This is a genomic window from Bradyrhizobium sp. KZN70725 (genome assembly GCF_055264925.1).
In genome coordinates, this window is record NZ_JBUYWT010000005.1 from 113,218 (window position 1) to 227,230 (window position 114,013).

The window sequence follows — 114,013 nt, forward strand, 5'->3', positions numbered from 1 at the left end:
CATCCGGACGGCACTCGGCGGGCTCGGTATTGCCGCCTTGATCGCGGCGACGGTGGTGCCCGCGATCGCGCGCCCGCATGCGGGCATCGTGGTCGGCGCCAAGACTTTTACCGAGCAATATGTGCTGTCGGCGTTGATCGCGCAGCGGCTACAGGCGGCGGGCCTTCCGGCCACGACCCGCGCCGGCCTCGGCTCCAACGTGATCTTCGACGCGCTCGCGGCCGGCGATATCGATGTCTATGTCGACTATTCCGGAACGCTGTGGGCCAACCAGTTCCACCACACCGACATCAAGCCCCGCGCCGAGCTGTTGGGCGAATTGCAGACAACGCTGGCGAAGCAAGACATCACGCTGTTCGGCGAGCTCGGCTTCGAGAATGCCTATACGCTGGTGATGCCGAGGAAGCGCGCCGAAGAGCTCGGCATCCATTCGATCGCCGACCTCGCGTCACGCGCGGCGACGATGTCGATCGCCGGAGACTATGAATTCTTCTCGCGGCCGGAATGGACCGGCATCCAGAAGGCTTATGGGCTGACGTTCCGCGCCCAGCGTCAGATGCAGCCGGATTTCATGTATGCGGCTGTTGCCTCCGGCGAGGTCGACGTGATCGCGGGCTACACCAGCGACGGATTGATCGCGAAATACGATCTTGTCACGCTCGAGGACAACAGGCACGCCATCCCGCCCTATGACGCCATCGTCCTGCTGTCGCCAAAGCGGCGCGACGACGAGGCGCTCAAGGCGGCGCTGCGGCCGCTGCTCGGCAAGATCGATATCGCCGGGATGCGCGAGGCGAATTTGCGCGCGTCGGGCAACGACGCATCATCGTCGCCCGACGCCGTGGCGCGCTGGCTGTGGGGGAAGGTCGGCGGAAAATAGCCTCTCGCCTTCATTGCGAGCGAAGCGCAGCAATCCACCTCTCCGCATGCGAGGAAAGATTGATTGCTTCGTCGCTCCGCTCCTCGCAATGACGACGTCTCACAATCCCTTGATGATCCCCGCGTCGATCAACAGGCGATTGAAGCGGCGTGCTTCTGCGCCGTCCTTGCAGGAATAGAATGCGCCGTTGCAGCGAAGCATGATCGCCTTCTGCTCCTCGAACGACGGGTCGAGCGGAATGCCCGCGGCTTCCTGAATCACCAGCGGCAGATAGGCGGCGTCGATCGTGTCCATCACCGCCGGGCTCTTCACGGGTTCGAAGTTGACGGCGTCGATCGCATAGTAGGTCGCGTAATAGCGCGGATCGTAATCCATCAGCTTCTTGCCGATGCCGGCCTCGTCGAGATCGGGATCGAGCAGCTGCGGCGAGAATTCCGGCTGATGATCGCCGTAACGCACGATCAGGAAAGGCTGCGCCGGAAACTTCTTCTTCAGCGCCGCGACGAAGCCGGCATAGTCGCCAGCGCTCATCGCCTGCCGGCGCAGATATTCGTCGACCGCGGGCGTATTGCCCGGCCGCTTCCACGACGGCAGCAACTCGGGACGGAATTTGGTTTCCCAGGGGAAATGATTGGCGGCGAGATAGACGAAGGCGAACAGCGGCGTGCCTGACGTCTTCTGCTCGGCCATCAGCTTCAGCGCCTTGTCGTAGAAGAAGCTGTCGGGCTCGACATCCTTCGCATGCAGGTCATGCGCGTCGTAGAAGCGCTGGATGCCGGTCGTGGTCTGGAAGTTGCGCGCGCTCATGAAGGCGCCGAATGCGGGATAGAGCGAGAGCGTGTCGTAGCCGCAGCGGCGCAGCGCCAACGGCAGGCCGCGCTCCACGCGCCCCGATGCGATGCGGGTGACGAAATAGGAGAACCGGCCGAACGAGCGCGAGGATAATCCCGCAAGCACGTTGTACTCGGTGAACCAGCTCGGCCCGCCATTGCTCTCGGCAAGGAATTTGCGCGCGACGCCGTCGTAGGACTTGAACTGGCTGCCGTAGCCCGGCGGCACCTTGACGCCGGAGGCGGCGCGGATGTCGAAACTCGATTCATCATGGATCATGATGATGTTCGGCCGCCGCCCGGCGGGATGACAGGCATCGACCAGGGGCATCTTGAGCTGATCGCTCGCGGTCGGATCCGACTCCATAAAGCCGTAGGCGACGAAATCGGACACGGCCGTGACGCCGGAGCGCGCGAACTTCGAGAGGTAGCCGTCGTCGTAATAGCCGCGCCAGGCTTCATCCGGCCAGGCGAAGGCATAACCCGAGAGCGCCGCGGTGCAGGCGAGGCAGGCCGCCGCAGCCGGCAGCCGGCGAATGCGGAACGGATCGAGCCACCACAGCGCGTACATCAGGGGCAGCGTGACGAGGCCGGCGCCGATGATCGACCAGCGCAGGCTCGGGAAGATCGTCAGCAGGAACGCCGCGGTGTCGCGGTCGATCACCATCAGGTCGACGAAGTTCGCGGTCATCTGCACCACGTCGTGCTTGAAGCGCGACAGCAGCACCAAGACCACGACCAGTGTCAGCGACAGCGCGCCCGACAGCGCCGGCCGGCGCAGCAGCGCGATGAACAGGAAGTTCAGGATTCCCCAGGTGAGCAGGAAGCAAAGCCGCGAGCCGAAATCGGTCTCGGTGCGCAGCATCAGAATCAGCGCGCCGAAATGCGGTGCCGCGACCGCCATCAACCGCCAGATGCCAAGCGCGGCAAGACCGCCGGCCAGTGCGGCAACGGAGGAGTTCTGCTGAGGCGCGGGCGCCATGGGCGGGACGCAATACAACCCGGCGCAATGCCACCGCCTTGACTGGCAACGGCCAGGAGGCATGCGGCACAGCCGGTGTCTGGGCCGCGTCACAAAACCGTAATTGAATCGTCATGAACGCGCAATGAATTTGCCTGCCCAAGCCTAGCCGCGGCAGGCAGTGCGCGTGCCTTAAACTTTGGCGGCCGGCGCGGCGTGGCTCGCGATACCCGCGATGAAGAGATCGACGATGTCGGCAGCCATCTGCTCGACCTCTGCATCGCCGACACCCCAGCGCGGCAAATGACCGTCGATGTGCATCCGCACGAAGCCATAGACCAGCGCGCGGCCGGCGATCTGGACCTGCCTGAGGTCGCGCGTCCCGAGTTGGCCAGCTGAAAATGCCTCCGCCAGCGTGCGCTCGGTCATGCCGATCAACTCGGCATTGTCGCCGGAGACGGCGGCCGAGCGGTCGTGGTCGAAGAAGCGGCGGCTGGAGATGATCTCGAAATGGGTCGGGTTCTTCATCGCCCAGCGCAGATAGGCGATCCCGAGATGGCGGAAGCGGCCGAGCGGATCGCCTGGCGGCGCCTCGGCCAACGCCGCCTCGATCTCGGCGCGAAAGCGGCGTTGCGCCTCCTCCGCCACCGCATTCATCAGCGCGTCCCGGCTCGGGAAATGCCGGAACGGCGCGCCCGGCGAGACCCCGGCGCGGCGCGCGGCCTCGCGGACGCTGACCGCCTCCGGCCCGCCCTCGCCGACCAGTTGCATGGCGGCATCGATCAGGACCCGGCGGAGATCGCCGTGGTGATACGGCCTGGCCGCCTGCGCCCGCGTCGCGACCGGACGCGGCTTGGCGGGCCGGCGGCCGGTGGGCGGGCTTTTGGCGGGGCGGCGCATGGCGATCCTCTAGCATCACCCGCTTGTGAATGTAAGCGATGATTACACGGATTGACCGCGCGCGGGCACGAAATGTAACTGGTGATTACATAAACGGGAGGCGGGATATGGCGACGCATCGCAACTGGTTCGAGGGCTGGGGGCTGTTTGGCCTGCTCACGCTCACCCTGATCGGGCTTTCGATCTGGATCGCCGCCATGCGGCAGTTCGAGGTCGAGGGCGTGCGGATGATGATCCGCTTCACGGCGCGGACCTCGCTCTTGTTCTTCTGCCTCGCCTTCTCGGCGGCGGCGCTGGCGCGGCTGTGGCCGAACGCCTGGACGCACTGGCAGCGCCGCAACCGCCGTTATTTGGGCTTCACCTTCGCGGCCTCGCACGCCATCCATGCGGTCGCGATCGCCGCCTTCGCGATGCTCGATCCGCCCGGCTTTGCGGCCGCGACCTCGATCGTCTCCTACGTCTTCGGCGGTATCAGCTATCTCGCCATCATCGCGCTGACCGCGACTTCGTTCGATCGCACGGCTGCACTGCTCGGCCCGCGCGCCTGGCGCAGGCTGCATCTGATCGGCGGCTATTATCTGCTGCTGCAGTTCATGGTCTCGTTCGGCAAGCGGATTCCCGAGATGCCGCTCTACGCGCTATTCCTCGTGCCGCTCGCTGCGGTGTTCGCGCTCAGGATGATCAGCATGGCCGGCCGGCCCGCGCCACGTCAGGCGCAGGCGAGCTAAGATCGGGCCACCTTACACCAGGTGAAACTTGCGGCCGAGCTGGCGATGAACCGATAGCACCGCGCGGTCGACGTCGCTGATCAGGCTGTCGCCGAGCACGACGTTCGGAATCTCCCAGTTGCGTCCGATCTGCGCATCGGGCAGCCCGGCGATCGCCGGCACGCGCGCGGTCTCACAGCCGGGCTGGGCGCGCAACGCCTCATCCGCAAGCCGGGTCAATTCGTCCTGGCTCTTTCCATCAGTCATGACCTCGGTCCTGACTCCGGAAGATGGCTCACTGATGGCCAAGATTCTCCAGTTCCTTAGCGCGGGCTTCGGTCATGCTGCGCATGCATTCACTGGCATCGAGCCGGGCGATAGTGCCCTCGCCGAGGTCGTAATACAGGCAGTTGGCGTCACGATACTGGATCCATAGCCGCTGCGCGGTGCGCAGCTGTTCGCGCTGCTTGTCGTCGGCGGCATCCTTCAACGCCTTCTGGTAGGCGACGTTCATCCGCTTGTCCCACTGCGCGGTCTTGGCCTTGAGGCATTCGACCATCTGGTAGGTGCCGCCGTCGCAGGATGGCTCGCCAACGCTCTGATCGCCGGCGCGGGCAATCGGCGGGGTGAAGGCGATGAAGACGGCCGTCAGAACGGCCATGAGCCTGCACGCGTCTGTGGTGACAGCCGATGTCATGCCACTTTCCCTGTTCGATCGATCCTGTCGTCGCAGCATACATGAGTGCCGCCGCGATGCATCCCGTCCACCGCCGGTCGCGCCGCAGCTGGCCTTCCCGGTCCGCGCAGGATATTTCATATGCATGGAGGGACCATGCGGCGCGCCGTGACGCCTGTGATCGTCTTGGCGGTGTTCGGCCTGCTCGTCGGTGGGCTGTTTCGCTATGCGTTCGATGAGTCCGACGAGGCCTCCGTCTCGAATTATGTGCGCAGCGCCCTCGACGGCGCAGCCCTCACGGTGATCGTCTGGGCGACGCATCTCTATCTGGCCGCACGTGGTGGCTGGCTGCGACGGCAATCACTCATCGTCGAGCTGATCGGCCGCTCTGTGATCCTCGCCGTCACCGTTGCGGCCGCCGCGATCGTGCTGGAAATCGTGCTTTACGGGCATGGGCTCGAAGCCAAGTGGATGCGCGAAACCTTCCTGAAGATCATTGGCGTCGGCCTGCTGCTGTCGATCCCGATCACGACGATCTACGAGCTGGTCCGGATGATCGGCGGGCACACGCTGCTCAGCATCGTGCTCGGACGCTATCGGCAGCCGGTGCGCGAGGAGCGCGTGCTGCTGTTCCTCGACCTGGTCGGCTCGACGACGCTAGCGGAATCGATGGGCGAGCTGCGCGTGCAGGAATTGCTGACGCGCTTCTTCTTCGACATCGACGAGCCGATCGTGTCGCACGGCGGCGAAGTCCACGCCTATGTCGGCGACGAAGTGATCGTGACCTGGCCGGCCAATGCCGACGGGCGATCGCGGCGGTATCTCGATTGCATGTTCGCGATCGAGGATCGCCTCGCCAAGCGGGCCGATCAATATCACAAGGAGTTCGGCGTGGTGCCCGCGTTTCGAGCCGGGATGCATGCCGGTCCGGTCGTCATCGCGGAATGCGGGGACTCGCGGCGACAGATCGCCTATTTCGGCGACACCGTGAACGTCACGGCGCGGCTGCAGGCGCATTGCAAGGAGGCCGGCCGTCCGCTGCTGGTATCGGGCGACTTGCTGCGCCTGCTGCCGCCGGACCGGGATTTGGTCGTCGAGCCCCTCGGCTCGACGCAATTGCGCGGACGTGCCGCCTCGATCGACATCTTTTCCGTCGCGCGGCGCGTATCGTCCTAAACGATCTCTTAAAATGCACCGGCATCAGCTTCCGCCGAGCCGAAAGCGCGCATTGAATCGAGTCCGGTCGCAGCCTGTTAAGGATGCGACGCACACCGTATTTGCACCGGGTTCCACCTTAACGCAGGTGTAAGACCGCGCCCCGCATGGTGTGCAGACAGGTGTCATTCAACAAAAACAAGGTTGCCCATCGATGGCGCAACAGGCGTCACAATCGATTATTGCCGAACTCGAGGATGCGGTCCGGGACGGGACATCGGCCAAGCGTGTGCAGACGCTGCGGCAGGTCACCGATCTGTTCCTGAACGACGGCGACCGCCTCAACGATGAACAGGTCAAGGTGTTCGACGACGTGCTCTGCCTCTTGGTCGCGCGCGTCGAGACCCGTGCGCGGGCCGAGCTCAGCAAGCGGCTCGCCCCGCTCGACTATGCGCCGTTCGAGGTGATTCAGCACCTCGCCTGGGACGACGACATCAGCGTCGCCGGCGACGTGCTGACCCACTCCAGCCGCCTTTCGAACGACGCCCTGCGCGAGATCGCGAGCAGCAAGGGCCAGGACCACCTGTTCGCGATCTCCGCGCGGGAAAACCTGCCGCCTTCCGTCACCGACGTGATCATCGACCGCGGCGAGGACAAGGTGATCCGGCGTCTCGCCAAGAACGCCGGCGCGCAGTTCTCCGACAACGGCTATTCCAGCATCGTCGCCCGCGCCGAAGGCGACGACGAGCTGGTCGAGATCCTCGGGCTGCGCATCGACATTCCGGCCAAGCTGCTGCGCGACCTGCTGCAGCGCGCCAAGGATACGGTGCGCGCCCGCCTGCTCTCGATCGCCTCGCCCCGGGCGCGCGAGGAGATCAGCCAGGTGCTGAACGACATCGCCCAGGAAGAGGCCGCGGCGCCGCGCCGCAACTACGGCATCGCCGAAGAGCTGGTCAAGCTGATGAAGCAGCTGAACGAGCTCGACGATGCGGCCGTCTACAAATTCGCCGAAGGGGGCAAGCTCGACGAGGTCACGGTCGCGCTTGCCGTGCTCAACGACATGCCGATCGCGATGATCGAACGCCTGATGCTCGGCCTCCGCTCCGACCTGATCCTGATCCCGTGCCGCTCGGCGCGGCTCAACTGGCCGACGGTCGAAAGCATCCTGCGCAAGCGGCCGCTGCCGCTGCCGCTCGACAATGCGACGCTCGAGATCGCGCAGCGCGATTACCGCCGGCTCTCGCTGGAAACCGCGCAGCGGACGGTGCGGTTCTGGCAGCTGCACAACAGGATCGAGAAGCAGCCGATGGCGGCCGGCTAGGCCTCCGCGCCTCTGCGACAAAGACAAAGGGTGGGCAACGCGCCCACCCTTTTTCATCACAGCGTCATTCCGGGGCGCCTCGAAGAGGCGGACCCGGAATCTCGAGATTCCGGGCTCGGTCCTGCGGACCGCCCCGGAATGACAGGCCTCGCCTGTCAGTTCTTGCTCTTGTCGACGAGCGCGCTCTTCTTGATCCAGGGCATCATGTCGCGCAGCTTGGCACCGACTTCCTCGATCGGATGCGCGGCGAGCTTGGCGCGGGTGGCCTTGAACGAGGTCTGGTTGACCTTGTTCTCCAGCATCCAGTCGCGGGCGAACTTGCCGCCCTGGATGTCGGCCAGCACGCGCTTCATCTCCGCCTTGGTCTCGGCCGTGACGATGCGCGGACCGGTGACGTACTCGCCGTATTCGGCGGTGTTGGAGATCGAGTAGTTCATGTTGGCGATGCCGCCTTCATAGATCAGGTCGACGATCAGCTTCACTTCATGCAGGCACTCGAAATAGGCCATCTCGGGCGCGTAGCCGGCCTCGACCAGGGTTTCGTAGCCGCCCTTGATCAACTCGACCAGGCCGCCGCAGAGCACCACCTGCTCGCCGAACAGGTCGGTCTCGCACTCTTCCTTGAAGGTGGTCTCGATGATGCCGGCGCGGCCGCCGCCGATCGCCGAGGCATAGCTGAGCCCGAGGTCATGGGCGTTGCCCGACGAATCCTTGGCGATCGCGATCAGGCAGGGCACGCCGCCGCCACGCTGGTATTCCGAGCGCACGGTGTGGCCGGGGCCCTTCGGCGCGATCATCAGCACGTCGAGGTCGGCGCGCGGATCGAGCAGGTTGAAGTGCACGTTGAGGCCGTGGGCGAACACGAGCGCCGCGCCCTTCTTCATGTTGTCGTGCAGGTGCTCGCGATAGATGTCGCCCTGCAGCTCGTCCGGGGTCAGCATCATGACGAGGTCGGCCCACTTGGCGGCTTCGGCGACTTCCATCACCTTGAAGCCGGCGTTCTCGGCCTTCTTGGCCGAGGCCGAACCCTTGCGCAGCGCAATCGCCACTTCCTTGACGCCTGAATCCTTCAGGTTCAGCGCGTGGGCGTGGCCCTGGCTGCCGTAGCCGACGATGGCGACCTTCTTGCCCTTAATCAGGTTCAGGTCGGCATCGCGATCGTAGTAAACTCGCATCGTGGTTTCCTCGTTTGAAGGGGGCCAAAATCGGCCGATGAATCAGGCTTTCGGAAGGTCAGAACCGCCGGGCGCCCGCGAATTTCCGGCGTTGTCTAGAGCATTTTCCCCCTCAGGGGAAACCCTCATCTCGCATGGCGCGGTGCGGCATCATGCGTCCATGAAGACCGGGTAGAGCGAGGCCAGCAGCAGGATGGCCATCACCACATTGAAGGCGCGGATCGCCCGGGTTGAGGTCAGGATCGGCCGCAGGGCGGTCCCGAACAGCGCCCAGACGACGCAGGACACCGTGCCCATGATCAGGCTCAGGCCAACCTGGATCGCGATGTTCCAGGGAAAGGCGGCAATTGCCGCATAGGCCGTGATGGTGCCGATCACCATCACCCAGCCCTTGGCATTGATCCACTGGAACATGGCGGCGCCCCAGAACGTCATCGGGCCGCGGCCGCCCCTGTCGTCCTTGTCCGCCGAGGGCGGCTCGGCCATGGCGATGACGGCGGCGAGATAGATCAGGTAGGCGACGCCGCCATATTTCAGGATCGTCTGCAGCACCGGATAGGCGATGAAGACGGTCCCCAGCCCGACGCCGACCGCGCCGACCATGAAGGCGAAGCCGACCGTGATGCCGGCGATGTGGGGCACTGTACGGCGGAAGCCGTAGGTCAGCCCCGACGACAGCAGCATGATGTTGTTGGGGCCCGGCGTGAAGAACATCACGACAGCGAACACGACAAAGGCGAACAGCAGCGAATTCGACATGGTGCCCTCACGCGACTTTCGGCTGAGCTTTTGGCCGCTTCGACAGCAGCATCACGGCGATGCCGGCGATCACGGTGACCATGCCGGCCAGCCGCAGCGGCCCGAATGTCTCGCCGAACACGATGCTCGACGCGGCGGAGCCGACGAACGGCACCAGCAGCGCGAACGGCACCACCTGCGCCGCCGGATAATCCCGCAGCAGCCGGCCCCACAGCCAGTAGGCGATGCTGGTCGAGATGCCGCCGAGGCAGAGCATGCAGACGAGCCCGGTCAGCGACATGTGGGTCAGCGCATGCCAGGTCGGCTGCGGGCCGTTCGTGATCAAGGTCAGCACCGCGAGCGGCACCGCGGCTGACAGGCACAGCCAGGCGAACAGATCGAACATCGGCGCGCCGTTCGCCTGCCGCAAGAGAAGATTGCCGATCGCGAAGCTGATCGGGCAGATCATGATGATCGCAAACGCGGCGACGCTGAAGTCGTAGCCGACCGTCCCGCAGATCATCAGCAGGCCGAGCGCGGCGATCGCGATGCCGATTGCCTGGCTCCGTGTCGGGATTTCCCCGAAGGCCAGGGCGGCGAAGGCGATGGTGAAAAGCGCCTGGCTCTGCACGATCACGCTGGAAAGCCCGACGGGAACGCCATGCGCGATCGCAAAGGCCTGTGCGAGGAACTGGCCGAGGAACAGCGTTGAGCTGATCGCGATCAGAAGCGGCCAGGAAACGCCGGGCTTGCGCAGGAACAGGCACGGCAGCGCGGCGATGGCGAAGCGCAGCGTCGTCATCAGCTCCGGCGAGAACTCATCGAGCGCGATCCGGCTTGCGACGAACGCAAGCCCCCAGATCACCGCGACCATGACGGCGATGCCAACATCGGCCGGCTTCATTGTTGTTCTTCTTGTGCTTCCGTTTCGGTCGGGATCTAGATCTGTTCGTCGGGCTTCGGTTTACGCAGCAGATAGGTGCCGTGCAGCGGCGCGTGGTAATCAACGGAGACCAGCGTGAAACCGGTCTCGGTCAGCATGCGCTCCATCACCCAGCCGAAGGTCGAGTATTCGTCGCGCATATGGGTGATCACGCTTTCGCGCTCGAAGCCGTGATTCTTGATCGAGAAGTCGGCCCATCCTTCGACATCGCGATCGACACCGTCGGGCATGCCGACGAACACCATGTCGCGCAGGTAGAAGTTCGCGCCGGGCTTCAACGCGTTGAAGATTCGCGACAGCGCCACCGCCTTCCAGAAGTCCGGCAGATGGTGCAACGTGAACTCGCTGACGATGAGGTCGTAGGAATTCGGTTGGTAGGCGAACGACAGCAGGCCGGCCGGTTGGGTCCGGATCTTCGCCTTGCGGTCGCGCGCATAGATTTCGGCGAGCCCGATCATCGCCGGCGAGATGTCGATGGCGTCGACCTCGGCGCCCATCAACGCCGCCTCGGTGGCCAGCACGCCGTTGCCGCAGCCGATATCGGCGATCCGCCAGCCCGGCTTGACGCCGAGCATGGTCAGCGCCTGGCGGGCACGGACATCGCTGTCCTCGCTGACGTCATAGATCGAGGCCACCGCGGTATCGAGACCGACCTGCCGCCGTTGCGTATAGTACCAGTCGCGCGCCAACATGACTCACATCCCTTCCGGCCCACGCGTGATCGCGGCCACCCCGGTTCGTGACACTTCGACCAGGCCCAGCGGACGCATCAGGTCGATGAACTGACTGATCTTGGACGAATTGCCCGTGATCTCGAACACGAAGCTCTCGGTCGTGGCGTCGATCACCCGGGCGCGGAACGCGTCCGCCAGCCGCAGCGCCTCGACGCGGTGATCGCCACCGCCCCGCACCTTGACCATCGCAAGCTCGCGCTCGATCGAGCTGCCGGTCAGCGTCATGTCGACGACGCGGTAGACCGGGATCATGCGGTCGAGCTGATGCTTGATCTGCTGGATCACCATCGGCGTGCCGGTGGTGACGATCGTGATCCGCGAGAGATGTTTCTGGCTCTCCGTCTCCGAGACGGTGAGACTCTCGATGTTGTAGCCGCGGCCGGAGAACAGGCCGATCACGCGCGCGAGCACGCCGGGCTCGTTCTGCACGAGCACGGACAAAGTATGCGTCTCGTTGGGATCGTGACGCTCTTCGAGGAAATAGGCGGATGCGGGCTGGTTCATGGTCGTCCCCTTACATTCTGTTCACGCCACCGCCCGCTCGGCGGCCGGCGCAGCATCCGTTCCGATCCAGGTCCGGAACAGATCGAAATCGATATTGCCGCCGCTCAGGATCAGGCCGACCCGCTTGCCGGCGAGCCTGCTCTTTTCCTGCAGCGCGGCCGCGAGCGCCGCAGCGCCCGCGCCCTCGGCGAGATTGTGGGTGTCGGTCCAGTAGGCGCGGATCGCCTGCCCGACCTCGTCGTCGCTGACCTGCACGATGCGGGAGGCACCCTTGCGGATCAGCGCGAACGCATCCGCGTCCGGAATCCGCGTCGCCATGCCGTCGGCAAGGGTGTTGCTGGACTCGGTGGTGACGATCTTTCCGGCCGCAAACGACAGCGCATAGGACGGCGCCTCGGTCGACTGCACGCCGACGATCTCGGTCTTCAGCCCAAGCAGGTCGCGCGCCATGATGCAGCCGCAGATGCCGGAGCCCTGCCCGATCGGCACATAGAGAATGTCGAGATCGGGCGCGGTACGGAACAGTTCGAGCGCGTAGGTCGCGACACCCAGCACGAGGTCCGGGTGGAACGACGGCACCATGTGCAGGCCGGCGAATTGGGCGCGGCGCTCGGCCTCTTCCCGCGCGGCCTGGAAGTCGTCGCCGTGCTCGACAAGCTCGGCCCCGAACGCGTGCATGGCGCGGTTCTTCTCGACCGAGTTGCCGCGCGGCACGTAGATCGTCGCCGACACGCCCTGACGTCCTGCCGCGAACGCCAGGCTCTGGCCGTGATTGCCGCGCGTCGCCGAGATGATGCCGGGAACGTCGGGCCGCTCGCGCTTCAGCCGTTCGAGATAGACCAGGCCGCCGCGCACCTTGAAGGCGCCGGTCGGCGTGTGGTTCTCATGCTTGACCACGACCTCGGTGCCGAGCCGCTCCGCCAGCAGCGGCCAGGCGTGCGCCGGCGTCGCCGGCACCGCGGTGCCGACGATCCGGTGCGCGCGCTCGAGCTCGTTGAGGTCAAACATGGGAGCCGCCCTCCATCCGAGCGCGCGATAAGTTCCGTCTGCCCGCTCTTTGCGGGGTGAGGAGCTGCTTCCAGAGCAATGGTGAGAAACGGACTCGCGGAGACTCCCCCTCACCCGGATTGCGCTTGCGCGCAATCCGACCTCTCCCCGCAAGCGGGGCGAGGTGAAAAGAGAGTGCTCCGCGTCGATCCATCATCACACCAGCGCCTTGCCACCGGAGAAGGCCTTCGCGGTGGCCTCATCGGTCGCCTCTTCCGGCAGCAGCATCTCGTTATGCGCCTTGCCGGACGGGATCATCGGGAAGCAATTCTCCAGCGCGGCGACGCGGCAATCGAACAGCACCGGGCGCTTGATCGAGATCATCTCCTTGATCGCGCCGTCGAGATCGGACGGCTTGGTCGCCTGCAGCCCGACGCAGCCATAGGCGTCGGCGAGCTTGACGAAGTCCGGCAGCGCCTCGGAGTAGGAATGCGACAGGCGGTTGCCGTGCAGCAGCTGCTGCCATTGCCGCACCATGCCCATGTACTGGTTGTTCAGGATGAATATCTTGATCGGCAGCTCGAACTGGACCGCCGTCGACATCTCCTGGATCGTCATCTGCACCGAGGCGTCGCCGGCGATGTCGATCACCAGGCTGTCCGGATGCGCCACCTGCACGCCGACCGCGGCCGGCAGGCCGTAGCCCATGGTGCCGAGACCGCCCGAGGTCATCCAGCGGTGCGGCTCCTCGAAGCCGAAGAACTGCGCGGCCCACATCTGGTGCTGACCGACCTCGGTCGTGATGTAGGTGTCCTTGCCGCGGGTCAGCTCGAACAGGCGCTGGATCGCGTATTGCGGCAGGATGATATCGTTGTTCTTGCGGTAGGACAGCGAGTTGCGCGCGCGCCATTGCGCGATCTGCTGCCACCACGACTTGATGTCCGGCTTCTTGGCTTCTGCCTTGAACACCTGCAGCAAATCGCCGAGCACGTTGCCGGCGTCGCCGATGATCGGCACGTCGACGCGGATGTTCTTGTTGATCGAGGACGGGTCGATGTCGATGTGGATCTTCTTCGAGCCCGGCGAGAAGGCGTCGGTACGGCCGGTGATGCGGTCGTCGAAGCGCGCGCCGACGCACAGCATGACGTCGCAATCATGCATCGTCATGTTGGCTTCGTAGGTGCCGTGCATGCCCAGCATGCCGAGCCAGTTCGGGCCCGAAGCGGGATAGGCGCCCAGCCCCATCAGGGTCGAGGTGATTGGGAAGCCAGTCGCCTCCACCAACTGGCGCAGCAGTTTCGAGGCCTCAGGACCCGAATTGATCACGCCGCCGCCGGAATAGATCACGGGACGTTTGGCATTGGCGAGCATCGCCACCGCCTTGCGGATCTGGGTCGCGTCGCCCTTGACGCGCGGCGTGTAGGAGATGTGCACGTCCGACTTGCGCGGCGGATGATAGGTGCCGGTCGCGAACTGCACGTCCTTCGGCACGTCGACCACGACCGGGCCGGGCCGGCCGGTGGTGGCGACATAGAAGGCCTCGTGCAGCACCCTGGCGAGGTCGTTGACGTCGCGGACCAGCCAATTGTGCTTGGTGGCGGGCCGCGTGATGCCGACCGTGTCGCACTCCTGGAAGGCGTCGTTGCCGATCAGGTGGGTCGGCACCTGGCCGGTGATGCAGACCAGCGGGATCGAATCCATCAGCGCGTCGGTCAGCGGAGTCACCATGTTGGTGGCGCCGGGGCCCGACGTCACCAGCACCACGCCGGGCTTGCCGGTCGAGCGGGCATAGCCTTCGGCGGCATGGCCGGCGCCCTGCTCGTGACGGACCAGGATGTGCTCGACCTCGCTCTGCTGGAAGATCTCGTCGTAGATCGGAAGCACCGCACCGCCGGGATAGCCGAAGACATGCTGCACGCCGTGATCGATGAGCGCGCGCACGATCATCGCGGCGCCGGTCATCTGATTGGGATCGTGGCTCTTGTCGGTCATGGTTCGCTCCGGATGCGCTTGTTTTTGCGCGGCTTTTGTCAGTTCTCGTCAGTTCGGCTTCGGGCAATAAAAAGGGGCCCCAGAGGCCCCATGCACACCGCCCGAATTTGGATGGCCGCTAGCCATCCCCGGCGGTGTGCCTGGGTACGACGGCGATAAGCAGTTTGGTAATAATGTTGCGCACGAGACGACCCAGTCTTCCCAAAGGTTGCGCGAACATAGCGGCCAAAGCCTGAATGTCAAGGCAAGGCAAGCACTTTCGCGATTTGCGTACTCTACCGGGGTTCCGCTCGTTCGGCGAGTGTTTTTGCGCAGGCGAACGCGCATGGCTGACGGGCGTGCGGGCCCCCCGGCCCGGGCTACGGGACCCGACTCTCCAGCCATTCCCCGCCAGCTTCCGGCACCACCCATTCGAATTCCGGGAGCTGATGGCGAAACCAGGTGAACTGGCGCTTCGCATAATGGCGGGTGTCGGCCCGGCCGATCTCGGCGGCCTCCTCGCGGCTGATCTCTCCCCTCAGGTGCCGGATCAGCGCCGGCACCCCATGGGCCTTCATCGCCGGCAGCAACGGATCGAGCCCACGCGCCGCCAGCGCCGCGACCTCGTCGAGCGCGCCGGCATCGAGCATGACACCGAAGCGGGCGTCGATCCGTGCATAGAGCCTCTCGCGCTCCGGCGCGAGAAACAGCGCATGAAAATCGCCCGGCGGCAGCAGTGGCGGCAGGCCCTCGCGATGCCAGTCCGGCAGCGGGCGGCCGGTGGCCTCGACCACCTCGAGCGCGCGCGCGATGCGGGTGCGGTCGCGCGGCTTCAGCCGCTCGGCCGACACCGGATCGCGCGCTGCAAGCTCGGCATGCAGCGCCTCGACGCCGTGCTGCTCGAGCCGTGCGCGCACGCCGTCGCGCACATCAGCCGGGATCGGCGGCACCGCCGACAAGCCGCGCGTCAGCGCCTTGAAATAGAGGCCCGAGCCGCCGATGAAGATCGGCAGCCGTCCCTGCTCACGCGCCTCGCCGAGCACCTTCGCCGCATCGGCCACCCAGGCGCCAGCGGAGAAATTCACGCCGGCGTCGACATGGCCATAGAGCCGGTGCGGAACCAGCGCCTCTTCGCCTGCAGTCGGCCGCGCGGTGATGATCCGGAGGTCACGATAGACCTGCATGGAGTCGGTGTTGATCACGACCCCGCCGGTCCGCTGCGCGAGTTCGAGCGCCAGCGCCGACTTGCCGCTGGCGGTCGGCCCTGCGATAAGCACTGCCTTGTTCAACAATCCCGAATGCGCCTGCATGTCCCTCGTTGCCACGCTGATCTGCAATCCTGCAACCCCCGCGCTCGACTCCACCATCGTCGACGGTGCGCGGGCCGTGCTGCCCTCACCCGGCCCGGCGCAGTGGCTGTTCAACGAAGTCGCCGCCGACATTCCGTTCGAAAGCGAGGACAGCAGCAGGGACGGTATCAAGACAATCGAGGAACGCCTTCGCCAGGCCCGCGGCGACCTGCCGATCGACATCGTCGTGCAGCCTCGGATCGCCCGGCGCAAGAAGCTTTTTCTGGCCGACATGGATTCCACCATGATCGGCCAGGAGTGCATCGACGAGCTCGCCGACTTCGCCGGGCTCAAGGCCCATGTCGCTGCGATCACCGAGCGTGCCATGCGCGGCGAGATCGAGTTCGAGTCCGCGCTGCGCGAGCGGGTGGTGCTGCTCAAGGGACTGCCGGTCAGCGTGGTCGACGAGGTGCTCGACAAGCGCATCACGCTGACGCCGGGCGGCCGCGAACTGGTCATGACCATGCGCGCGCACGGCGCCTATACCTGCCTGATCTCGGGCGGCTTCACCTTGTTCACCAAGGTGGTCGCGGCGAAGGTCGGCTTTCAGGAAAACCGCGCCAACCAGTTGCAGGTCGTGGACGGCAAGCTGACCGGTGAGGTGGTCGAGCCGATCCTCGGCCGCGCCACCAAGCTCGCCACCTTGATCGAGCTCACCGTGTCCTTCGATCTCGACGAGATCGACACCCTTGTGGTGGGCGACGGCGCCAACGATCTCGGCATGATCCAGGCTGCGGGCCTCGGCGTAGCCTATCACGCCAAGCCGGCGGTCGCGGCCGCGGCCGCGGTCCGGATCGACCACGGCGATCTCACCGCGCTGCTGTACGCGCAGGGCTACCGGCGGGATGAGTTCGTGGCGGGGTAGCAAACCGTCATTCCGGGGCGATGCGAAGCATCGAACCCGGAATCTCGAGATTCCGGGTTCGGTCCTGCGGACCGCCCCGGAATGACGTATGTGAATGTTACTGCACGCCGAGCGCGACGAAGCGCAGTTCGCCGTCGCCGTTCGAGACCAGCAACAGCACCGACTTCTTGCCGTCCTTCTTGAGTTGATCGACGCGCTTCTTGATGTCAGCGGCGCTCGACACCGCCTCCTGCGCCACCTCGACGATGACATCGCCCGCCGACAGCCGCTTCTCGGCGGCATCGGAATTGCCGTCGACGCCGGTGACGACGACGCCCTTCACGCTGTCCTTGATCTTGTACTTGGTGCGCAGGTCCTTGCTCAGCGCGGCGAGGTCGAGACCGAGCGCCTTCTGGGTCACCGGCTTCTCGGCGGTGTCGTCCTTCGACTTGGCGTTGACCTGCTGAACCTTCTCATTGTCCTCGAGCCGGCCGAGCGTGACCTTGCGGGTCTCCTCATTGCCCTTGCGGATGACGACGACGTCGACTTCCTTGCCGACCGCCGTATCGGCAACGATGCGCGACAGATCCTTGGGGTCCTTGACGTCCTTGCCGTCGAACTTGACGACGACGTCACCGGGCTCGATGCCGGCCGGCTTGGCCGGCCCCTTGTCGTCGACGCCGGCAACCAGCGCGCCGCGCGCCGGCTTGATGTTGAGGCTGTCTGCGATCTCGTCGGTGACCTGCTGGATGCGCACGCCGAGCCAGCCGCGGCGCAGCTCGCCGAATTTCTGCAGCTGGTCGACCACGCCGGCCACGGTCTTCGACGGCACGGCGAAGCCGAGGCCGATCGAACCGCCGGTCGGCGAGATGATCAGCGTGTTGACGCCGATCACCTCACCATCGAGGTTGAACAGCGGACCGCCGGAATTGCCGCGGTTGATGGCGGCGTCGGTCTGGATGTAGCTGTCATACGGGCCCTGGCTGATGTCACGGTTCTTGGCCGAGACGATGCCCGCGGTCACCGTGCCGCCGAGGCTGAACGGGTTGCCGATCGCGACCACCCAGTCGCCGAGCCGGATCTTGTCGCTGTCGCCGAACTTGACCGCGGTGAGCGGCTTCGGCGGCTTGAATTTCAGGACCGCGAGGTCGGTCTTCTTGTCGACGCCGACCAGCTCGGCCTTGATCTTGGTGCCGTCGTTGAGGATGACGTTGATCTCGTCGGCGTCGGCGATGACGTGGTTGTTGGTGACGACGATGCCCGCAGTGTCGACGATGAAGCCTGAGCCGAGCGAGTTGGTCTTGCGCGGCTGGAACTCACCGCTCTTGTCGCCGCCCTTGCCGGGCGGTCCGCGGCGGTTCTTGAAGAAGTCGTCGAAGAATTCCTCGAACGGCGAGCCCGGCGGCAGCTGCGGCATCGTCCGGTCCTTGGCCTCGACGGTCTGCGACGTCGAGATGTTGACGACGGCGTCGATCACCTTCTCGGCGATGTCGGCGATGCCTTCAGGACCGCGTGCGAACGCCGGCACGGAGCTCAGCATGCTCGCAGCACCGATCGAGATCGCGGCTCCCATCATGCGGAAGCGGCGGGTCAGGGCTGGTCTGGCAGCGGTCATGTCGGAGTTTCTCCAGGCAAACGGGTTCAAATGAGCTAGTTACAGAGTGCGCCCGAACAGGCATACGGCGCAAGCATCTCACCCGGGCATTTCGGCGAAATACCGGCGGCGAGAGGCTCACGATATGTTCAGTCTTGCCTGTCATTCCGGGGCAGCCCGACAAGGCTGAACCCCGGGGACGCAATTGCGCACCTTGGGGAATCTCGAGGTTCCCCGATGCGCAATCGCGCATTGGCGGTCATGCTTCGCATGCTCCGGAGCGGCGACTATCTTCGCACCACCCAGATCAGGACAAGCCCGGCGACCGCCGAGCCGATACCGACGATGCGCAGGATGTTGTCGGGTGTCGCCAGCGCGCTCTTCATCGCCCGGCGCATCCAGGCGGGGCTTGCCGCGAACAGAATGCCTTCGAGCACGAACAGGATTCCCAACCCGATGAGGAAGTCGCCGAACGCTATGGACTTCATCGGATGGCAGCCTCCCGCTCGATGCTTGTTGTTTTTGGTCGGCGGCGAAGCGTCATCCGCATCGCCGCCAAGTCCTGAAGTTCAAGTCGTGACGTTACTGTTTCGGCGCGGCGGCCGCCTCAGGCAACTTGCCGCTTGCACCGCCGAAGTATCTGAAGAATTCCGAGTCCGGCCGCAACAGGAAACGCGTGTCGCTGGAACGCAGGCCGTTCTCATAGGCCGTCATCGAGCGATAGAACGCGAAGAAGTCCTTGTCCTTGCCATAGGCTTCGGCGAACAGGCGGTTGCGCTCGGCGTCACCCGCACCGCGAGTCTGATCCGCGGCCGAGTTCGCCTCGGCGACGATCACGGTCGCTTCGCGGTCGGCCTTCGAGCGGATTTCCTGCGCCTTCTGGTCGCCCTGGGCACGGAACTCGGCCGCCTCGCGCTCACGTTCGGTCTTCATGCGGTTGTAGACGGCCTGGCTGTTCTGCTCCGGCAGGTCGGCACGGCGGATGCGGACGTCGACAACCTCGATGCCGTATCCGTCCGCTTCCCTATCGAGCTGCTCGCGGATCCGCTGCATCAGCTTCTCGCGATCGTCACGCACCACGGTGATGAAGTTGACCTCGCCGAGCACGCGGCGCAGCGCTGCGTTCAGCAGCGTGGTCAGCTGCAGATTGGCGGCCTGGATCGAGCCGACGCTGGTGTAGTAGCGCAATGCATTCTTGATGCGATAGCGCGCGAAGGCGTCCACCACGAGCCGCTTCTGGTCGGAGGCGATCACCTCCTGCGACGGGTTTTCCAGATCGAGGATGCGCTTGTCGACGTTGATCACCGAATTCCACGGCGCCTTGAAGTGCAGGCCGGGCTCGGTGACGATGTCGACCGGCTCGCCGAACCGCAGGACGATGGTCTGCTCGGTCTGCTGCACGGCGAACACCGAGCTGTAGCCGACGGCGAGCACAATGAAGAGGATGATCAGGGACACAATGCCGGTGACGGGAGACCTCATCGGGTGGCTCCCTGCTGCTGGCCGGTCGTGGCCGGTGCCGCCGGACGCCGCGGCGTCAGTTCGCCGAGCGGAAGGTAGGGCACGATGTTCTGGCCCGGGCCGCCGTCGTAAACCAGCTTCTCGGAGCCGCCGAGCACTTTTTCCATGGTCTCCAGATAGATGCGCTCGCGCGTCACGTCGGGTGCCTTCTTGTACTCTTCATAGACTTTCAGGAAGCGTGCGCTCTGGCCCTTGGCGTCGGCGACCGCCTGCTCCTTGTAGCCTTCGGCGGCTTGGAGGATCTGCGCGGAACGACCGCGCGCTTCCGGTACGATCCGGTTGGCGTAGGTCTGTGCCTCGTTCTGCTTGCGCTCGAGGTCGGCGCGCGCCGCCTGCACGTCGCGGAATGCGTCGATCACCTGCGCCGGCGGATCGACCTTCTGCATCTGCACCTGCGTGATCTGGATGCCCGCGTTGTAGGTATCGAGCGTCCTCTGCATCAGCTCCTGGACGCTCTGCTCGGTGACGTTGCGCGCCCCGGTCAGGATCGGCTGGATCTGCGAGCGGCCGATCACCTCACGCATCGCGCTTTCGGCAACCGCCTTCACGGTGCCTTCGGGATTCTGGATGTTGAACAGATAGGCGCCGGCTCCACCCGGCTTGATGCGCCACAGCACCGTGAAGTCGACGTCGACGATGTTCTCGTCGCCGGTCAGCATCAGGCTCTCTTCCGGCACGTCGCGCATGGTGCGGCCGCGGCGAGCGGGATCGTCGATCAGCGTCATGCCGATCGAGATCGTGTTGACGCGCAGCGCTTTCGGCAGCAGCACTGTCTCAATCGGATATGGCAGGTGGTAGCGCAGGCCCGGCTGCGCATCGCGGACATACTTGCCGAAGCGCAGCACGACGCCGAGCTCTTCGGACTGCACGCGGAAGATGCCGGTCGCGAACCAGATCGCCAGCGCGGCGACCAGCACCAGCGCGACGCCCATGCCGCTGAAATGTCCGCCGGGCAGCCACTGCTGCAGGCGGTCCTGGCCGCGCCGCAGCAGATCCTCAAGATCCGGCGGCCTTGGCCCGGCTGACTGCGGACCGGTGCCCCATGGCCCTTTCGGACCCGAGCCCCAGGGCCCCCCGCCTTGATTTTTCCACGGCATCAAACATCTCCTCAGCAAGTCCGGACGGGACGCCCGGCCTCGAATGTCCGGCCCGGTTATAGGGGACCGCTAGGGCCCTTACAACGCAAGCTTCCTGGCCGGACGAGCTATGCGCCGGGGCATAATTGTCAATGCAAACATTGGTTAACCCGGGCCGCGTCGACGATATGTCACATAGGAGAAGTCGGCACTGTCGTCCGGGCCTGCCGGATTTCGCACGCGCGCCACCTCGTCCCACAGCTGCGCATCGATTTTGTCGAACCGCGTGTCGCCGTCCGGCCGGGCATGGACCTCGGTGATCTCAAGGCGATCGGCGGTGCCCATCCATTGCGCGTAGATTTCCGCGCCACCGATGATTGCAATCTCAGTGGCGAAACGCCGCAGCGCGTCGCCAAGCGCAATGGCGCGGGCGTTGTCAAACGACGTCGTGACGATGGCGCCGCGCGCGCGGTAGTTGGGATCGCGCGTCACCACGATGTTGGTGCGGCCCGGCAGCGGCCTGCGCAGGGACTCGAAGGTCTTGCGCCCCATCACGACGGGCTTGTTCAACGTAATCGCCTTGAAACGCTGCTGGTCGGATTTCAGCCGCCACGGAATGGCGTTGTCGCTCCCGATCACGCCGTTCTCGGCGACCGCTACGACGAGCACGATCTCCATCAGAGCGTCCCTTCCGCGAGCGTCGACAGCGCCTCGCCGGAGACGCGGCAAATCGTCCATTCGTCCATCATCTCGGCGCCGAGTGACTTGTAGAATGCAATCGACGGCGCGTTCCAGTCGAGCACCGCCCATTGCAGGCGCGACCAGCCATTGGCGAGGCATTGCTTCGCCAGATGCACGAGCAGCGCCTTGCCGATGCCCTTGCCGCGCAGCGCCGGACGCACGAAGAGGTCTTCGAGATAGATGCCGTGACGGCCGGCGAAGGTCGAGAAGTTGACGAACCAGACCGCGAAGCCGGCAGGCTCGCCGTTCCATTCCGCGATGTCGCAATAGAGCCGTGGGTTGGCGCCGAACAGCGCCTCGGCGATATCGGCCTCGCTGGCGTGAACCTCATGCAGAAGCTTTTCGTATTCGGCGAGTTCGCGGACCAGCGAGAACACCAGTCCGGCCTCATCGGGCCGCGCGCGGCGGATCGTCAGCGACATTCAATCCCTCGGACCGCAACTCATACCGCCACCTCGGCCTTGATGTGCGGATGCGGGTCGTAACCTTCGAGTTTGAAGTCCTCGTAGCGGAACGCGAAGATATCCTTCACGTCCGGATTGATCGCCATCGTCGGCAACGGCCGCGTCGGCCGCGTCAACTGCAGGCGCGCCTGCTCGAGATGGTTGGAGTAGAGGTGCGCGTCGCCGAGCGAGTGCACGAAATCGCCGGGCTTCAGCCCGGTCACCTGCGCGACCATCATGGTGAGCAGCGCATAGGAGGCGATATTGAAGGGTACGCCGAGGAAGACGTCGCCCGAGCGCTGATAGAGCTGACAGGACAATTTGCCGTTCGCGACATAGAACTGGAACAGGCAATGGCACGGCGGCAGCGCCATCTTGTCGACCTCGGCCGGATTCCAGGCGCTGACGATCAGCCGTCGCGAATCCGGATTGCGCTTGATCATCTCGACCACGCCAGCGATCTGGTCGATGCTACGGCCATCCGGCGCGGGCCACGACCGCCATTGCGAGCCGTACACCGGACCGAGGTCGCCGTTGGCGTCGGCCCATTCGTCCCAGATCGTGACGCCGTTGTCGTTGAGATATTTGATGTTGGTGTCGCCGGCGAGGAACCAGAGCAGCTCGTGCACGATCGCCTTCAGCGGCAGCCGCTTGGTGGTCAGCATCGGGAAGCCGGCCGCGAGGTTGAAACGCATCTGATGACCGAAGATCGACAGCGTCCCGGTGCCGGTGCGGTCGTGCTTCTCGGCACCGTCGGCGAGGATGCGTTCGAGCAAGTCGTGATACTGGTTCATGGCGTCTGTTTCGGGCTTTCGAGAGAACGACCAATGTAGCGGCCAAGGCCGCCGGTCGGCACGCTGATTCGGCTGAACGTACCGATTATACCCTGAAAAGTGAGCACTCCGCGCCAAACGACAAGGGGCGGAACTCGCGTCCCGCCCCTGCCCTATCTGCCTGATTGTACTGGATTAAGTTGCCGGCTTGAGCACCGGCGTCCACTTCGCGATCTCGTTCTTGACGAGCGTCGCAAGCGCCTCCGGCGTACGGTTGGCGGGCGCCGGGATCACGCTGCCGAGGTCGAGCAGGCGCTTGCGGACGTTCTCATCGTCAAGCGCCTTGATGGCCGCGGCATTCAACGTGGCGATGATGGCGGGCGAAGTTCCCTTCGGCGCGAAAATCGCATTCCAGGCCTGGGCCTGGAATGCCGGCAAGCCGGCTTCCGTCGTGGTCGGCACATTGGGCAGCGACGGGTTGCGCTCGGGGGTGGCGACCGCATAGGCCTTGATGGTGCCGGCGTTGATCTGCGGCACCGCGTTGACGATCTGGTCGCACATGTAGTCGACCTGGCCGGCGACCAGCGCATTCATGGCCGGGCCGGTGCCGTTGAAGGGCACTCCGACCGGCTTGACGCCGAGGATCGAGTTCAGGAGCTCGCAGGAGGCGTGCGAGACCGAGCCGATGCCGGCATGCGCGGCGTTGACCTTCTCGGCATTGGCCTTCACGTAGGCGACGAATTCCTTGAGGTCCTTCGGCGGAAAGTCCTTGCGGGCAAGGATCAGGATCGGCGTGCCGGCGAGCAGCGCGACGGGCTCGAAATCCTTTTCCGGGTGGTAGGCAAGCTTCGGATAGAGCGGCACGGAGGCGGCGTGTGTGCCCATATGCCCTGTGATCAACGTATAGCCGTCATTGGCGGCGCGTGCGGCGCGCGTCGTCGCGGTGGTGCCGCCGGCGCCGACCACGTTCTCGATCACGATGCTCTGTCCCAGCGTCTGCGCCATGTGCGCGGTCACGATGCGCGAGATGACATCGGTCGGGCCGCCGGCTGCGAACGGCACGATCATGGTGATGGTGCGAGTCGGATAGTTTTGCGCGGACGCCGGCACGGCGAAAGCGCCGAGCGCTACAAATGCCGAAAGGCATGCGCCCGCAAGCGAGCGAATGGACATCATCTCAATTCCTCCCGGAACGTTTGACCAATAAAAATGCCGGCCAAATCGGCCGGCATTTTCATTTCACGGGACGACATCGAGTGTCGATTCGACTTCCGCCTGCGGCGCGCCGACGCAGGGCCGGCGGCTCGCTCAGCCCTCGGACTCCACGAACACTTCGTCGCGCTTGGCACGCAAGGTCGGCAGCACGGCAAGCACCAGGAGACCGGCCGCGATCGCCAGCAGCACCGCCGACAGCGGCCGCGAGACGAACACGCTCCAGTCGCCGCGCGAGATCAACAGCGCGCGACGCAGGTTCTCCTCCATCAGCGGGCCCAGCACCATGCCGAGCAGCAGCGGTGCCGGCTCGAAATCGTGCTTGATCAGCCAATAGCCGACCAGGCCGAACACGCCGGCGAGCACGACGTCGACCGGCGCGTTGTTCACCGAGTAGATGCCGATCGCGCAGAACACCACGATCGAGGGGAACATCAGCCGGTACGGCACGCGCAGCAGACGGACCCAGATGCCCACCAACGGCAGGTTGATGATGATCAGCATCAGATTGCCGATCCACATCGAGGCGATCATGCCCCAGACCAGATCGGGCTGCTTCTGCATCACCTGCGGGCCCGGCACGATGCCGTGAATGGTCATCGCACCGACCATCAGCGCCATCACCGCGTTCGGCGGGATGCCGAGCGTGAGCAGCGGGATGAACGAGGTCTGCGCCGCGGCGTTGTTGGCGCTTTCCGGCGCCGCCACGCCCTCGATCGCGCCGCGGCCGAACCGCTTCGGATCCTTCGCCAGCTTCTTCTCCAGCGTATAGGCCGCGAACGAGGCGATCACGGCGCCGCCGCCCGGCAGGATGCCGAGGATCGAGCCAAGCACGGTGCCGCGCAGGATCGCCGGCGTTGAATCCGCGATGTCCTTCCTGGTCGGCATCAGGCCGGTGATCTTCTGCTGCACCAGGTTGCGGTTCATCTCGGCGCCGTGGTCGAGGTTGCGGATGATCTCCGCGAAGCCGAACACACCCATCGCCACGGTGGCAAAGCCGAGACCGTCGGCGAGTTCGGGGATGTTGAAGGCCATGCGCGAGGCGCCGGTCTCGATGTCGGAGCCGACCATCGACAGCAACAGGCCGAACACGATCATCGCGATCGCCTTCAGCACCGAGCCCTTGGCGAGCACGACCGCGAAGATCAGGCCGAGCACCATCAGCGAGAAATATTCAGCCGGACCGAACGCCAGCGCGAGCTTGGTCAGCGGCGCGCCGAGCACGGCGATCAGCACGGTCGCGACGCAGCCAGCGAAGAACGAGCCGATCGCGGCGATCGCCAGAGCCGGACCGGCGCGGCCCTGCTTGGCCATCTGGTGGCCGTCGAGCGCGGTGACGACGGAGGTCGCCTCGCCCGGAATATTGACCAGGATCGAGGTGGTCGAGCCGCCATATTGCGCGCCGTAATAGATGCCGGCGAGCATGATCAGCGCACCGACCGGCGGCAGGCCGAAGGTGATCGGCAGCAGCATGGCGACGGTGGCGATGGTGCCGATGCCCGGCAGCACGCCGACCAGCGTGCCGACCAGTGCGCCGATCAGGCACATCAGAAGGTTGATCGGCGAGAATGCGACCGCGAAACCGTGGGCGAGATTGGCAAACAGTTCCATCAGGCCCTCACTGGATCAGGAAACGCGGGAACATCGGCATCGGAAGTCCCAGCACATAGGGGAAAAGCAGCGCGCAGCCGAGGGTCAGACAGGCGCCGACAATGATGGCCTCGACCAATTTCGTCTCCTGCGAGCCCATCGCCGCGATCATGAAGGCGGCAAAGGCGGAGACCACAAGCCCGAGTGGCCGGATCGCCAATGCGAAGAACACGATTGCGGCGGATACGAACAACGGGCCGCGCCAGGAATAGGCCGCGATATGCGGGCCATTCTGCAGAACTCCCATCAGCGCGACACCACCGCCGAGCAACAGCAGCAGCACTGCGAACATGCGCGGCGCGGTTCCGGCGCCGAACGAAAATCCGTGCATGCCCTGCAAATCGCTCGAGGCCCACAAGGCAAACAGCGCAACCGCCATCATGGCGAGCCCGCCGACAAAATCCTGCGGACCGCGCACCCATTTCGGCAAGATCGATTTGACCGGCGCCTCGCTCGGCGTATCGCTCATGACTTCGCTTCCCCCGTCAGGGCTGTCCCGCCCGTTTTGATTGAATGGCTTGGTTTGTGGTGCGTTGACCGAGAGCCTTGCTAGCGATTTTCGTCAGATAACGCCAGCGAAACCCAAGAGGCCTCCGGCCAGCAACATCCACAAAGGGTTGATCCGCGTCGCAAAAGCAAGCGCGGCCGCGACAATGGTGATCAGGACCGCGATCCAACTTTGGTCTGAGGTCTGCGCCACGATCAGGCCGGAGGCCGCCATCAGACCGATCGACAGCGGAACCAGTGCCGCCTGGATCATCGCCGGCCAGCGCGCCTCGCGCGAGCGATCGAGGAAACGGCTCACACAATAGGCAAGCAGCGCGGTCGGTCCGCACATCGCCACCGTCGCGGCCAACGCCCCGGCGACGCCTGCGACAGAATAGCCTATCAAGGTCACGATCAGCACGTTCGGCCCCGGCGAGAGCTGCGAGATCGCGAATACGTCGGCGAACTGCTTGTCGGTCAGCCAGTGATGCACGTCGACGGCGGCACGGTGCATTTCGGGAATCGCCGAATTGGCGCCGCCGACCGCAAACAGCGACATCAGGCCGAAGGTCCAGACCAGCGCCGCGATCGGGTTGGACTCCGAGCTCATGCCCGCACCATGCGGCGCGCCAGGACCGTCGTCGCAATGCTGAGCGGGATCGCCACCAGCAGCACGATCTGGAGCGGCCAGCGGATCAGTCCGATCGCGACGAAAACAGCAGCCAGAATGACGAGGCCCGTGACATCGCGCCGCTTCAGGAGCGGCATCATCATCTTGAAGACGACGGCGAACAGCAGCCCGACCGCGGCGCAGGCGACGCCGGCGAGCGTCCGGCGCAGCACGTCGATGTCGCCGTAGCGGGCATAGAGCGCGGCAAGGATGGTCGCGATCACCATCGGCGGCCCGACCAGCCCGGCGAAGGCCGCGAGCCCGCCGGCTATGCCGCGAAAGCGCGAGCCGAATACGACCGACAGGTTGACGATGTTCGGACCTGGCAGGAAATGGCACAGCGCGAAGGTCTCGTTGAACTCCTCCGCGGTCATCCAGCGGTGCTGCTCGACGATCGCGCGCCGGGCCCAGACCAGAACCCCGCCAAAGCCGGCCAGCGACATCTTGGCAAAGGCCAGGAACAGCTCGAGCAGGCCGGGCTGGTGGGGCGGCGATGGTGCGGAGGCATCCGGTGCCGGGGCGGCAACCGGCGGAGAATCCGGGGGCATGGACGAAACCTAGAACGGCGCCGGGACAGCGCCAAGACCCTGGCCAACCCCAAATCGGCGGGTTTTTACAGCCGAAAGGGCCTGAATCGGCTCTGTTTTTCTAAGACTTTGCCGCTATATTGGGGGTGCCGGTTCGCCGGCTATGGAAATAAATGACCGTCGCAATAAACCATTCGGACCCGGGGGCGGTACCCGGCGCCTCCACCAAAATCCATCCGTCGCGGTGGCTTTCGGCGGGGGCGAAATAGGATCGACGAGGGCGTAAAGGGCGTGTTTTTTCTCGGTATGGTTCCGCCGACATCGGGCCAATGCAATAGTTGCCAACGACAACTTTGCTCCGGTTGCTCAGGCTGCGTAACGCAGTTTGAAAGACCATCTTAAAGTCCTAGCGGGTTAAGCTCCGCTAGGCGGGGTTCGGAGGCACCTGGCAACAGAAGCCTCCACTTTATCCCTTGTTTCCCAATCGGGCGTCCGCGCGCATTTCAGCGGCCAGCCCTGCTGATTTCCGGCTCCCGGCGGGGTAGCATGGCAAAGGGCGAGTCGGCCGGTCCGGCGCCGCCCCGGCGGGCATTTTCGAAGCGACAGGATCACCATGGCGACCGATCACATCCGATATGACGTGCTGGCGCGCGATGCGCTGCGCGGGGTGCTGCGCCGGGTGTTGTCCGACGCCGCCGAACATGGCCTGCCAGGTGAGCACCATTTCTACATCACCTTCCTGTCGCACGGCGACGGCGTGAAGCTGTCGCCCCGGCTGCTCGCGCAGTATCCGGAGGAGATGACCATCATCCTGCAGCACCAGTTCTGGGATCTGGTGGTGACCGAGGATCGCTTCGAGGTCGGCCTGTCGTTCGGCGGGATTCCCGAGCGGCTGACCGTGCCGTTCGCCGCGGTGACGCGCTTCCTCGATCCGTCCGCGCCGTTCGATTTGCGCTTCGATGTCTCGGACGCACTGTCCGAAGAAGCCCCTCCCGCCACCGCACCGGCCTCTCCCCTGCCCGCCCCTGCGGCCCACGCAGCGGCCGAGACCGAGAGCGCCGAGACCGAGCAGGAGCCCGCGAAGCCCAGCGAAGGCGCCGAGGTCGTGCGGCTGGACCGCTTCCGCAAGAAATAATCTAAGCGCAGATCACGCCTCGACCTTGTAGGATGCTTGCCGGGATCGGGATGACAAATCGTCATCGCGGCCTACCTTCTGCATGAACGTGCCCTTCACGCGGACGCTGTCGCGTTGCCGCGCCGGGCCACGTTTTGATGACGCAACGGCAAGCATCCACGGAAAGCATGATGGCTCGATCGACGATCCCCTCCAAGGCAAAGACCCGCAGCGAGACCGACAGCTTCGGTCCGATCGACGTTCCCGCCGACCGCTATTGGGGCGCGCAGACCGAACGCTCGCGGCAGAATTTCAAGATCGGCCACGACCGCATGCCGATCGCGATCGTCCATGCACTCGGCATCGTGAAGCTTGCGGCCGCGGAGACCAATCGCGAGCTCGGCCAGCTCGATGCGCGCCGCGCCGGCGCCATCATCCGCGCAGCCAAGGAAGTAATTGAAGGCAAGCTCGACGACAATTTCCCGCTGGTGGTCTGGCAGACCGGTTCGGGCACGCAGAGCAACATGAACGTGAACGAGGTGATCGCCAACCGCGCCAACCAGATGCTCGGCGGCGAGCTTGGCGCCAAGAAGCCGATCCATCCGAACGATCACGTCAACATGAGTCAGTCATCGAACGACTCGTTTCCGACCGCGATGCATATCGCCGCAGCGAGCCGCATCGTCGCCGATCTGATTCCGGCACTCACCGAACTGCATCGCGCGTTGCGCAAGAAGGAGAAGACGTTTGCCAGGATCGTCAAGATCGGGCGCACCCATACCCAGGATGCGACGCCGCTGACGCTCGGCCAGGAATTCTCCGGCTACGCCGCGCAGGTCGAGAGCGGCATCGCGCGGCTGCGCGTCGCGGTGAAGGATCTGTTTCCGCTGGCGCAGGGCGGCACCGCCGTCGGCACCGGCCTCAACTCGAAGCCGCGATTTGCAAAAACCTTCGCGCGCCACGTCGCCAAGATCACCAAGCTGCCCTTCACCAGCGCGGCCAACAAGTTCGAGGCGCTGGCTTCCAACGACGCCTATGTGCTGGTACACGGCGCGATCAACTCGGTGGCGACCGGCCTGTTCAAGATCGCCAACGATATCCGCTTGCTCGGCTCGGGCCCGCGCTCGGGCCTCGGCGAGTTGATTCTGCCCGAGAACGAGCCGGGCTCGTCGATCATGCCGGGCAAGGTCAATCCGACCCAGTGCGAAGCCATGACCATGGTCTGCTGCCAAGTGTTCGGCAATCAGACCACGATCACCGTCGCCGGCAGCCAGGGCCATTTCGAGTTGAACGTGTACAAGCCTGTGTTGGCATACTGTATGATAAATTCCATTCAATTGCTGTCTGACGTTGTCCGCTCATTTACCGAGCATTGCGTTGTCGGAATACGCGCCGACGAAAAGCGCATCAACGAACTGATGCAGCGCTCGCTGATGCTGGTCACCGCACTCGCGCCGAAGATCGGTTACGACAACGCAGCCAAGGTCGCCAAGTCGGCGCATGCGCGCGGAACGACGCTGAAGGAAGAGGCTTTGCGGCTCGGATTTGTTTCCGCGGATGAATTTGATCGCCTCGTGCAGCCGGACAAAATGACACACCCGGGCTAAAGCGAAGCTCGCATTGTCCGGATAATTACGGTCAGCGCGCGTGATATAATTATGGATCATAACGCCTAAAGACTAAGGCGCGTTACCTATGAGCTCTGCGCTGGCGCATGGTACAGACGTCTAGTTTTCGCAGAGCGAAACGGATTCTTTGATGCTATCAGAGCATCAAACGGGGATTCGGGATGGATATCGAGCCGGGCGCGTAGCGCAGTTGCTCTTGCTTTCGTCACGATGCATCACCAATTCCGCTCTGGGGACGATGAGGACGACGAGCATGGGCGACGTGGTCAACTTGAAACGATTCAAGAAGCGCGGTGAGCGCGAACAAGCAGCGAAGCAGGCCGAAGCCAATCGTGCGCTATTCGGTCGCACCAAATCCGAACGAGCGCGTGACGAATTCCTCGGCGAGCGCAACGCGCGTGTGCTCGATCAGCACCGCATCGAAAATGGAGACGCATCATGAAGTCTCCCGTCGTCAAGCGCTCGATCGTCGTCGCCGGACACAAGACCAGCGTCAGCCTCGAAGAAGCCTTCTGGAATGGCATGAAGGAGATTTCCGGTCTGCGGAACATGACGCTGTCGGAGTTGGTCGGCGAGATCGACAACAACCGTCAGCAGGGCAATTTGTCCTCCGCGATCCGGCTGTTCGTGCTCGACTACTTCCGCTCGCGCGCCACGCCGGCGGTGCCCACGGATGTCAGGCCGCAACAGGTTGACACGCGTCAGCAGGCCTGACGGCCCTCTCCGACCGTCGCCACCAGTAGACGGTCGTTCCGCTGCGCGGGCTCAGCATGAAGATCAATCGGATCGTCGCGAACGTTGCCGCACCGGACACAGCGGCAGCGAAGTCGTTTTATCGCGACGTGCTTGGCCTCGAGCCACTGATGGATTTCGGTTGGGTTGCGACTTATGGCTCATCCGAAACAATGCAGGCTCAAATCAGCTTCGCTTCCGAAGGTGGCTGCGGCACGCCGGTGCCTGATCTCTCCATTGAGGTTGACGATCTCGACGAGGCCCTGCGCCGAATGAAGGCAGCCTGCATCGCGATCGAATACGGACCGGCGGACGAGCCGTGGGGCGTGCGGCGCTTCTTCGTCCGCGATCCCTTCGGCAAGCTGATCAATATTCTCCAGCACCGATCATGAGCCAGCGCTTCGTTTGACGCGAACCGGTGCCCACTTCGCTTGAAAGCGCGTTTAGTTCTGCATCGCCGGCCGCTGCGGTGGATTGGCGACCTGCGGCGTCAGCGACAGCGGGGGCCGCAGCGGCTTTGGCCTGGCCGCGCCGGGCGCCGGCTTGACCTCGATCGGCGGCGGCAGCGGCGCCAGCTGCGGCTGGCTCGCAAGCGATGCGGGCGGCGCAATGGCGGGCGCGGTGGCGGCCGGCGGGACAGTCGGCGGCCGCGGCGGAACGATCTTCGGCTTCGCCGGCACGCGGCGCGGATCAGGACCAGGCCCCGGCAAGTTGGCGGAAGGCATGCCTGCCGAATTCGGGTTGGATGCATCCGGCGCCGGCTCGGCCGGATGCGGAAGCGCCGTTTGGGTCGGCGGCGGCGCCGGTTCGCCGCGCTCGATGGCGTCGAGCCGCTTGGTCTCCCGGTCGATCGCGCGCACCGCAAGCCACGACGACAGCGCCGCAATGTCGATGCTACGCGACAATCCGTCGGGCGTGCCCACGGCGAGCAGCTGGATTTCCGGTCGGCTGTTGGCCGTGCCGACCTGCGTCGATGCCAGGGCGGCGCGGATGTCGGCCTGGTCGGCCGGAATGTCGTAGCCGCCGGATACGGTCGCATTGGCACCGTTCGCCGCGAGCGTGGTGGCGCCGACCCGGAGGCGGCCGTCGCGGATGTTGAAGGGGATTTGCGCCGAAGCAATCGACAGCGCGCCGCTCGCGAGCACCGGTTCGACGATCTGCCGCAGCCGCGTGTCGTCGGTCGCCTGCCCGGAATCGCTGGCGCGGATCGCAACCTCGAAGGCGCGCGGATCGAGGCCCGGAAGGCTCAGCCCCTCCAGCGTCACGGTGCCACTGCCGGATAGCGCGCCGGTCAACGCCGAGGCACTGCGGCCCTGCGTCAACAGCGTCATCTGCATCGAGGCGCGTCCCTTGGGCATCGCGAGACTGCGGTAGTGCAAGGCTGAACTGTCGATGCCGGACAGCTGCACATTGGCGCTGAGCGCAAGTCCGTTGGCGGCCTGTCGCGCATCGATGGTGGCGGTCGCCTCGCCACCGCCGAGCTTGCCCTTGATGCCGTCGAAGGTCAGCGATTGCCCGTCCGACCTGATGGTGCCGCTGACCGGCTGCAGTTCGGCGCCACCCGGCAGCAGGCCATGCAGCGCTTCGAACGTGACCTTGCCGCGCCAGGCGCTTGTGAGGCCCTGGCCGAGCGGCTCCGTCGCATCGTGACCGGCCGCGCCGATCGCGGCCGCGAAAATCGGCGCCAGCGTGATCTGATCGAGACCGACTTCGCCGTCGAGGCTTTTCTGATCGGCGAGCGTCAGCGCCAGATGACCGCGCAGCCGTGAACCGGCGATGATGCTGTCGAGATCGTCGAAGGTCAGCCTGTCGCCCGCGAGCGTCAGCTTCGACGACAGGCGGATGTTTGCGACCGGATCGGCTGGCTTCAGATTGAGCAGCGGACTGATGTCGGCGCTGCGGACGCGGAGGCTGATGCTCGATTTGCCCGCGTTGGCCCCGTCCTTGGTCCAAGGCTCCGCGGTCCCTTCGGCATCCGCATCGAGCCCTGCGCCCCAGAGCCTTGCCTTCAGCCGCAACGGCGTGCCCCACGCGCCGATCGCCGTGCCCTCGAATTGCGTCGAACCGGCACCGGCTGCGACCGCATGGTCAAGCCCAAGCAGCGCCAGCAAAGCGTTGCCATCGCCTGCCGAGAATTTCGTCTCCGCTGCAACCTCGTTGCGGCGAAGTGCATCGAAATCCAGCGCACGGATCGCGGCCACCTGTGGCGTCACCGAAATCACCGTATTGCCCTTGAGCTGCGGCGTGTCGAGATCGAGCGTCGCGCGCGCGCTGACGCGGTCGGCAGCCTTGCCCTTGCCGAGGTCGAGCGCGAGCCTGGCGCGAACCGGGCCGGCATCCGCGCGGAGCACGCCAAGCCGCGCGGCCAGCGCCGGCGCGAACGGCTCAACCACAGCGGTCAGCCGGCCAAGCGACGCGGCGGTCGCGTCGACCGCGAGCTTGCCGGTCGAATTGGCGCGGTCGAAATTGCCGCTGCCGTCGAGCGTGACGTTGTCGGGCTGGCCGATCTTGACGCGCTCGAGCACGACATTCTTCGGGCTATAGGCGATTTTCGCCAGCAGCGGCCGCAATTCCTGCCCGGAAGAGACCGCGCGCCCGACGTCGAGCGACAGCTGCGCCTCGTCGGGCCATTCGCCTTGCGGACCGGCCAGCGAGCGGATCAATGCCGCGGTCGCGTCGAGATCGAGCCGATCCGCCTTCAACTGCGCCTCGACCTTCGAGCCGCTGGTTGCCTCGCGGTACGTAACCGCGACGCGGCCCTCGAGCGTGCCGCTTTCGATCTCCGCCTTCATCGCATCGATCGAAAAGCCCGATGGTGACACCATGACGTCGCCGCGCAAACGCAGCGGCCTCTGGCTGCGATAGGTGGCGTCGCCGCGCCCCTGCAGCCAGGTCATCAGCGCGTCGGGATCGGACGATTCGATGTTGAGCGCGGTCTTGAAGCTGTTCGCCGCTCCAGCTTGCGCGCTGGCACCGCTCATCGAGACCCGCGTGGATCCCGGCGCGCGAAATTCCAGCCGGCGCACCGTCCATGATTTCGCATCCGATCGCAGCTCCGCCGAGATGTCCTGCAATGGACGGCCGCCGAGCATGATCTGCTCGGATGCCAGCTCCACCTGCGCCGGTATCGGGCTTTGCGGAAGACCCGACAACACCGCGCGCATCGCCGGCAGCACGCGGACCGGCTCGACATTGCCATTGCTGCTATCCTTGGCGGCGAACTTGTCGCCGTCGAGCTGCCGCGCCGTAAGCGAGGCGCGCAGCAGCGGCGACGCACCGAAACGCAGATCGCCATTGCCGGCGAGCTTCAGCGCACGATCCTCGGCGCCATAGCTCACGTCGATCTGGTCGAGCCGCGCCGCCGAATAATCCGATTTCACCTTGGCCGCGATCCGCCATGGCGGCGCATCGCCGCCGCGCTGACCGGGCGCACCCGCCAGCGTCAGCGTGCCCTCGAACCGCGGCGCGCGGGCCTCGAATGTCAGGATGCCGTCGAGATCGGCCGACACCGGCCGCTGCCCGGGATCGATGCTGAAGTGCAGGCGAGTGCCGCTGCCATCGGCGCTCTGCCCCGAGGAGACCCGAAACGGGTAGCGGTTGCCGTCGAACATGAAATTGCCGTCACCCCGGATCGCGCCGGCAAGCGAGCGGACGTCGCCACTGAAGGCAATGTCGTTGAGCTCGAGCGTGCTGCGGCTCGCTGCATCATGCAGCGCGATGCTGCCGGTCAGGTTGAGCCGGTCGATCGCCAGCGAAGCGAGGTTGAAGCTCCCGCTCGACGGCGACCAGTCGATCCGCCCTTTCGGGTCCAGCCCGAGATCGAGCGACACGCCGTTGATGGTGAGCTCGTTCGCGCGCCACTCGCCGCGCATCAGCGAGCTCAGGCTGAGTTCGACGTCGAGATTGGCAGCCCGAATCTTGCCGAGGTCGTTGGCGCCGCCGACGGTGACCGTCTTCAACCGCAGCGAGGGTGCCGGCAGCAGACGCGCGTCGAGATTGCCGGCGACGCGAATCGGCACGCCGATGATCTTGGACGCCTCCGCCTCGAACTGCGGCCGGAACTGGTTCCAGTCAACGAAATATGGACCGACCAGCGCCGCGACCAGTGCAAGAATGAAGGCAATTGCCAGGCCGAGCAGCGTCGTCTGCACGGTGTCTCCCTTTGAGCCAGCTCCGGGGCAGCCTCCTCATGCTGAACCCTTTGCCAACCTCTGGCCGGAGCAACCCAAATATAGAGACAAGTACGGCGAAGTCACAGCCGGTTTACTGCTGGGACTTTGGACAGATGGTTGATTTCCCGTTCAAGCGTGCGTGTGCCGGCCCCGCCGCGGATCGCTGCCCCGCGGGAACGTCACCAGCTCGCCGGCAGCCGCTTCAGCCCGCGCAGCACGAAGGTTGGCCGCCACTCCGGATTTTCCGCGTCATCGAGCCGCAGGTCGGGAATCCGGCGCAGCAGTGTCGAGATCGCGATCTCGGCCTCGATCCGCGCCAGCTGGGCGCCGAGGCAGAAGTGGATGCCGCCGCCGAACGACAGCGGCTTGACGTTCGGCCGCCGGATGTCGAGCCTTTCGGGGTGGTCGGGGTAGATAGCCTCGTCGTGATTGGCCGAGCCCAGGAGGCACAGCACGCTCTCGCCCTTCGGGATGCGCTTGCCACCGAGGTCGTCGATGTCTTCCAGCGCGACACGGCCGGTCAGCTGCACCGAGGAATCGTAACGCAGAAACTCCTCGATCGCGTTGGTGATCAGGCCGGGATTGGCCTTCAGCAGCGCGAGTTGGTCCGGGTTGCGGAACAGCGCCAGCAGGCCGTTGCCGATCAGGTTCACGGTCGTCTCGTGGCCGGCGCCGAACAGCAGGATGATGTTGCCGGTCAGTTCCTCGTTGGTGAGCTTCTGGCCGTCCTCTTCGGCCTGCACCAGCTGGGTGGTGAGGTCGTCGCCGGGTTGCTTGCGGCGCAGCTCGAACAGCTGATGGAAATACATCGCCGCCATCGCATTGGCGGCGTTGCCCTGCTTGATTTCCTCAGGCGTCAGCGGCACCGGCTCGAGGATGCGGCCGCCATCGCGCGAACCGTTGTAGAAGGCCTCGCGGTGTTCCTCGGGGATGCCGAGCATGTCGCAGATGATGGTGACCGGCAGGCGGAACGCGAAATCCTCGATCAGGTCCATCTTGCCTTGCGGAATGATGCGGTCGAGCGTCTCGTCGACGACGTGCTGGATGCGCGGCCGCATGTCCTCGACTCGCCGCGCGGTGAAGGCCTTGACGACAAGGCCGCGCAGGCGGGTGTGGTCGGGCGGATCTTGCTGCAGCATCCAGTGGCTCATGCTGCGGAAGACCGGCTCCTCCATGATCTTCGGACCGTAGCGGCGGATTGAGCGCTCGGCAAAATCCTTGCCGAACCGCTTGTCGCGCAGCACGAGGCTCGCCTCGGCGTGCCGGCTGGCGACGAAAGCGCCGTGCACATTGACATGCATCGGATCGAGGCGGCGCAACCGCTCGTAATACGGATAGGGATTGCGAATGAATTCAGGCGCCAGTGGATTGAAAAGCGGCTCGCCGCTCGCCGGCTGAACTTGCTCGTTCATGGTGACCTCGTTCGCACGCTACGCCTGGGCCTTAAAGCCTGGCGTGCCCTGGTGTCATCCTCAAGACCGCATCATCACGGATGCGGCTGTTCTGGTTCTGTCGAATGCAACTCGATACACTCTTGTATCGAGTTGCATTCTGCCCTAAAATGCGCCGATGTCAAGGGTTCGAACCAGACCGACACGGGACGACACCTGCGAGAAGCTGTTCGAGGCGGCGGCGCGGGTGTTCGAGGAACAGGGCATCGGCGGCGCCAGCATCGAGGCGATCGCGGCCGCGGCGGGCTTCTCCCGCGGCGCCTTCTATTCGAACTTCAAGAGCAAGGACGAGCTGATCTTCGCGATGCTCGAGGATCACGTCGAGCAATCGATCCGGCGCAATCTCGACTTGCTCGCCCGGCACAGCAACCTGGCCGACTTCCTCGAGGCGCTGCGCACCATGGATCGCAGCCGGCAGGATCCGCTCGGCCGCTCCCCTCTCCTGCACATGGAGATGATCCTGTTCGTGGCGCGCGCCGAGAAGCGCCGGCCCGAGCTCGCCAAACGTCTGCGCGCGCGGCGCAAGCTGATCGCCGACATTGTCACGACTGCGCAGAAGAACAGCGGCCGGAACGGCAGACTCGATCCGGATTGGACCGGAGCGATCGTGCTGGCGCTGGAAGATGGTTTCCGCCTGCACCGCCTGATCGATCCGGAAACCACCCCCGCCGACAGCTGCCTGCGCGCGATCACCGACCTGCAGCGCGCCATCGGCGTTTCGTCGGCCTGACGCGTCAGGACGCGCTTGCGACCTTGTGCACCTGTCCGGCGACGGCGCGGACCTTGCGGGGCGAGGCCTGCCAGATCGCAAACGCCGACAGCAGGCTGAAGGCGATCCCAAGCAGGAAGGCGCTGGTATAGCTGCCTGAGAGATCATAGAGCTGGCCGGTGATCCAGGGGCCCGCAGCACCGCCGGCGAGCGCAGCCAGCATCACGGTGCCGAAGATGCTGCCGTAATGCTTGCCCTGGAAGATCTCCAGCACGACCGGGCCCATCACGGATGTCAGGCCATAACCGAGCGCGCCCTGGGTGAAGACCATGAGATAGATCAGCGCCATGTTGGGCCAGTATTTCAAGGCGGCGAGCGCGGCGAAGCAGATCACGAAGCCGAAGCAGGAGATCGCCCACACCCATTCGCGGCCGATCCGATCGGAGAGATGCCCGAGCCAGATCTGGCCGGGAATGCCGAGCAGGCTGACGACGCCAAGCGCCCAGACGCTGACGCTGGAGCTGAAGCCGATGTCGAGCAGGAATTTGGTCTGATGCACCTGCACCGCGTACCAGATGTACAGGCCGCAGAAATAACCGATCGCGATCCACCAGAACCGCGCGGTGCGCAGCGCACGCGACAGCGTCCAGTCGGTGCCGGCCCACACGGGGTCGACGATATTCGATGCCGGCCTGGCTGACGTCGCCGTCGGCGCAGCATCGCCGTCGGGCTGCAGGCCGATGTCCTCCGGCCGCTTGTGCAGCAAGAGATTGATCGGCGCCAGCACGACCAGCACCACGATCCCCATTGCGGTGCAGGCGGTGCGCCAGCCGGTGTGCTCGATCATGTGCTGCACCCACGGCAGCAGCGTCACCGAGCCGATGCCGACGCCGGCGAAGGCGAGCCCGATCGCAAGTCCGCGGCGGCGGAGGAACCAGTTCGGCACGAACAACGATTGTCCGGAATAGCCGAGGCAGACGCTGCCAGCGCCGACCAGCACGCCGATCGTGAGATAGAGGTGCCAGGGCTGCGTGGTCAGCGGCGCCAGCAGCAGACCCGAACCCATCAAGAGCACGCCAAGCTCCATCACCGCGCGCGGACCGCCGCGGTCCATCAACCGGCCGATCAGCGGACTTGCGATCGCCGAGGCGACAAAGCCGAACGAGAAGGCGCCCGCCGTGATGCCGCGCTCCCAGCCGAATTCCGAGATGATCGGCGGATAGAACAGCGAGAACGCCGTACGCGCGTTGACGCCGATCGCCATGGTGACGAAGGTCACCGCGACGATGATCCAGCCGTAGAAAAAGGGAAGTCGCATCGGACGCAGCATTCCATCCGCAACGGAACAGGCTGGACCGGCGCCGTAGCGGACTTTGGGCAGCCGGCAGCAGGCGCTGCCACCAGCCAGATTTCAGGACGACCTGGAGACAGAAGGGCCGACGCATCCGTCGACCCTTGCCGCCACAATCAACCGCTATGATCGCGTCGTCAACGCTTGCGCGGACGCTTGGCCGCCTTTTTGGCTGCCTTCTTCTTGCTGACGGCTTTCTCCTTGCCGGCGCCCTTCCCGCCGCCTGATTTGGCGCGCCTGAACGTTGGCCTGCGGAGCGAAAGCTCGGGCCAGGCGATCGGCTGTTCACCGCTGTCCGGGTCGTTGTCGCCTGGCGGATCTTCGGCGCTGTCATCCATCGGCCCTTGCACGACCAGATGGACAAGATAGGCGGTGCCGGCCCCATTCAGGTAGTTCGCGAGTGGCTCGTTGTTGCTCGGAAACAGATGCGGATGAGTCACCACGCTGTTTTCCTCGACCGAGAACTTCACCGCCTTGATCGCGGTTCGGGTCATCGCGTCGCCCAGGATCTTCTTGATCGCCTCTTGCGTCTCCTGAGGCAGCACATGGTGGAGAAAGAAGAACCATTTCCGCTTGGCATCATCCTTCCCGTAATCCTTGCTCGGATAGGCACCGATGCGGAACGCCACGCGCCGTAACCTGTGGCTCGGATCAAACAGCTTTTCCTTCTTGTTGTGCTTGCGAAGAGTAGCCAGATCCTTGCCGCTGAAGAGCTCATTCAGCCTATCCACGATTTCAGCGTCGGGACCGCTGCCGACGGGAAGTAGCGCACCCATTTGTCGTCTCCCTTTGTGCAATTTGATTCAGTCGTAAAAAACTGGACAGATAGCACCGCGGAATTGCCGGCGCGGCTTCCGGTCGAACCAGTACATGTTTGCGCCTCGGCCAATGATCGGCCCAGCACACGCTTGGACCGCGCTTGCGAGCTCCCAGGCCGCAGGCGGCAAGCGCAGTCAATTGCTCGATGCTCGATACCGCGCGCTGAATCGACAGCGTGCGCCCGGTCTGCTTGCGTAGCCGGGCTGCGCCGTTAGCGAGAATCCAGCGGTCCGCCGCGCACTCGCAACCGAGCTCGGAGTTGGCGGCGAGGCGGCCGCCTTTCGATAGATGGTGTCCGACCTCGTGAAGCAGAGCGAAAACCAGGCCATCCGCGTTCATCGCCGCGTGGTAAGCCAGTCCGCCATAGATCCGCACGACGCGGTCGTTGCCACGAATGAAGGCCTGAGCATTGACGGTTGCGCTTCCTTCGTCGAGCTCGAAAAGCAGATCGGGAAACGCACGCCTGAAATCGGCCAGGATGTCGCAAAGGAGCGCGTCCCTGCGCGTGCGGGCGCTTTCTTTGCCGACCGGTTCGCCCGTCATATTCGCGAACAACATGAGATCATCCGAATGGAATCAGAACAATTTTCGCTCGCAACTCAAATATTATTGGCTTCGTTCGAACTTCGACTAGCTTTGACCGTCTTTCCCGCGCCACCGACAAAGGGCGCGAAGATCATCGCGCCGGTCTCGTGAAGCAGCGCAGTCGCGCGGTCCAGCTCCTTCGTGCCCTCCTCGGCCTCATCGCTCCGCCCGGAGCGCAACAGCAGATCGGCGCGAACCGATCGGGCAAGACATTCCGGAATGCGCGCGTGCCGCTTGACCGCAACCGCAATCGCCTCGTCGACGGCGGACAACGCTGCCGCCGCATCTCCTTTCTGCCGATACGCGTTCGCCAGATCGGCGAGAATCCGTGCTTCGTTTTCAAGGCCGGCCTTGCGGGTTCGCGCGAAGTCGAGCGCGGCCGTCAGGTCCTCGATCGATGATGTGATCCGACCTGCCACCATATGGGACAGGCCGCGGCTGGCCTGGGCGTAGACGCGCAAATACGGATTGCCGCTCTTGACCGCGAGCGAGAAGGCGCGATCGGCGTGGTGCTGGGCCAGTCCGACGTCGCCTTCGGACCAGGCGAGGTCGATATAGGCGAGGCTCGGAATGACATAGTGAATGGCATCGACCTGGCTGCCATCCAGTTGCAGCACGCGATCGAGCAGCGGCCGGGCCTCGGACCCGCGCCCCAGCATCACGAGCGTCTGCCCGCGCATGGCGGTCAACCAGACCTCGACGTCGAATCCAAGCGTCTCCCGGTCCGACTTCACGATCTCCGAGGCGCGCGCGGCCGCCTCCATGTTCATCTGCAGCGCCTCCGACATCCGCCCCGAGAGCCGGAGCGCGTGGCAGAGAATGGCCTTCAGCGTGACCTGGACACTGGTGTCGGTGCCGGTGTCGGCAAGCGCCTTGGCTTCCAGCACCCGCTCGACATATTCGTCGGCCGAGCCGCCATTCGCCAAAATCCGGCCGTAGGCAGCGTGAATCAGCGTGTTGGCGCGCAGGTCCCCCATCGCGAGCGCGAGGCCGCGGGCTTCCTCGAAATAGACCTGCGCATCGGCGGCGGAAATTCCTTCGCGCCAGCCGAAATTCACGATCTGGCCACAGGCCATCATCTTCAGATAGTCGGTCATTTGCGACGGGGGCTGGTGCGTCAGCAGTTCACGCACCTTCTTCCAGCTTCGCAAGGCTTGACTGGGATCGTTCGCACCGACCCAGACCGCCGCACGCATGTGCTGCTGCGCCGCCTTCAAATGTTCGCCGGCATGCTCCCAGTGGTAGGCGAGAAGCGATGCCCGTTCCTCGGCGCGATCCTTGAACAGCTTCTCGATCGCCTGCGCGACGGCCGCGTGAAGCTCGCGGCGCCGTTCGTGCAACAGCGACAGATAGGCGACTTCCTGGATCAGCGGATGACGAAACGCGATCAGCCGCTGCTCAAAGGGGGGCACGTCGTAGAGCAATTCGGCGCGTCGCAAATGTCCCACGGCTTCCAGCAGCTCGGCCTTCGCCAGTCCGGCAACGGCATCGAGAACCGACAACGAAATCTCGCGCCCGGCAACCGAGGCGACCTCGAGGGCCCTTTTTGCGTGTTCGTCGAGGCGATCGATGCGCGCCGCGACCACGGCCTGCACGGTCGTCGGAAGCGGGATTGTGTCGATGCCGCCCTTCAGCCGGTACGCGCCCTTCTCGCCCTCGAAGTCGCCGCGCTCGACGAGGGCGCTCATGAGCTCTTCCAGGAAGAACGGATTGCCGTGCGCGCGCTCGACGATGTTCCGGCTCAACAGCGCCAGCGACGGGTCGGTACCAAAATGATCGCGCAAGATCGATTGCGCCTCCGCGGGCCCAAGCGGAGCCATGTTGATCTGCCGGTAATGCGACCGCTGCATCAGCGGCGCGCTCAATCCGGCCCTGAAATTGACCAGCAGCATCGTCGTGGTTCCGACCACGGCGTCGGCAAGGGCCTCGACGAACTCCTCGCTCGCCGGATCGATCCAGTGCAGATCGTCGATCAGGACGACCGTCACATTGTCACGAGGTGCGGCGCGTACCAGTTCGCCGACGAAATCGAGCAATTGGGCCTTGCGGGCCTTGGGATCCAGTTTCGGCGCGGGCTGGTGCGGGTCCGCCAGACCGAGGAATTCCAGCAGCACGGGTGCCAGATGATCGGAGACCGGCATTGCCGCCAGCCGGTCGAAGATACGGCGGCGCGAAACGTCCGGCGCTTCCTCCTTGATGCGAAGCCCGAAAATATCCCGAAGCAGCGCCAGCACCGGCTGAAACGGCGTTGCGCGGCCGTGCGCGAGCACACGCGCCTCGAAGACGCGGATGCCCTTGCTGCGACAACTCTCGGCAAATTCGAAGCAAAGGCGACTCTTTCCAATGCCGGCTTCGCCAACGACACCGATCACCCGGCCATCTCCCTTGCGGGTGTTCTCGAGTTCAGCTGTCAGCGCCGCAAACTCGTCGGCGCGGCCGGTCAAGGGACTCAACCGTCGTCCGGTCCGGAACACACCGCTCGACGGCGCATGCTGAAGGCCCCTCAGCCTGAGCACCTCGACGGGAGCCGCGAGCCCCCGAATGGCCTGCTCTCCAAGCGACTCCACCTCCACGAACTGCTTCGCGACAGCGTAGGTTTCCCTCGAGACCAGAATGGTGCCGGGCTCGGCAAGGTGCTCCAGTCGACTGGCGAGGTGCACGTTCGCGCCCGCGGCATCATAGGTTTGATAGATGCCGTGCTCGATGGCCTGGAAGACGACCTCACCGGTATGGACGCCGACGCGGATTTGCATATCGACGTCATGCAGGCGCTTGACGTCATCCTGCATCGCCAACGCCGCGAGACAGCCCCGAACGGCGTGATCCTCATGAGGCTGCGGGGCGCCGAACATCGCCATGACGCCGTCGCCCTGGGCCTTGTTGACGACGCCGCCGTAGCGGTGAACGGCTTCGTTCATCAGGTCGAGCACCGGCTGCAAGCGCCGCATGCCCAGTTCGGGATCTCCGAGGCTATCGATGATGCCCGTCGAGTTGCTGATATCAGCGAAAAGGATCGTGAGGCGCTTCCGCTCCCCACCCTTGGCATGCAGGCTCCTCAGCGCATGCTCGTGCGACGGCTGAACCCGGGTCGCGTCAATCGCCGTCGCCAACGCAGCGCCGCACTTTCCGCAAAAGCGGCTGCTTGATCCGTTCAGGTGGCCGCAAGCTTCACACGTAATTCCGAGAGAGGCCCCGCACCCTTCGCAATACTCATTGGTCGCCCTGTTCTGACAACCGCAACGCAAACATTGCATCGTAGGCCTCTTGAAGAGAGCTGCAGACGCAGGCAACCGCAACAAGTCTTAAAAACAACGCGACAAATATCCACAATCGGGCATCGCTGTGAAGCTTAGCAAAGCTGCCTGCACCTGTCGTGCCATTTTATGACGCACGTGCAGATTGCGCCACAACGGCAGTCGACGCCGCATCCGATCACAAGTTGCGTGGCCGTTGGCGTCGAGCACACAGGTTGCATTGGCTAGGTCTGCAACGCGTGGCTCTCATGGCCGAAATAGGCGCGCTCGAGCCGATGCGCGAGGTCGCTCTCTCCGGTCGGCGCCTCCAGCGCGATCGCACCCTGCACCAGCGCGTAGACGCGATCGGCACAGGCGAGTGCCTTCTCCAAGAGCTGCTCGACCAGCAGCACGGAGGTACCCTGCTCGCGCAGCCGGCCGATGACGTTGAGGACGCGATCGACCAGCACCGGCGACAGTCCCGCGGACGGCTCGTCGAGCATCAACAACCGCGGCCGGCGAACCAGGCCCTGCGCCACCGTCAGCATCTGCTGCTGCCCGCCCGACAGCGCGCCGCCGCGTTCATGCCGCTTCTCGGCGATCTCGGGAAAGAACGCCAACGCCTCCTCGATGCGCACGGCACGCTCGGCGCGCGGCAGGTCATAGCCGGCGAGCAGCAAATTGTCGGTCACCGATATCTGCGTGAACACGCGATGTCCCTCGATCACATGCACGAGCCCGGCCCGCGCGGCATCGCGCGGCGTGGCGTTGGTCATGTCGCGGTCGCCGAACCGGACCTGTCCGGCAGTGACGGGCAACAGTCCGGACATCGCGCGCAGCAGTGTGGTCTTGCCGGCACCGTTGGGCCCGAGCAGCGCCACGACCTCGCCGGTGGCAATCGTGATGTTGATGCCGTGCAGCACACGGATCTTGCTGTAGCCGGACTGCAGCCCATTGACCGCGAGCAACGGTTCAGCCGCCGAGATAGGCACTGACGACCTCCTTGTGGATGCGGATCTCCGCCGGGGTTCCCGCCGCCAGCGTCCGGCCCAGATTGAGCACGGTGACCTGGTGGCAGATATCGAAGATCAGATCGGCATGGTGCTCGACCAGCAGCACACCGGTACCGCGGCCGCAGACCGCCTTGATCAGGCTGGCGAGCCGCTCGATCTCGTCATTGGAGAGACCCGCGGCGGGCTCATCGAGCAGCAGGAAGTCCGGATCGAGCATCAGCGCCCGCGCGATCTCGATGAAGCGCAATTCGCTGTGCTGCAGGCGATCGGCGCGTATGTCGGCGAGCGCCTCGAGGCCGACGACGCCGAGCAGCGCGTGCGCCTTTGCCGCGAGCAGACGCTCGTCGGCGCCGTTGCGCGGCAGTGCGAGCATCGCCTCGACGAAATTGGCCCGGCCCTCGATCGAGCCGCCGATCATGACGTTCTCCAGCACCGAGGCTTCGCCGATCACGCGCGGCGTCTGGAAGGTGCGTGCGATGCCGCACGCGGCGCGCTTGACCGGCTGGCCCGCGGCCAGGACTTCGCCGCCAAGCGTCATGGTGCCGGCTTTGGCGGCGTAATAGCCCGAGATCACGTTGAGCGTCGTGGTCTTGCCGCTGCCGTTCGGTCCGATCAGACCGTGGATCGCGCCGGGCGCGATATCGAGATCGAGACCATCGATCGCCTTCACATTGCCGAAGCTCAGCGCGATGCCGCGCAGCTGCAGCGTCTTGCCGCCATCCCTGCGGCGCACGATGTCGGCGAGTGCAGCGGGACGCGGAACGATGGCGCGGTTGCTGGCGAGCGGCCGGCGGTTGCGGAAATCGAGCAGCGCCGCGATGCCACCGGGCATCACCAGCACGATCACGAGCAGCAGCACCGCGTAGAGGAAGGTCGACCAAGCCGCGAGCGGCGCCGCGATCTCGGGCAGGATGGTCAGGATGATGGTGCCGAGCATGGGCCCGAGGATCGAGCCGCGGCCGCCGATCAGGATCGCGATGAAGAACAGCACCGAGAGATCGAAGGTGAACGCATCGGGCGTGATGTAGGTCTGCAGGGTCGCGAACAATCCGCCGGCGATCGCCGCCAGCGCGCCGGCGAACAGGAAGATCGCGATCAGCATTTTCGGCTTGGAGATGCCGCTGGCCTCAGCGGCGACCTCGGCGTCGCGCACCGCGATCAGCGCGCGGCCGAACCGGCTGTGCGCGACATTGGCGCTCATCCAGGTGGTCAGCGCGGCGAAGGCGATGCAGAGGGCGTAGAACCCCCACGGCGTGTTGAACGGCGCCGGGAATTCGGGACCGGCAATGCCGATGCCGCCGCCGGTCACGCTCTGCCAGGCCAGCGCGATCTGGGTCACGATGGTTGCAAAGCCAAGCGTCGACATGGCGAAGTAGAAGGTGCGCAGGCGCAGGGCCGGCAGGCCGACGACCACGCCGAAGATCGCGCCGATCAGGCCGGCGATCGGCAAGGCGACGAACACCGGAATCGCCGGCATCACGTTGCCGGCAACCAGCACGCTCGTCGTGTAGGCGCCGAGCGTCAGCAGCGCGACATAGCCGATCGCAAGGTGACCGGCAAAGCCGACCACCAGATTGAGGCCCGACACCAGCACCCAGTAGATCGCCATGCGGGTGCCGATCAGCACCCAGTAATCGTTGCTGACGAACGGCAGCAGCACCGCCGCCACCAGAATGCCGAGGAAGGGCAGGACGTGCGGCAGCGCGGCGCGCCACACGCCGCTGTCGGTTCGGGACGGAGTGGCCACGACCGACGTCATCACACCCTCCGCGCGGTCGAGGCGCCGAACAGCCCTTGCGGCGCGGCAAGCAGCACCACGATGAACAGCGTGAACACCGCGACCGAGGAGAAGATGCCGCCGACCAGGAAGTTCGCCGCCTGCTGGAACAGGCCGAGCGCCAGCCCGCCGATGATCGCGCCTCTGTTATTGCCGAGCCCGCCCAGCGCCACCGGCACGAAGCCGTAGAAGTTGAGCAGCGCGCCGTTGGCGAAGAAGGCGAGCAGCAACTGCCCGCCGGAAAACCCGGCGATGCCGCCGACCACGCCGGCGAGCGCGTAGCTCGCGACCCGCAGATTGCGCTCCGGCAGGCCGAGCGCCCGCGCCGCAAAATTATCCTCCGCGATGGCGAGGAACGCGCGGCCGACCAGGGTGCGGCGGTAGAGATATTCAAGGCCGACAATGGTGACGGCGCAGGCGAGGACCGGCAGCCAGAATTTCTCATCAAGGACGCCCTCGCCGAATCCTGCGATGCGCGGGAACGGTTGCGGCTCGGTGCCCCATTTGATCGCGGTGATCTGCTGGATCATCAGCGCGACCGCGAGGGTCGAGAGCACGTAGAGATGCTGGTCGAGGCTCTTGAGCACCGGCCGCACCGCGACGAATTCGGTGATGATTCCGATCACCGCGCAGCAGAGCAGCGTCAGCACGAAGCCGACGGCAATGGGCAGGCCGAGCTTCAGCGTGAACATCGAGCCGAACACGCCGCCCAGCATCGCCAGCTGGCCGGCGGTGAAGCTCATCACCCGCGAGGTCGAGAACATCGTGTTGTAGGTGACGCCGACGAGCGCGTAGATCGCGCCCGCCGCGAGACCGGATGCGAGGATCGAGGCCAGCATCGGCTGCGCCCTCGCCCTTCTATGTATACCCCGGCGCCAGCGCGAAGGTGCCGTCCTTGGCGGTAGAGGCTTCCGACATCACGATCTCTTCGGTTAGATAGCCGTTGTGCTCGGTCGGCGAGAAGCGGTAATTGCCGAAATAGCCGGGATAGGTCGACAGCATGTTCCAGTACTTGATGATGCCGGCGCTGTCTGTCGAGCCGCTTTCGGCGACCGCCTTGGCGATCAGCTCGATGCAATCGATGCCGCCCGCGACCCACCACAACAGCGTGTCGTTCAGCGCGATGTTGGCCTTGGTCAGGCGCGCGACCAGGTCCGCGCTCTTCGGCGGCAGCTTGCCGGCGCCGTCATAGCTGCAGCTCTTGTAGCCGATCGCGTAGACCTTCTTCCAGTTCTCCGGCTTGGCGACCAGGCTCGCAAGCTCGCCCGACGCCATCGAGGGATGACCGACAAAGGGCACGTCCCAGTTCATCGCGGCGCGGGTGTTGAACATGCGCGCCTCCATGCCGGTCGAGACGCTCCACACCACGATCGCTTCCGCGCCGGCATTCTTGGCGCGCAGCATGTCCGGCGTCATGTCGGGCTGCGTGGCGTCGATATTGGCCTGATAGGCCACCTCGGCGCCGTCCTTCTTGAACGCCGCGACGGAGGCGCCGACCGCGGTGACGCCATAGCCGGTGGTGTCGCCGATCACCGCGACCTTCTTCACCTTGAGGATCTTGAGACAGTAATTGCGCACGGCATCGTCCCATTGGTTGTTCGACGGCGCGATGCGGAACGCATTGGGGAACTTGACCGGGTCGATCAGGGTCTCGACGACGCAGGGATGCAGGTCCGGCATCTTGGCGCGCGCCATGATCGGCGTCGTCGCCAGCGCCTCGCCCGAGTTCAGCGGACCCCAGATCGCGTGCACCTTGGCCTGGCTAATCAGCTCCTGCGTCGCGTTCACCGCCTTGGTCGGATCGCCCTGGGTGTCGCGCATCACGAGCTCGATCTTGCGGCCCTTCACCCCGCCGGCGCCGTTGATGGCGTCGACCGCGAAGTTGACGCCGCGATTGAAGCCGACCGTCGGAGCCGAGCTCGGGCCGGTGATCGCCGCGAGACAGCCGATCTTGATCGGTTCCGACTGTGCGATGGCAGGCGCTGGGAAGGAAAATGATGCGGCGCCCAAAGCACCGGCGCTGCCCAACAAAACGTCACGGCGTGAAATAGCCATGTGATGCCTCCCTGTTTCCCTCTCGGCGCCCGTCGTTTGTTGCGGGACGTCCGTTCATTGATTGTCCGCGCGCTCAAGGGCCGCGGTTATGCGGGCCAAGTCTGGGCCGGATGCGAAGCTCTTGTCCAGCCCCGCGGACGACATTGGGCTTCGCCAAACTTTCATGGCCGAGGCCGCCGTGTCCAGTAGCCGGCATTGACCGCACCGACGGGTATCTCGCCGGCGACGATCTTCGCGACCTGGCGTACCGTCTCCGACGATTGATGCTCGATCGCCTGCGGCGTCAGGCCGCCGACATGCGGCGTTGCGATCACATTGTGCAGCTTCGCAAGCTCGGGCGTCGGCATCTGGTCCGGCGCGCGGCCGACATCCATCGCGGCACCCGCAATGCGGCCATCGCGCAGCGCGGCCGACAGCGCCGCCTCGTCGACGAGGTTTCCGCGCGAAAGGTTGATGAAGAATGCGTGCTTCGGCATCCGCGCCAGCGCGGCCTGCCCGATCAGGTTCTCGGTCTGCGCGTTGGCGATCGCGAGACAGACAACGTAGTCGGCGCGTGCCAGCAGATCGTCGAGCGGCAGATGCCCGATCGCCGCATCATCGATCGTTACGTAGGGATCGGCGACCAGCACATTCATGCCGAGCACTTTTGCGATCCCGGCAAGATAGCGCCCGATGCTGCCATAGCCTATGATGCCGATCGCGCTTCCCGCCAGCTGGCGGCCCATCACGACCTCGGGCGCCCTGCCCGCGTGATAATCCGCGGTGGCGCGCGAGACGCCGCGCGACAGATCGACCATGAAGCCGAGCGCGAGCTCGGCGACCGACTGGACGAAGCCGGCGCTCGCCTGCGTCACCAGCACGCCGGCGGCGGAGGCCGCAGCCACGTCGATGTTGCGGATGTCAACCGCGCAGCGCACGAACGCGCGCAGCTTCGGCAGCTGCGGAAAGATCTCCCCTCGCCCCTGCGTCATGCGGTCGGCGACGATGATGTCGACATCGGCCGCGGCCTCGACCAGCGCCGCCGCATCGAGCGCGTCCTCGCCCTCGTGCAGCATGACGTCGGCGACCGCGCGCAGGCCGTTCAGGCTGCGCTCGCCATAATAGTCGCGGCGCATCTGCGGGGTATGGGCAAGCAGCACCTTCACGATCCCACCCCCCTAGTAGCCGAGCGCATGCGGCAAGGCCGTGCTGATGGCGGGCACGAAGGCGATCACCAGCAGGCACAGCAACAGCAGGCCGAGATAACCCGCGATCGGCTTGATGGTCTGCTCGATCGGCACGTTGCCGATCAGGCAGGCGCCGTAGAGCCCAAGGCCGAGTGGCGGAGCAAAGAGCCCGAGCCCCATCGCGATCACAAGCACGACGCCGAAATGCAGCGGATCGATGCCGAGCTTGACGGCAACCGGCAGCAGCAGCGGGCCGAAAATGATCAGCGCCGCGGCGCCTTCGAGCACCGAGCCCATCACCACCAGCACCAGGATCGACAGCAGCATGAACAGCCAGACGCCGTGGCTGCCCGAGATCGCCAGCATGAGGTCGCCGACGGCATGCGGCACCTGCTGCAGCGTCAGGATGAAGGCCAGCGATTGCGCCGCGGCGACGATGAACAGCACCAGCCCCGAACGAACAGCCGCATGCACGAAGCAATGCGCCAGACTCCTCGCACCGAGCTCGCGGAACAGCAGGCTGCCGACGGCGATGGCGTAGACCGCGGCGAAGGCGGAAATCTCGGTCGCGGTGGCAAAGCCGCTCTTGAAGCCGAAGAAGATCATGAAGATCAGCCCGAACGAGGCGGTCGCACCGGTCCAGAGCCCGGATACCGCGACGCGCGGCTCGGCTTCCACGTTCGTGGCAGGACGCTTGCCGAAGATGATCGACACCGCGATCAGCGCCAGCGCCATCAGCGCGGCCGGCAACATGCCGGCGACGAACAGTCCGCCGATCGACAGGTTGGCGACGAAGCCGAGGATGATGAGGTTGATGCAGGGCGGAATCGTCTCCGCCATGACAGCGGAGGCGGCGAGCAGCGCCACCGCTCCGCCCGGGTTCTGCCGCGAGCGGCGCGCCGCCGGGATCAGCACCGAGCCGACCGCTGCAACGTCGGCCATCTTGGAGCCCGAGATGCCGGAGAACAGCACCATCGACATCACCATGACGACGTTGAGCCCGCCGCGCATCCGTCCGACCGCGCGCTGCAGCAGCTCGATCAGCCGGACCGACATGCCGTTGGCTTCCATCAGGTAGCCGACCAGGATGAAGAACGGGATCGCGAGCAGCACGAAATTGTCGATGCCGCGCGCCATCTGCTGGGCGAAGATCACGCCGGGCAGCGTGCCCTCGACCCAGATGAAGATCAGCGCCGCCAGCGCCAGCGCAAAGCCGATCGGCAGTCCGCCGAACAGCGTGAGGAAGAAGCCGATCAGCATCAACGCCTGCGATGACGGCACGGACGACGGCGCCAGCGCATCCCAGGCCAGATAGAGACCCACGATGACGGCGGTCGCGACGATGGCTGCCGCCATGTCACGCAGCGGCCGGCCACAGAACGTCTCGAACGCGAAGACCGTCATGAACGCTGCCCCGATGCCCATCGGATAGAACGTCCATTCCAGCGGCAGGCCGGAGCCCGAGGTCTGGCCGGTGGTCAGCCAGCCCATCTTGACGGCATTGAACGCGACATAGCCGGCGATGATGGTGACAAGCAGCGCACCGACCGCATCGACCACCCGCCGCACGCCCGGCGGCAGCATGTTGACGAAGAAGGCGACGCCGAGATTTTCGGCGCGGGCGAGCGCGCTTGCCGCGCCGAAAAAGCTCGACCCGACCATCAGGCCGCGGGCGACGTCGTCGGACCATTCGACCGGCGCGTTGAACAGGAAGCGGGCCAGCACCGCGACGCAGACCACCACGAGATCGGCGGCAAGCAGGAGCGCGGCGATCGCGTCGCTGACGGCGAGCAGCGGTGCCGTGATCCGATCGGCGCTGCTTCTCGCCTCGACTGCGGCGACTGACATGCGCCGACCTCAGGCCTGGGTGGCGCGGATCAGGTCGACGACAGCCTTGGCCTCGGGCCGCGCCTTGATGAAATTGTCGGTCTGCGGCAGCACGCGCTTGCGGAACGCCTCCTTGTCGCATTCGACGACGGTGACGCCCTTCTCCACCAGCGCCGCCAGCGCCTCCTTCTCCACCGCAAGGCCGTGCGCGCGGGCGTCGATCGCGGCCTTGTTCGCCGCATCGAGGAAGCCTTCGCGCAGCTTGGGAGCCATGCGGTTGAAGCTGGTGTCGCTGAAATAGACCGCGAGCGGCGAGAAGATGTGCTGGGTCAGCGCATAGTGCTTCGCGGTCTCGTAGAACTTGCTCGCCAGGATGGTCGGCGGATCGTGTTCAAGGCCGTCGAGCACGCCGGCCTGCAGCGCCGTATAGATCTCGCCGAACGCCAGCGGCGTCGCGGCGGCACCCATCAGCCGCAGGCATTCGGTGATGATCGGATTGGGCAAGGTGCGGATTTTCAGGCCCGCGAGATCCTCCGGCGTCTTCACCGGCTTCTTCGCCAGCACGCTGCGCGCACCGAAATTATAGGCCCAGCCGATGATGTGAATGCCGGCGCCCTTGAGCAGCGCAGCCTCGATCGGCTTCGCCGCGCCGGCGTCGAACGCCTTGGTCTGTTGCTGGAAGCTGGTGAAGAGGTAACCGAGGTCGAAGGTGCCGACCAGCGGCACGAGATTCGCCGAGATCGACGAGCCGGACACCATCAGGTCGATCACCCCTAGCTTCACCGAGTTGATGACGTCGATCTCCTGGCCGAGCTGGTTGTCGGGGAAGAAGGTGACCTCGATCTGCTCGCCGAGCCCGTTCGCCTTCAGACTCTTGACCAGATTGTCGTAGTAGACGCGGCCATTGGCGTATTTGGGATCGTTCGGAAGCGACGACGAGCATCGCATTTTCATCACCGCAGCCTCGGCGCCGCCGATGATCGCGGGCGCGGCGGCAAGCCACGCGGTCGCTGCGACCGACGACTGCAGCACAATGCGGCGGCTCACGCGGTTCGACGTCATGATGGTGCTCCTCCCCGGGGACGGATCTTTATTGTGTTGGCCACCCGCCTGACGGCGTGAGCTTGGCAGCCGATTTGTCATAATGTATGACAAAACGGATACGGTTGTGCAAGGGCGCGGCTCGGCGGCGGCGCAGGCTGCAACCGCAGCGAGGACCTCGATGTTCCAGACATCCAACGCGTTGCGTCGAAGCGTGCACAGCCAGGTCACCGACCGCGTCGGCAGCAGCATCGTGCGCGGCGAGATCGGCGTCGGCGAAACGCTGCCGCCGGAAATCCGGATCTGCGAGATGATGGACGTCAGCCGCACCGTGGTGCGCGAGGCGATCCGCACCTTGACCGGCAAGGGCCTGATCGAGTCGCGGCCCAAGAGCGGCACGCGGGTTCGGCCGCCCGAGCAGTGGAATCAGCTCGATCCCGACGTGCTGCGCTGGCACCTCGAGACCGCGGAGATCGACCGTTACCTCGCCAAGCTGTTCCAGCTGCGCGCCGCGGTCGAGCCGGCCGCGGCAGCGCTCGCGGCGACCCATGCCGAGGAGGTCGACATCGCCCGCATCCGCGCCGGATGCGACGGCATGGACGCTGCAGAGAGCAACGAAGAGTTCGTCGCCGCCGACATCGCGTTCCACCAGGCGATCTATTTCGCCACCCGCAACGAATTCTTCTGGCCGATCGCGCAGATGTTCGAGATCACGCTGCGCCAGAGTTTTACGATCGCAGCACCGGGCTCGCACCGTCCGCGGGCACTGCGCGAGCACCGCGCGGTGCTGGACGCAATCGCCGCCGGAGATGCGGAGACGGCGCGCACAGCCACGGTCGTGCTGCTGACGAATTCCGCCGACGACCTGGTACGCATTCGCGGCAGGGAGTTCGAGACGCCACGTCCAGCCAAGCGCCGATGATGTTGGTGACTGCGGTCGTGATGCGCTCACTGCTTCCACATGGTCGTCCTGGCGAAAGCAGGGACCCCATACGCCGCGGCCGATGTTGTCGGTGGGACTCGTCGTTCCAGCGTTGCGCAACCTAGCTCAGCGGTGGTTATGGGTCCCGGCCCCCCGTGTGCAATTGCGCACCAGGCCGGGACGACAGCGAATGTGTGGTGCCGCTTGCAGATCAAAAATGGGCATCAGTGATTGACGCGTGAGCGAGGCACCGCCGGAAGGGTTCCCTCCCCCTTGCGAGAGTGGGAGCCGCGCGGCGTGCTCGCCTCACCGTCATTCCGCGCCTGCCACGAGAGTCGACCCGCACACGGGCCTGTGACCATAGTTGAAGGCTGCGACGACGAAACTTCTGGATTGTTGGCCGCATAGACGCCAAGACAGGAGCGCTATTCTGCGAAGGTTTCATTGATGCACGACGTCTCGATCCCGGCGGCCCTGATCGCCGGTCTGGTCAGCTTCCTCTCGCCCTGCGTGCTGCCGCTGGTGCCGCCCTATCTGATCTATTTGACCGGCGCGACCATCGAGCAGGTCAACCAGGACGGCGCCACCGCGGCTTCCAAGCGCGCGGTGATGACGGCGGCGCTGATGTTCGTGCTCGGCTTCTCCACCGTGTTCGTCGCGCTCGGCGCCAGCGCCTCCTTTGTCGGCGGGCTGGTGCGCGCCTGGTCGGCCGAGCTCTCGATCCTGGCGGGCATCGTCATCATCATCATGGGCCTGCACTTCCTCGGCGTGACCCGGATCGGCCTGCTGATGCGCGAGGGGCGGCTGACCGCGCCGAAGCCGGTCGGGCTGTGGGGCGCCTACGTCATGGGCCTTGCCTTCGCCTTCGGCTGGACGCCATGCATCGGGCCGATCCTCGCCGCGATCCTCTCGATCGCGGCCGCGGAGGCCACGGTGACGAAGGGCGCCGGCCTGCTCGCGGTCTATTCCGCCGGGCTCGGCATCCCGTTCCTGCTTGCGGCCTTCATGGTCAAGCAGTTCTCCTCGCTGTTCGCGCGGATGAAGCGCCATCTCGACACCGTCGAGCGGGTGATGGGCGTGCTGATGGTGGTCACCGGCATCGGCTTCCTGACCGGCGCAGTCTCGAGCGTCAGCGTCTGGCTGCTGGAAACCTTCCCGGCGCTGCAAAATATCGGCTAGGCCTTCACGCCGACGCAGGGTGCCGTCGGCTGGCTTTTGGCCGCGCCATGTCGGACTATCGGGGAATCGCCGCAATCCTCACGGGGCACCGATGGGCCAGGATCGTCAGACACGCGCCAGCTGGCCGGTCTTCCGTTCGCTCAGGTCGTTCCGGCCAAGCGACCTGCCGGGTGACCTGATCGCCGGGCTGACGCTCGCCGCGATTGCGATCCCGGAGCAGATGGCGACCGCGCGGCTCGGCGGCTTCTCGCCGCAGATCGGCTTCTTCGCCTTCATGGCCGGCTCTATCGGCTTTGCGATGTTCGGCGCCAACCGCTTCCTGTCCTGCGGCGCCGACTCCACGATCACGCCGATCTTCGCCGGCGGCCTCGCGCTGATGGCGACCGCCGGCTCGCCGGACTATCAGGCGCTCGCGATGGCGCTGGCGCTGATGGTCGGCGCGATCATGATCGCCGGCAGCCTGTTCAAGCTCGGCTGGATCGCCAATTTACTGTCGACCCCGGTGACGGTCGGCTTCCTCGCCGGCATCTCGGTCCACATCCTGGTCTCGCAATTGCCCGGCGTGCTCGGCCTGACCACGCCGGACGGGCCGACGCTCTACAAGCTCGGGGTGCTCACCGAGGAGATCGGTCAAACCAATTTCTACACGCTGGCGATCGGCCTCGGCGTGCTGGCGCTGGTCGCCGGATCGGAGAAGATCAGCGCACGCATTCCGGGCGCGCTGATCGGCCTTGTCGTGGCCACCGTCGCCGTGATCGCTGGCCATCTCGAAAGCAAGGGCGTCAAGGTGGTCGGCACCGTGCCCGGGACGCTGCCGACGCCATCGTTTCCGGACATCGCGCCGGAGCGATGGATCAAGCTGTTGTCGCTGGCGATCCTGATCGCGGTTGTCGTCATGGTGCAGACCGCGGCGACGACGCGCTCGTTCCTGTCCGATCCGGACAAGCCGGCCGACGTCGATCGCGACTTCCTCGGCGCCGGTGCCGGCAGCCTCCTGTCCGGGCTGTTCGGCGCCTTTCCGGTCAACGCCAGCCCGCCGCGGACCGGCATCGTGTCGGAGACCGGCGGACGCACGCAGCTCTCGGGGCTGTTTGCCGCGGCCATCGTGCTCGCGCTGCTCGCGTTCGGCGCTACGCTGCTGCGGCACGTGCCCGACGCGGCACTCGGGGGCGTGCTGCTGTTCGTGGCGCTGCGCATCATCCGCGTCACGCAGATCGTCGCGATCTTCCGCCAGTCGTTCTATGAATTCCTGCTGGTGGTGGCGACGGCAGCCGCGATCATCGTGCTGCCGATCGAGCAAGGCGTCGCCGTCGGCATCGCCTTGTCGCTGCTGCACGGCATCTGGACCACGACGCGCGGCCAGCTGGCCGAATTCGTCCATGTGCCCGGCACCACGATCTGGTGGCCGACGGGCCCGCACGTCACAGGCGAGCGCACGTCCGGCATTGCCGTCGTCGGCCTGCAGGCGCCATTGTCGTTCCTCAACGCGGAAAGCTTCCACAGCGGCGTGCTCCAGGCCATCGGCGGGGCGACGCCCAAGCCGCGGCTGCTGGTGATCGAGGCCAGCGGCATGATCGAGATCGATTTCACGGCGGCGCAAGCGCTGCGCGACCTATTTCGCGAATGCCGCGATGAGGGCGTGACGGTGGCGGTGGCGCGGCTCGAATCCGAGCGCGCGCAGGATGCGTTCGAGCGCTTCGATCTCTACGAGGTGTTGCCGCGGGACCATGTCTTCCACAGCGTCGACGAAGCGGTCCGCACGCTCGGCGGACAGGCGTAGAGGTTGGTGAGATCAGTAGCCCGCATGAGCGAAGCGATACCCGGGAAACCGTTCCCGCATATCGCTTCGCTCATGCGGGCTACGCACGATCCTCCGTCATTGCGCGCAAAGCGAAGCAATCCATCGTGTGGCATATGCGGAAGCATGGATTGCCTCGTCGCTATCGCTCCTCGCAATGACGGAGCTACAAATTTAGGGCGACTCAGCTGCGTAGCCCGGATGGAGCGAAGCGCAATCCGGGATCTTCTCGCGCGTTGATAAATCGTCCCGGATTTCGCTTACACTCCATCCGGGCGACTGGACGACCTCAGGCCTGCTCACCCTCGAGCGTCGGATGCTCCCTCAGGACCTCCGCCTTGATCGAGCCGGCGTGGATGGCACGCAACAGCGCCCGCCCCGTCTTGATGTTATTGGCCTTCATGCAGAGGCCGACGATCTCGCGCACCGCGGAATCTCGCACCAGCTCGTCGGAGATCCTCATCGCGGTCTCCATCGCGACCTTGGCGGCACGCTCGTAGCGATCACGCTCGATCTGCTGCTTCTTCGCTGAGCGCTTGTCGGGCGAGCCGACCGCCTCGGCACAGCCGGCGGCATCGCGGCAGATCGCACGGATCCGCTGCGCAGCTTCGATGTCGCCGAGCGGGTGCGCGACGGGATCGTCCCAGATATCCTTGTGCTCGTCCTTGCTGAACCACCACATCGCTGCACCTTGAAAGCACGGCAAACATAGCTGGCCTTGGCGCAACCTGTGAACCGCAGAGTCGACTCGGTGCCGAGCAAGAGGTGCACACTATGGCCCGGCGGCCACACCCGCGGCCGATCCGCGCGCGAATTGATGTCGAACTCATGGAATAAAGCCCGTTTCGGTTCTGATTGCGTCAGGGCCGAGGCTGCGGGGATTTCGCTCGCCGCGTTTTCACGCGAACCGCCGAGGCTCTAAGCCGATCGTTTCGGCCCGATCGCCTCGAACTGCGCCTTTTGCTCATCGCTGAGCGTGGCGTAGAAATTTTCGAGCGCGGCGCGGACATCCTTGACCGCCTGCAGCATGACGTCGAGCCGCTTGGCGACGAAGGCAAGACGTGCGGGCGGGGTCATCGCCTCATTGGTCTGGCACGCGGCCTTCAGCTTCCGCGCGGCGTCGGCGCTGGCATCCTGCAGCGCCTGGAGCGCACCGCGCTGGGCGTCGCTGAGCTGCAGCCGCGCCTCGATCTCGCCGGTCGGCCATTCCTGCATCGCCGGCTGTGCGGCGCCGCAGCTCTGGGCGACCGTCGCGTTCGGATCGCGCGCCGCGGCTTCCTTGCGCTGGTTCTCGGCAAGCGCGTTGAGCCGCGCTTTCTGCTCGTCATCGAGCAGGCCGTAGAATTTGTCCAGCGGAGGCTTCACGATTCCGACCGCGGTGACCATTGCTTCGATCCGCTGCTGCATGGCGGCGAGGCGGTTCGGGGCCGTCAACACCACCTGCGCGGGACATGCCGCGCGAATCACCTGGGCCGCCGCGAGCGACGCGTTGCCGAGCTCGCCGAGCGCCACCGATTGCGCTTCGGTCGGCTGCACCGTATCCGCGATCTGATCCACCGGCAGGCCGGCGACCGAACGGCTGTCATTGCCGCACATCTGCTCGATGCGCCCGCCGCCGCGGTAACGGCGGCCCGTCCGGCGCTCCGGCAGATAGGCCCTGAGATCGTCATACCCATAGGGCCCGAAGATGCCGGCATAGATGTCCGGATAGCCGTAGCCCCAGAATCCGATGTCGTCGCCCCAGATCGCGTAGTCGTAGATGTCGTTGTACGCGAACGGCCAGAACAGCGGGCCGACCCAGCCATAGCCGCCGCCGGGATGCTGCCACCAGCCGTTGGCCACCGCCCCGCCGTGCCAGCCGGCGAGCGCCGCAGCCGCGGCGATCTGCGCACGCGCCGCAGGGTTGCTCAACAGCCGGCCGTTGCGCAATGCGCCGTTGCGCGACAGCGAGTTGAACGCATTGCGCATATGGCCTGGTGCGATCGCGGCATTGCGCATCCGGCCGAAATTGCCGCCCCCGCGCGATGCGGAGGCGCCATGGCCGGCGAAGCCTGATCGCGAGATCCCGTGCGAGCGGCCGAACCCGCCATGATGGCCGCCGCCGAAATGCATGTGGCCGAAGCCATGCCCGCCGCGTCCATGGCCACCACCGTGGCCATGGCCACCGCCATGTCCTCCATGGCCGCCACCATGCCCACCGCCATGGCCGCCGCCGTGTCCGCCGCCGCCTCGGGCGATCGCGTCACCCGATAGCGCCATCGCAAGCACCACGACCGCAATTCCGATTGCCCGTCCGATCATGGCGTCCTCCCTCCGCGCACCACACACGTCGCGGCAACACAGCGCAGCACAAGAGAGACGCCGGGCGGGCGGAAAAGTTCCGCGTATAACACGCGCCGCGCGCGGGCTCGCGAACGCTGCGCGGCGTGACGACGCCTCAGGCGGCCGGGACGATCTTTCCGGGATTGAAGATGTTTTGCGGGTCGAGTGCCTGCTTCAGCGCCCGCATCGCGTCGAGCGCCTCCGGACCGAGCTCGGCCTGCAAGTATTTCTGCTTGCCCTGGCCGATGCCGTGCTCGCCGGTGCAGGTGCCGCCCATGGCCTGGGCACGCTCGACCAGGCGGTGCATGAACTCCTCGCCGCGCGCCATCTCGCCCTTGTCGTTGACGTCGCAGAGCAGCGAGCAGTGGAAATTGCCGTCGCCGACATGGCCGACGATCGGCGACAGCAGGTTGAGCCGCTGCAGATCCTCCTCGGTCTCGGTGACGCAGTCGGCGAGCCGCGAGATCGGCACGCAGACGTCGGTCGCGACCACGCCGATGCCGTCGCCGGGGCGCAGCGCCTTTACCGACCAGTAGGCGTCGTGCCGGGCCTGCCACAGCTTGGTGCGGTCTTCAGGCTTGGTGGTCCAGGTGAAGTCGCCGCCGCCGCATTCGGCGGCGATGTCGCGGAAATTCTTCGACTGCTCGGCAACCTCGACCTCGCTGCCGTGGAATTCCAGCAGCAGCAGCGGCGTCTCCGGCAGCGACAGCTTCGAGTAGCTGTTGCAGGCTTTCACCTGCGCGGCATTGAGCAGCTCGATCCGGGCGACCGGAATGCCGGTCTGGATCGCAAGGATCGTGGCCTGGCAGGCGCCACGCACCGTGTCGAACGAACAGGCCGCCGCCGCGATGGTGTCGGGAATGCCGCGCAGGCGGATGGTCAGTTCGGAGATGATGCCGAGCGTACCCTCGGCGCCGACGAACAGATGCGTCAGGTCGTAACCGGCCGACGACTTCTTGGCGCGCGTGCCTGTCGTGATGATCTCGCCGTCGCCGCGCACCACCTTCAGCGCCAGCACGTTCTCGCGCATGGTGCCGTAGCGCACCGCGTTGGTGCCGGAGGCGCGGGTCGAGGTCATGCCGCCGAGCGAGGCATCGGCGCCGGGATCGATCGGAAAGAACAGACCCTGGTCGCGCAGATGCTCGTTGAGTGCCTTCCGCGTCACGCCGGGCTGGATCACGCAGTCGAGGTCCTCGGCATGGACCTCGAGCACCTTGTTCATGTCGCGCAGATCGATGCAGATGCCGCCCGCGGGCGCGTTGACCTGACCCTCGAGCGAGGTTCCGGTACCGAAGGCGATGACCGGTACGCGATTGGCGGCGCAGATTCGCACCACGTCCTGGATGTCGGCGGTTTCCTGCGCCATCACGACGGCGTCCGGCGGCTGGGTCGGCAGCCATGTGGTGGTATGGGCGTGCTGCTCGCGCACCGCCTGCGACGTGACGAGCCGGTTGCCGAACCGCGCCGCCAGCGCGTCGATCGCGCGCTTCAGGGCCTGCGGATCAGGTCGCGTCACATTGCCCGAAATCGTTGTCGCCACGTCAAATTTCCTCCCACCTTTAGCCGACCGTGGCAAAGCTTGTATAAGGGGTCAAGAGAGCCTGACTTGAAAAAGTGGACGCCGGAGTCACAGAAAAGCTCATGCTCGAACGCCAACGAACCGGGGACGGATCATGACTTCAGCGACTGCCACCAGCGAGATGCCGCTTCCATCGGCCCCGTTCAGATCCTCGGTGATGCAGATCGAGCCGCAATGGATCGACTACAACGGCCATCTCAACATGGCCTACTACAACGTGATGTTCGACCGCGCCATCGACGAGATGTGGCTGCAGCTCGGCATCGGGCCGGACTACATGAAGGCGCGGCACTGCTCGACCTTCACCGCCGAGTGCCACGTCCGCTATCTCCGCGAGATTCATCTCGGCGATCCCGTGCAGGTCCAGGTCTACCTGCTCGGCGCCGACGAGAAGCGGCTGCACACGTTCGAGGAGCTGCGCCATGCCACCGAAGGCTGGCTCTCCGCGACCTCGGAAAATCTCACGCTGCACATCGACATGGAGGCGCGCAAGGTAGCGCCGTTTCCGCCCGATATCCGCGTCCGCGCGCAAGCGATCGTGGACAGCTATGTGGGCGTATCGCGTCCCGAGGGCATCGGCCGCAACGTGGCGATGCCCTCGGCGAAATAACTTGCCGTTTTCAAGCGAAGCGGCCGCCGGTTCGCGGCCTCGCTAGACCCTTGTGCGGCCGCGTACCAATCCGACCACCGCCGACACCAGAAACAGGATGACGGCGATGAAGAAGATCGCCTTGGCGATTTCGACGGAGGCGCCGGCGATGCCGCCAAAGCCCAAAATGCCCGCGATGAGGGCGATGACCAGGAACGTGACGACCCAGCTCAGCATGATCAAAACTCCGCTTCGTTTCCCTGTTGTTGCTCGGCGCGAACCTCTGCCCGGCGCCGCACCTGTTGAAACAATCCGGCGGGGAAATGCTGGTTCCTGAGCATGAAACCGCGAAATTTTCGCCGATTTCCGGAACCGCGATTGACTGCGGGCTGCTGCCAAAAGCGTTCCCGCCAGCCGCGATAAAACCTGTCAAAACGGCCGATCAGGCCCTATATGGCCTTCAATCCCTGTTAAGAAGGCTCCCCTTCACCATCCTGCGGTGTCATCGTGGGGCCGAGACGATTCGCCAATGACCGAGCCGAGCAAATTGCCCTATCACGGCGTTCCCGAGCACCAGCCGGCGGCTGGCGGCATCGCCGCGCGTGCGCGGGCGGCGGCCGGCCCGCAATATCTGAGCGGCCTCAATCCGGAGCAGCGCGAGGCGGTCGAGACGCTCGACGGCCCCGTGCTGGTGCTTGCCGGCGCCGGCACCGGCAAGACGCGCGTGCTGACCACGCGCATCGCGCATATCCTGAGCCAGGGCCGCGCGCGGCCGCATGAGATCCTGTCGGTGACCTTCACCAACAAGGCGGCGCGCGAGATGAAGCTGCGGCTCGGCCAGATGCTCGGCCAGGCGGTCGAGGGCATGCCGTGGCTCGGCACCTTCCACTCGATCGGCGGCCGCATCCTGCGCATCCATGCCGAGCTGGTGCAGCTCAAATCCAACTTCACGGTGCTCGACGTCGACGACCAGGTGCGGCTGCTGAAGCAATTGCTGCAGGCCGAGAACATCGACGACAAGCGCTGGCCGGCGCGGATGCTGGCCGGCCTGATCGACGGCTGGAAGAACCGCGGCCTGTCGCCGTCGCAGGTGCCGGCGGGCGAAGCCGCCTCGTTCGGCAACGGCAAGGGCGGCAAGATCTACGCGACCTATCAGGAGCGGTTGAAGATCCTCAACGCGGCCGATTTCGGCGACCTGCTGCTCGAGAACATCAGGCTGTTCCGCGAAAATCCGGACGTGCTGCGGCAGTACCAGAGCCGCTTCAAGTTCATCCTGGTCGACGAATATCAGGACACCAACGTCGCGCAGTATCTGTGGCTGCGCCTGCTGTCGCAGGCGCCGTCGCGGCCGGGCCAGCCGCTCTCGGCGGTGATCCCGGGCGAGCTTACCTCGCCCCGCTTGCGGGGAGAGGTCGGCGCGCAAGGCGCGCCGGGTGAGGGGGACTCTCCGCGGACTGAGCTCGAGGATAGAGCCCCTCACCCCGACCCTCTCCCCGTGAAGGACGGGGAGAGGGAGCAGACCGTTCTCAAGAACATCTGCTGCGTCGGCGACGACGACCAGTCGATCTATGGCTGGCGCGGCGCCGAGGTCGACAACATCCTGCGCTTCGAGCACGATTTCCCCGGCGCCAAGGTCATCCGCCTCGAGCGCAATTACCGCTCCACCGGCCACATTCTGGCCGCGGCCTCGCATCTGATCGCGCATAATGAAGGCCGGCTCGGCAAGACGCTGCGCACCGAGGATGTCGACGGTGAGAAGGTCACCGTCACCGGCTCCTGGGATTCGGAAGAGGAAGCGCGCGCGATCGGCGAGGAGCTCGAGGAACTGCAGCGCTCGGGCGAGAACCTCAACGACGTCGCTATCCTGGTGCGCGCCTCGTTCCAGATGCGCGAGTTCGAAGACCGCTTCGTCACGCTCGGCCTGCCCTACCGCGTGATCGGCGGCCCCCGATTCTATGAGCGCGCCGAAATCCGCGATGCGCTGGCCTATTTGCGCACCATCAACTCGCCGGCCGACGATCTCGCCTTCGAGCGCATCGTCAACGTGCCCAAACGGGGGCTCGGCGACGCCACCGTGCAGCTGCTGCACGACCATGCCCACAAGCGCCGCATTCCGCTGTTCGAGGCGGCGCGCGCCGTGGTCGAGACCGACGAGCTGAAGCCGAAGGCGCGCGGCTCCTTGCGCGATCTCGTCATGCAGTTCGACCGCTGGCGCGCCCAGCGCGAGGTCGCCTCGCATACCGAGCTCGCCGAGATCGTGCTCGACGAGAGCGGCTACACCGAGATGTGGCAGAAGGACCGCTCGGCTGATGCCGCGGGCCGGCTGGAGAACCTCAAGGAGCTGGTGCGTTCGATGGAGGAATTCGAGAACCTGCAAGGGTTTCTCGAACATATCTCGCTGGTGATGGACCGCGACGGCGAGGCCGGCGACGAGGCGGTGTCGCTGATGACGCTGCATTCGGCCAAGGGCTTGGAATTCGACAACGTGTTCCTGCCGGGCTGGGAGGAAGGCCTGTTTCCGAGCCAGCGCACGCTGGACGAACAGGGCCGCGCCGGGCTCGAGGAGGAGCGCCGCCTCGCCCATGTCGGGCTGACCCGGGCGCGCCGCCGCGCCAAGATCTATTTCGCCACCAACCGCCGCATCCATGGCACCTGGTCGACCACGATCCCCTCGCGCTTCCTCGACGAACTGCCGGCGCACAATGTCGAAATCACCGAATCCAAGGGCGGATCGGGCTGGGGCGGCAGCGGCGGCTATGGCGCCTCGCGCTTCGACAACCTCGAATCATTCGGCTCGAGCTATTCGACCCCGGGCTGGCAGCGCGCCCAGGCCAACCGCAACCGCGGCGGCGGGGGCCGTAGCGGCAGCGGCTTCGAGGAGCGGCAATCCTCCTTTTCCTCCGAAAGCTTCAATCGCACCAAGCGCGGCCCTGTCGTGATCGAGGGCGAGCTGGTGGCGAAGTCCACCGGCACAACGTCGGATTTTTCGCTGGACGACCGGGTATTTCACCAGAAATTCGGCTACGGCCATGTGGTGAAGATCGACGGCAACAAGCTGACCATCGCCTTCGAAAAGGCCGGCGAGAAGAAGGTGGTCGACAGCTTTGTGCAACGGGTGTGACATAGCGACCTTTCTTTGGCGACCTTCTTTGGCGGTCTTCTCTGTTGGTAGCCCTTGACCCCAGTTGATTTCATGGGTTGAGATGGATCCATGGTCCGGGGGAGGTTTTTCCTTTTTGTCATCGCGCTCACCGCGCCGTCGCTGGCGGTCGCGGAGACGATGAGCTTTGGCGATTCGGCAGCCCAGCTCGCCAAGGCCTGCGGCGCAGACATCACCGCGAACTGCCGCGGCGTCAATCTCGACTCCAACCGCCTCAAGGAATGCCTGTCGCGCAACCGCGACGTGATCTCGCCGCAGTGCAAGGAGAGCTACTTCTCCACCCTCGATGCGATCCAGAAGAGGATCGCGGCGCGCGTCACCGTTGCGAATGCCTGCACCCGCGAGATCGTCAAGGTCTGCGGCGGCTCGACCAAGGAGACCAGCAAGTCGGTGCCCTGCCTCGTCAGCGCCAAGGGCCTCAGCCGCAATTGCACCCAGGCGATCAATGACGCGGGGTATCAATGATGCGGCTGTCGAGGCGAGGCTTGCGCGATCCTGGCCTTTTGGCCCTGCTGGGCACGCTGGCTTTGCTGGCGATGTCGATTGCGCCAGCGCCGGCGCAGACCGCCGTCACACGCGACGACGTCATCGCCAAGCTCAATCATTTTGAGACAGACGCCGAGATCGATGTCCCCGCGCTGCGCCAGCAGGTGGCCGAACGATCGAAGTCGCGATCGAAGAACGAGCCGCCGCCCTCGAAACGGCCGCCGATCGCTCCCGACCTGACCAAGCTGCCGACGTTTAACGTCGACATCGCGTTCGACGTCGACACGCCGATCGTGCTGCCGGAGTCGTATCAGACGGTCGGGCGGATCGCCGATGCGCTGACGCACTCCTCGCTGCTGCCCTACACCTTCCTGATCGTCGGCCACATCGAATCGACCGGACGACGCGAGAACAATGTGCTGCTGAGCCAGCGGCGCGCCGACGCGATCCGCGACATCCTGGTCAACACCTTCAAGATCACCGCGAAGCGCCTGCAGTCGGTCGGGCTCGGCGAGGAGCAGTTGCTCGACCCGACCAAACCCAACGCGCCGGTCAACAACCAGGTGCAGATCATGCTGGTCGCGAAGGTCGCCGACAGCGCGCCGCCGGCGCACCCTGTCCCGACGGCCGCCGCCAAGAAGCCGGCGAAATCAGCCAAGAAGCACTGATTGGATTGAATATCGGGGCGTCGGAACTGCGTCCCCTCCCGCCCGTATACGATGTCCCCGGGGCGAGCGGCGCCTCCACGATTTCGGAATAATAGAAGATTACCGCTGATTTGCCCGACGGGTCAAGTTGCAATATGCGCCGCCGGCCGCCGGCTCCTTTGCATGGGGTTGTTTTCGATATTTTGGTAGTGCGCCCCTGAGGCGGCAGGCTATCAGCCTCGTTCGAGCCCGGCCTCGATACGTGGACACGTGAGTTGCAGAGGCCGCAAGCGCCGTATGCAATGGCCCTGCCCGCAAGCGGGAGCGGTGCACGCTGCAGAATAAATTTCTCCCTCGCCGACCGATTGCAGAACGGACCGTGCGTTCCTATCTGGGCTGAACCCGCATCACGCGCCTGCCCGGGCCCCAATCCGCGCGCGCCCCCTCCCTCACGCTCACCGACTCTCCATGTCGCCGATCATTTCCGTATCCAATCTTTCAAAAACCTATGGCTCCGGCTTCAAGGCGCTGAAGGGCATCAATCTCGATATCGTCAAAGGCGAGATCTTCGCGCTGCTCGGGCCGAACGGCGCCGGCAAGACCACGCTGATCAGCATCATCTGCGGCATCGCGAATCCGAGCGAGGGCCGCATCACGATCGGCGGGCACGACATCATCGCCGACTATCGCGCGGCGCGGTCGATGATTGGGCTGGTTCCGCAGGAACTGCACACCGACGCGTTCGAGTCGGTGTGGGCGACCGTCAGCTTCAGCCGCGGCCTGTTCGGCAAGCCGAAGAACCCCGCCCATATCGAGAAGGTGCTGCGCGACCTGTCGCTATGGGACAAGAAGGACGACAAGATCATCACGCTGTCCGGCGGCATGAAGCGCCGCGTGATGATCGCCAAGGCGCTGTCGCACGAGCCGCAGATCCTGTTCCTCGACGAGCCGACCGCCGGCGTCGACGTCGAATTGCGCAAGGGCATGTGGGAGGTGGTCCGCACGCTGCAGGCTTCCGGCGTCACCATTATCCTGACCACGCACTACATCGAGGAAGCCGAGGAGATGGCCGACCGCATCGGCGTCATCAACAAGGGCGAGATCATCCTGATCGAGGACAAGGCGACCTTGATGCAGAAGCTCGGCAAGAAGGAGCTGACCCTGCAGTTGCAGAACAAGCTCGAGGCCATTCCCGATGTTCTGTCTGCCTACAATCTCGAATTGTCCGACGACGGCCGCACCGTGACCTACGACTACGATACCAAAGGCGACCGCACCGGCATCACCAGCCTGCTCAACGATCTCCGCAATGCCGGCATCCGCATCTCGGACCTCGATACCAAACAAAGCTCCCTCGAAGACATCTTCGTCAGCCTCGTGAGGGCGCCATGAACTACCGCGCAATCCGGGCCATCTACCTGTTCGAAATGGCGCGCACCTGGCGCACGCTGCTGCAGAGCATCGTCTCGCCCGTGGTGTCGACCTCGCTGTATTTCGTGGTGTTCGGCGCCGCGATCGGCTCGCGCATCACCGAGGTCGAGGGCGTCAGCTACGGCACCTTCATCGTGCCGGGGCTCGTGATGCTGTCGGTGCTGACGCAGAGCATCTCCAACGCCTCGTTCGGCATCTACTTCCCAAAATTCGTCGGCACGATCTACGAGATCCTGTCGGCGCCGATCTCCTATTTCGAGATCGTCATCGGCTATGTCGGCGCCGCCGCCACCAAGTCGATCATCCTCGGCCTGATCATCCTGGCGACGGCCGGGCTTTTCGTACCCTTGCATATCCAGCATCCGGTGTGGATGCTGACCTTCCTGGTGCTGACGGCGGTCACCTTCAGCCTGTTCGGCTTCATCATCGGCATCTGGGCCGATGGCTTCGAGAAGCTGCAGATGATCCCGATGCTGGTGGTGACACCGCTGACCTTCCTCGGCGGCAGCTTCTATTCGGTGAACATGCTGCCGTCGGGCTGGCGCACCATTACCCTGCTCAATCCCGTGGTCTATCTGATCTCTGGCTTCCGCTGGAGCTTCTACGAGATCGCCGATGTCAGCGTGCCGCTGAGTCTCGGCATGACCGTGGGCTTCCTGGTCGCCTGCATGGCCATCGTGGCGTGGATCTTCAGAACCGGCTACCGGCTGAAGAACTGACTAAGCTTCAGTAGCCCGGATGGAGCGAAGCGCAATCCGGGACCTTGTCGCCAAGCCTGCAGAACCCGGATTTCGCTTCGCTCCATCCGGGCTACGCGTCTGTCGAACTGCGGCGCAAGATTCCGGGTTCATGCTTCGCATGCCCCGGAATGACAATCCCAATCAATAGCAGTGGAAATGACCGTGGCGGTAATAGCCGCGGCAGCGGTGGCCACGCCGGTAACCGCGATCCGGGATGCCGAACACGCCCTTGACCGCGCCCATGGCGCCACCAACGCCGGCGCCGACGGCGCCGCCAACCACGCCGCCCACCGGGCCGGCGACCCGGTTGCCCTCATAGGCGCCCTCATGAGCGCCGCGGACGATGCCCTGGGCATGGCCTGCATGGGGGACTGCGACCAGCGTCAAAGCGAGGGCTGCGGCCGCAAGCAGGAGCCGCGCGGAGAGGCCGGCTGGGACGACGGCCGCGGTCTTCACCTTGGTGTTGTTCATCTGGATTCCTTGATGCGCGGCGCGAACGCGCCGCCGGGCGGGATTGTTAAACGCTCATGCGGCCAAATGGTTGCGTGTCGGAGACCAATCGGGCCGTGGTCGCGGCCTGCTCGCGAAAAAGTCAGCCCGCCGTGACAGCCAGGCCCGGCTTCGGCCTTGTTTGCGCCGCGCACGGGATTAACCATGGCGACTGATCACGGCCTTGGCCCGCCACTGGAACCAAGTTCGGATTCCGTGCATATTGATTGCCGGGGACGGAGAGCCGCGGCTTCGCGAGCAGGCCTGGAGGCCAAAGGTAAAATGCGTTCGTTCCTCATTGCGTTCACGTCCGTGATGCTCTTCACCGCCGGTGCCGCACAGGCCAAAGTCGATATCACCATCGACAAGGACAACCAGCAGATGACCGTCGCGGTCGACGGCGTCGCGCGCTATCACTGGCCGGTCTCGACCGGCATCCCGTCGCGCGAAACGCCGAACGGCAGCTTCCGCGCCTTCCGCATGGAAGAGGATCACTACTCCAAGGAATTCGACGACGCGCCGATGCCGCACTCGATTTTCTTCACCAAGATCGGGCACGCGATTCACGGCACCGACTCGGTGAGCCGCCTCGGCTCGCCGGCCTCGCATGGCTGCGTGCGGCTGTCGCGCGACAACGCAACCACGCTTTACTCCCTGGTCCAGAAGGAAGGCGTGCTCAACACCACCGTGACGCTGACCGGCTCGTCGCAGGTCGCGCTGGCGCGCAATCCGCGTGGGCGCAATGGCACCGCCGTCGCCCGCCGCGCGCCGCAGCAATATGACGAGCAGTACGGCACCGCCGCCGCCGGCGACCCGGTCGTGCTGACGCCGCAGCCGCGCGACTATCCGGCGCAGGTCCGCACCGATGACGGCTACATCTATCCAGCCGACGGCAGCTCGACCGATCGCCGCTATCCGGCACCGCCGTCAAGCCGCCGTGTCTACGACGCTCAGGCCTATGGCCAGCAGCAGCAGTATTACGGCAATCAGGGCTACGCCCCGGCGCCGCAGGGCTACTACCAGCCGCGCCCCGCCTATCAGTCGCGCGGCTTCTACGGCAACACCTATCAGGATTAGAGCGTTTTCGAGCGAAGTAGGCGCCGGTTCGCGTGAAGAAAACGCGTCAAAAGAAATCTGCCGCACGCTCTTGATCCGTGACGGCGCCGCAGGCAGGGCGCCGTCAGTTCACGCTCCCCTCACCCGCTTGTGACCTTCGCAAAGGGCGCCCGTCATCGTGCGCCGTGGCCCGTCGTCGCGTCGTCATCTGATTGTAAAACTAGCCCGATATTCGGCGGCACAAGCGCCCGCCTGGCCCCTGGAGTCCGATTCACGCGGCATGCCCGATGAAATCAGGGCGAGAAGCGCGGGTCACGCAGACTAGATCAGAGGTCGACATGAAACGGGGCATCATTGTCCTTTGCCTGTGCATCGTGGCGATGGCCGCTTATTTCACGACGGACAGATGGGCCATCCGTCACACGACGCTGACGTTCCACGACGTTCTGCGCGACGACCGCGACGTCACGGTCGAGGTCGCGGTGCGCCGTGACCGGCAAATGCAGGCGATGGCCGAGATGATCGAGCTGCCGGTCGCGATCCTGAGCCACGGCAACACCGTCAAGAACACCGAGTACTCGTTCCTCACCAATTTGTTCGCGTCGCGCGGCTACCTCGTGGTCAGCATTCAGCATGATCTCGACACCGACGCGCCGATGGTCACCAAGGTCGGCGAGGAATATGTCGGCCGCCGCATGCAGTACAATCGCGGCGTCTTCAACATCATGTATGCGATCGACGAGCTCAAGAAGCTCTACCCGAACGCAAACTATCGCCAGCTGACGTTGATCGGCCATTCCAACGGCGGAGACATCTCGATGTTCTTCGCCAAGCAGCACCCCGACCTGGTCAAGAAGGTCGTCACGCTGGACAATCTGCGCGTCCCCTTCATCACCGACGGCAAGATCAAGATCCTCTCGTTCCGCTCCAGGGATCCGGTGTTCAAGGCCGATCCCGGCGTCGTGCCCGACGACGAGACCTGTGCGAGATTCGGCATCAAGGTGGTCAGAACCGAATTCCAGCACAACGATCTCAGCGACCGCGGCCCGGACAGCGCGAAGTCGTCGATCCAGGCCGGCGTGGAGCGATTCCTCGACGAGGATGCCGGCGAGAGCACGCCGACGATGCCGCTGCTCGCTGCCTCGACGCCCGCCTCCGCGAGTACAGCGCCGCCAGAGAACAAATAGTCGCGTCGCGCTGAAGGCGAGCTGGCGCTCTCCGTCGGACAGCTCTCCGTTCCGATTGAATCGGAACGGAGCTCCAGCTGCTTGCTTTGACTCTAGGCGCGCGCGTGGCGATAGCCGGTGGCAACGAGCCAGATTGCGGAAAGCAAGAAGTAGAACGCGCCGAAGCCCGCATAGGGAGCGACGTCGAGAATGGTCGGCGCAACGGTACCGACGGACTGGCTGATCATGTAGCCGCCGGCGAGTGCCGACTGTGCGCCACTCAGGATCATCGCCCATTGCGCGCCATAATGACGCCAGCGCCTGACGCCGGTGTACAATTGCAGCACGCCCGCGAGGATCGCCCAAACCCCGAACACGGCGAGGACGGCATAGCTGCTGTGGCGGAGCGCCACGATCACGGCGAGCGTCGTGATCACGCTGACCGCGACATTCAGGGCCTGGGATGGGTTGGCCTTCAGGCCGCCATTGACCCGGGCATCAGCCAGATTGGCGATGCCGTCCCACGCCGGGTAGATCACGAGCAGAACCCCGGCAGGGCCGGCTTGGCCGCTAAACAGAACGGCAGCGGCGACCCAGGCGACCGAGAAGATGGCGCGCCCGAGATAATAGGATCGCAGCCAAGTGGATTGGGTCGAAAGGTGGCTTTGCATTGACAGGGCTCCTTGTTGTCTTCCTACTAGTAGGTAGTTGATGGATTCCAGTCAATCTTGGCGCTTGGACGCCCTGTGTGGAGAGGAAGGCCTTGATCTATCTTTGTAATTTACCTACTGGAAGGTAGGCATGACGTGAACGTGATGACTTCGACTTCTGAAAAAATTCTCGACGTCGCGCAGCCCCTCATCGTCGCGGGGGGCTATAACGGCTTTAGCTATGCCGACATCTCGGATGCCATCGGCATCCGGAAGGCGAGCATCCACCATCACTTCCCGACCAAGGCCGAGCTGGTCTCGGCGCTGGTGGATCGCTACCGGCAGCAGACCGAGCTGGGCCTGAAGTCGCTTCGGGAGCAATTCGCAAGCCCGGCCGACCAACTGCAGGCTTACGTGAACTTCTGGCAGGCGTGCATCGGCGATGCCTCGCTGCCGTTCTGCGTCTGCGCGATGCTTGCCGGCGAGATGCCGATGCTGCCGGACGAGGTCGCATCGCGCGTCGGCGCCCATTTCCATCATCTTGCGGGATGGCTCACCTCGGTGCTGCAGGCCGGCGCGGAACAGCATCTGTTCCGGCTGGACCAGCGGCCGCACGAGGAGGCCCAGATGCTGATGGCATCGGTTCATGGGGCAATGCTCTCGGCGAGGGCTTTCGACGATCCCGGAATGTTTGCCGCGATCGTCAAGCCCCAGTTCGCCAGACTGCTGGTAGCCGATCGCTAGAGAATTATCGCGCGGAAGCCGCCGCGATTGGCTCGGCTAGCAGGTCCTACTGCTCGCCGTCGCGCAGGCGGCGGTACACTGCACCCAGCACGTTCGAATAGTCGTCGGTCCAGACCCGCTGCTTCTCGTCGGCTTCGGTCTCGGTCCAGACATCCGACGATGCGAGCTTGCCGACGTCTTCCTCCTCGCGCGCGGAGACCACGACCGAGGTCGAGAAGATGTACTCGTTGTCGCGGCCGGAATCCTCGCTGTAGACCCAGCTCTTCATGTCGTTGGCGTCGGCAATGCCGACCACGACGCTGGCAAGTTCGAGGTGACGGTTGGAGACGTGCATCACGACCGCGCCCTGCGGCGCCAGCTTCTCCTTGTAGATCGCCATCGCCTCCTCGGTCGCGAGATGGATCGGGATCGCGTCCGACGAATAGGCGTCGACGATGATCAGATCGTAGGCGCCGTCCGGCTCCTTGGCGAAGGTCAGCCGCGCGTCGCCGATGACGGGCTTGAGGTTCGGCTCGCAGTTCTGGAGGTAGGTGAAGTATTTCGGATCGCGCGCGGTATCGACCATTGATTGGTCGATCTCGAAGAAGCGCCAGTCCTCGCCGGGGGCCGACGCGCAGGTCAGCGTCCCCGAACCTAGCCCGATCACCGCCACCTTCAGCGGCGCGCCCTTACGCTCGCGGATCGCTGATATCGCCCGCCCGATGCCGCCGTCCTTGTGATAGTAGCTGATCGGTTCGGGCTTTCCGGCGACCGGCGTGCCGTCATCGTTCTTGAACTTCTCGGCGCCATGGATCGTGGTGCCGTGCATCAGCACGTGATACTGCCCGTTCGGCGTCACCACGATCTTGTGCACGCCGAAGAAGCTGCGCACGGTTTCGACGCGGCCGTCGTCGGATGGATAGGCACGCAGCACCACCAGCGCGACCACCACGGTGGCGAAGATCTTCCAGCGATTGGCGTTCAGCGCGAGCGCCAGCAGCGCCGAGAGCACGCCGACCGCGCCGATCACCCAGACCCGGTGCACGTCGAACCAGTTGAAGATGTCGCCGGCCGAATAGCTTGGCGCGATCAGCGCCACCGCCAGCACCGCGAGGAACGGCCAGTACCAGGCGCTCCAGCGCGGCAGCCGCTCCGCGCCGCCGGGCGGACGGCATAGCGCCGCGAGCGCCAGCAGGATCGGATATTCGGCGACCCACGAGAAGGTAAAAGGCGCAATAAGCCCTGCGAACAGGCCGCCGACCATGCCGCCGAACGACAGCGCGACGTAGAAGCCGGTGAGATATTTCGCCGCCGGGCGGGTGCGCGCGAGCTCGCCGTGACAGGCCATCGCGATGATGAAGAAGCAAAGCTGATGGCCACCGAGCGTGAGCAGCAGGTTCTGCTCGCCTCCGACCGCAAGCAGGATCACGACGCCGGCAATCGCCAGCGGCTGCGCCCGCAGCATCCATTTGTGCGGCAATAGTGGCCGCGACTGGAACACCAGCACCCAGGTCAAGAGATACAGCGACAGCGGCAGCACCCACAGCAGGGGCGCGGCGGCGACGTCGGTCGAGATATGCGCCGTCACCGCGATCAAGAGGCCGGACGGCACCGCGGCGAGGAAGATCCAGCGCGCCCGCAGCGGCCAGGACGGCGCCGGCGCATTGGCGTCATCGACCTGCATGTCGAGCGCGGCGGCATTGGCCGGCGACCGCAACAGCAGCACACCGCAACTCGCGATCAGAATGATCAGCAGACCATAACCACCGGTCCAGATCAGGTTCTGGGTGCGCAACGTGAACATCGGCTCGAGCAGCACCGGATAGGACAATAGCGCGAGGAAGCTGCCGATGTTCGAGGATGCGTAGAGGAAATACGGATCGGGACCATTGGGATGTCCGGTGCGCACGAACCAGGCCTGCAGCAGCGGATTGTTGGCGGCGAGCGCGAAGAACGGCAGGCCGATCGAAACCGCGAATAGGCCGAGCAGCCAGATCGCATAGCCGGACGTCGGCGGCTCGCCCCAGCCGCTCCTGATCGCCAGTGGCAAGGTCAGCAACGCGACGACGAGCAGCACCAGATGCACCACGACCGGCGCAATACGGCCGTTCAGCTTCATCAAGAGATGCGCATAGGCGTAGCCGCCGAGCAGCAGCGACTGGAAGAACACCATCGCCACCGACCACACCGCCGGCGAGCCGCCGAGCCGCGGCAGCACCATCTTGGTGAACAGCGGCTGCACCGAGAACAGCAACAGGGCACTGACGAAGATCGCGGCGGTGTAGACAACCAGCACCAGCCGGTTGCGCGAGGCGGTCGGCTCAGACGTCATGAAAGCTCCGGCATGGACCCGGCGGGCGCCGGAGGCGGACAGTCCGGTGGCACCCCACCGGAGGATTTCAGTTGAGCATACGGCACTATCACGGACAAGAAACGGCGGTCACGCGGACTTGACGACGCGGCGCTGCGGCGCCACAGCACATGCTCTAATCACTGCTTCTTGAAGCGGACATGAACGAAACGGACGTCGTCATCATCGGTGCGGGGCACAACGGCCTCACCTGCGCGGCCTATCTCGCGATGGCCGGGCTGCGCGTGAAGGTCGTGGAACGCCGCAAGGTGGTCGGCGGCGCTGCGGTCACCGAAGAATTTTGCCCGGGCTTCCGCAATTCGGTCGCCGCCTACACGGTGAGCCTGCTCAATCCGCAGATCGTGTCTGACCTGAAACTTGCCGATCACGGCCTCAGGATCGTCGAGCGGCGCGCGCAGAACTTCCTCCCCGCGCCCGACGGCAGCTATTTGCTGACGGGCGAATGCCGAACCCGGGAGTCGGTCGCAAAGCTCAGCCGCAAGGACGCCGCCGCAATCGGCGTGTTCTCAGGGGAACTCGAAGCCATCGCCGACGTGCTGCGGCAATTCGTGCTGCGCGCACCGCCGAACCTCGTCGAGGGCTTTGGCATCAGCGCGATCAGCGAGGCCTTCAACGCGCTCGGCACCGCCAACATCCTGCGCCGGCTGTCGCTGGAACAGCAGCGCAATCTGCTCGACCTATTCACGCGATCGGCCGGTGAGATGCTCGACGAGCGATTCGAGAACGACCTCGTCAAGGCGCTGTTCGGCTTCGATGCCATCGTCGGCAATTATGCCAGCCCCTACGCGGCGGGCTCGGCCTATGTGATGCTGCATCATGCGTTCGGCGAGGTGAACGGCAAGAAAGGCGTCTGGGGCCACGCGATCGGCGGCATGGGTGCGATCACCCAGGCGATGGCGCGTGCCGCGCGCAGCCATGGCGTCGAGATCGAAACCGATGCTGCCGTCAGCGAGGTGATCGTCGAGAAGCAGCGCGCCGTCGGCGTCGTCCTCGACAATGACAAGACCGTGCGCGCCAAATACGTCGTCTCGAACGTCAATCCGAAGCTGCTGTACACACGCCTGGTGCCGGAGGGCGCATTGGCGCCCGAGTTTCGCGCGCGCATCTCACGATGGCGGAACGGGTCCGGCACGTTCAGGATGAATGTGGCGCTAAGTGCCCTGCCCTCGTTCACCGTGCTGCCCGGCCTAGGGGATCACCTCACGGCGGGGATCATCATCGCTCCGAGCCTCGGCTACATGGATCGCGCCTGGCACGACGCGCGCGAATTCGGCTGGAGCCGCGCTCCGGTCGTCGAGGTGCTGATCCCCTCGACGCTCGACGACAGCCTGAGCCCGCCGGGCCAGCATGTCGCGAGCCTGTTCTGCCAGCACGTCGCGCCGCAACTGCCCGACGGCAGATCGTGGGACGATCATCGCGAGGAGGTCGCCGATCTGATGATCGCAACCGTCGACCACTACGCGCCCGGGTTCGCAGGCAGCGTGATCGGCCGCCAGATCCTGTCGCCGCTCGACCTCGAGCGGCAATTCGGCCTGCTCGGCGGCGACATCTTCCACGGCGCGCTGACATTGAACCAGTTGTTCTCGGCACGGCCGATGCTCGGCCATGCCGACTATCGCGGACCTCTGAAGGGTCTCTACCATTGCGGTTCCGGCGCCCATCCCGGCGGCGGCGTCACCGGCGCCCCCGGCCACAATGCCGCGCGGGCCATCCTGGCCGACCATCGCGCGCTGTTCTCGTAGACGACACACCGCGCGCCGCGGGACAAGCTGAGGACAGGCGTGTTGAGAAGCTGTGGGTCTGCGGTGGACAGCGGCCTTGTCTCAAGACGGGATAACCGGTGGACGTCGCTGTGGACCGGCTGTGCGATCGACGCTGACAATCCCGGGAGAACGCAGTTGATGTCTTGTCGACAAGCTGCGTGTGGCTCTGTGGACAATCGGTCAAAAAGAAAACACCGGGCGACATGTCGCCCGGTGCTTCCCTGAGAACGCCGTTCGAGAAATTACTTCAGCGAGCCGCTGATCGAGTTGAAGGTCCCGCTCAGTGCCGTGCCGACGCCATTCACCGCAGCGATGATCGCGATGGCGATACCGGTCGCGATCAGTCCGTATTCGATGGCGGTCGCGCCGGATTCATCCCGCAAGAACTTAACGATAAAAGCCTTCATTGCAGCCCTGCCCTTGGTTGTGATGCCTTGGAACGAAGGGTGTTCCCAGTTCCGCCACCCTAGTAGTACGGCAACATCTAAGGTTGTCTGAACCGGGAACCTCTCAATTCTCGCGATATTCGATTGAATCCGGCTTGAAATTTTAACAAAAATCGCGCTACCGGCCTCCGATGACCCCGTCCACACACCGCGCCAGCGTCACCCTTCCAGATGAATCGACCGCAAAGCGCGTGGTAGATGCGCTTTCCGAGCTGTTTTTCGAGGATCAGGCGGCGTTTGCGGCCTTCGAGCGACCGGATGGCCGCTGGGACGTCACCGTCCATTTTGCCGAGCCGCCGGACCAAGATTTACTGCGCGAACTGGTTGGCCAGGTGCTGCGGCAGGATGTCGCATCGACTTTAGTCTTTGATACCGTGGAGGCCAAGGACTGGGTCAAGGCCAGCCTGGAAGATCTTGTCCCGGTCGCGGCCGGCCGCTTTATCGTCCACGGCCAGCATGACCGGCACCGGATCCCCCCCAACAAGCTCGGGATCGAGATCGAGGCGGCGCTGGCCTTCGGCACCGGCCATCACGGCACCACCCGCGGCTGCCTGCTGCTGCTCGACCACGTGCTGAAGGCGTATCAGCCCCGCCGCGTACTGGATCTCGGTACCGGGACCGGCGTGCTGGCGATCGCCGCCGCCAAGGCGCTGCACGGCAAGGTGCTGGCAAGCGACATCGACCCGCCGTCGGTCAGGGTCGCCGAGGAGAATGCCCGGCTGAACGGCGCCGGCGATCTGGTGGACGTGATCCGCGCCACCGGCTTTGCCGCTCCGCGCTTCGCCGAGGACGGTCCGTTCGACCTGGTGCTCGCCAACATCCTCGCCAATCCGCTGCGGCAGCTGGCCGGCCCGATGGCGCGTCACCTCGCCTCGTCGGCGCAGGTCATTCTCTCGGGCCTGCTGACGCACCAGGCGCCGGCGGTCATCGCCGCCTACCGCGCCCGCGGGCTGGTGCCGCTGCGGCATCTGAAGATCGAGGGCTGGAGCAGCCTGCTGCTGCGCTCCGTGAAGTGACCGCGACCGGCAGACAGTGCGGCGACTGCACGCTCTGCTGCAAGGTGATGGCGATCGAGGAACTGGCCAAGCCCGCCAACACGTGGTGCCCGCATTGCAAGCCGGGGCGCGGCTGCCGGACCTATCCGGGCCGGCCGGCGGAATGCCGCTCGTTCAGCTGCGTCTGGCTAGCGAACGAGCTGCTGGAGGAGCACTGGAAGCCTTCCAGGTCGAAGCTCGTCCTGACCACGTCGGAAGATGGTCTTGAGGTCAGATGCGATCCGGGCTTCCCCGACGCCTGGCGCAAAGAGCCGTTTTGCAACGAGCTCAGGGAATGGGCGATCTCCGGCGAGACGCTCGACATGACCGTCGTCGTGATCGCCGGCCAGCGCATGACGCTCGTGACGCCCGAGCGCGAATTCGATCTCGGCATCGTCGGCCCCGATGAGCGGATCGTGCGCGAGCTCGAGGGCGGCAAGGTCGTCAATGTGACCGTGGCGAAGGCTTCCGATCTGGAACGGTAGCCGCGATCCGTGGGTTGTTTATTCGGGCGCTGGCGAATCGCTACGGATGGTCTCGACCTTGTCCTGACCGGCCGCACGCTTGGCGCGCGCCTCGACAAGGCGGTCCAGCATCTGGACGATGACGCCGCGCTGCTTCTGTTCGACCGGCGCGATCGGGCCGCGGCGGACCGGCGGCGAGATCTTCTCAAACGTGAATGCAGGCATCGTGCATCTCCTCACCGTTGAGTTGAGACACTCCTGGACACTCCCCGTACGCTTGACCGTTGACGTGCAGTGGACATCGTCCGGCCAATTCCACTATGCCATATTCAAGCATAAGTTATGCCAAAAATATGGTCATGCTTGACCGCGCTCGCGCGAAGGTCATGCTTCATCCGAAGAGAGTGCGACGGCGATGTTCGAAGCCCATTTCCAGACGTTCGAAGAGCCCGAAGGCGGCGTGGCGCTGACTGCCCGCTTGAGCGCGCTGCGCGAGGAGCTGGCGCGGCGCAAGCTGACCGGATTCGTGGTTCCGCGCGCCGACCAGCAGCAAAATGAATATGTCGCGGCCTCCGAGGAACGGCTCGCCTGGCTGACCGGCTTCACCGGATCGGCCGGGCTCGCGATCGTGCTGAGCAAGGAGGCCGCCCTGTTTGTCGACGGCCGCTACACGCTGCAGGCCGGCAAGCAGGTCGACCGCAAGGCCTGGCAGGTCGAGCCGCTGGTCGAGCCGCCACCGGAGCACTGGCTGACCCGGCATCTGGCGGCCGGCGACCGCCTAGGATTTGACCCCTGGCTGCACACTTCTGCGGCAGCCGAACGGCTGGCCGCGGCCTGCGCCAAGGCCGGCGCGGAACTGGTCGCCGTCGACGGCAATCCGCTCGATGCGATCTGGCACGAGCGGCCGGCACCGCCGCTCGGTCCGGTTACGATCCACGGCGCGCAGTTTTCCGGGGAGATCGAAGCCGAGAAGCTCAAGCGCATCCGCCTCGAGATCAACAAGCTCGGCGTCGACGCGCTGGTGCTGTCCGACAGCCACGCGGTGGCCTGGACCTTCAACATCCGCGGCGCCGACGTCTCGCATACGCCGCTGCCGCTGTCCTATGCGCTGGTACCGAAGGAAGGCCGGCCGCTGGTGTTCATCGATCAGCGCAAGCTGTCCAACTCGACACGCGACCATCTCGAGCAATCGGCCGATGTCGAGCAGCCCGCGGCGCTGGCGGCAAAACTCACCGAGTTCGCCAAGCGCGGCGCCTCGATCGCGCTCGACAACGCGACCGCAGCCGACGCCCTGAGCCGCCTGATCGCGGGTGCCGGCGGCAAGCCGGTGCGCGGCAGCGATCCGGTCAGCCTCTTGAAGGCGGTCAAAAACATCACCGAGATCGAGGGCACGCGCACGGCGCATCAGCGCGACGCGGTGGCGCTGGTGCGTTTCCTCGCCTGGATCGATCGCGAGGCGCCCTCCGGCAGCCTCACCGAGATCGACACCGTCGAGGCGCTTGAGACGTTCCGCCGCCAGACCGGCGCGCTGAAGGACGTCTCCTTCCCGACCATCGCCGGCACCGGGCCGAACGGCGCCATCGTGCACTACCGCGTGACGCGCAAAAGCAACCGCCGCATCGAGCCCGGCGATCTCCTGCTGATCGATTCCGGCGCACAATATGAGGACGGCACCACCGACGTCACCCGCACCATCGCGATCGGCAAGCCGACCGACGAGATGCGCGACCGCTTCACCCGCGTGCTGCGCGGCCATATCGCGATCGCCCGCGCGATCTTCCCCGACGGCACCACCGGCGCGCAGCTCGACACGCTGGCGCGGCAATATCTCTGGCAGGCCGGGATCGATTTCGAGCACGGCACCGGCCACGGCGTCGGCAGCTATCTCAGCGTCCATGAAGGGCCGGCGCGGATTTCCAAGCTCGGCACCACGCCGCTGAAGCGCGGCATGATCCTGTCCAACGAGCCCGGCTACTACAAGACCGACGCCTACGGCATAAGGATCGAGAACCTCGAGCTCGTGATCGGCACCGACATTGCCGGCGCCGAGAAGCCGATCAATGCATTCGAGACGCTGACGCTGGCGCCGATCGATCGCCGCCTGATCGAGGTCAGCATGCTGAGCCCGGACGAACTGGCCTGGCTCAACGACTACCACGCCCGCGTTGCGCATGCGGTGCGCCCGCATCTCGACGACAACGCGACGAAGCTGTGGCTGGATGAGGCGACGGCGGCGCTGAAGTAGCGGCGCGCCCAGCCATCCGCACACTCGACGTCGTCCCCACTCGGTGTCATCCCCCCGCGAAAGCGGGGGATTCAGTACGCCGCGGCCTCTCAATTCAAATACGCCTGCCTCTGGAATACCGCGTCCCCCGCTTTCGCGGAGGACGACAGCGGAATTCGCAGCTGACGACAGAGCGTTTATTGCGCGAGACGAAACATCGTCACCGCGTCTCCTGAAATCGCATGGGCGTATGCCGAAACACCCGTATTCCGCGCGGACGGGCACGCTACAGTCTTTCCACAATGCTGGATCGGACCTGAATGCACGGCGTGATGGGCAAGCCGCCCGGCGCGGCCAAAGACAACATCGCGACATCGAAGGTCATGCTGCTGATGCTCGTCGTGATGACGGGCGTGGCGCCGATCTCGCTCTACATGCTGGTGCCGGCGCTGCCGGTGCTGGCGACCACCTTCGGCCGCGACATCTCTATCGCGCAGATGACCGTGTCGCTCTACATGGTCGGCATCGCGCTTTCACAGCTGATCATGGGGCCACTGTCCGACAGGTTCGGCCGTCGGCCGGTGCTGCTCGCGGGCCTCGGTCTGATGGTCGTGGCCGGCGTCGGCTCGGTGTTCGCCGAGACCCTGCCGCAACTGATCGCGGCGCGCTTCTTCCAGGCGCTCGGCGGCGCCAGCGGCATGGTGATCAGCCGTGCCATCATCCGCGATCTCTATCCGCGCGAGCGGGTCGGCGCCATGATCAGCCTTGTCGTCGCCGCGCTGATGATCGCGCAGATGGTGAGCCCGCTGACCGGCGGCCTGCTGGAGACCACATTCGGCTGGCGCGCGATCCTCTATCTCATCACCGCGGCGTCGCTGATCACCACGATCTTCATCGCGCTGGCGCTGCCGGAAACCCGCCGCGACCGCGCCGACAGCTCCAGCTTCCGCGGCGACCTCGGCAAGCTGATGACGAGCCGCGCCTTCGTCGGCTATCTGCTGTGTCAGGTGCTGGCGTCGCAGATCATCTTCGCCTTCGCCGGCGGCGGCCCTTACATCGTGGTGACCCAGATGGGCCGGACCAGTGCCGAGTATGGCGCGTGGTTCGCGATGACGGGGTTCGGCTACTTCGTCGGCAATCTCTTGTGCGTGCGCTTCGCGCCGCGGCACTCGCTGGAGAAACTGATCTGGTTCGGCCTCGCGCTGCAGGTCGGCGGCAGCCTGTTGAACCTGGTCTGGAGTCTTACCGGAGTAAACCAGGCCCCACTCTGGCTGTTCGGCACCCAGATGATCGTGATGATCGCCAACGCCTTCGTGATGGCCAATTCCGCCGCCGGCGCGATCAGCATCCGGCCCGAAGCCGCCGGCACCGCCTCGGGCGCCATGGGGTTCCTGCAGCAGGGGATCGGCTCGCTGATCTCGCAATTCGGCGCCTATCTCGGCGGCCACTCCACCACGACGCTGCCGCTGACTGCGGCGATCTTCGCGATCTCGATCGCCTGCGCCTGCACCATGATCTTCGTCGTGCCGCGGCGGCAGGTGGTGGTGAGCGAGGAGCTGATCGCGCAGGCCGAGGAGGATGAGCAGGGGATGATGTGAGCAGTTCGTCATTCCGGGGCGATGCGCAGCATCGAACCCGGAATCTCGAGATTCCGGGTTCGCCTCTTCGAGGCGCCCCGGAATGACGGACAACCCTACTCCCCGATCAGCTTCAGCCACTCGTCCTCGGTCAGCACCTTGACGCCGTGCTTCTGCGCTTCGGCAAGCTTCGAGCCGGCGCCCGGCCCCGCGACGACGTAGTCGGTCTTCTTCGACACCGAACCGGCCGCCTTGGCGCCCAGCCGTTCGGCGGTCGCCTTGGCCTCGTCGCGCGTCATCTTTTCGAGCGATCCGGTGAACACCACGGTCTTGCCGGCGACCGCCGAATTGCTCTTCGGCTTCTCGGCGTCGATGATCTCGTCGAGCTCTCCGGTCAGCCGCTCGACGATGCCGCGATTGTGGCTCTCGCCGAAATAGTCGGCGATGCTCTTGATCACGGTGTCGCCGATCTGGTCGAGCGCATCCATCTCCGCCATCGCTTCCTCGTCGCCCTTGGCGACCTTGAGGCAGGCATCGTGGAACGCGTCCCAGGAGCCATAGCCGCGCGCCAGTGCCAGCGCGGTGGTCTCGCCGACATGGCGCATGCCGAGCGCGTAGATGAAGCGTTCCAGGCCAATCCTGCGCCGGCTGTCGATCGCGGCGAACAGATTGCGCACCGAGGTCTCGCCGTAGCCTTCGATGTCCTCGAGCTTCAGCTTCGCGTTGCGCTTTTGCAGCGTGAAGATATCAGCCGGCTCCTTGACCCATCCCTCGTCGAAGAAATATTGCAACTGCTTCACGCCGAGACCGTCGATGTCGAAGGCGCGGCGCGACACGAACAGAATGAGGTGTTCGACCTTCTGGAACGGACAGGCGAACTCGCCGGTACAGCGGGCGCGCGATCCCTCCTCGCCAGCCGCGGTCTCCTCGCGCACCACGTCGGTGTGCAGCGGACACGGGCATTTCTTCGGGAAGTGGAATTCCTTCGCGCTCTTCGGCCGTTTGTCGATCACGACGTCGACGACCTGCGGGATCACGTCGCCGGCGCGCTGGATCACCACGGTGTCGCCGATCCTGATGTCGCGTCCCTCGCGCAGCACCTCGCCCTTGTTGCCGATGCCCTTGATGTAGTCCTCATTGTGCAGCGTGACGTTCTGCACGATCACGCCGCCGACACCGACCGGCTCGAGCTTGCCGACCGGCGTGAATGAGCCGGTGCGCCCGACCTGGATCTCGATGTCGCGCAACACCGTCATGGCGCGCTCGGCCGGGAATTTGTGCGCGATCGCCCAGCGCGGCGTGCGCGACACGAAGCCGAGCCGCTCCTGCCAGTCGATGCGATCGACCTTGTAGACGACGCCGTCGATGTCGTAGTCGAGCTCGGCGCGCTGCTCCTCGATCTTGCGATGGAAGGCGATCAGCTCCTCGACCGAGTGGCACAGCTTGGTCAGCGGATTGGTCTTGAAGCCGCACCGCTCGAACCAGTGGATCATGCCGGTCTGGGTATCCTCCGGCAGCGCGCTCATCTCGCCCCAGGCATAGGCGAAGAAGCCGAGCGGCCGAGAGGCAGTGATTGTGGGATCCTTCTGCCGCAGCGAGCCGGCCGCCGAATTGCGCGGATTGGCGAAGATGGTGTCGTCGGCCGCCTTCTGCCGCTCGTTGAGCGCGAGGAACGCCTTCTTGGTCATATAGACCTCGCCGCGCACCTCGCAAATGTCGGGCACGTTGCGGCCCTTCAGCTTCTGCGGCACGTCCTCGAGCGTGCGGATGTTGGCGGTGACGTCCTCGCCCTCGGCGCCGTCGCCGCGGGTTGCCGCGGTGACGAGTTCGCCGCCCTCGTAGCGCAGCGACATCGAGAGCCCGTCGATCTTCGGCTCGGCCGAGAAATCGATCTTGTCATCCGGCAGCTTGAGGAAGCGCGTGATGCGCCCGACGAAATCGACCACGTCGGCTTCCGCGAACGCGTTGTCGAGCGACAGCATCGGCAGCGAATGACGAACCTTCCGGAAGCGCCCCGACGGCGCGGCGCCGACCTTCTGCGACGGCGATTCCGCGGTGACGAATTCAGGGAAGCGCTTCTCGATCGCATTGTAGCGCTGCCGCAGCGCGTCGTATTCGGCGTCGGTGACGCTCGGCGCATCGTCCTGATAGTAGCGCTTGTCGTGACCTTCGAGCTCGAGCGCAAGGCGCATCAACTCGACCTTGGCCTGGGCCTTGGTGAGCTTGTCGACGTCGGAGAGTTCTTTCTTTTTTGCTGCTTTAGCCATGCGACGGGCGCGCTATAGTTTTTCGTCATTCCGGGGCGGTCCGTCAGGACCGAACCCGGAATCTCGAGATTCCGGGTTCGATGCTTCGCATCGCCCCGGAATGACTGTGTGGGAAATGGGGCTCATGTCGTACTACGTGTACATTCTAGCAAGTCGACGAGACGGAGCAATCTATGTTGGGATCACCAACGATCTCGTGCGGCGGGTCTACGAACATCGAATGAAGGCCGTCCCAGGCTTCACGTCCAAATACAACATCACGCAGCTGGTTTGGTTCGAAATCTACGACGACCCGATCTCCGCGATATCACGCGAGAAGGAGCTCAAGAAGTGGAAGCGAGCGTGGAAGACGCAATTGATCGAAGCGAGCAATCCGCAGTGGAATGACTTGTACGAGTCGATCTGTACCTGAGGTGGTCATTCCGGGGCATCGCGCAGCGATGAACCCGGAATCTCGAGATTGCGGGTTCGATGCTTCGCATCGCCCCGGAATGACGAGGGGAGAGATTACGCTGTCGCCGCCCGGAGCAGCCGTTCCGCGGCCGCCCTCGCCTCCGCGGTGATCTCGGCGCCGGCCAGCATGCGCGCGATCTCCTCGCGGCGGTGGTCGGCGGCGAGCGCGTTGACGCGGGTGGCGACCCGCTTGCCCTTGTCGAGCGCATCCTTGGAGATCAGGAGATGCTGGCTGGCGCGGGCCGCGACCTGCGGCGCGTGCGTCACCGCCATCACCTGCACCTTGCCGGCAAGGCGCGCCAGCCGCGAGCCGATCGCATCGGCCACCGCGCCGCCGACGCCGGTGTCGATTTCGTCGAACACCAAGGTCGGCGCCGAGCCGCGATCGGCCAGCACGACCTTCAGCGCCAGCAGGAAGCGCGACAGTTCGCCGCCGGAGGCGACCTTCATCATCGGCCCCGGCTTGGTGCCCGGATTGGTCTGCACCCAGAACTCGACACGGTCGATGCCCTGCGGCCCCGGCGCGGCCGCGTTGCTGTCGACCTGGGTCATGAACTTCGCGCGCTCGAGCTTGAGCGGCGCAAGCTCGGCGTTGACGGCCTTGTTGAGCTTCTCGGCGGCCTTGGTGCGCGCCGCCGACAGTTTGGCGGCAGCTGCCGCATAGCGCTTGTCGGCTTCGGCGGCGGCCGCTTCCAGCTTCTTCAGCTGGTCGGCGCCGGCATCGATCAGCGCGACGTCGCCGGCATATTGCGCCGCCAGCGCGGCCAGCAGATCGACCGGCGTCGAATATTTACGCGCGGCCGCGCGCAGCGCGAACAGCCGCTCCTCGATGCGCTCCAGCTCGGCCGGATCGAAATCGGTTGCCGCCAGCGCGGCGTTGAGGTGCTGGTCGGCTTCTTCCAGCGCGTTGATCGCAATATCGATCGCCTTGACCGCGGGCTCGATCAGCGCGGGCGCATTGGCGGCGCGCCGTTCCAGCCGCCGTACCGCCGCCGACAGCGACGCCACCGGCGAATGCGAGCCGCCGATCGCCTCCTGCGCCTCGCGCAGATCGGTTGCGATCTTCTCGCCCTGCATCATGGTGGTGCGGCGACCCGCGAGCTCGGTCTCCTCGCCTTCCTTCGGCGCCAGCGTCTTCAATTCCTGCGAGGCATGGCGCAGATAGTCGGCCTCGCGCGCGGCGCGCTCCATGCCGGCGCGATGCTCGTCGAGATCAGCATTGGCAGTCCGCCTGATATCCCACAGCGCTTCCAGCGCCGCGGCGTCCTTCTCGTGTCCGGCGAAGGCGTCGAGCAGCTGGCGATGGGTGGAGGCGTCGACCAGCGCGCGCTCGTCATGCTGGCCATGGATCTCGACCAGCGCGGCACCGACCGCCTTCAGGGTCTGCACGCTGATCGCCTGATCGTTGATGAAGGCGCGGGTGCGGCCGTCGGCGAGTTGCACGCGGCGCAGGATCATCTCACCGGTGTCGTCGAGGCCGTTCTCGGCCAGGATCCCGGCCGCCGGATGCCCCTTCGGGACGTCGAACATGGCGGTGACCTGCCCCTGTTCGGCGCCGTGGCGCACCAGTCCGGCATCGCCGCGGCCGCCTAGCGCCAGCGCAAAAGCATCGAGCAGGATGGATTTGCCTGCGCCGGTTTCGCCGGTCAGCACCGCGAGGCCACGGGAAAATTCGATATCGAGCCGTTCGATCAGGACGATGTCACGGATCGACAGACGCGCCAGCATGCGAGGACAATTCCTAGCCGAGACCTATCTTCTTGAAGGTCCTGCTGATCCAGGATCCCTGATTCTCGCTCGGCTCGAGACCGCCGGACTTTACTAGATTATATGCGTCCTTGTACCAGCGGCTGTCTGGAAAATTGTGGCCGAGCACCGCGGCCGCGGTCTGCGCCTCGCCGGCGATGCCGATCGCCATGTAGGCCTCGGTGAGGCGGTAGAGCGCCTCCTCGACGTGGCGCGTGGTCTGGTACTGCGTGACCACGGTCTTGAAGCGGTTGATCGCGGCGGTGAAGTCGCGCTTGCCCATGTAATAGCGCCCGACCGCCATTTCCTTGCCGGCGAGCTGGTCGCGCGCAGCCTGGATCTTGGACTTGGCCTGGGTGGCGTATTCCGAGGTCGGATATTTGCGGACCACCTCTTCGAGCGCCGCGATCGCCTTCTCGGTGCGGCTCTGGTCGCGCGAGATGTCCGGGATCTGGTCGAAATGCGATGCCGCGATCAGGTACTGGGCGTAGGACGCGTCCGGGCTGCCGGGATGCAGCGTGACGTAGCGGGTGGCAGAGCCAATGCAGCTGTCGTAGTCGCCCGCCTGGTAGAACGAATAGGCCGACATCAAGAGCGACTTGCGCGCCCAGTCGGAATAGGGATGCTGACGGTCGACTTCCTCGAACTTCTTCGAGGCGGCCTTCAGGTCCTTCTTCTCGTTCATCATGTACAAGCCCTCATTGTAGAGCTTGTCCGCGGGCTCATCGACGAACGTGTCGTCCTTGGCCATGAACTTGTCCCACAGCGCGCCGGTGCCGCAGCCGCTGAGCGGCATGGCCAGCACGATCAGCCCCGCCGCAAAACGCAGCGTGCGCGCGGCCTTGGTCAGGCCGGAGACGTCAGAAGAATTGCGTGATTCGAGCGCCATACGCATTGCCGACATGGATTTTAAAACCTGACGCCTTTGATGCGGTTAACGGCGACCCCACTCCACCCATGAACCGCGGTCATGGATGCAATATTTCCAGTGCCTTGACTGCCGTTACTCGCAACCGCAGGCCTGCTTAGCCGAAAAATGACCGTGGACCAACCGAATACGGAGCCATTCCGCCGGGAATAAGGCGACCCGACGAAGCTCACAGCCTGCTGTGGTTATTACGGAAATTGGGCCCGACCGGCCAGGCGATCAGGACTTGGGCGATCAGGACACGTCCGGGCCATAGGCCGGGGCGACGAGACCGCCCACGGTGCCTGCACCGGCTTCGACATGGCCACGGGCCGGCCGCCGAGCCGTCTCCGATTCGACCACCCGCCAAGCGCTACGGTCGGCGAGCAGCGCCTTCAGCACCGCGTTGTTGAGCTTGTGGCCGCCCCGTACCGAACGGTAGCTGCCGAGCAGCGGCAGGCCGGCCAGCGCCAGATCGCCGATCACGTCGAGCACCTTGTGGCGGGCGCATTCGTCGGCGTAGCGCAGGCCCTCGGCGTTGAGCAGACGGGCCTCGTCGAACACCACGGTGTTGTCGAAGGACGCGCCGAGCGCGAAGCCTGCACCCCACAGCCGCGCCACGTCGCTCATGCAGCCGAACGTGCGGGCACGGGCAACCTCGCGGCGGAAACCTTCCGGCGACAGATCGAAGGTGAAGGTCTGGCGACCAATCACCTGGTTGGTGAAATCGATCTCGACTTCGGTGCGGAACCCGCCGGCGAACGGACGCAGCTCGCCAACCGATTCGCCGATCTTGACCTGCACCGGCTTCAAAACCTGGATGAAGCGGCGGACGCCGGGCTGGGTCACAATGCCGGCCTGATCGATCGCCGCGACGAACGCCGCAGCGCTGCCGTCCATGATCGGAACTTCGGCGCCGTCGACTTCGATGGTGGCGTTGTCGACGCCCATGCCGCGCAGCGCCGCGAGCACGTGCTCGGCGGTGGAAACCAGCGGCCCTTCGCGGTCACCCAGCACCGTCGCGAACTCGGTCGCGATCACCGCATCGGCGGTGGCCACGACTTCACGGTCGGAACCGTCGAGACCGGTGCGGACAAAAATAAAACCCGCATCAACAGGTGCAGGTCCCATGGTGAGACTGACAGGAAGACCGGAATGAACGCCTACGCCAGTCACGGTGGCTTGCGACCGAAGCGTTGTTTGACGGCTGAACTTCATTCGATAATGCCCACTACCCGACTTCACTCAATTCAAGTGGCCAATTTCCCCAAGGCCGACTCGCTTGAGCTCCCCAAGTCACGGCAGACCATAGTCACGGCCCTAAACCGCGCCAACTCACGCTTCTTTACCGATTGTTACCCCATCTCCGCCGCATTCACGCCCAAGGTAAACCAAACTACGGCAGCGAAAGCGGTCCTCGGCGATGCGCCATCTGACCACCGAAAGAATAATTAATCATTTAAAATCAGTTGCTTGTTCATCCGGCGCGATCGCCTGCCCGCGACAAGGAAAAGGCCCCGGCGGTTCCCCGCCGAGGCCTTCTTCGTGGCCAAGATTGTAACAAACTTCAGTTTGCCTGCCGGCGCAGGAAGGCCGGGATATCAAGATGGTCGTCGCCCTGTGGCGCTGGGGCAACAGGTGCCTGGCGGCCATGAGCGTCCAGACCCTGCGGCGCTGGGCGCTTTGCATATTCGGATACCGGCGATTCGTTCGCCGAGATCTGCTGGGCGACGCTGCGGGCCGGCTTGCGCTCGGGCAGCGGCGGCATCGTCGGCATGGCCGGACCGGAGCTACGGGCCGCGATCGGCGGCTCGGTCTCTTCGTCGCGGCGGCCGAGGCCGACATTGGCCAGTCGCTGCAGCAGCGACAGGCGGGTCTTCTGCGGGTGTTCCGGTTCGCCGTCACCGCTGGCCTGGCGGATTTCGGCCTGCGCCGGCATCGGCAGATCCTCGAACTTCGGCATCCGCGGAGCACGGACCGGCGACCGTTCCGCCGCCTGCGGGATGAAGGTCTCGGGCGGCATCGGCTCATGCTGCTCGGCCCGGGCGGCCTCGTGGTCCGGGAACAACGAGGGCTTCTGGGCAATCGGCCGCACGGTGACGTCACCGTAGGAGGCCTGCTGCATCGGCGCCTGGGCGGCCGGCGCGCTGTCGGGAGCAACCGCGGCGGCGATCGCCGCGAGCGCGGCGCGCTCGACGGCCGGACGCTGCTGCTGGCCGGCCGGAGCCGCAATCGGGGCGACCGTCACGCCGGTCGGCGGTTCCAGCTTCTGGGCACGCTCGGCCATGCGCTGATTGTCGGCACGCAGGCGGGCGGTCAGATCGGCCAGCCGGCTCTCCGGCGAACCGCCCGACTGCTGCGCGGCGGGAGCCTGGGCTCGGGAGGCGATCGCGGCCTGCTCGATACCAGTTGCGACCACCGAGACGCGAATGACGCCGTCGAGCGATTCGTCGAAGGTGGCGCCGACGATGATGTTGGCGTCGGCGTCGACTTCTTCGCGGATGCGGGTGGCAGCTTCGTCGACCTCGAACAGGGTCAGGTCCTTGCCGCCCGTGATCGAGATCAAGAGGCCGCGGGCGCCCTTCATCGAGCTGTCGTCGATCAGCGGGTTGGCGATCGCGGCTTCCGCGGCGGTCAGCGCGCGCTTCTCGCCGGTGGCTTCGCCGGTGCCCATCATCGCCTTGCCCATTTCACGCATCACGGCGCGGACGTCGGCGAAGTCGAGGTTGATCAGACCTTCCTTGACCATCAGGTCGGTGATGCAGGCGACGCCCGAGTACAGCACCTGGTCGGCCATCGCGAAGGCGTCGGCGAAGGTGGTCTTCTCGTTGGCGACCCGGAACAGGTTCTGGTTCGGAATGATCAGCAGCGTGTCGACCACCTTGTGCAGCTCGGCGATGCCGTGCTCGGCGGTGCGCATGCGGCGCTGACCTTCGAAGTGGAACGGCTTGGTCACCACGCCGACGGTGAGGATTCCCATCTCGCGCGCGGCCTTGGCGATCACGGGTGCAGCACCGGTGCCGGTGCCGCCGCCCATGCCGGCGGTGACGAACACCATGTTGGCGCCGGTGAGGTGATCGCGCAGCTCGTCCATGACCTCCTGCGCGGCCGCAGCGCCGACGTCGGGCTGCGAACCGGCGCCGAGGCCCTGGGTGACCTGGGTGCCCATCTGCACGATGCGCTGCGCCTTCGACATGGTCAGCGCCTGCGCGTCGGTGTTGGCGACGACGAAGTCGACGCCCTGCAACCCGGCGGTGATCATGTTATTGACGGCATTACCACCCGCGCCGCCGACGCCGAAGACGGTGATCCGCGGTTTCAGCTCGCTGATGTCAGGGGGTGTCAGATTGAGTGCCATGGTTGCCTCTCTCGATTATGCGCGCGTTGGTTCGTCCCGGCCGCTGGCCGCCGGAGCTGGTGAAAATGCAGTGAGCCGGGGTGCGGTCATCAGAAGCCCTCGCGAAGCCATCGTCCGACCTTTCCGAAGTAACCGTCTGTCCCTGTCCTGAGCTGCCGCGTGCGCCGCGGTTCGACATGTTCAAGATGTGCGTATTGCGGATAGACCAGGAGGCCCGTCGGCACCGAGAATGAGGCGCCCTTCGCCTCGTTCGGCAGCCGGCCGAAGCCGAGCGGACGGCCGATGCGGACCTGACGGTTCAGGATGCGGGTGGCAAGCTCGACGGTGCCGGTGAGCTGCGAGGCGCCGCCGCTCAACACGACGCGCGCCCTCGGCTCTGCCGCAAAGGGGGAATCCGCGAGCCGGTCACGGACCATTTCGAAAATCTCCTCGGCGCGATGCCGGACAATGTTCGCAATCGTGGCGCGGGACACGATTTGCGGTGTCTCCCGATCATCGCCTGCAGTGGGAACGGACATCAGCTCGCGCGAGTCCGAACCGCCGGTCAGCACCGTGCCGTATAAGGTCTTGATTCGCTCGGCATCCGCAATGCACGCGCCGATGCCGCGCGCAAGGTCCATCGTGATGTGTTGTCCGCCCAGCGCAAATCCGGATGCGTGCACGAGACGTCCGCCGGAGTATGTCGCGATCGTGGTCGATCCCGCGCCCATCTCGACGACGGCAGCGCCGAGATCGGCCTCGTCGTCGGTCAGGACCGAGAGGCCCGCGACATAGGGGCTCGACGCCATGGCTTCGACGTTGAGATGGCAGCGCTCGACCACCAGCATCAGGTTCTTGGCGACCGTCGCGTCCGACGTCACCACGTTCATGTCGACGCCGAACTGGCGCGCCACCATGCCTCGGGGATCGCGGATGCCCTTGACGCCGTCGAGTGCGTAGCCGACCGGCAGCGCGTGCAGCACGGTGCGGCCCGCGCCGGCGGCGTGGCGCATGCCGGCGGACGTGACGCGGCTGATATCGTCCGAGGTCACCGAGCCGCCGCGGATATCGGCCGCGGCCTCGACCAGCTGGCCGTGCTGCCGGCCGCCGGAGACCGACAGCAGGACGGATTCGACACGGACCTTGGCCATGCGCTCGGCCAACGCCACCGCGTGGCGCACCGCCTTCTCGCATTCGGCGAGATCGACCACGGAGCCGGCCTTGACGCCGCGCGACTGAATCTGGCTGTAGCCGATCAATTCGACCGCATGGGTGCGTCCGCGCAGCGCCTCGTTCGGCGGCGATGGCCTCAGCCGCGCGATCATGCAGGCGATCTTGCTGGAGCCGACATCGAGCGAAGCCACCATCGCGGTGCGCTTCTGCATCGGGCGGGTCTTCGGGGTCAGGTTGCGATCGAGGCCGGTCATGCGGAGTCACCGGCCTTCTTCTTGGACTTCTTGTCCTTGAACAGTTCGTCGCGCGCCTTGCCGGCGTCCTCCGACAATTGCACGATAAGCCGATCGGGCAGCCGCATGTCGACGGCGACAATGTCGCGCGAGAACAGCTTCTCGTCCTTGTCGAGCCTGGAGAGCGCAGCGAGCGCGTTGCCGACGTCGTTCTCTGGCAGGCGGACGTCGAGACCGTCCTTGAGGCGCAGGTTCCAGCGCCGCTCGCCGACGAAGATCGCCGCCTTGGTCACCGAACGGACCTGCGGATAACGGTCGAGCAGCGCCAGGAAGTCGTGGGCCCTGACGTCGGCGCCCTTGCCGACCACCAGCGGCAGATTGAGGAAGCGGCGCGAGACGTAGGGCTCGAGCACCGCGCCGTCGGAGGCGATCACCGACAGGCGGCCGTTCTGCTGCCACAGCGCGAAGGCGGTGCGCTCGACGATGTCGATCTGCAGCCGGCCCGGATAGAGCTTCAGGATCGTGGCATCCGCGATCCAGGGATTGGCCTTCAGCTTGGCGCGCACGGTGTCGGCGTCGAGGAACAGCAGCGAGGAGCGGCCGTTGACGCCGCCGATCGCGAGCACCTCGTCCTGGCTTAGCTGCTTGCGGCCGTTGATGCCGACGGTGGTGATGCGGAAGCCGGCGGTATTGGCAAGCGCGTTGCGGGCATCGCTGAGCGCGGTGGTGAATTCCTCGACATGACCACCCTTGACGATGCCAAGGGCCAGGCTGCCGAACAGGATCGCGAGCGTCGCGACCAGCCCGATGCGGCGCGGCAGATAGCGTTCGACCATCAAGATGTAGCGGTTCGGCGGCTCGCGATCGATGATGACTTGCGGCCGCTTGGCGGGACGCCGCCTGCGGCGTGCGAGATGGGCGCCGACATACTCGCGCAGCAGCACCGCCGCTCCAATAGCGGCTGCTCTCAGGTCAGCTTGAGGCCCCAGCGATCGCAGCGATCGGGTGAGGCGTCCTGCACCATCCATTGCACGAGCTCGTCACATGTTGCGCCCGCAAACCCCGCGGGTCCCGGCACAAATCACGTCTCGGCTAGACCGGTGGGATTAGAGTGGCCCCCTGTTCCCTGGTTGCGATCCTCGAAGCGGTAATCCGCGACAGCTCACGCCCCGGCAGCCAAGCGCTACATGCGCCGCCGCGTTAACCTTCGGGCTTCCTGGTAAACAAAGGGTAAATGACTTCGGCCTGGAGCGTGTTTTGATCAACGCTGTGAGTACTTTGCCGCGAACTCGTTAGCATTTTAGCAACAGCGCCCGGGTTCCATCCGGCCGACCAGGGCGGGTTCCCCCCGGCCGGGCATTAACTTCGGACGCGGCGGCGGGCCAGCTCGATCTGGTCGGTGAGGAAGTCGGAAAAGGCGATACCCTGTGCTTTCAAGGCCTTAGGGTACAGTGATGCCGCGGTGAGCCCCGGCAGAGTGTTGGTCTCGAGATAGACCGGGCCATTGGCCGAGACGATGAAATCGCTGCGCGAGTAGCCGGTGCAGGACAGCGCGCGGTGCGCCCGCAGCGCATGGTCCATGATCGCGGCGCTGACCTCGGGCGCGAAGCGGCCAGGACAAATCTCCTGGGTCGACTTCAAAAGGTATTTGGCTGTGTAGTCGAAGGTTCCCTCCCCCGGCACGATCTCGATCGGCGGCAGCGCGAACACGGAGCCGTCGGACTGCTCGAGCACGCCGCAGGTCGCCTCCACGCCCGATACGAACGGCTCGATCAGATACTCTTCATGCTTCGCGGCATTGCGGACCGCGACGAGATCCTGCTTCGCGTTGACGAAGATCAGCCCGTAGCTCGATCCGTCCTTGGCCGGTTTTGCGATCAGCTTGCCGTGTTTCGCAAAGGCGTCATCGATCTGTTCGACATTGATGCCCTGCGGCGCGTTGAGGCCCGCGATCGCGGCGAAGCGCTTGGCCGACGGCTTGTCGAACGCCAGATGCGACGATGCCGAGCCGGAGCCGGTGAACGCGACGCCGCGCATCTCGCACATCGCCTGCAACTCGCCATTCTCGGCGCGGCCGCCGTGCAAACCGAACACCAGCACACGCTGCTCGGCGCTCGCCTTGTCGAGCGCCTGGTCGAGTGCGATGCCGCGACCGTCGGGTTTGAAGTCGACCTCGAACGGACGCGTGTGGCCGAGCAGTTTTTCCGACGTCACCGCGTGCACGGTGTCGTCGACGTCCCAGAACCAGAGATCCGCGTCTGGCAGCGCGCGGTGCAGCGCCTGCGTGCTCGCCACCGAGACCAGACGCTCCTTGTTGGTGCCGCCGAACAGAATGGTCACCTGCATCTTCTTTGCCTGTCTTCGCTGCTTCCGTCATTCCGGGATGGTCCGAAGCACCAGACCGGACTCTCGAGATTCCGGGTTCGATGCTGCGCATCGCCCCGGAATGACGACTACGATGAATTCCCGATCCGCTTGATTTCCCAGTGTAGCTCAATTCCGCTGCTTTGCTTGACCCGTTCACGCACCGTCTCGCCGAGCGTCTCGATGTCGTGCCCGGTAGCGTTGCCGGTGTTGATCAGGAAATTGCAGTGCATCTCTGACACCTGCGCGCCGCCTATTTTGAGGCCGCGACAGCCGGCGGCATCGATCAGCTTCCAGGCGCTGTTGCCGGGCGGATTCTTGAAGGTCGAGCCGCCGGTCTTCTCGCGGATCGGCTGCGCGGTCTCGCGATGGCTCTGCACCTCGTTCATGCGGGCGCGGATCGCCTCAGCATCGGTGATCGTGCCGCGGAAGCGCGCCGAGGTGAACACGATCGACGGATCGGCGCCGCTGTTGCGATAGACGAACTTCATGTCGGCATTGCCGAACGTATGCTTCGTTCCGTCGCGGCCGATGCCGGTGGCCTCGATCAGCACGTCCTTGGTCTCGCCGCCATTGGCGCCGGCATTCATGCGCAGCGCGCCGCCGACGGTGCCGGGAATGCCGAAGAAGAATTCCATGCCGCCGATGTCAGCCGCCGCAGCCGTCTCGGCGACGCGCTTGTCGAGCGCCGCAGCGCCGGCGATGACGACATCGCCGGCCGCGCTGGTCTCGCCGAACGCGCGCGGCGCGAGCCGGATCACGACGCCGGGCATGCCGCCATCGCGCACGATCAGATTGGAGCCGACGCCGACGACATAGACCGGCAATTCCTGCGGCAGGCGCTTCAGGAAATATGCGAGGTCATCTTCATCTGCCGGCGTGAACAACACCTGTGCCGGGCCGCCGACGCGAAACCAGGTCAACTCGGCCAGCGACTGGTTCGCCAGCAGCCGCCCGCGCAGCTCCGGCATCGCGGCTTTCAGGTCGGGCGTGATGTCGGGGAAGGTCACGATCACCCCAACGCCTTCAATTCGCCGGGCAGCGCGTAGGCCCATTGCGTGATGTTGCCGGCGCCGAGGCAGACGACGAGGTCGCCGGGCTTGGCAAGGCCGTGCACGATCTTCGCGAGCTCGCCCGCGTTCGGCAGCGGCACCACATTGCGATGGCCGTGGGCGCGCAGGCCGGCGGCGAAATGATCACGGTCGACGCCGGCGATCGGCGCCTCGCCGGCCGGATAGACCTCGGCGACCACGACCGCATCGGCGTCGTTGAAGCAGGTGCAGAATTCCTCGAACAGCGATTGCAGGCGGGTGTAGCGATGCGGCTGCACCACGGCGACGATCTTGCCGTTGACGGATTCCCGCGCCGCCTTCAGCACGGCTGCGATCTCGACCGGATGATGACCGTAATCGTCGATCACGGTGATGCCGTTGGTCTCGCCGGTCTTGGTGAAGCGCCGCTTGACGCCGCCGAAGCCGGCCATGGCCTGGCGGATGACGTCGTCGGACACGCCAAGCTCGTGCGCGACCGCGATCGCCGCCGTCGCATTCGATGCGTTGTGGCGCCCCGGCATCGGCAGCATGATATCGGCGATCTCATGGATCGCGCCGGATTTGCGATCGCGGATCGCGACCGAGAATTTCGAGCCGCCGCCCGTCGGCGTCAGATCCTTGAGCTGCGCATCGGCCTGCGGGTTCTGGCCGTAGGTGATGATGCGGCGGTCTTCGATCTTGCCGACGAGCGTCTGCACCACGGGGTGATCGGTGCACATCACGGCAAAGCCGTAGAACGGGACGTTCTCGACGAAATTGCGGAACGCGTCCTGGATCGCCTCGAAGGTCTTGAAGTGATCGAGATGCTCGGGGTCGATATTGGTGACGATGACGACATCGGACGGCAGCTTCAGGAAGGTGCCGTCGCTCTCGTCGGCTTCGACCACCATCCAGTCGCCGGCACCGAGCCGCGCGTTGGAGCCATAGGCGTTGATGATGCCGCCATTGATCACGGTCGGGTCGAGCCCGCCGGCGTCGAGCAGGGTCGCCACCATCGTGGTCGTGGTGGTCTTGCCATGGGTGCCGGCGATCGCGACGCAGCTCTTCAGCCGCATCAGCTCTGCCAGCATCTCGGCGCGCCGCACCACCGGAATGCGTCGCGCGCGGGCCGCCATCAGTTCGGGATTGTCGCGCTTGATCGCAGTCGAGACCACGACGACATCGGCGCCGTCGACATTCTCGGCGGCGTGGCCGACCGAGACCTTGGCGCCCTTCTTGCGCAAGCGGTCGAGGTTGTAATTGTCCGAAGCATCGGAACCCTGCACGGTGTAGCCGAGATTGATCAGCACCTCGGCGATGCCGCTCATGCCGATGCCGCCGATCCCGACGAAGTGAATGGGTCCGATCTCGCGCGGCAGTCTCATGATGCTAACACCTTCATCGTCTCCGGACTCACCCCGGCAATTCTCCGACTTATGAAAGACTGATATGGCCGGGACAAGCCCGGCCATGGCGTCCCACGGCCGAAATTCCTCGAAAGCGGCCTAAATTCCGGCCACTTTCGCAACCAGATCGGCCAGCCGCTCGGCGGCATCGAGCCGGCCGACGCCGCGCGCGGCTTCCGCCATCGCGGTCAGTTTCGCGGGCTCGGCGGCGAAGGCCGAAATGTCAGCGGCCAGCCGCTCGGACGTGAAGTCGCTCTGCGCGATGCGCAGCGCGCCGCTCGCCTGCGACAGCACGCCGGCATTGGCAAACTGGTCCTGATCGATCGCGCCGGGCAGCGGCACCAGGATCGAGGGCCGGCCGATCGCGGCGAGTTCGGCCACCGTGCCGGCGCCGGAGCGCGAGATCACGAGCTGGCTCGAGGCGAGGCGCGCCGGCAGGTCGGCGAAGAACGGCGCGAGCTCGGCGTTGATCTTGAGCCGGTCGTAGACGGCGCGCACCCGATCCATGTCTTCTTCGCGCACCTGCTGGGTGATGATCAGGCGGCTCCACAGCGCGGGCGCGAGCTGCTCGATCGCGGGCGGCACGATATCGCTCATCACCCGCGCGCCCTGGCTGCCGCCGACGACGAGCAGGCGCAGCGGACCGTTCGCCTCGGGCGGCGTGTATTTCACCGCAGCGGCCGCAAGGATCGCCGGCCGCATCGGTGTGCCGACCGTGGTGGCCTTGCCGGCCAGCGCGGGATCGCGATCGAGCACGCCGGGCAGCGAGGTCGCGATCGCGTTGACGCGGCCGGACAGGAAACGGTTGGCGCGGCCGAGCACCGCATTGGCGTCATGGATGATGCCGGGAACGCCGAGCAGCCGCGCCGCCATCAGCGGCGGCAAGGTCGGGTAGCCGCCGAAGCCGACCACGGCCGCGGGCTTCAGCCGCCGCACCAGACTGGTGGCGACCAGCGTGCCATAGCCGAGCATCAGCGCGGTCCGCGCCAGCGAGATCGGGTTGCGACTGCGCACGGTCGCGCTCGGCACGAGGTCGATGCTCTCCCGGCCGAACAGGCCGGAATAGCGCAGCGCGCGGCCGTCGGTGGCGAGCCGGACCCGCAGGCCACGCCTGATCAATTCCACGGCGAGCGCTTCTGCCGGGAACAAATGGCCGCCGGTGCCACCGGCCGCCAGCAGAATCAGGGGCGCATTGTCCATGGCCGCCTTTTACATCGTCACTGCGAGCGAAGCGAAGCAATCCATCGCCCCGCAGAACGGAGGGATGGATTGCTTTGTCGCTTCGCTCCTCGCAATGACAACAAGGGTTCACCTACGCGTAGGCGCGCTGAGCGCTGGCGCCTTCCATCGATTCGATCTCGGTGCGCGGCCGCTGCCGCGTGAGCGCCAGCATCATGCCGACGCCATAGGCGAGCGACACGAACGAGGAACCGCCATAAGAGATGAACGGCAGCGTCATGCCCTTGGCCGGGATCAATTGCAGGTTGACCGCCATGTTGATGGTCGCCTGCACGCCGAACAGGATCGCAAGCCCCGAGGCTGCGAAGCGCGAGAACATGTCCTCGGTGGCATAGGCGCGGGTCAGCGTACGGATCACGATGAAACCGAACAGCGCGACCAGCATCAGGCAGAGGATGATGCCGAACTCCTCCGCCGCGACCGCGAACACGAAGTCGGTGTGGCTGTCCGGCAGGCTGCGCTTGGCGATGCCCTCGCCGGGCCCCAAGCCGAACCAGCCGCCGTTCCAGAACGCCTCCATCGCGGTGTCGACCTGGAAGGTGTCGCCGGAGGCGGGATTCATGAAGCGCTTGATGCGGCCGGCGACGTGCGGCACCAGCAGATAGGCGCCGAACAGGCCCGCGCCCGCCGCGCCGGCGAGCCCGAACACCCAGATCATCCGCATGCCCGCGATGAAGAACAGCGCGCCCCACACGGTGAGGATCAGCATGGTCTGACCGAAGTCGGGCTCCATCACCAGCAGCGTGACCAGCGTCAGCAACAGCACCAGCGCCATCGAGGTCGCCGGCATCTCCGGCCGCTTGGTCGATTCCGCAAACAGCCAGGCCGCGACGATGACGAAAGAGGGTTTTGCGGCTTCGGAGGCCTGGATGTTGACGCCGAGCAGCGTGATCCAGCGCCGCGAGCCCTTGACCTCGGGTCCGATCAGCAGCGTCAGCACGATCAGCGCGATCGAGACCGCGAACACGATCAGCGCGGTGCGCCGGATCTGCCGCGGCGTCATGAACGAGACGCCGATCAGCACCATCAGCGACGGCACCAGGAACATGACGTGGCGGTTGAAGAAGTGGAACGGATCGAGCCCGATCCGGGTCGCCACCGGCGGGCTCGCCGCCAGCGACAGGATGACGCCGGCCAGCATCAACGCGGCGATCGCCACAAGCAGCAGCTTGTCGACGGTCCACCACCAGTCCGAGAACGGGGTGCGTTGGTCACGGGCGAGCATGGGCGTCCCCAGATGGCAGAGATAACGTCCATTCGTGGCGCAGGATGGTTTCCAAGGGGTTAACGGGTCGGGTAACTTTTGAGGGAGGTGGTTGAGCCCTCATCCCGACGTCGTCCTGGCGAAAGCCAGGACGACGATGAGGATGGTTCTCGCGCGATACGACGCACCGTCACTGCGTACTTCATCTCGGTGTCATCGCCCGGCACCGAACGGCAGATTACGCTGTGCCAATCCGCCCTACGTGATCGTCACACCACCGGCTCAACGCCGGGCAGCGCTTGCACGATGTCGCGGAAGGCGGCGCCGCGGATTTCGAAATTGCGGTACTGGTCGAACGAGGCGCAGGCCGGCGACAGCAGCACGACGGCTTCCGCGAGCCCCGACGCCTCGGCATCGCGCGCGGCGCTGGCGATCGCGACGTCGAGCGTGCCGGACATGTCGTGCGGGACGCGCTCGCCGAGCGTGCCGGAGAATTCGGCCGCCGCCTCGCCGATCAGATAGGCCTTGCGGATGCGCGGGAAATATTCGGTCAGGGTGGTGATGCCGCCGGCCTTCGGCTTGCCGCCGGCGATCCAGTAGATGTCGGCAAACGACGACAGCGCATGCGCGGCCGCATCCGCATTGGTGCCCTTGGAGTCGTTGACGAACAGCACGTTGCCGCGGCGGCCGACCTGCTCCATGCGATGCGCGAGACCCGGGAAGCTGCGCAGGCCGTTCTGCAACACGTCGGTCGCGATACCCATCGCCAGCGCGCAGGCCGAGGCGCAGGCGGCGTTCTGCGCATTGTGCAGGCCGCGCAGCGAGCCTATGCCGCCTAACCGCGCGATCTCGCTGCGCGCCGCGCCCGAGGCACGCACGATGGTCTCGTGCTCGACATAGAGGCCGTCGGGCAGCGGGTTCTTCACCGAGATGCGCACCACGCGCTTGCCGGCGCGATCGAGCCGGTCGGCGATGTTGCGGCACCAGATGTCGTCGACGCCTGTTATCGCGGTGCCGCCGGCCTGCACGCCGGCGACCAGCCGCTCCTTGACCGCGGCGTAATGCTCGAGCGTGCCGTGGCGGTCGATGTGATCCTCGCTGATGTTGATCAGGATGCCGACCGACGGATCGAGCGACGGTGCGAGGTCGATCTGGTAGGACGACATCTCGATCACATGGACGCGGCCCATGCGCGGCGGCTCGAGCGACAGGATCGCGGTGCCGATATTGCCGCCCATCTGGGTGTCGTAGCCGGCGACATCAATCAGATGCGCGATCAGCGCCGTGGTGGTCGATTTGCCGTTGGTGCCTGTGATGGCGACGAACGGCGCGTTCGGCGCATGACGGCGCCGCTCGCGGCAGAACAGTTCGACATCGCCGATCACCTCGCACCCCGCCTCGCGCGCCTTCAGCACGCTCCAGTGCGGCGCCGGATGGGTCAGCGGCGCGCCGGGGGTCAGGATCAGCGCGGCGAAATTCGCCCATGACACGCTGCGCAGATCGGCGGTGGTGAAGCCGGCCTGCGCCGCCTTGACGACGTTGTCGGCATTGTCGTCGGCGGCGATCACCTCGGCGCCGCCGGCCTTCAGCGCCTGGCAGCTCGCGAGCCCGGAGCCGCCGAGCCCGAACACCGCGACCGTCTTGCCGGAGAAGGAGGTGACCGGGATCATGTCTATCTCCCTGTCATTCCGGAAACCGCGCAGCGGTTATCCGGAATCTCGAGATTCCGGGTTCTCGCTGCGCGAGCCCCGGAATGACAGTCAATGGGATGCGAAGCCATCAGCGCAGCTTCAGCGTCGACAGGCCGGCGAGCGCCAGCATCACCGAGATGATCCAGAACCGGATCACGATCTGCGGCTCGGTCCAGCCCTTCTGCTCGAAATGATGGTGCAGCGGCGCCATCCGGAACACGCGCTTGCCGGTGAGCTTGAACGAGGTGACCTGGACGATGACCGAGACCGCCTCCAGCACGAACAGGCCGCCGATCACGGCGAGCACGATCTCGTGCTTCACCGCAACCGCCGTCGCGCCGAGCATGCCGCCGAGCGCCAGCGAACCGGTGTCGCCCATGAAGATCGAGGCCGGCGGCGCGTTGAACCAGAGGAAGCCGAGGCCTGCGCCGAGCACCGCGCCGCACAGCACCGCCAGTTCGCCGGTGCCGGCGACGTAATTGATCTGCAGGTAATCCGAGAACACCGCGTTGCCGGTCAGGTACGAGATCATGCCGAAGCTTGCGGCGGCAATCATCACGGGCACGATGGCAAGACCGTCGAGACCGTCGGTGAGATTCACCGCATTGCCGGCGCCGACCATCACGAAGGCGCCGAAGATCACGAAGAACCAGCCGAAATTGATCACGAGGTCCTTGAAGAACGGAATCACGAGCGAGGTCGACGACACGTCGCGCCCGAGCCGGACCAGCGCGTAGGTGGCGGCAAGCCCGATCGCGGCCTCGATCAGCAGCCGCAGCTTGCCGGCGAAGCCGCTGTGCGACTGCTTTGTGACCTTCAAATAATCGTCATAGAAGCCGACGAAGCCGAAGCCGAGCGTCACCGCCAGCACGATCCAGACATAGGGATTGAGCGGGTTGGCCCAGAGCAGCGTCGACACCACGAGCCCGGACAGGATCATCAACCCGCCCATGGTGGGCGTGCCCTTCTTGGAGATCAGATGCGACTGCGGACCATCGGTGCGGATCGGCTGGCCCTTGCCCTGCCGTAGCCGCAGATGATCGATGATCCAGGGCCCGAACAGGAACACGAACAATGCGCCGGTCACCATCGCGCCGCCGGTGCGGAAGGTGATGTAGCGGAACACGTTCAAAGCGCTGCGGAACGCCCCAAACCCCGGAACGGTGTTGGACAGTTCGATCAACCAGTAGAACATTCGAGGAGTCCTATACCGCTTCTTCGTGCGCGGCCTTGTCGGGGAAGCGTTTTTCCAGCGCGCTGACAATCAGCTTCATCTTCGATCCCAGCGAGCCCTTCACCATGATCACGTCACCGGCACGGACCGCGGCGACCGCCTGCGCTTCGAGCGCCGCCGAGCTCTCGGCATAGCCTCCCCGCTTGCCGGTGGAAAGGGCATCCCACAGATTCCGCATCAACGGACCACAACAATATACGAGGTCGATGCGGTTGGCGGTCACGGCCTCGTTGAGGCCGCGGTGCAGTTCGGGCCCGGTCGGCCCGAGCTCGAGCATGTCGCCGAGCACGGCGATGCGCCGGCCATGCGGCCCGGTCTGGGCCTGACCGAGCACGTTGAGCGCGGCGCCCATCGAAGCCGGGTTGGCGTTGTAGCTCTCGTCGATCAGCATCGCCTCGCCATGGCCGACCTCGAGGGTGCGGCGGAGGCCGCGGCCGGTCGGCGCCTCGAGCTGCGACAGCGACAGCGCCGCGCGCGCGATATCGGCGCCGAGTAGCGAGGCGCCGGCAAGCACCGCGAGCGAGTTCATCGCCATGTGCCGGCCGGGCATGCCGATCTTGTAGGTGATGTCGTGATCCAGAATATCCGCATGCACCGCCGAGCAGGTCGCGTGCAGCGACAGGTCGAGCAGCCGCGCCTCGGCACGCTTGTCGGCGCCGAACGAGACGATGCGCGAGATGCCGGCCTGCTTGGCCTGCTTTTGCAGCCGCGCGAATTGCCCGTTGTCGCGGTTGAGCACGACCGCGCCATCGGGCTCGAGCCCTGCGAAGATCTCCGCCTTGGCGTCGGCGATCGCCTCGATGCCGGCGAAGAATTCCAGATGCACCGGCTCGATCGTGGTGATGATTGCGACGTGCGGGCGCACCATCTTCACCAGCGGCGTGATCTCGCCGGCATGGTTCATGCCGATCTCGAACACCGCAAAGCGCGTGCTGGCCGGGCAGCGCGCCAGCGACAGCGGCACGCCCCAGTGATTGTTGAACGACGCCACCGACGCATGGGTCTCGCCCTGCGCCGACAGCACGCGGCGCAGCGCCTCTTTGGTCGAGGTCTTGCCGACCGAGCCGGTTACCGCGACGATCTGCGCGTTGAGCCGCGCGCGCGAGGCATGCGCGAGCTCGACGAGGCCGGCGAGCACGTCGTCGACCACCAGCAGCGGCGCATCAGCGGGAAACTTTGCCCGTTGCGCGGTCTCGACCACCGCGAGCCCGGCGCCGGCCTTCAGCGCCGCCTCGACGAAGGCATGGCCGTCATGGACGTCGCCCTTGATCGCGAAATACGCCTCGCCGGGCGCGATGGTGCGGCTGTCGATCGAGAGACCGCTGACGCCGTCCGGCAGCGCGCCTTGCGTGGCGGCGCGCATCGCCGTCGCCATCGCATCCGAGGTCCACAACATCGTGCTCATGCGCCCTCCGCAGCCAGTGCACTGGCGACCGCCTCATGATCGCTGAACGGCAGCGTCGTGTTGCCGACGATCTGCCCGACCTCGTGGCCCTTGCCGGCAACGACCAGCGCATCGCCCGGCGCGAGGCCGGCAATGCCGGCGCGGATCGCCGCGGCGCGGTCGCCGATCTCGCGCGCGCCCTTCGCCGTCGCCATGATCGCGGCGCGGATCGCCTCCGGCTTCTCGCTGCGCGGATTGTCGTCGGTGACGATGACCTGATCGGCATTCTCGGCCGCGATCGCGCCCATGATCGGACGCTTGCCGGCGTCGCGGTCGCCGCCGGCGCCGAAGATCACGACCAGCTTGCGCCTGGCATAGGGCCGCAGCGCCTGCAGCGCCTTGGCGAGTGCGTCGGGCTTGTGGGCGTAATCGACGAAGATCGGCGCGCCATTGTGCTCGCCGACGAATTCCAGCCGGCCCTTGGCGCCTTCGAGATGTTCGAGGCAGCCGAACACGTCGTCGGCGGCGCTGCCGGTGCCGATCGCGAGCCCGGCCGCGACCAGCGCATTCTCGATCTGGAATTCGCCGACCAGCGGCAGCCGGATCGCGTGCTTGCGTCCGCGGTGCTCGATCAGGAGCTTCTGTGCAAAGCCTTCGATGACAGCATCGGTGAGCCTGATGCCATCGCCTGCATCGGCGTTGCGCCCGACCGCGATGATGCGCAGGCCGCGCGCGCGCGCCGCATCGATCACCTGCCCTGAGCAATCATGATCGGCCGAGACCACCGCGGCGCCGCCTGGCGCGACCAGATCGCGGAACAGCCGGAGTTTTGCATTGAGGTAATGCGCGACATCGGGATGATAATCCATGTGGTCGCGCGACAGATTGGTGAAGCCGCCGGCTGCGATGCGCACGCCGTCGAGACGATACTGATCGAGGCCGTGCGAGGACGCCTCGAACGCCAGATGGGTGACGCCGTCGCTCGCGATCTCGTCGAGCTGGCGATGCAGCGCGATCGGATCCGGCGTGGTCAGCGAGCCGTAGACCGTGCGCTTGTCCGAGACGAGGCCGATGGTGCCGATGCTGGCGGAGGAATGACCGAGCCGCTGCCAGATCTGGCGCGTGAAGGCTGCGACCGAGGTCTTGCCGCTGGTGCCGGTCACCGCCGCGATCGTCGCCGGCTGGCGGGAAAAGAATTTGGCCGCGGCGAGCGCCAGCGCGCGGCGCGGATTCGGCGTGATGACGAAGGGAGCGCGGGCGTGACCTTGCGGCAGATGGTCGCTGGCGACCGCGACCGCGCCGGCGGCAATCGCCGCATCGACGAAGCGCGCGCCATCGGTCCTGCTGCCGGCCAGCGCGAAGAACAGATCGCCCGGCTTCACCGCGCGGCTGTCGACCGCAAGCCCTCCGACAATGAGCGAGGAGGCACTCGGATCGATCGTCGCATCATCGCTGAAGAGGTCGCGAAGTCTCATGATCTTCCAGTCTGGCCGGCGCCGTTCTGGCGCCGCGTGAGTATACGCCTTACTGGGTTGTTCTGGATGCCGCAAGAATAAGGCGGTCGGACGGCGGCAGGTCGAATCGCGGTTCAACGCCCAAAAGCGGCGCAATTCGGGCGATCACATTGCCGCCGGTCGGCACCGCATTCCAGCCCGAGGTGATGAACCCGTAGGTTTCCTTCAGGGGCTGTGGCTCGTCGAGCATGATCAGAAGCTGGTATTTCGGATTGTCGGCGGGCAGGATCGCGGTGAAGGCGTTGAGCACGCGCTTCTTGGCGTAGCGGCCGTTGATCACCTTCTCCGCGGTGCCGGTCTTGCCGCCGATATAGTAGCCCTTGACGTCGGCCTTCTTCGCGGTGCCGATCTCGGCATTGAGCCGCATCAGATAGCGCATCTTGTCCGAGGTCTCAGGCTTGATGACGCGCTTGGCGAGCGCCATCGCCTCCTGCTCGGTGCGCTTCAGGAAGGTCGGCGGGATCAGGTAGCCGCCATTGACCAGCGCGTCGATGCCCATCACCGCCTGCAGCGGCGCCACCGCGATGCCGTGACCGAACGAGATGGTGACGGTGTTCAATTCGCCCCACTTCTTCGGCACGATCGGCGAGGCGCTCTCCGGCAATTCGGTGCGCAGCCTCTCGAGCTGGCCCATCTTGCGCAGGAACGCCTTGTGCGCGTCGACGCCCATCGCCAGCGCAATGCGTCCCGCGCCGATGTTGGAGGAATAGTAGAACACCTCCTTCATGTTGATCATGCGGCCCATGTTGTGATCGTCATGGATCGCGAACTTGCCGTAGTGCAGCGGGCCACGCGCATCCCACATCGAGTTGAGGTCGAACCGGCCGCTATCCAGCGCCATCGCCAGCGTGAACGCCTTGAAGGTCGAGCCCATCTCGTAGACGCCGGTGGTCAGGCGGTTGATGCGATCGGGATCGTGCGCCTCCTTCGGATTGTTCGGATCGAAATCCGGCAGCGACACCATCGCCACGATCTCGCCGGTGCGGACGTTGGAGACGAGGCCGGAGGCGGCCTTGGCCTTGAACTTCTCCTTCGCCTTGAGCAGTTCGTCGCGCAGCGCGTGCTCGACGCGCAGGTCGACCGACAGCTCCACCGGCTTCTGCAGCCGGTCGGTGGCGAAGCCCGCGCGATGCAGATCGGCCAGACCGTTGCTGTCCAGCCACTTCTCCATGCCGGCGATGCCCTGGTTGTCGATGTTGACGAGGCCGATCAGGTGGGCGACCTCGTTGCCGGTCGGATAGACGCGCTTGTTCTCGCGCAGGAAGCCGACGCCGGGAAGGCCGAGGCGATGGATGTCGCTCTGCTGCTTCGGCGTGATCTCGCGCTTCAGCCAGACGAAGCCCTTGCGCGACGACAGGCGGTCACGCACCTCGCTGGTGTCGAGATCGGGCAAGGCTCCGGTCAAGAGCTCGATCGCCTCGTCCTTGTCGATCAGGCGGCGCGGCTCGGCGAACAGGCTCGGCGCCTTGACGTCGGTGGCGAGGATTTCGCCGTTGCGGTCGGTGATGTCGGGCCGCGCGGTCGCGATGGCGTCCTGCGATGCGGTGCGGCGCGCACCATGGCTGTCGGCGCCGACGGCGAACAGCACCAGCCTCCCCGCCAGCACGCAATAGACCGCGGCGAAAGCGAGGATGGCGAGGCCAACGCGCGCGCGCGCCTTGGCGGCGCGGTCGACATTGCTGCCATACAGCAGCGTGCGGATCAGCCGCTGGTTCCATGGCTCGGCGGGTTTCACGGCCGGCGTGTTGGCGGGTGCCGGATCGGTCATGGCTGGTCCCGTCATTGCTGGTCTCCCCCGCCCTGCCCGGAGTCGTCGAGCGCGGGCTGGTCGGCGGCCGGCTGGTCGGTCGCCGCCTTGTCGATCGATCCGGTGGTGCTGTCGGGCGCCGCGGCGGCCTCGATGGTGTCGATCATCGCGCCGATCGGATCGCGCGAACCGGGCCGCGTGAAGCTCGGCGGCCGCTCCGGCAGGTTCTTCAGGGAATCGTACTGGTTGGCGTTGACCGGCTTCAGCGGCAGATGGCGCTCGGCGAGGCCCTGCAGCCGGAGCGGCGCATCGAGCTTGGCCCATTCGGCGCGCAACGCGGCGATCGCATTGCGCTGCTCGCGGATCTCGGCATTGAGCTGCAGCACGCGTTCGACGCGCGCGGTCGATTCCATCTTGATGCGATAGACATACGACGCCGCGAAGATCAGCATGCCGATGACGAGGAGATGGAGAAGGCGCATCGTCACCCTCCCCGCTTCAGGTCGGACAGGCGGGGCCATGACGGCAGGTCGTCGTCGGCGTGCACCGGCGCCGCGGTGCGCTCGGCGGCACGCAGCTTGGCCGATCGCGCGCGCGGATTGGCGGCAAGCTCGGCCTCACCAGGCGTCACCGGACGCTTGGTCAGGATCTGAAAGCTCGGCGCCGCTTGCGCCATTTCGGGCAAATGCCGCGAGCCGGCGGAGACCTTGCCGCGCAGGCTGAGGAAATTCTTGACGATGCGGTCTTCCAGCGAATGGAACGAAACCACGACGAGCCGGCCGCCCGGCTTCAGCACGCGCTCGGCCGCTGCGAGCGCCTCGTGCAGTTCATCGAGCTCCTCATTGACGAAGATGCGCAGCGCCTGAAAGGTCCGCGTCGCCGGATGGATCTCGTTCGGCTTGGCGCGCACGACCTTCGCGACGATATCGGCAAGCGCGTCGGTCGTCGTGATCGGCACGTCCTTGCGCGCGGCGACGATGGCGCGGGCGACGCCGCGCGAATGCCGCTCCTCGCCGAAGATATAGATGATGTCGGCGAGTTGTTTCTCGGAAGCGGTCGCGACCACGTCGGCCGCGGTCGGGCCGCTCTGGGCCATCCGCATGTCGAGCGGACCGCCGAGCCGGAATGAGAAGCCGCGTTCGGCCTGGTCGAGCTGCATCGAGGAGACGCCGACATCCATCACGACGCCGTCGACCTTATCCACCCCGTGCGACGCGCAGACCTCGGCGAGGTTGGAGAAGCGGTCCTCGACCAGCGTCAGCCGACCGCCCGCGCCGTCGACCAGATCGAAGCCGCCGGTTATCGCGGTGCGGTCGCGGTCGATGCCGATCACGCGGGTCTCGGCGACATCGAGGATCGCCCGGCTGTAGCCGCCGACACCGAAGGTGGCGTCGACATAAATGCCGCCGGCGCGCGGAGCGAGATGCGCGACCGCCTCGCGGCCCAGCACCGAAATGTGACGCGGCGCACGCTCGCTCATGCGCCGCTCCCGGGCGGGGCCGCGTAACTGGCATGCAAGCTGGGTGCGCGCCGACTCATTGCGCCTCGAATCCTCGCGCCCAGAGCCTTCTTCGTTCCGATTGGATCGGAACGGGGCTCTGGATTCCTGTCTTGACGCGTTTTCTTCACGCGAACCGGTATCCACTTCGCTCGAAAACGCGTGAAAAAGCCGCTGCGTGACGCCAGCGCCAACTCCCGTTCTCGGCCGCAAATCCTGATATCCGACCGGAATTGGGAGGGTTTCCATGGGATTTCGCGCAAACAGCGGGGCTCAGCGTCCTTTGGCCGTCCCCCGAAACCGGTTCGGCACTTCACCTCTCAGTAACGGCACTTAACGTTAAGAAAACGTTGATGATCGGTTAGCGGAATCGCGCGGCTTTGATCCGCATTCGAGTGATACCCTCGCGACCCGCTCCGGGCACAATGCGCAGCGCATCATGCGGATCGTGGAACCGGCAGGGGTCGATTGCGCGGCCCGCACGGTAAAGGAATAGTAAACGCCTATTTGTTTATCCATATGTCAAAATGCTTTCTCCTGGTTCGGGTTTGAGTGATTCGTATGGCTTCAAGTTCGTCTTCGTCCGGCAACGCTGATTCGAAGCGTCAGCGCGCCCTCCCTGTTCCAAAGGGGGTGGCGGAGGCGAAGACGTTCACGCCGGATTCCTCGATCGCCTCCGACGTGATCCCGTCGGCGAACTTCGGCGATCGCGCCAATGGCCGGCAACCCGACATGATCGTGCTGCACTACACCGGCATGCCCGACGTCGAGGGTGCGATCACCCAGCTGTGCACGGCCGGCACCGAGGTCTCGGCGCACTACATCGTGCTCGAGGACGGCCGCATCGTGCAGTGCGTGCCGGAGAGCAAGCGCGCCTGGCACGCCGGCGTGTCCGCGTGGGCTGGCGATGACGACATCAACTCCTGCTCGATCGGCGTCGAGATCGTCAATCGCGGCCACGATTGGGGCTATCCGGATTTTCCGCTGCGCCAGATCGCGGCTGTCATCGCGCTGTGCCGCGGCATCATGCTTCGCCGCATGGTGGTCCCGCATCGCGTGCTCGGCCATTCCGACGTGGCACCGGCGCGCAAGAAGGATCCCGGCGAGAAATTCCCGTGGCACTCGCTGGCCAATTCCGGCGTCGGGCACTGGGTGCAGCCGGCGCCGATCGTGCGCGGCGACGCGCTGCAGCTCGGTGCGATCAGCGACAGCGTCTCCAACATGCAGGCCGCGTTCCGGCGCTACGGCTACAACATCCCGACCAACGGCAAGTTCGACGGCCCGACCATGGAGGTCGTCACCGCCTTCCAGCGCCACTTCCGCCCGGAGCGCATCGACGGGATCGCCGACCGTTCCACCATGGCCACACTGCACGCGCTGCTCGAGAGCCTGCCGCCGGATGCGGCGACGGTGGTCGCGTCGAGCTAGGCTGGCCTCCGTCCGTCGTCGCGAGGAGCGGTGCATTTACCGGCCAAGTGTGCGTGCACGTTGGAACTTTTCGGCATGAGCGGTCTTTGTAGGTGGGGCGGTCCGAGTGGAGATTCGTCCATGTTCAAAGCACTGATCGCAGGAGCCGCCGCCGTCGGCCTCATTGTCGCTCCGGCAGCCGCTGGCGCTATGTCGACCCAAAGCAAGACCATGTCGTCGACCCATCACAAGACCCAGAAGGTCCATCACGCGCAGAAGAAGATGGCACCCGGCACCACGACCGGCATGTCGAAGGGGACGACGACCGGGCAATCGAGCACCGGCGCCAAGGCAAAGACAGGGTACTGAGCACGCTCAACGCCTCACGGCGCGCTGACCATCGTGGATGAATGGCGCGCCGTCACTGGCCACGCAAGAGATGGGGTGCGTCACCCCATCTCGGCGATGCGCCGCGCATAGAGCCGGCGCAGCGGTTCGAGTTGCGTGGCTGCCGTTGCGGCGAGATAGGCCTGCCGCGCTTCATCCTTGCGGCCGAGGCGGCGCAGCAGGTCGGCGCGCACCGCGGGCAGCTGGTCATATCCCTTCAAAGTGCCGCGCGCGTCCAGCGCGTCGATCAGGTCGAGCGCGCGCGCCGGACCATCGACCATCGACACCGCGGCGGCGTGATTGAGCTCGATCACCGGCGACGGGCTGATGCGCAGCAGCACCTCGTAAAGACCGGCGATCTGCGGCCAGTCGGTGTCCTTGTAACTCGGCGCCCGCGCGTGCAGCGCGGCGATCGCCGCCTGCACGGCGTAGGACTGCGGCCGGCCCGGCATCCGCAGCGCCTCCTCGACCAGTTCGAGGCCTTCGGCGATCTGCTGGAAATCCCACAGCGAACGGTCCTGCTCCTCGAGCAGCACGATATCGCCGCCGGCGGTCTGGCGGCCGGCGCGGCGCGCATCATGCAGCAGCATCAGCGCCAACAGCCCCTTGATCTCGCCGCGCGCCGGTATCAGCGCATCGATCAGCCGCGCCAGCCGGATCGCCTCGCGGGCAAGATCGGGCCGCATCAGATCCTCGCCGGCGGTCGCCGCATAACCTTCGGTGAAGACGAGGTAGATCACCGCGAGCACGCCGGTGAGGCGCGGCTCCAGCGCCTCACGCTCCGGCACCTCATAGGGAATGCCGGCGAGTTTTATCTTTTGCTTGGCGCGCAAGAGGCGCTGCGCCATGGCGTCCTCGCTCACCAGGAAGGCGCGCGCGACCTCGACCGTCGTCAGCCTGCACACCGTGCGCAAGGTCAGCGCGACCTGGACCTCTGCCGCAAACGACGGATGGCAGCAGGTGAAGATCAGCCGCAGCATGTCGTCGTCAAGCGTTGCATCGGCCGGCTCGGGCGAGGACTCTGCATCGAGCAGGATCTGATGCGTCAGTTCCTGCTGCTTGCCGCGAAACGTCGCCGCGCGGCGAACGCGGTCGATCGCCTTGTTGCGGCCGACATTGACCAGCCAGGCACGCGGATTGGAGGGGAATTCGCCGATCGGCCAGCGCTGCAGCGCCACGGCAAAAGCATCCTGAAGCGCATCTTCGGCCAGGTCGAAATCGCCGACGAGACGGATCAGCGTTGCGAGCGCCCGGCCCGCCTCGTCGCGAAACACTTTTTCGATCTGGCTGGGGGTCATGGTCTCACCGTCATTCCGGGGCGATGCGAAGCATCGAACCCGGAATCTCGAGGTTCCGGGTTCGCGCTTCGCACGCCCCGGAACGACGAAACCATCACTTGTCGTAGATCATCACCGGCCTGACTTCGATCGAGCCGGTCTTGGCGCCGGGAATCCGCGCCGCGAGGCCGAGCGCCGTGTCGAGATCCTTGGCATCGACCAGATAATAGCCGCCGAGTTGTTCGCGGGTTTCCGCAAACGGCCCGTCGGTTGTCAGCGTCTTGCCGTCGCGCACCCGAACGGTGGTCGCGGTCGACACCGGCTGCAGCCCGTCACCCGCCTTGAAGTGTCCGCTCTGGATGATGGACTGGGTGTAGACGCCATATTCCGCCGACAGGGCCTTGCGGTCGTCGGCAGTCATGCGGCCATATTCCGCGTCGCTCCGGTAGATCAGCAACAGATATTGCATCTTGAGAACTCCTCTTGATCGGCTGGATCGCCGACACCCAGTCGAACGGGCGACACGCAGGACGACATCGTCAGGATAAATTATTTTGGCCGCCCGGCGTGAATGTCTCCCCGGCCCGGCGGGCCGCGGAGCCAGCTTATATCGGATAATCCGATAGTAATGGCCAATATTATTCGTTTGTTAAATTCATGGCAGCGCGTAGCCTTCGGATGCCCGGAGGACTTCGCCATGACACCACTGCCGCAGACAGCCACACGCCTTTCCCGGCTCCTGCTGTCGATGCTGTACCGAATCCTGCGCAGCCGGATCGTGGCGAAACCGCGCCACCACGCCAGTCAGGTCGCCTCGAACATCGCCGCGGGCGGCAATCCGCTCGGCGTGTGAGCAGGCAATGCAACGGGGCATCACGCGCCTGAAGGCGTTGCGTCAGCTGATCGCCGACGAAGGGCTGACCATCGCGATCCTTGCGGCGGTCGCCGCAGCGACGGTGATCGCATTTGGTTTCGGTGCGGAAGCCGACATCGTGGCCTCGATGCTGGTCATCGGCCTTGTGACCGCGCTGGCGGAGACCCGCCTGCGATCGGGAAAGTAGCTCCAGCGGCCGTGATCGGCTCCGGAGGGGATGACCGAGAACCTGGCATTTGCTTGTAGCCTTATCCGCGTCACTGCGAGCCACCGGGTCGCGCGAACGCGCGCCCGATGACAGGCTCCGCGAAGCTATCCATCTGTCGCATGTGCGGAGCGATGGATTGCTTCGTCGCTTCAGCGCAAAATTGCTTCGCAATTTTGTCGCGAGCTCCTCGCAATGACGGCATGGCTTCCCAGCCTTTACGACGATGTCGCGGCCTGCTGCGCGGCGCGGCGCCGCAACTCCTTGAGCTCCTCGAAACGCTTGGTCACGTCGCGCATCACCGCGACGGTGCCGGCGACCTTGTGCGCCGCATCGTGCAGCATCTCGATGGTGAATTCGACGGAGATGCGCGTCCCGTGCCTGGTCAGCGCCGGCACCGACAGCAGATCGCCCTGACCGTAACGGCTCGTCCCGGTCGCCATCGTGTGCCGGAAGCCGGCCCAGTGACGCGCGCGCAGATTCTCCGGAATGATCAAATCGAGCGATTGTCCGATCGCCTCCTCGGCGCTGAAGCCGAACATCCTGACCGCGCCGGGATTCCACAAGCTGATACGGCCTTCGACATCGGTCGCAACGATCGCGTCGGAGGCTCCCTTGAGCAACGCGTCTCCCACTTCTGCCGCAATATCCATCGTTTGACCTCCTGCTGATCCCGATCCTGCTGTGAACGCGGACGTTGGCGCTGACAAGCGAAGAAAGCCGATGGAATCGATCGGAGATGCCGATAGCAATCGCGGTCAGCGCCGCCGCCGCGCGGCAGGCCGGGCCCGCGGCAGGTCCGCGCTCGCATTAACCTGCGACGCGGCAAGCCGATGCATGGTCTCGACCGCGCGCGCCAGATGATCGTCCTGGCTGTCAGCCGGATAGGCGACATAGGCGGGCATCGCAAAGCCAGGTGCGCCGGCGACGGCGTGCAGCCGCCGCGCCTTCAGGAGCGGCTCCACGATACGACGCGCGAAGAAGCCAGAGCCGCCATTCTCCAAAAGATGCTGCAATCCGAGCCAGCCGATATTCACCGTCAGCGCGGGGCCGGCGAAATTCGGAAACAGCGTGGCGTGACGCGCGTAGAATTCGGGGCCCCAATCGACATAGACATAGCCCGGTCCCGGCTCCGGTGCGCTTTTCGGATCGGTCGACACCAGGATGAGCTGCTCCTCGAACAGCTGCTCGACCTTGAGGCCGGGGCGACTCTGCGGCGTGTACATCACGCCGATGTCGATGCGTCCCTCGACCAGCCCCTGCATCAGCTCGGGCTCGAGCGCGCTCTCGGCGCGGATCGAGATGTCGGGATGCGCCCGCGTCATCAGCGGCAGCCAGCGCAGCAGATACTCTTCCCAAAGTCCGATGCGGCCGCCGACCACCAGCGTCGCGGAAAATCCCTTGGGGATTCCGACATCATGGCGCGCCTGCTCGACGGTGCGGACCAGCACCGAGGCGTGGCGCTGAAACTGCCGGCCGGCCGGCGTCAACGTGGTGCCGGCCTTGTTGCGCACGAACAGCACGCAGCCGAGCTGCTGCTCGAGCGTGTGGATGCGGGTGCTGACGGTCGACTGGCTGACATGCAGCCGCTCCGCCGCGGTGATGAAGTTGCCGGCGCTCACCACCGTCAGGAACGTCCGGGCCAGTTCGGTATCCATGGCGCCTCGACCTTTGGATCGATAAAATCGATATCAAAGGCCCCTCCTCTGCGAATGTCAAAATCGAGGACCCGCCGGGCGCCGGGCCAGGGGTTAACCATCGCAATCGCTTGACGCGGGCGGCCAAAGCCCGCATGCGTAGGCCGTCAGTCGGCCGGACGGCCGCTCCCGCAAGCGCCGAAAGGCCGCGGGGGAGGAAAGTCCGGGCTCCATCGACATGCGGTGCCGGATAACATCCGGCGGGGGCGACCCCAGGGAAAGTGCCACAGAGAACGAACCGCTCCCTCCTCGGAGGAAGTAAGGGTGAAAAGGTGCGGTAAGAGCGCACCGCGTTTCCGGCAACGGAGATGGCATGGCAAACCACACCGGGAGCAAAACCGAATAGGGACGGCAACGCGGTTAGTTCGCGCACGCGCGATAACACCGCAGGGCGATGTCAGGCCCGCTGTCCGGGTAGGTTGCCCGAGGCAAGGTGCAAACCTTGTCCCAGAGGAATGGCCGTCGCGTACCATTCGCGAGAATGGTGCCCTACAGAACCCGGCTTACAGGCCGGCTGATATTCTAAAGCGTTTTCGAGCGAAGTGGATTTCCGGTTCGCGTGAAGAAAACGCGTCTTGAAGATGGACCATGAGGGGCTCGGCGCGACACGCCGGGCCCCTCGCCATTTTCAGATCAGCATCGTTCCAGCTACGCGCGCCGGCGGGAAGTAGAGCCAACCCATCGTCTTGCGTCAGAACGACCCGAATGCGGTGCCGATCGCAATCACCGCTGCGAGTGCAATGACAGAACTCACGATGCCGACCATGACAATGTCGAGATAGCTATCGCGATGCTTGAGCCCACAGATCGCAAGCAGGCTAACGACAGCGCCGTTGTGAGGTAGAATGTCCAGCGTTCCCGAACCGATCACCGCGACGCGA

Annotated in this window: 103 protein-coding genes, 2 other RNA genes and 1 pseudogene (2 of these 106 running past the window's edge); 35 read left to right on the forward strand and 71 right to left on the reverse strand. The window is 65.4% G+C overall.

What is annotated here, in order from left to right:
* Positions 1–880: the 3' portion of a glycine betaine ABC transporter substrate-binding protein gene (locus ACZBJS_RS06755; protein ID WP_316393810.1), read on the forward strand. It extends 680 nt beyond the left edge of the window; the window shows 880 of its 1,560 coding nt (coding positions 681–1,560); its start codon lies off the left edge, out of view; its stop codon occupies positions 878–880.
* 99 nt (positions 881–979) lie between these two features.
* Here the strand turns inward: ACZBJS_RS06755 and ACZBJS_RS06760 are convergent, their stop codons facing one another.
* The gene (locus ACZBJS_RS06760) at positions 980–2,692 is read right to left on the reverse strand and encodes a sulfatase-like hydrolase/transferase (protein ID WP_057015052.1); all 1,713 of its coding nucleotides are present in this window, start codon (positions 2,690–2,692) and stop codon (positions 980–982) included.
* A 171-nt stretch (positions 2,693–2,863) separates the two neighbouring features.
* Positions 2,864–3,571 carry a TetR/AcrR family transcriptional regulator gene (locus ACZBJS_RS06765; RefSeq protein WP_463438601.1) on the reverse strand — a complete coding sequence of 236 codons (708 nt, stop codon included), beginning with the start codon at positions 3,569–3,571 and terminating at the stop codon, positions 2,864–2,866.
* 107 nt (positions 3,572–3,678) lie between these two features.
* Between ACZBJS_RS06765 and ACZBJS_RS06770 the strand changes: the two genes are divergently transcribed.
* Positions 3,679–4,299 (forward strand): hypothetical protein, encoded by a 621-nt coding sequence (locus tag ACZBJS_RS06770; RefSeq protein ID WP_316393806.1) that lies wholly within the window; start codon positions 3,679–3,681, stop codon positions 4,297–4,299.
* 12 nt (positions 4,300–4,311) lie between these two features.
* On the opposite strand, the gene ACZBJS_RS06775 is transcribed toward ACZBJS_RS06770, so the two are convergent.
* Positions 4,312–4,545 (reverse strand): hypothetical protein, encoded by a 234-nt coding sequence (locus tag ACZBJS_RS06775; RefSeq protein WP_076824274.1) that lies wholly within the window; start codon positions 4,543–4,545, stop codon positions 4,312–4,314.
* Between the two features lie 28 nt (positions 4,546–4,573).
* Entirely contained in the window at positions 4,574–4,939 is a 366-nt protein-coding gene (locus ACZBJS_RS06780) for a lysozyme inhibitor LprI family protein (protein WP_316393804.1), read from the reverse strand.
* A 171-nt stretch (positions 4,940–5,110) separates the two neighbouring features.
* Between ACZBJS_RS06780 and ACZBJS_RS06785 the strand changes: the two genes are divergently transcribed.
* Complete coding sequence (locus tag ACZBJS_RS06785; RefSeq protein ID WP_316393803.1) at positions 5,111–6,130, forward strand: adenylate/guanylate cyclase domain-containing protein; 1,020 nt, start codon at positions 5,111–5,113, stop codon at positions 6,128–6,130.
* A gap of 193 nt (positions 6,131–6,323) precedes the next feature.
* A complete protein-coding gene (locus ACZBJS_RS06790) occupies positions 6,324–7,430 on the forward strand; it encodes a DUF2336 domain-containing protein (protein ID WP_168857165.1) in 1,107 nt (368 codons plus the stop codon).
* A 155-nt stretch (positions 7,431–7,585) separates the two neighbouring features.
* Here ACZBJS_RS06790 and ilvC read toward each other — a convergent pair whose 3' ends face one another.
* The 8 genes from ilvC to miaA form a co-directional block, all read right to left on the reverse strand.
* On the reverse strand, positions 7,586–8,605 hold the full coding sequence (ilvC, locus tag ACZBJS_RS06795) for a ketol-acid reductoisomerase (protein ID WP_463438602.1): 1,020 nt from the start codon (positions 8,603–8,605) through the stop codon (positions 7,586–7,588).
* Between the two features lie 150 nt (positions 8,606–8,755).
* Complete coding sequence (locus ACZBJS_RS06800) at positions 8,756–9,364, reverse strand: LysE family translocator (protein ID WP_316393802.1); 609 nt, start codon at positions 9,362–9,364, stop codon at positions 8,756–8,758.
* Between the two features lie 7 nt (positions 9,365–9,371).
* Positions 9,372–10,247, reverse strand: coding sequence for an EamA family transporter (locus tag ACZBJS_RS06805; protein ID WP_316393800.1), 876 nt, complete (start codon positions 10,245–10,247; stop codon positions 9,372–9,374).
* Positions 10,248–10,282: 35 nt separating this feature from the next.
* Complete coding sequence (locus tag ACZBJS_RS06810) at positions 10,283–10,978, reverse strand: class I SAM-dependent methyltransferase (protein ID WP_028332477.1); 696 nt, start codon at positions 10,976–10,978, stop codon at positions 10,283–10,285.
* 3 nt (positions 10,979–10,981) lie between these two features.
* Positions 10,982–11,524, reverse strand: a complete 543-nt coding sequence (gene ilvN, locus ACZBJS_RS06815) for an acetolactate synthase small subunit (protein ID WP_016841057.1) — start codon at positions 11,522–11,524, stop codon at positions 10,982–10,984.
* A 21-nt stretch (positions 11,525–11,545) separates the two neighbouring features.
* Complete coding sequence (locus ACZBJS_RS06820) at positions 11,546–12,532, reverse strand: threonine dehydratase (RefSeq protein WP_076824266.1); 987 nt, start codon at positions 12,530–12,532, stop codon at positions 11,546–11,548.
* A gap of 195 nt (positions 12,533–12,727) precedes the next feature.
* Positions 12,728–14,503: an acetolactate synthase 3 large subunit gene (locus ACZBJS_RS06825; protein ID WP_168857166.1), complete on the reverse strand. Its 1,776-nt coding sequence runs from the start codon at positions 14,501–14,503 to the stop codon at positions 12,728–12,730.
* Between the two features lie 359 nt (positions 14,504–14,862).
* A complete protein-coding gene (miaA, locus tag ACZBJS_RS06830) occupies positions 14,863–15,792 on the reverse strand; it encodes a tRNA (adenosine(37)-N6)-dimethylallyltransferase MiaA (protein WP_316393871.1) in 930 nt (309 codons plus the stop codon).
* Here miaA and serB point away from each other — a divergent pair.
* On the forward strand, positions 15,791–16,696 hold the full coding sequence (serB, locus tag ACZBJS_RS06835; RefSeq protein ID WP_316393796.1) for a phosphoserine phosphatase SerB: 906 nt from the start codon (positions 15,791–15,793) through the stop codon (positions 16,694–16,696). The two genes, miaA and serB, sit on opposite strands and share 2 nt — an antisense overlap.
* A gap of 97 nt (positions 16,697–16,793) precedes the next feature.
* On the opposite strand, the gene ACZBJS_RS06840 is transcribed toward serB, so the two are convergent.
* From ACZBJS_RS06840 to ACZBJS_RS06895, 12 genes are all read right to left on the reverse strand, one after another.
* A complete protein-coding gene (locus ACZBJS_RS06840) occupies positions 16,794–18,290 on the reverse strand; it encodes a Do family serine endopeptidase (RefSeq protein ID WP_316393795.1) in 1,497 nt (498 codons plus the stop codon).
* 266 nt (positions 18,291–18,556) lie between these two features.
* Positions 18,557–18,757 carry a DUF2065 domain-containing protein gene (locus tag ACZBJS_RS06845; protein WP_028332483.1) on the reverse strand — a complete coding sequence of 67 codons (201 nt, stop codon included), beginning with the start codon at positions 18,755–18,757 and terminating at the stop codon, positions 18,557–18,559.
* A gap of 94 nt (positions 18,758–18,851) precedes the next feature.
* Entirely contained in the window at positions 18,852–19,751 is a 900-nt protein-coding gene (hflC, locus tag ACZBJS_RS06850; protein WP_168857169.1) for a protease modulator HflC, read from the reverse strand.
* Positions 19,748–20,887, reverse strand: coding sequence for an FtsH protease activity modulator HflK (hflK, locus tag ACZBJS_RS06855; RefSeq protein ID WP_028342342.1), 1,140 nt, complete (start codon positions 20,885–20,887; stop codon positions 19,748–19,750). The genes hflC and hflK overlap by 4 nt, the downstream gene beginning before the upstream one ends.
* 144 nt (positions 20,888–21,031) lie before the next feature.
* The gene (locus ACZBJS_RS06860; protein WP_076824257.1) at positions 21,032–21,544 is read right to left on the reverse strand and encodes a dihydrofolate reductase; all 513 of its coding nucleotides are present in this window, start codon (positions 21,542–21,544) and stop codon (positions 21,032–21,034) included.
* Positions 21,544–22,029, reverse strand: coding sequence for a GNAT family N-acetyltransferase (locus tag ACZBJS_RS06865; protein WP_076824256.1), 486 nt, complete (start codon positions 22,027–22,029; stop codon positions 21,544–21,546). Before ACZBJS_RS06865 ends, ACZBJS_RS06860 begins: the two co-directional genes overlap by 1 nt.
* A gap of 20 nt (positions 22,030–22,049) precedes the next feature.
* Complete coding sequence (locus ACZBJS_RS06870) at positions 22,050–22,844, reverse strand: thymidylate synthase (RefSeq protein WP_028332488.1); 795 nt, start codon at positions 22,842–22,844, stop codon at positions 22,050–22,052.
* 174 nt (positions 22,845–23,018) lie between these two features.
* Positions 23,019–23,999: a tripartite tricarboxylate transporter substrate binding protein BugD gene (locus tag ACZBJS_RS06875; protein WP_057015039.1), complete on the reverse strand. Its 981-nt coding sequence runs from the start codon at positions 23,997–23,999 to the stop codon at positions 23,019–23,021.
* A gap of 132 nt (positions 24,000–24,131) precedes the next feature.
* Positions 24,132–25,646: a tripartite tricarboxylate transporter permease gene (locus tag ACZBJS_RS06880; RefSeq protein ID WP_018272999.1), complete on the reverse strand. Its 1,515-nt coding sequence runs from the start codon at positions 25,644–25,646 to the stop codon at positions 24,132–24,134.
* 7 nt (positions 25,647–25,653) lie between these two features.
* Complete coding sequence (locus tag ACZBJS_RS06885; RefSeq protein WP_057015038.1) at positions 25,654–26,154, reverse strand: tripartite tricarboxylate transporter TctB family protein; 501 nt, start codon at positions 26,152–26,154, stop codon at positions 25,654–25,656.
* A gap of 93 nt (positions 26,155–26,247) precedes the next feature.
* On the reverse strand, positions 26,248–26,781 hold the full coding sequence (locus ACZBJS_RS06890) for a chromate transporter (RefSeq protein WP_253639098.1): 534 nt from the start codon (positions 26,779–26,781) through the stop codon (positions 26,248–26,250).
* Positions 26,778–27,389 (reverse strand): chromate transporter, encoded by a 612-nt coding sequence (locus ACZBJS_RS06895; RefSeq protein WP_057015036.1) that lies wholly within the window; start codon positions 27,387–27,389, stop codon positions 26,778–26,780. Before ACZBJS_RS06895 ends, ACZBJS_RS06890 begins: the two co-directional genes overlap by 4 nt.
* Before the next feature lie 89 nt (positions 27,390–27,478).
* On the opposite strand from ACZBJS_RS06895, the gene ssrA reads away from it, so the two are divergent.
* The 6 genes from ssrA (at position 27,479) to ACZBJS_RS06925 (ending at position 31,234) form a co-directional block, all read left to right on the forward strand.
* Positions 27,479–27,834: a transfer-messenger RNA gene (gene ssrA, locus ACZBJS_RS06900) on the forward strand.
* A gap of 147 nt (positions 27,835–27,981) precedes the next feature.
* Positions 27,982–28,503 (forward strand): SspB family protein, encoded by a 522-nt coding sequence (locus ACZBJS_RS06905; RefSeq protein ID WP_057015035.1) that lies wholly within the window; start codon positions 27,982–27,984, stop codon positions 28,501–28,503.
* 167 nt (positions 28,504–28,670) lie between these two features.
* Positions 28,671–30,089: a class II fumarate hydratase gene (gene fumC, locus ACZBJS_RS06910; protein ID WP_316393783.1), complete on the forward strand. Its 1,419-nt coding sequence runs from the start codon at positions 28,671–28,673 to the stop codon at positions 30,087–30,089.
* Positions 30,090–30,363: 274 nt separating this feature from the next.
* Positions 30,364–30,552 (forward strand): DUF4169 family protein, encoded by a 189-nt coding sequence (locus tag ACZBJS_RS06915; protein ID WP_016841076.1) that lies wholly within the window; start codon positions 30,364–30,366, stop codon positions 30,550–30,552.
* Positions 30,549–30,824 (forward strand): ribbon-helix-helix domain-containing protein, encoded by a 276-nt coding sequence (locus ACZBJS_RS06920; protein WP_024580116.1) that lies wholly within the window; start codon positions 30,549–30,551, stop codon positions 30,822–30,824. Before ACZBJS_RS06915 ends, ACZBJS_RS06920 begins: the two co-directional genes overlap by 4 nt.
* A gap of 56 nt (positions 30,825–30,880) precedes the next feature.
* Positions 30,881–31,234, forward strand: coding sequence for a VOC family protein (locus tag ACZBJS_RS06925; RefSeq protein ID WP_316393780.1), 354 nt, complete (start codon positions 30,881–30,883; stop codon positions 31,232–31,234).
* A 51-nt stretch (positions 31,235–31,285) separates the two neighbouring features.
* On the opposite strand, the gene ACZBJS_RS06930 is transcribed toward ACZBJS_RS06925, so the two are convergent.
* Both ACZBJS_RS06930 and ACZBJS_RS06935 read right to left on the reverse strand, forming a co-directional pair.
* Positions 31,286–34,993: an AsmA family protein gene (locus ACZBJS_RS06930; RefSeq protein ID WP_316393779.1), complete on the reverse strand. Its 3,708-nt coding sequence runs from the start codon at positions 34,991–34,993 to the stop codon at positions 31,286–31,288.
* A gap of 200 nt (positions 34,994–35,193) precedes the next feature.
* Positions 35,194–36,426: a cytochrome P450 gene (locus tag ACZBJS_RS06935; RefSeq protein WP_463438603.1), complete on the reverse strand. Its 1,233-nt coding sequence runs from the start codon at positions 36,424–36,426 to the stop codon at positions 35,194–35,196.
* A 157-nt stretch (positions 36,427–36,583) separates the two neighbouring features.
* On the opposite strand from ACZBJS_RS06935, the gene ACZBJS_RS06940 reads away from it, so the two are divergent.
* Positions 36,584–37,195: a TetR/AcrR family transcriptional regulator gene (locus tag ACZBJS_RS06940; protein ID WP_057015033.1), complete on the forward strand. Its 612-nt coding sequence runs from the start codon at positions 36,584–36,586 to the stop codon at positions 37,193–37,195.
* A gap of 4 nt (positions 37,196–37,199) precedes the next feature.
* Here the strand turns inward: ACZBJS_RS06940 and ACZBJS_RS06945 are convergent, their stop codons facing one another.
* From ACZBJS_RS06945 to ACZBJS_RS06995, 11 genes are all read right to left on the reverse strand, one after another.
* Positions 37,200–38,492, reverse strand: a complete 1,293-nt coding sequence (locus ACZBJS_RS06945) for an MFS transporter (protein WP_316393778.1) — start codon at positions 38,490–38,492, stop codon at positions 37,200–37,202.
* Between the two features lie 170 nt (positions 38,493–38,662).
* Positions 38,663–39,301 carry a hypothetical protein gene (locus ACZBJS_RS06950; protein ID WP_316393777.1) on the reverse strand — a complete coding sequence of 213 codons (639 nt, stop codon included), beginning with the start codon at positions 39,299–39,301 and terminating at the stop codon, positions 38,663–38,665.
* Positions 39,261–39,902 (reverse strand): hypothetical protein, encoded by a 642-nt coding sequence (locus tag ACZBJS_RS06955; RefSeq protein ID WP_316393776.1) that lies wholly within the window; start codon positions 39,900–39,902, stop codon positions 39,261–39,263. The genes ACZBJS_RS06950 and ACZBJS_RS06955 overlap by 41 nt, the downstream gene beginning before the upstream one ends.
* A gap of 41 nt (positions 39,903–39,943) precedes the next feature.
* Complete coding sequence (locus ACZBJS_RS06960) at positions 39,944–43,183, reverse strand: AAA family ATPase (protein WP_316393775.1); 3,240 nt, start codon at positions 43,181–43,183, stop codon at positions 39,944–39,946.
* Between the two features lie 224 nt (positions 43,184–43,407).
* Positions 43,408–44,154: an ABC transporter ATP-binding protein gene (locus ACZBJS_RS06965; protein WP_316393774.1), complete on the reverse strand. Its 747-nt coding sequence runs from the start codon at positions 44,152–44,154 to the stop codon at positions 43,408–43,410.
* Positions 44,135–45,934 carry a branched-chain amino acid ABC transporter ATP-binding protein/permease gene (locus ACZBJS_RS06970; RefSeq protein WP_463438604.1) on the reverse strand — a complete coding sequence of 600 codons (1,800 nt, stop codon included), beginning with the start codon at positions 45,932–45,934 and terminating at the stop codon, positions 44,135–44,137. Before ACZBJS_RS06970 ends, ACZBJS_RS06965 begins: the two co-directional genes overlap by 20 nt.
* Positions 45,934–46,791, reverse strand: a complete 858-nt coding sequence (locus tag ACZBJS_RS06975; RefSeq protein WP_050385417.1) for a branched-chain amino acid ABC transporter permease — start codon at positions 46,789–46,791, stop codon at positions 45,934–45,936. The genes ACZBJS_RS06970 and ACZBJS_RS06975 overlap by 1 nt, the downstream gene beginning before the upstream one ends.
* Positions 46,792–46,810: 19 nt before the next feature.
* Positions 46,811–48,007: an ABC transporter substrate-binding protein gene (locus ACZBJS_RS06980; protein WP_316393772.1), complete on the reverse strand. Its 1,197-nt coding sequence runs from the start codon at positions 48,005–48,007 to the stop codon at positions 46,811–46,813.
* 161 nt (positions 48,008–48,168) lie between these two features.
* Positions 48,169–49,152, reverse strand: coding sequence for an NAD(P)-dependent oxidoreductase (locus tag ACZBJS_RS06985; protein WP_316393771.1), 984 nt, complete (start codon positions 49,150–49,152; stop codon positions 48,169–48,171).
* A 12-nt stretch (positions 49,153–49,164) separates the two neighbouring features.
* Positions 49,165–51,021, reverse strand: a complete 1,857-nt coding sequence (locus tag ACZBJS_RS06990; protein ID WP_463438605.1) for a TRAP transporter large permease — start codon at positions 51,019–51,021, stop codon at positions 49,165–49,167.
* A 9-nt stretch (positions 51,022–51,030) separates the two neighbouring features.
* Positions 51,031–52,062, reverse strand: a complete 1,032-nt coding sequence (locus ACZBJS_RS06995; protein WP_316393769.1) for a TRAP transporter substrate-binding protein — start codon at positions 52,060–52,062, stop codon at positions 51,031–51,033.
* A gap of 160 nt (positions 52,063–52,222) precedes the next feature.
* On the opposite strand from ACZBJS_RS06995, the gene ACZBJS_RS07000 reads away from it, so the two are divergent.
* From ACZBJS_RS07000 to ACZBJS_RS07010, 3 genes are all read left to right on the forward strand, one after another.
* Positions 52,223–52,963, forward strand: a complete 741-nt coding sequence (locus tag ACZBJS_RS07000; RefSeq protein WP_316393768.1) for a FadR/GntR family transcriptional regulator — start codon at positions 52,223–52,225, stop codon at positions 52,961–52,963.
* A 447-nt stretch (positions 52,964–53,410) separates the two neighbouring features.
* The gene (locus ACZBJS_RS07005; protein WP_016846251.1) at positions 53,411–54,142 is read left to right on the forward strand and encodes a cytochrome c biogenesis CcdA family protein; all 732 of its coding nucleotides are present in this window, start codon (positions 53,411–53,413) and stop codon (positions 54,140–54,142) included.
* Between the two features lie 91 nt (positions 54,143–54,233).
* Positions 54,234–55,922 carry a SulP family inorganic anion transporter gene (locus tag ACZBJS_RS07010; protein ID WP_463438606.1) on the forward strand — a complete coding sequence of 563 codons (1,689 nt, stop codon included), beginning with the start codon at positions 54,234–54,236 and terminating at the stop codon, positions 55,920–55,922.
* A gap of 307 nt (positions 55,923–56,229) precedes the next feature.
* Here ACZBJS_RS07010 and ACZBJS_RS07015 read toward each other — a convergent pair whose 3' ends face one another.
* The 3 genes from ACZBJS_RS07015 to ACZBJS_RS07025 form a co-directional block, all read right to left on the reverse strand.
* Positions 56,230–56,622, reverse strand: a complete 393-nt coding sequence (locus ACZBJS_RS07015) for a hypothetical protein (protein WP_092088648.1) — start codon at positions 56,620–56,622, stop codon at positions 56,230–56,232.
* A 236-nt stretch (positions 56,623–56,858) separates the two neighbouring features.
* Positions 56,859–58,241, reverse strand: a complete 1,383-nt coding sequence (locus ACZBJS_RS07020) for a Spy/CpxP family protein refolding chaperone (protein ID WP_316393760.1) — start codon at positions 58,239–58,241, stop codon at positions 56,859–56,861.
* 136 nt (positions 58,242–58,377) lie between these two features.
* The gene (locus ACZBJS_RS07025) at positions 58,378–59,802 is read right to left on the reverse strand and encodes an FAD-binding oxidoreductase (protein ID WP_316393758.1); all 1,425 of its coding nucleotides are present in this window, start codon (positions 59,800–59,802) and stop codon (positions 58,378–58,380) included.
* 160 nt (positions 59,803–59,962) lie between these two features.
* Between ACZBJS_RS07025 and ACZBJS_RS07030 the strand changes: the two genes are divergently transcribed.
* Complete coding sequence (locus ACZBJS_RS07030; protein ID WP_316393868.1) at positions 59,963–60,451, forward strand: thioesterase family protein; 489 nt, start codon at positions 59,963–59,965, stop codon at positions 60,449–60,451.
* A gap of 42 nt (positions 60,452–60,493) precedes the next feature.
* On the opposite strand, the gene ACZBJS_RS07035 is transcribed toward ACZBJS_RS07030, so the two are convergent.
* Entirely contained in the window at positions 60,494–60,667 is a 174-nt protein-coding gene (locus ACZBJS_RS07035) for a DUF1328 domain-containing protein (protein ID WP_016846258.1), read from the reverse strand.
* Between the two features lie 292 nt (positions 60,668–60,959).
* Between ACZBJS_RS07035 and ACZBJS_RS07040 the strand changes: the two genes are divergently transcribed.
* The 5 genes from ACZBJS_RS07040 to ACZBJS_RS07060 all read left to right on the forward strand — a co-directional run bounded on the left by ACZBJS_RS07040 (position 60,960) and on the right by ACZBJS_RS07060 (position 66,873).
* The gene (locus ACZBJS_RS07040) at positions 60,960–63,551 is read left to right on the forward strand and encodes an ATP-dependent helicase (protein WP_463438607.1); all 2,592 of its coding nucleotides are present in this window, start codon (positions 60,960–60,962) and stop codon (positions 63,549–63,551) included.
* Positions 63,552–63,641: 90 nt separating this feature from the next.
* Entirely contained in the window at positions 63,642–64,055 is a 414-nt protein-coding gene (locus ACZBJS_RS07045) for a hypothetical protein (protein WP_057015016.1), read from the forward strand.
* On the forward strand, positions 64,052–64,744 hold the full coding sequence (locus tag ACZBJS_RS07050; RefSeq protein WP_316393752.1) for an OmpA family protein: 693 nt from the start codon (positions 64,052–64,054) through the stop codon (positions 64,742–64,744). Before ACZBJS_RS07045 ends, ACZBJS_RS07050 begins: the two co-directional genes overlap by 4 nt.
* A 447-nt stretch (positions 64,745–65,191) precedes the next feature.
* Positions 65,192–66,115 carry an ABC transporter ATP-binding protein gene (locus ACZBJS_RS07055; RefSeq protein ID WP_018273008.1) on the forward strand — a complete coding sequence of 308 codons (924 nt, stop codon included), beginning with the start codon at positions 65,192–65,194 and terminating at the stop codon, positions 66,113–66,115.
* Positions 66,112–66,873, forward strand: coding sequence for an ABC transporter permease (locus ACZBJS_RS07060; RefSeq protein ID WP_028342160.1), 762 nt, complete (start codon positions 66,112–66,114; stop codon positions 66,871–66,873). Before ACZBJS_RS07055 ends, ACZBJS_RS07060 begins: the two co-directional genes overlap by 4 nt.
* 162 nt (positions 66,874–67,035) lie before the next feature.
* Here the strand turns inward: ACZBJS_RS07060 and ACZBJS_RS07065 are convergent, their stop codons facing one another.
* Positions 67,036–67,365, reverse strand: coding sequence for a hypothetical protein (locus ACZBJS_RS07065; protein ID WP_018273009.1), 330 nt, complete (start codon positions 67,363–67,365; stop codon positions 67,036–67,038).
* A 300-nt stretch (positions 67,366–67,665) separates the two neighbouring features.
* Between ACZBJS_RS07065 and ACZBJS_RS07070 the strand changes: the two genes are divergently transcribed.
* Positions 67,666–68,460, forward strand: a complete 795-nt coding sequence (locus tag ACZBJS_RS07070) for a L,D-transpeptidase (RefSeq protein WP_316393745.1) — start codon at positions 67,666–67,668, stop codon at positions 68,458–68,460.
* Positions 68,461–68,777: 317 nt separating this feature from the next.
* On the forward strand, positions 68,778–69,626 hold the full coding sequence (locus ACZBJS_RS07075) for an alpha/beta fold hydrolase (RefSeq protein WP_316393743.1): 849 nt from the start codon (positions 68,778–68,780) through the stop codon (positions 69,624–69,626).
* Between the two features lie 92 nt (positions 69,627–69,718).
* On the opposite strand, the gene ACZBJS_RS07080 is transcribed toward ACZBJS_RS07075, so the two are convergent.
* The gene (locus ACZBJS_RS07080) at positions 69,719–70,276 is read right to left on the reverse strand and encodes a DUF308 domain-containing protein (RefSeq protein ID WP_316393742.1); all 558 of its coding nucleotides are present in this window, start codon (positions 70,274–70,276) and stop codon (positions 69,719–69,721) included.
* A 135-nt stretch (positions 70,277–70,411) separates the two neighbouring features.
* Between ACZBJS_RS07080 and ACZBJS_RS07085 the strand changes: the two genes are divergently transcribed.
* Positions 70,412–70,999, forward strand: a complete 588-nt coding sequence (locus ACZBJS_RS07085; protein WP_316393741.1) for a TetR/AcrR family transcriptional regulator — start codon at positions 70,412–70,414, stop codon at positions 70,997–70,999.
* 46 nt (positions 71,000–71,045) lie between these two features.
* Here the strand turns inward: ACZBJS_RS07085 and ACZBJS_RS07090 are convergent, their stop codons facing one another.
* A complete protein-coding gene (locus ACZBJS_RS07090; protein ID WP_463438608.1) occupies positions 71,046–73,310 on the reverse strand; it encodes a spermidine synthase in 2,265 nt (754 codons plus the stop codon).
* 179 nt (positions 73,311–73,489) lie between these two features.
* On the opposite strand from ACZBJS_RS07090, the gene ACZBJS_RS07095 reads away from it, so the two are divergent.
* Complete coding sequence (locus ACZBJS_RS07095) at positions 73,490–75,091, forward strand: phytoene desaturase family protein (RefSeq protein ID WP_316393738.1); 1,602 nt, start codon at positions 73,490–73,492, stop codon at positions 75,089–75,091.
* 263 nt (positions 75,092–75,354) lie between these two features.
* Here the strand turns inward: ACZBJS_RS07095 and ACZBJS_RS07100 are convergent, their stop codons facing one another.
* Positions 75,355–75,519 carry a Flp family type IVb pilin gene (locus ACZBJS_RS07100; RefSeq protein ID WP_316393736.1) on the reverse strand — a complete coding sequence of 55 codons (165 nt, stop codon included), beginning with the start codon at positions 75,517–75,519 and terminating at the stop codon, positions 75,355–75,357.
* A 170-nt stretch (positions 75,520–75,689) separates the two neighbouring features.
* On the opposite strand from ACZBJS_RS07100, the gene ACZBJS_RS07105 reads away from it, so the two are divergent.
* Both ACZBJS_RS07105 and ACZBJS_RS07110 read left to right on the forward strand, forming a co-directional pair.
* Complete coding sequence (locus ACZBJS_RS07105; protein ID WP_316393735.1) at positions 75,690–76,574, forward strand: 50S ribosomal protein L11 methyltransferase; 885 nt, start codon at positions 75,690–75,692, stop codon at positions 76,572–76,574.
* Positions 76,571–77,077, forward strand: a complete 507-nt coding sequence (locus tag ACZBJS_RS07110) for a hypothetical protein (protein ID WP_316393733.1) — start codon at positions 76,571–76,573, stop codon at positions 77,075–77,077. The genes ACZBJS_RS07105 and ACZBJS_RS07110 overlap by 4 nt, the downstream gene beginning before the upstream one ends.
* Positions 77,078–77,095: 18 nt before the next feature.
* On the opposite strand, the gene ACZBJS_RS07115 is transcribed toward ACZBJS_RS07110, so the two are convergent.
* Positions 77,096–77,281 (reverse strand): hypothetical protein, encoded by a 186-nt coding sequence (locus ACZBJS_RS07115; RefSeq protein ID WP_028342170.1) that lies wholly within the window; start codon positions 77,279–77,281, stop codon positions 77,096–77,098.
* 190 nt (positions 77,282–77,471) lie between these two features.
* Between ACZBJS_RS07115 and ACZBJS_RS07120 the strand changes: the two genes are divergently transcribed.
* Complete coding sequence (locus tag ACZBJS_RS07120) at positions 77,472–79,301, forward strand: aminopeptidase P family protein (RefSeq protein WP_316393731.1); 1,830 nt, start codon at positions 77,472–77,474, stop codon at positions 79,299–79,301.
* Positions 79,302–79,600: 299 nt separating this feature from the next.
* Entirely contained in the window at positions 79,601–80,878 is a 1,278-nt protein-coding gene (locus tag ACZBJS_RS07125) for a multidrug effflux MFS transporter (protein WP_316393730.1), read from the forward strand.
* A 95-nt stretch (positions 80,879–80,973) separates the two neighbouring features.
* Here the strand turns inward: ACZBJS_RS07125 and ligA are convergent, their stop codons facing one another.
* Positions 80,974–83,124, reverse strand: coding sequence for an NAD-dependent DNA ligase LigA (ligA, locus tag ACZBJS_RS07130; protein WP_463438609.1), 2,151 nt, complete (start codon positions 83,122–83,124; stop codon positions 80,974–80,976).
* A gap of 124 nt (positions 83,125–83,248) precedes the next feature.
* On the opposite strand from ligA, the gene ACZBJS_RS07135 reads away from it, so the two are divergent.
* The gene (locus ACZBJS_RS07135) at positions 83,249–83,536 is read left to right on the forward strand and encodes a GIY-YIG nuclease family protein (RefSeq protein ID WP_057015104.1); all 288 of its coding nucleotides are present in this window, start codon (positions 83,249–83,251) and stop codon (positions 83,534–83,536) included.
* Between the two features lie 95 nt (positions 83,537–83,631).
* On the opposite strand, the gene recN is transcribed toward ACZBJS_RS07135, so the two are convergent.
* From recN to rsmH, 19 genes and pseudogenes are all read right to left on the reverse strand, one after another.
* Positions 83,632–85,305 carry a DNA repair protein RecN gene (gene recN, locus ACZBJS_RS07140; protein ID WP_463438610.1) on the reverse strand — a complete coding sequence of 558 codons (1,674 nt, stop codon included), beginning with the start codon at positions 85,303–85,305 and terminating at the stop codon, positions 83,632–83,634.
* Positions 85,306–85,318: 13 nt separating this feature from the next.
* On the reverse strand, positions 85,319–86,227 hold the full coding sequence (locus tag ACZBJS_RS07145) for an outer membrane protein assembly factor BamD (RefSeq protein WP_028332540.1): 909 nt from the start codon (positions 86,225–86,227) through the stop codon (positions 85,319–85,321).
* Positions 86,228–86,485: 258 nt separating this feature from the next.
* Entirely contained in the window at positions 86,486–87,448 is a 963-nt protein-coding gene (gene lpxC / locus ACZBJS_RS07150) for a UDP-3-O-acyl-N-acetylglucosamine deacetylase (protein ID WP_168858441.1), read from the reverse strand.
* Between the two features lie 349 nt (positions 87,449–87,797).
* Positions 87,798–89,588, reverse strand: a complete 1,791-nt coding sequence (gene ftsZ / locus ACZBJS_RS07155; protein ID WP_168858442.1) for a cell division protein FtsZ — start codon at positions 89,586–89,588, stop codon at positions 87,798–87,800.
* 89 nt (positions 89,589–89,677) lie between these two features.
* Positions 89,678–90,994 (reverse strand): cell division protein FtsA, encoded by a 1,317-nt coding sequence (ftsA, locus tag ACZBJS_RS07160; RefSeq protein ID WP_028332543.1) that lies wholly within the window; start codon positions 90,992–90,994, stop codon positions 89,678–89,680.
* Positions 90,991–92,001: a cell division protein FtsQ/DivIB gene (locus ACZBJS_RS07165; RefSeq protein WP_316393727.1), complete on the reverse strand. Its 1,011-nt coding sequence runs from the start codon at positions 91,999–92,001 to the stop codon at positions 90,991–90,993. Before ACZBJS_RS07165 ends, ftsA begins: the two co-directional genes overlap by 4 nt.
* Positions 91,941–92,234 (reverse strand): annotated as a pseudogene (locus ACZBJS_RS07170) (D-alanine--D-alanine ligase); the annotation flags it as partial. The gene ACZBJS_RS07165 and the pseudogene ACZBJS_RS07170, both read right to left, overlap by 61 nt.
* A 98-nt stretch (positions 92,235–92,332) precedes the next feature.
* Positions 92,333–93,319 carry a D-alanine--D-alanine ligase family protein gene (locus ACZBJS_RS07175; RefSeq protein ID WP_057015000.1) on the reverse strand — a complete coding sequence of 329 codons (987 nt, stop codon included), beginning with the start codon at positions 93,317–93,319 and terminating at the stop codon, positions 92,333–92,335.
* Positions 93,320–93,426: 107 nt separating this feature from the next.
* Positions 93,427–94,347 (reverse strand): UDP-N-acetylmuramate dehydrogenase, encoded by a 921-nt coding sequence (murB, locus tag ACZBJS_RS07180; RefSeq protein ID WP_076824233.1) that lies wholly within the window; start codon positions 94,345–94,347, stop codon positions 93,427–93,429.
* A gap of 2 nt (positions 94,348–94,349) precedes the next feature.
* On the reverse strand, positions 94,350–95,753 hold the full coding sequence (gene murC / locus ACZBJS_RS07185; RefSeq protein ID WP_316393726.1) for a UDP-N-acetylmuramate--L-alanine ligase: 1,404 nt from the start codon (positions 95,751–95,753) through the stop codon (positions 94,350–94,352).
* A gap of 120 nt (positions 95,754–95,873) precedes the next feature.
* A complete protein-coding gene (gene murG / locus ACZBJS_RS07190) occupies positions 95,874–96,974 on the reverse strand; it encodes an undecaprenyldiphospho-muramoylpentapeptide beta-N-acetylglucosaminyltransferase (protein ID WP_316393724.1) in 1,101 nt (366 codons plus the stop codon).
* Positions 96,975–97,086: 112 nt separating this feature from the next.
* Entirely contained in the window at positions 97,087–98,238 is a 1,152-nt protein-coding gene (ftsW, locus tag ACZBJS_RS07195) for a putative lipid II flippase FtsW (RefSeq protein WP_028342184.1), read from the reverse strand.
* Positions 98,239–98,486: 248 nt separating this feature from the next.
* Positions 98,487–99,887: a UDP-N-acetylmuramoyl-L-alanine--D-glutamate ligase gene (murD, locus tag ACZBJS_RS07200; protein ID WP_253639070.1), complete on the reverse strand. Its 1,401-nt coding sequence runs from the start codon at positions 99,885–99,887 to the stop codon at positions 98,487–98,489.
* A gap of 109 nt (positions 99,888–99,996) precedes the next feature.
* Positions 99,997–101,103, reverse strand: a complete 1,107-nt coding sequence (mraY, locus tag ACZBJS_RS07205; protein WP_016846578.1) for a phospho-N-acetylmuramoyl-pentapeptide-transferase — start codon at positions 101,101–101,103, stop codon at positions 99,997–99,999.
* 10 nt (positions 101,104–101,113) lie between these two features.
* Positions 101,114–102,547: a UDP-N-acetylmuramoylalanyl-D-glutamyl-2,6-diaminopimelate--D-alanyl-D-alanine ligase gene (locus tag ACZBJS_RS07210; protein WP_057014995.1), complete on the reverse strand. Its 1,434-nt coding sequence runs from the start codon at positions 102,545–102,547 to the stop codon at positions 101,114–101,116.
* Positions 102,544–104,001 carry a UDP-N-acetylmuramoyl-L-alanyl-D-glutamate--2,6-diaminopimelate ligase gene (locus tag ACZBJS_RS07215; RefSeq protein ID WP_316393723.1) on the reverse strand — a complete coding sequence of 486 codons (1,458 nt, stop codon included), beginning with the start codon at positions 103,999–104,001 and terminating at the stop codon, positions 102,544–102,546. The genes ACZBJS_RS07210 and ACZBJS_RS07215 overlap by 4 nt, the downstream gene beginning before the upstream one ends.
* Before the next feature lie 49 nt (positions 104,002–104,050).
* A complete protein-coding gene (locus tag ACZBJS_RS07220; RefSeq protein ID WP_050385389.1) occupies positions 104,051–105,808 on the reverse strand; it encodes a peptidoglycan D,D-transpeptidase FtsI family protein in 1,758 nt (585 codons plus the stop codon).
* Between the two features lie 11 nt (positions 105,809–105,819).
* Complete coding sequence (gene ftsL / locus ACZBJS_RS07225; RefSeq protein ID WP_057014992.1) at positions 105,820–106,269, reverse strand: cell division protein FtsL; 450 nt, start codon at positions 106,267–106,269, stop codon at positions 105,820–105,822.
* A gap of 2 nt (positions 106,270–106,271) precedes the next feature.
* Complete coding sequence (rsmH, locus tag ACZBJS_RS07230; RefSeq protein ID WP_316393722.1) at positions 106,272–107,267, reverse strand: 16S rRNA (cytosine(1402)-N(4))-methyltransferase RsmH; 996 nt, start codon at positions 107,265–107,267, stop codon at positions 106,272–106,274.
* Between the two features lie 579 nt (positions 107,268–107,846).
* Here rsmH and ACZBJS_RS07235 point away from each other — a divergent pair.
* Positions 107,847–108,713: an N-acetylmuramoyl-L-alanine amidase gene (locus tag ACZBJS_RS07235; RefSeq protein WP_463438611.1), complete on the forward strand. Its 867-nt coding sequence runs from the start codon at positions 107,847–107,849 to the stop codon at positions 108,711–108,713.
* Positions 108,714–108,833: 120 nt separating this feature from the next.
* Positions 108,834–109,061, forward strand: coding sequence for a hypothetical protein (locus tag ACZBJS_RS07240; protein ID WP_016840052.1), 228 nt, complete (start codon positions 108,834–108,836; stop codon positions 109,059–109,061).
* Positions 109,062–109,141: 80 nt separating this feature from the next.
* Here the strand turns inward: ACZBJS_RS07240 and ACZBJS_RS07245 are convergent, their stop codons facing one another.
* Both ACZBJS_RS07245 and ACZBJS_RS07250 read right to left on the reverse strand, forming a co-directional pair.
* Positions 109,142–110,377, reverse strand: coding sequence for an RNA polymerase sigma factor (locus tag ACZBJS_RS07245; protein ID WP_316393719.1), 1,236 nt, complete (start codon positions 110,375–110,377; stop codon positions 109,142–109,144).
* Positions 110,378–110,471: 94 nt separating this feature from the next.
* Positions 110,472–110,825: a YciI family protein gene (locus ACZBJS_RS07250; RefSeq protein ID WP_316393718.1), complete on the reverse strand. Its 354-nt coding sequence runs from the start codon at positions 110,823–110,825 to the stop codon at positions 110,472–110,474.
* Positions 110,826–110,984: 159 nt separating this feature from the next.
* On the opposite strand from ACZBJS_RS07250, the gene ACZBJS_RS07255 reads away from it, so the two are divergent.
* Entirely contained in the window at positions 110,985–111,209 is a 225-nt protein-coding gene (locus ACZBJS_RS07255; protein WP_316393717.1) for a hypothetical protein, read from the forward strand.
* A 7-nt stretch (positions 111,210–111,216) separates the two neighbouring features.
* Positions 111,217–111,417: a hypothetical protein gene (locus ACZBJS_RS07260; RefSeq protein WP_057014987.1), complete on the forward strand. Its 201-nt coding sequence runs from the start codon at positions 111,217–111,219 to the stop codon at positions 111,415–111,417.
* Positions 111,418–111,653: 236 nt separating this feature from the next.
* Here ACZBJS_RS07260 and ACZBJS_RS07265 read toward each other — a convergent pair whose 3' ends face one another.
* A complete protein-coding gene (locus ACZBJS_RS07265) occupies positions 111,654–112,088 on the reverse strand; it encodes a PAS domain S-box protein (protein ID WP_057014986.1) in 435 nt (144 codons plus the stop codon).
* 105 nt (positions 112,089–112,193) lie between these two features.
* A complete protein-coding gene (locus tag ACZBJS_RS07270) occupies positions 112,194–113,093 on the reverse strand; it encodes a LysR family transcriptional regulator (protein ID WP_168859073.1) in 900 nt (299 codons plus the stop codon).
* Positions 113,094–113,239: 146 nt separating this feature from the next.
* On the opposite strand from ACZBJS_RS07270, the gene rnpB reads away from it, so the two are divergent.
* Positions 113,240–113,654, forward strand: an RNA gene (gene rnpB / locus ACZBJS_RS07275) — RNase P RNA component class A.
* 169 nt (positions 113,655–113,823) lie between these two features.
* Here the strand turns inward: rnpB and ACZBJS_RS07280 are convergent.
* Positions 113,824–114,013 carry the 3' end of a GntP family permease gene (locus ACZBJS_RS07280; protein ID WP_057014985.1) on the reverse strand. 1,262 nt of this gene lie beyond the right edge of the window, so 190 of the gene's 1,452 nt are visible here — the last part of the coding sequence; its start codon lies off the right edge, out of view — the gene reads right to left on this strand; its stop codon occupies positions 113,824–113,826.

Coding starts and splice junctions, on each gene's coding strand:
- mraY (WP_016846578.1), bottom strand. CDS start 101,103: ATGTTCTACTGGTTGATCGAACTGTCCAACACCGTTCCGGGGTTTGGG.
- ACZBJS_RS06940 (WP_057015033.1), top strand. CDS start 36,584: ATGTCAAGGGTTCGAACCAGACCGACACGGGACGACACCTGCGAGAAG.
- ftsW (WP_028342184.1), bottom strand. CDS start 98,238: ATGCTCGCCCGTGACCAACGCACCCCGTTCTCGGACTGGTGGTGGACC.
- ACZBJS_RS06760 (WP_057015052.1), bottom strand. CDS start 2,692: ATGGCGCCCGCGCCTCAGCAGAACTCCTCCGTTGCCGCACTGGCCGGC.
- ACZBJS_RS07245 (WP_316393719.1), bottom strand. CDS start 110,377: ATGACCCCCAGCCAGATCGAAAAAGTGTTTCGCGACGAGGCGGGCCGG.
- ACZBJS_RS06945 (WP_316393778.1), bottom strand. CDS start 38,492: ATGCGACTTCCCTTTTTCTACGGCTGGATCATCGTCGCGGTGACCTTC.
- ACZBJS_RS07125 (WP_316393730.1), top strand. CDS start 79,601: ATGCACGGCGTGATGGGCAAGCCGCCCGGCGCGGCCAAAGACAACATC.
- ACZBJS_RS07210 (WP_057014995.1), bottom strand. CDS start 102,547: ATGAGCACGATGTTGTGGACCTCGGATGCGATGGCGACGGCGATGCGC.
- ACZBJS_RS07235 (WP_463438611.1), top strand. CDS start 107,847: ATGGCTTCAAGTTCGTCTTCGTCCGGCAACGCTGATTCGAAGCGTCAG.
- ACZBJS_RS06825 (WP_168857166.1), bottom strand. CDS start 14,503: ATGACCGACAAGAGCCACGATCCCAATCAGATGACCGGCGCCGCGATG.
- murD (WP_253639070.1), bottom strand. CDS start 99,887: ATGATCCCGGTCACCTCCTTCTCCGGCAAGACGGTCGCGGTGTTCGGG.
- ACZBJS_RS06980 (WP_316393772.1), bottom strand. CDS start 48,007: ATGGCTATTTCACGCCGTGACGTTTTGTTGGGCAGCGCCGGTGCTTTG.
- ACZBJS_RS06995 (WP_316393769.1), bottom strand. CDS start 52,062: ATGACGTCGAACCGCGTGAGCCGCCGCATTGTGCTGCAGTCGTCGGTC.
- ACZBJS_RS06975 (WP_050385417.1), bottom strand. CDS start 46,791: ATGCTGGCCTCGATCCTCGCATCCGGTCTCGCGGCGGGCGCGATCTAC.
- ACZBJS_RS07045 (WP_057015016.1), top strand. CDS start 63,642: ATGGTCCGGGGGAGGTTTTTCCTTTTTGTCATCGCGCTCACCGCGCCG.
- ACZBJS_RS06810 (WP_028332477.1), bottom strand. CDS start 10,978: ATGTTGGCGCGCGACTGGTACTATACGCAACGGCGGCAGGTCGGTCTC.
- murC (WP_316393726.1), bottom strand. CDS start 95,753: ATGAGACTGCCGCGCGAGATCGGACCCATTCACTTCGTCGGGATCGGC.
- ligA (WP_463438609.1), bottom strand. CDS start 83,124: ATGGCTAAAGCAGCAAAAAAGAAAGAACTCTCCGACGTCGACAAGCTC.
- ACZBJS_RS07055 (WP_018273008.1), top strand. CDS start 65,192: ATGTCGCCGATCATTTCCGTATCCAATCTTTCAAAAACCTATGGCTCC.
- ACZBJS_RS07270 (WP_168859073.1), bottom strand. CDS start 113,093: ATGGATACCGAACTGGCCCGGACGTTCCTGACGGTGGTGAGCGCCGGC.
- ACZBJS_RS06890 (WP_253639098.1), bottom strand. CDS start 26,781: ATGAGCTCGGAGTCCAACCCGATCGCGGCGCTGGTCTGGACCTTCGGC.
- ACZBJS_RS06915 (WP_016841076.1), top strand. CDS start 30,364: ATGGGCGACGTGGTCAACTTGAAACGATTCAAGAAGCGCGGTGAGCGC.
- ACZBJS_RS06865 (WP_076824256.1), bottom strand. CDS start 22,029: ATGTCGCTGACGATCCGCCGCGCGCGGCCCGATGAGGCCGGACTGGTG.
- ACZBJS_RS06970 (WP_463438604.1), bottom strand. CDS start 45,934: ATGACGTCGGTCGTGGCCACTCCGTCCCGAACCGACAGCGGCGTGTGG.
- ACZBJS_RS06845 (WP_028332483.1), bottom strand. CDS start 18,757: ATGAAGTCCATAGCGTTCGGCGACTTCCTCATCGGGTTGGGAATCCTG.
- serB (WP_316393796.1), top strand. CDS start 15,791: ATGTCCCTCGTTGCCACGCTGATCTGCAATCCTGCAACCCCCGCGCTC.
- ACZBJS_RS06885 (WP_057015038.1), bottom strand. CDS start 26,154: ATGAGCGATACGCCGAGCGAGGCGCCGGTCAAATCGATCTTGCCGAAA.
- ACZBJS_RS07080 (WP_316393742.1), bottom strand. CDS start 70,276: ATGCAAAGCCACCTTTCGACCCAATCCACTTGGCTGCGATCCTATTAT.
- ACZBJS_RS07220 (WP_050385389.1), bottom strand. CDS start 105,808: ATGACCGATCCGGCACCCGCCAACACGCCGGCCGTGAAACCCGCCGAG.
- ACZBJS_RS06905 (WP_057015035.1), top strand. CDS start 27,982: ATGGCGACCGATCACATCCGATATGACGTGCTGGCGCGCGATGCGCTG.
- ftsZ (WP_168858442.1), bottom strand. CDS start 89,588: ATGGCACTCAATCTGACACCCCCTGACATCAGCGAGCTGAAACCGCGG.
- ACZBJS_RS07120 (WP_316393731.1), top strand. CDS start 77,472: ATGTTCGAAGCCCATTTCCAGACGTTCGAAGAGCCCGAAGGCGGCGTG.
- ACZBJS_RS07215 (WP_316393723.1), bottom strand. CDS start 104,001: ATGAGACTTCGCGACCTCTTCAGCGATGATGCGACGATCGATCCGAGT.
- ACZBJS_RS06960 (WP_316393775.1), bottom strand. CDS start 43,183: ATGCAATGTTTGCGTTGCGGTTGTCAGAACAGGGCGACCAATGAGTAT.
- ACZBJS_RS06800 (WP_316393802.1), bottom strand. CDS start 9,364: ATGTCGAATTCGCTGCTGTTCGCCTTTGTCGTGTTCGCTGTCGTGATG.
- ACZBJS_RS06895 (WP_057015036.1), bottom strand. CDS start 27,389: ATGCCCCCGGATTCTCCGCCGGTTGCCGCCCCGGCACCGGATGCCTCC.
- ACZBJS_RS07035 (WP_016846258.1), bottom strand. CDS start 60,667: ATGCTGAGCTGGGTCGTCACGTTCCTGGTCATCGCCCTCATCGCGGGC.
- ACZBJS_RS07095 (WP_316393738.1), top strand. CDS start 73,490: ATGAACGAAACGGACGTCGTCATCATCGGTGCGGGGCACAACGGCCTC.
- ACZBJS_RS06875 (WP_057015039.1), bottom strand. CDS start 23,999: ATGATGTCCATTCGCTCGCTTGCGGGCGCATGCCTTTCGGCATTTGTA.
- ACZBJS_RS06860 (WP_076824257.1), bottom strand. CDS start 21,544: ATGGAGATCGTGCTCGTCGTAGCGGTCGCCGAGAACGGCGTGATCGGG.
- ACZBJS_RS06955 (WP_316393776.1), bottom strand. CDS start 39,902: ATGTTGTTCGCGAATATGACGGGCGAACCGGTCGGCAAAGAAAGCGCC.
- ACZBJS_RS07020 (WP_316393760.1), bottom strand. CDS start 58,241: ATGATCGGACGGGCAATCGGAATTGCGGTCGTGGTGCTTGCGATGGCG.
- recN (WP_463438610.1), bottom strand. CDS start 85,305: ATGCTGGCGCGTCTGTCGATCCGTGACATCGTCCTGATCGAACGGCTC.
- ACZBJS_RS06785 (WP_316393803.1), top strand. CDS start 5,111: ATGCGGCGCGCCGTGACGCCTGTGATCGTCTTGGCGGTGTTCGGCCTG.
- ACZBJS_RS07115 (WP_028342170.1), bottom strand. CDS start 77,281: ATGCCTGCATTCACGTTTGAGAAGATCTCGCCGCCGGTCCGCCGCGGC.
- ACZBJS_RS06990 (WP_463438605.1), bottom strand. CDS start 51,021: ATGTCAGTCGCCGCAGTCGAGGCGAGAAGCAGCGCCGATCGGATCACG.
- ACZBJS_RS06950 (WP_316393777.1), bottom strand. CDS start 39,301: ATGGGTGCGCTACTTCCCGTCGGCAGCGGTCCCGACGCTGAAATCGTG.
- ACZBJS_RS07065 (WP_018273009.1), bottom strand. CDS start 67,365: ATGAACAACACCAAGGTGAAGACCGCGGCCGTCGTCCCAGCCGGCCTC.
- ACZBJS_RS06770 (WP_316393806.1), top strand. CDS start 3,679: ATGGCGACGCATCGCAACTGGTTCGAGGGCTGGGGGCTGTTTGGCCTG.
- ACZBJS_RS07240 (WP_016840052.1), top strand. CDS start 108,834: ATGTTCAAAGCACTGATCGCAGGAGCCGCCGCCGTCGGCCTCATTGTC.
- ACZBJS_RS07255 (WP_316393717.1), top strand. CDS start 110,985: ATGGCCAATATTATTCGTTTGTTAAATTCATGGCAGCGCGTAGCCTTC.
- ACZBJS_RS06870 (WP_028332488.1), bottom strand. CDS start 22,844: ATGAACCAGTATCACGACTTGCTCGAACGCATCCTCGCCGACGGTGCC.
- ftsL (WP_057014992.1), bottom strand. CDS start 106,269: ATGCGCCTTCTCCATCTCCTCGTCATCGGCATGCTGATCTTCGCGGCG.
- ACZBJS_RS07000 (WP_316393768.1), top strand. CDS start 52,223: ATGTTCCAGACATCCAACGCGTTGCGTCGAAGCGTGCACAGCCAGGTC.
- ACZBJS_RS06840 (WP_316393795.1), bottom strand. CDS start 18,290: ATGACCGCTGCCAGACCAGCCCTGACCCGCCGCTTCCGCATGATGGGA.
- ACZBJS_RS06805 (WP_316393800.1), bottom strand. CDS start 10,247: ATGAAGCCGGCCGATGTTGGCATCGCCGTCATGGTCGCGGTGATCTGG.
- ACZBJS_RS06925 (WP_316393780.1), top strand. CDS start 30,881: ATGAAGATCAATCGGATCGTCGCGAACGTTGCCGCACCGGACACAGCG.
- ACZBJS_RS07050 (WP_316393752.1), top strand. CDS start 64,052: ATGATGCGGCTGTCGAGGCGAGGCTTGCGCGATCCTGGCCTTTTGGCC.
- ACZBJS_RS06775 (WP_076824274.1), bottom strand. CDS start 4,545: ATGACTGATGGAAAGAGCCAGGACGAATTGACCCGGCTTGCGGATGAG.
- murG (WP_316393724.1), bottom strand. CDS start 96,974: ATGGACAATGCGCCCCTGATTCTGCTGGCGGCCGGTGGCACCGGCGGC.
- ACZBJS_RS07005 (WP_016846251.1), top strand. CDS start 53,411: ATGCACGACGTCTCGATCCCGGCGGCCCTGATCGCCGGTCTGGTCAGC.
- ACZBJS_RS06790 (WP_168857165.1), top strand. CDS start 6,324: ATGGCGCAACAGGCGTCACAATCGATTATTGCCGAACTCGAGGATGCG.
- ACZBJS_RS07165 (WP_316393727.1), bottom strand. CDS start 92,001: ATGGATGGTGCAGGACGCCTCACCCGATCGCTGCGATCGCTGGGGCCT.
- ACZBJS_RS07015 (WP_092088648.1), bottom strand. CDS start 56,622: ATGTGGTGGTTCAGCAAGGACGAGCACAAGGATATCTGGGACGATCCC.
- ACZBJS_RS07075 (WP_316393743.1), top strand. CDS start 68,778: ATGAAACGGGGCATCATTGTCCTTTGCCTGTGCATCGTGGCGATGGCC.
- ACZBJS_RS06935 (WP_463438603.1), bottom strand. CDS start 36,426: ATGAACGAGCAAGTTCAGCCGGCGAGCGGCGAGCCGCTTTTCAATCCA.
- ACZBJS_RS07060 (WP_028342160.1), top strand. CDS start 66,112: ATGAACTACCGCGCAATCCGGGCCATCTACCTGTTCGAAATGGCGCGC.
- hflK (WP_028342342.1), bottom strand. CDS start 20,887: ATGCCGTGGAAAAATCAAGGCGGGGGGCCCTGGGGCTCGGGTCCGAAA.
- miaA (WP_316393871.1), bottom strand. CDS start 15,792: ATGCAGGCGCATTCGGGATTGTTGAACAAGGCAGTGCTTATCGCAGGG.
- rsmH (WP_316393722.1), bottom strand. CDS start 107,267: ATGAGCGAGCGTGCGCCGCGTCACATTTCGGTGCTGGGCCGCGAGGCG.
- ACZBJS_RS07070 (WP_316393745.1), top strand. CDS start 67,666: ATGCGTTCGTTCCTCATTGCGTTCACGTCCGTGATGCTCTTCACCGCC.
- ACZBJS_RS06920 (WP_024580116.1), top strand. CDS start 30,549: ATGAAGTCTCCCGTCGTCAAGCGCTCGATCGTCGTCGCCGGACACAAG.
- ACZBJS_RS06820 (WP_076824266.1), bottom strand. CDS start 12,532: ATGTTTGACCTCAACGAGCTCGAGCGCGCGCACCGGATCGTCGGCACC.
- ACZBJS_RS07175 (WP_057015000.1), bottom strand. CDS start 93,319: ATGCAGGTGACCATTCTGTTCGGCGGCACCAACAAGGAGCGTCTGGTC.
- ACZBJS_RS07010 (WP_463438606.1), top strand. CDS start 54,234: ATGGGCCAGGATCGTCAGACACGCGCCAGCTGGCCGGTCTTCCGTTCG.
- ACZBJS_RS06780 (WP_316393804.1), bottom strand. CDS start 4,939: ATGGCCGTTCTGACGGCCGTCTTCATCGCCTTCACCCCGCCGATTGCC.
- ilvC (WP_463438602.1), bottom strand. CDS start 8,605: ATGCGAGTTTACTACGATCGCGATGCCGACCTGAACCTGATTAAGGGC.
- hflC (WP_168857169.1), bottom strand. CDS start 19,751: ATGAGGTCTCCCGTCACCGGCATTGTGTCCCTGATCATCCTCTTCATT.
- ACZBJS_RS06765 (WP_463438601.1), bottom strand. CDS start 3,571: ATGCGCCGCCCCGCCAAAAGCCCGCCCACCGGCCGCCGGCCCGCCAAG.
- ACZBJS_RS07030 (WP_316393868.1), top strand. CDS start 59,963: ATGCCGCTTCCATCGGCCCCGTTCAGATCCTCGGTGATGCAGATCGAG.
- ACZBJS_RS07105 (WP_316393735.1), top strand. CDS start 75,690: ATGACCCCGTCCACACACCGCGCCAGCGTCACCCTTCCAGATGAATCG.
- ftsA (WP_028332543.1), bottom strand. CDS start 90,994: ATGACCGGCCTCGATCGCAACCTGACCCCGAAGACCCGCCCGATGCAG.
- fumC (WP_316393783.1), top strand. CDS start 28,671: ATGATGGCTCGATCGACGATCCCCTCCAAGGCAAAGACCCGCAGCGAG.
- ACZBJS_RS07135 (WP_057015104.1), top strand. CDS start 83,249: ATGTCGTACTACGTGTACATTCTAGCAAGTCGACGAGACGGAGCAATC.
- ACZBJS_RS07250 (WP_316393718.1), bottom strand. CDS start 110,825: ATGCAATATCTGTTGCTGATCTACCGGAGCGACGCGGAATATGGCCGC.
- ACZBJS_RS06880 (WP_018272999.1), bottom strand. CDS start 25,646: ATGGAACTGTTTGCCAATCTCGCCCACGGTTTCGCGGTCGCATTCTCG.
- ACZBJS_RS07090 (WP_463438608.1), bottom strand. CDS start 73,310: ATGACGTCTGAGCCGACCGCCTCGCGCAACCGGCTGGTGCTGGTTGTC.
- lpxC (WP_168858441.1), bottom strand. CDS start 87,448: ATGAAGTTCAGCCGTCAAACAACGCTTCGGTCGCAAGCCACCGTGACT.
- ACZBJS_RS07040 (WP_463438607.1), top strand. CDS start 60,960: ATGACCGAGCCGAGCAAATTGCCCTATCACGGCGTTCCCGAGCACCAG.
- ACZBJS_RS07260 (WP_057014987.1), top strand. CDS start 111,217: ATGCAACGGGGCATCACGCGCCTGAAGGCGTTGCGTCAGCTGATCGCC.
- ACZBJS_RS07265 (WP_057014986.1), bottom strand. CDS start 112,088: ATGGATATTGCGGCAGAAGTGGGAGACGCGTTGCTCAAGGGAGCCTCC.
- ACZBJS_RS07145 (WP_028332540.1), bottom strand. CDS start 86,227: ATGTCGGCAATGCGTATGGCGCTCGAATCACGCAATTCTTCTGACGTC.
- ilvN (WP_016841057.1), bottom strand. CDS start 11,524: ATGAACCAGCCCGCATCCGCCTATTTCCTCGAAGAGCGTCACGATCCC.
- ACZBJS_RS07100 (WP_316393736.1), bottom strand. CDS start 75,519: ATGAAGGCTTTTATCGTTAAGTTCTTGCGGGATGAATCCGGCGCGACC.